Consider the following 115,343-nt stretch of genomic DNA (forward strand, 5'->3'; position numbering starts at 1 on the left):
GTTTTCTATGCTAAACTCTGCTCTTAAAGAAAGCAAGGTTGTTAAACTTCCTGGACCAGCAATTAACGGAAAAGCTAATGGAAAAACAGATGCTGTAATTGGTGATGCGTCTCCATCGTCTTTGTATAAGGTAATTCCTAAAATCATTTCTAAAGCGATAAAAAATAAGATAAATGCACCTGCAACGGCAAAAGAATTTACATCAATTCCAATTAAACTTAATAAACTTTTACCAAGAAACAGAAAAAGAATCATTAAAATACCTGCAATAATAGATGCTTTTTCTGATTGAATATGACCTACTTTTTTCCGTAAATCAATAATAATTGGAATGTTACCAACAATATCAATTACAGCAAACAAAACCATAAAGGCTGTGAAAATTTCTTTAAAATCTAAATTCATTTTGGTTGATTTTATAATTGGCAAAATTAGGTAAGTTAGATTGATTTAAAGTGAATAATTGTAAAATAAATGTATTTTTGCGATATGTTTCAACTAGGAAAAACAATCGTTTCTGAAGACGTTATTCAAAAAGATTTTGTCTGTAATTTATCTGCATGCAAAGGTGCATGTTGCATTGATGGTGATGCTGGCGCACCATTAGAAAAAGAAGAAACCAAGATTTTAGAAGAAATTTATCCGAAGGTAAAACCTTTTTTACGCCAAGAAGGAATTGACGTTATTGAAAAAGAAGGAACTTGGGTTACAAGTGATTTTGGAGAATTAGAAACACCATTAATTAACAATGCAGATTGTGCGTATGTAATTTTTGATGAAAATAAAACAGCATTATGTGCAATAGAAGAAGCATATAACCAAGGAATTATAGATTGGAAAAAACCTGTTTCTTGTCATTTATATCCTATTAGAGTTAGAGATTATGCTGAGTTTTCTGCTGTAAATTATCATAAATGGGAAATTTGTGATGACGCTTGTTCTTTAGGAAAAGAATTACAAGTGCCAGTATATAAGTTTGTAAAGCAAGCTTTGGTTAGAAAATTTGGAGAAGATTGGTATGCTGAATTAGAAAAAGTAGCAGAAAAGCAATTCAAATAACTTACTTTAAATTTTCTCTTTTCCAATACCAAATTATAGTAGCAATAAAAACTATTACAATAATTATATAGAGTATTGTAGAAGTATTACTGCTCTTTATTATAGGTGTATTATTACCATAAACAACAAATCCAGACCAGAAAAACGGTTCAGATAGTTTGTTGTTAATATTTTTATTTCTGAAATTTAATTTTGCGTTTTTTAGTGCTTCAGATTTTGTTTGTCCTGCTTTTAAATTTTTGTAAAAAAGCACCATAATTTGCTCTGTTGCCAAATCTGGAACTTCCCATAAACTTGCAACTGTTGCTGGTACACCTGCAAATGTAAATGCTCTTTGAAAAGATTCTAATGTTCCATTTTTTTCTAAACCAATACCAGTATTACAAGCACTTAGTATAGCTAAATCTGCACGTAAACTTAAACCATATAATTCTTCTAAATACAAATGCTCAGTTTCATTTTTATTATTGTTACTAAATAGTAAACGGCTTAATTGGGGATAATTATAATTGACATCTGCATGCATTGCTAAATGCAAAATCTTGGCTTTATTTGCAGTTTTAATAAACTCTGATTTTGTTAAACTTTCATCATTAAAAAGTTTTGAAGGAAACAGTTTGCTGATACTTTCTGCTTCTTTATTTGCTCCTTTTAAAAATGAAACTTTGTTTCTTACATCAGAATTAGAATTTGCTTTTGTATAAAGTGGCGCATAAATATGTGTATTTTTTAAAGGAGATAATTTTTCGGTTTTATAGTTGATAAAACCTAAATTAGAAGTGTAACTAATGTTATAAATTTCAGTTGCAAATTTATTTTTAGTTTTTAAAATTTCAAAAGGAAGATTAAATAATATTCCATCTGGATTGATAATTATATTCGTTGTTTTATCATCTAATTTAGGAAGTAAAATTTTGCCTAACCGATTTGCTAAAGCCAGATCATAATTTCTATTTCGTGTTTTTTTGATGAATTCTTTTAGACTATTTTCCTCTTTCTTTGTCCAAGATAATAGATTAACTTTAAAATCGGCTTTAGAAATTTGATACATTGCAATTTCATTTTCTAGCAAAATATATTTTAAAATAACATCATTTGGTTTTAAATCTTCTTGAAGTTTTTCAATAGAAAAGTCAACATTAGTCAATAATTTTAACTGTGGAAATTGCTTATTCTTATAGTTTTCGTGCTTATTTATTAATTGTTGTATAGAATCTTCTTGTACAAAATTATCAGCAATTTTTGCTTTATTTAGTAAAGAAGCTAATGCTTGTTTTCTTTGTTTTACAGCATCTAATTCTGGTAAAATATTGGTATATCTACTTTCGTAAAATTTTTTCCAATTCAATTGATTTTTAAAAATTTCAAACTTGTTTAAAATAGTTTTTTCCTGTAAATTTTGGTGGCCTGTTTTTTTACCTTTTAATATTCCCTGAATAATTTTACGCAGTTGTTTATTTTGTTTATCGTTAAAATTTATATCTAAATAACTATTTTCAAATTGTTGTAAAGCAATCGTATAAATCTGGTAAACTTTTTTATTTATAAGAGTATCTTTTGGGTAATAATAGTTAAGTTCTTCAGATATTCTAATTAATAAGTTTGTCTCGTTATAATTCTTACTTGGTATAAAATTACTGTAATCAGCTTTTAAAGAATCTTTACCTTGATGTATCTTATTGACTATTTTAGAAAAATAAAACAACGCACTATCTTTTTCATTTTTCTTTGCTTTTATCAATCCTTTTTGTGCAAGAAAAAAAGGAATTCTCCCATCATTTTTCGAAATACCATTAAATAAAACAGCCATTGTACTATCTGCTTTTTTTAGTTGATTTCTTCTTGTAAAACCTTTTGCAATGTTATATTTTATTGCCCAAGAAGTTCCTGGATACCCTTTTTTATCTACTAAATAATGTGTTTTTAATAAATACTTTAAACCTGTTTTTACAGCTTTTTGTGTAGTTAAAGAATCGTGTTTATTAGAAATATACCAATCTCCAACGTGGTTTAATGCTGTGCTATAATAAATTCTTTCTTCTTTATGAAAATCAGGTTTTGAGTGTATTTTTTCTAATTCCTTCATAGTGTTTACAAGTTGTAAACTATCCGCAGAAGTTTTAGATAATTTCCAAAACATATATATTTTTCTATACTTTGCTATTACAATTAATCTATGATTATTGCCATTTAATTCCCACGTGTTTTTATCAATAAACTTTTTGTTTTTTGCGTAAATTCCTTCAGCTAAACGCATATAATGTTTGGCTTGCTCAAAATTCCCATAATATGCGTTTATATTAGATAACAAAAGGTAAGCACCCATAATATAACCAGCGTTTGGATTTTGAATTTCTTCTAGTAAGTTCAATGATTTATTGATGCTTTTATAACTGTTCATCGTTTTTCCTAAATTGTATTCTAAATAAGCTTTACTATTGTATAGAACTGCTTTTAGACTATCACCAGGAGTTGATTTCGGACAATAAGAAATACTTTTTAATAGAAATTCTTTATTTTTTATACTTCCACTTGCATAATTACGCCCTAAATAATTATAGAAATATAAATTTGCGAAGAACAAACTGTCTTTAGAGTTTTTAGGGTTTAATTCATCTAAAAATGTTTTTGATAAAGTAACAACACTGTCTAATTTGTTTAAGCGCAATAAGTTATCTAATTGTTTGATAATTTTTTTTGAAGAACTTTGTTGCGCAATTAAAATGTGAGAATTAAAAGCTAAAATAACCAAAAAGAAAGGTAAAATTATTTTTGATTTGATGGTCATTTTTAGTTTTTTTTAATATAAAGATTATTTAAGTTTATCTAGCAAATCTTTAAGTTCTTTATTTTTAAATGTTTGTTTTTGTAAATTTTGTAAGTATTCTTTTGCAGAATTTTTATCCTTTAATTTTAAAGCTATTAATGCCAAATACCAATTACTTTCTTGTTTCCATTCTTTAGTATCGGTTTCAATAATTTGATTGAAAAGAGTTTGAGCTTTTTGATATTCTTTTAATTGTAAATAGGCGTTTGCTTTGAAAAAATTGATGGTATTTATAGCAACAGAATCTTGTTTTTTTAATTGATTAAAACCAACTATTGCATTTTGATAATTACCTAATTCATAATCAGCAAAAACCTGTGCTTTTTTAGAAAGTTCTGTTTGATTTCTTACAATTGGCTCAACAACGTTTTTATAAGGTGTATAATAGTTATTGTATAATTCATCTGAAGATAAGGACGTATTAAATAGTGTAAAATAACTACTTAAACCAATCAAAACAACAATTGCTGCAGCAACCAACCAACTTACTTTTTTTGGCTTTACATCTACATCATTTAAAGATGCTTCCACAGATTTTAAAAACCTTTTCTGCTTCTTTCTTTCTGATGCTGTTATTGCTTTCTGCAAATTTTTATCAAACTCTTTATCTTTCATCAGGCTATAAATTGATGTTTTCTTTTAGTTGTTTTATACATCTCGATTTTTGACTTTTTACTACATTTTTGTTGTTATAATTTAATTTTTTTGCAATTTCATCAATCGTAAAACCTCTGTAATAAAAAAGGGTTAATACTTCTTTGCATTTTTTACCTAACGTTTCAAAACCTTTTTCTAAAGAAATTTGTAGTTCAGTTTTTTCATCATCTTTAATAAATACATCACTAATTGCTTTAAAATTGTAACCTTCTTTTTCTATAGGAAAATCTACAACCTTTTTATTGTTTTTTCTTGCTTTTTCATACAGCATATATTTTCCAATCCCAAATAAATAGGTTTTTACAGAACAGGTTAAACTATCCATTTTGCCTTGTATCGCTTTTTCTTGTATCGCAATAATTGCATCTTGATACACATCTAAAATATCATCATCAGAAATGTGAAACTTTTTAGCAAAATTGATAAAAGCAGCTCTGTTATCTATATAAAAGCTAGACAACGTCTTTTTATCAGCGTTTTTTAAAAGAGCTACAAGTTGATGTTTGTTCATTAATGATTCTAAAATTGAAAAGTAAACAGAAATTTAAAAATAAATAAAAAATGTTAACCTTTCTCTATTAAAGTCATTAAAAGGAAAAACACTTTAAAGATGATGCTAAAAACGAACATAAAAATCCTAACTGCTTTTTTTATTTTATCGATATGTTTTGTAACACCAACAAGTGCACAATTTTGGAAAAAAATAAAAAATAAAGTTAAAAATAAAGTAGAATCAAAAATTGATAAAAAGATAGATGAAGCTTTAGATGGCAAAAAAAAAGAATCCTTAAATGATAAAAAAGACTTTAAATCATATGGTTCTGCATCAATAAATCATTCTAATTTATACGGTGTATTTAGTGTCAATGATTTAACCAAAACTAAAGTTAATAAAACAGGTCAGAAAGTGAAAATTATTGGTTATTGGAGAACTTCTGACGCAGATGTTTTTGATGGTTATAACTTAACTTTAAACGCAGTTACTAATATTGAAAACCTTCAAAAAAAAACATTTCAAATTCCAGAAGAAGCTACTTTAAGTCTGGCTTATAATGCTTTAGTTAAAGGAAAGTATGAGTATAAAAAAGGTGAAAAACGCGCTCCACAAATTTTGGAAGTAAAAAGAGGAACAGTAACAGTTACTTTTAATAAAGATAAAAATGTTTCTCTTAATTTTTCTGCTAATGTAAATTTAAGAGATCATAATGTAGAAAAAGAAATGTTGCATAGAACACCCTCTACAGTTAATGGTACGATTAACACCACTTCTCCAGAATATCAAATAAGCAAAATCTTTAAAAAGCAAGGGAAGAAACAAAATAATACAGAATTAACAGCAGAAGATAAAAACTACATTAAAGAAAAGTTATCTCCAACAGTAAACATTCCAAGTTCGTTTTCATTTAATAAAAGTATAGAATTAGAATTTACAGATAATAGAGGAGAAAAACAACCAATGGAATTTCTTTTAGGTAATTACCCAGATATATGGGCAATGTCTGTAGCTGCTAAAGAAATGCAAGGTCAAGGAAAAGTTTTAATGGTTATGACACCAAAATCTTCTACTGCTTTTATGGATGTTGCAGGTATGAAAATGAAAAAATCTACATCTTTAGAGCAAATAGGAAGCCAATATAACATGACAGATAATTTACCAGAAGATGGAGATTTTGAGTATAAAAAAACAGGAAAAACAAAAACTATTTTAGGATATACTTGCTACGAATACAGAGTAGATTATAATTACACAAACTCTAAAGGAAGTTCAGTTTTTTGGGTTTCTAAAGACTTTCCAATTCAAAATAAACAACTACCAATGTTAGGGATGAAAATGAACAATCCATATTTTGATGGTTTTGTATTAGAGTTAAACTCAAATCATAATGGAAAAAATTATGTAATAAAAGTAACAAATGTTTCTAATAAAAACATTTCTATTAATACTAACGAATACAGAAAAATGGGATTTTAAATTAAAAGATTATGAAAACAGCTCTACAAACTTTATTTCTAATTTTTCTAACTCAAACGGCCTTTGGACAATTTATTACAACTTGGGAAACTACAACAAATGGACAAAGTATTACAATTCCGATTAATAAAATCCCATACAATACTGCTGGTGATCGGTATGTTTATAATTATACTGTAGATTGGGGAGATGGAAGTACATCTGTGAACCAAACAGATGAAGCAAGCCATGTTTTTGCAACCGCAGGAAAGCAAACAATAACTATTACCGGAACGTTTCCAGCAATATGTTTCAAAAACACTGGAGATAAAAATGTAATAAAGACAATAGAACAATGGGGAAATAATCCTTGGAAAAGTATGGAAAAAGCGTTTGAAGGTTGTGCTAATCTAACAATAAATGCGCAAGACTCTCCAGATTTAAGTAATGTAACAAATATGAGTAGAATGTTTAAAGGAACATATACTTTTAACAATGATATTAGTAACTGGAATGTAAGCAATATTACAAATATGAGTTTTATGTTTCATTCTGCAGAAAAATTTAATCAAGACATTAGTGGTTGGGATGTAAGTAATGTTAAAGATATGGGCGTTATGTTTAGTAGTGCTTTTGCTTTTAATCAAGACATTAGCAGTTGGAATGTAAGTAATGTTACAATTATGAGAAATATGTTTGCTTTCACAAAAAACTTTAATCAAAACATAAATGATTGGGATGTAAGTAACGTAACCAATATGAGCCAAATGTTTAGTAATGCAGAAGCTTTTAATCAAGATATTAGTGGTTGGGATGTAAGTAACGTAACTGATATGAGTTTTATGTTTTTAAACAGAGGTGCTTTTAATCAAGATATAGGAAGTTGGGATGTAGGTAAAGTTACCAATATGAGTTATATGTTTTCTCTAAACCTTGACATGACAGATTTTTTTAACCAAGACATTAGTAGTTGGAACGTGAGCAATGTTACTAATATGAGTAATATGTTTAGAAATTCAGGTGCTTTTAATCAAGATATTAGTAATTGGAATGTAAGCAAAGTTACCAACATGAGCAACATGCTTAACAATTCGGGGTTGTCTAGTAATAATTACGATAAGTTGTTAAAAGGCTGGGCAAAACAAAACCTAAAAACCAATGTTAAATTAGGTGCTGTGGGTCTTAATTATTGTTCTGCTGAAGTAGCAAGAAATACTTTAATTTCTTCCCCAAATAATTGGATTATTAAAGGAGATAGTAAAAACTGTAATGGTATTACTTTGATTTCCGACGCAAATTTTGAGCAATATTTAATAGGCGCAAATATAGATTCTGATAAAACAATAAATGGTCAGGTTTTGACTTCTGATATAGAAAATGTGACACAGCTTATCATAAAAGATAAAAATATTACTGATTTAACAGGGATTCAAGATTTTAAAAAATTGATAGAGCTTGATGCGACAAACAATCAAATTACTACAATAAATTTAAGTAATAACCTAAAGTTAGAAAAATTGTTTGTTGCTAATAATCAGTTGTCAACAATAGATTTATCAAAAAATACAAACCTTAAAAATTTAGATGTTGGAGAAAATAGTTTAACAGAATTAGATGTCCATTTATTATTAAATTTAGAAACATTTTCTTGTTATAAAAATCAATTATCTACAATTAATTTATTTTCCAATACTAAACTTTTAACATTTATAGCAAATCAAAATCTATTAAAAACAGTTGACATCAGAGAAAATAAGGTACTTTTTTGGATTGATGTTGAAGACAATAAGCTCGAAAACTTAACAGTTAAAAACGGAAACAATTCAAAACTTACAACTTTTAAGGTTACAAATAACCCTAACTTAACTTGTATAGAAGTTGATGATGTTTCTTTTAGCAATACAAATTGGACAGACAAAGACGCTACTGCAAATTATTCAACAGATTGTGCACCAGCTAATGATGATTGTGATAATGCAATTCCGTTAACTTTTGATCAAGAAACTCCAGGAGATGTGAATAGTGGAAACATAAATAATAATCCTAGTTGCGCAACTGGTAATGTAATTGCAGATGTTTGGTTTTCTGTGATTGTTCCAGATTCTGGTAAGTTTAGCATACAAGGAAGTGGTTTTGGAGGTCAATTAAAATTTGCTGTTTACTCTACCTGTCAAAGTAATGTTCCAATTGCTTGCGGCACAAGTATTTCTTTAAAAGACTTAACAGTTGGTGCAAAATTTTATCTAAAAGTTTGGTTAGAAAGTGCTTCTAAAAGTTCAAAAAATCAGGCAGATATTGGCTCATTTACAATTACAGCTAGTGAAACGAGTGTGTTATCTGTAGAAGATTTTAATAAAGAAAATGAAAATTTAGAAGTATATCCAAATCCTGCAACTTCAAATATTATAATTGCTATGTCTAATAATACAACAATTAAAAACATAGAGATTTATAATATATTAGGTAAGAAAGTTATAACTCAAAAAAGTAACAGTAACTCAAAAATTAATGTTAATGTTGCTGATTTAGCATCAGGAGTTTATTTTATTAGAGCAAACACCAATAAAAAAACATTGATAAAGAAAATAATTATTAAGTAAGAAAATAGAATTATAAACAATAAAGTAATTGCTAGCTCAAAGGTATTTTTAAAACTACATTAGTGCCAATTGCTTTATTGTTTTGTACTAAATCTTCATAAATTATTGAGTATTTGTGTTTTAAATTTTTCACAAAATTAGACAACCTATCTTCTGTTAATTGAATTCCGATAGATTTTCTATTAATAGATTTGTCGGACTTTATTTTTGCAGATGCAGTTCTGCCAATTCCATTATCTTTTATTGTTATTTGTATATGTCCAACATCTATTTTATGAATAGAAAGCATAATTTTTTTATCATCTTTTTTTGATGATAATCCATGCCAAATTGCATTTTCTAAAAAAGGTTGTAAAATTAACGGAGGAACTTTAATATTTTTTAAGTTGATGTTTTCATTAATAGATATTTGAAAATCTATTTCATTAGAAAATCGAATATTTTCTATGGTCATATACAAATCCATAGTCTCTAGTTCTTCTTGTAAAGTAACTTCTTTAGCTGTTGATGCTTCTAAAATTTTTCTAATTAATTTTGAAAATTTATTTAAATAATGTGCGGCATTTTTAGATTCATTATTTATAATATAAAGCTTAATAGAGTTAAGTGCATTAAATATAAAATGAGGATTCATCTGGCTTAATAAACTAGTTAATTTTAGTTCATTAATTTGTTTTTCATACAATGCTTCCATTTCAGAAAGTTTATGTGTTTCTATCTTTTTTGCTAACTTTTCATTTAATTGATCTTTAAGTGTTTCATTTTTTTTAAATTCTGAAATTAATAGCGTGTTGTAACTATCTCTTTCTTGTCTATAAATATGATATTTATAGCCTAAACCTATAGATAAAATTATTGCTTCTAGAAACACACCAATCATAAAAAAATCTATAGGTCTAATATACGATGAAGTGTATGAATCCATAGTAATTGAAAGGTACAGAGCCACTACCGAAAAACCTAAAAAAGAGGTTAACCCAAAAGCAAAAAAGGCATTCAATTTACTTTCAGAACTATAAATTGCTTTTATAATAAGCCAAACAATTACTAATGAAATAGGTGTATAAACAAAAGTAAAAAACAGATTCATATACTTCATGTCTAAAAGGAAAAGATCTATGATAAAGAAAGTTGTAGAAAGAATAGTAGTAACTACTATAAACATACCCATGTTTTTTGCCAATCGGATGTTTTTTTCTTTTAGATCTAAAAAATAAATTGTAAACCAAGCATATAACATCCAAAACCAAATTTGAATGATCCAATTAAAAGCATTAAAAAAACCTTCAAAATTATCTAATAAATAATTAGAAACTTTATTACCTGTTTTCGGAATTAAATACACTAAAACCAAAAATAAATAGCATGCATAAATTGCAAAACTTTTATCTTTTGTAAAAAAGTACGAAATAGCATGATATGCAATTAAGATGAAAAGCATTCCTTGTAACCAACTAGAAAAATCGAAAAAAAGTAATTCCATATAATTAAGTTATAGGTATTTTTAGAGTAACTTTTGTTCCTAAAGAGTTTTTATTTTTGTCAATTAAATCATTAAAAATTAAACTAAAAGGGAATTTAAAATCTTTTATAAAATTATTGAGACGTTCTTTTGTTAATTCAATTCCTATTGATTTTCTATTAATAACTTTATTAGATTTTATTTTAGCAGAAGCTATTCTACCAATTCCGTTGTCTTCAATAATTATTTTTACGTAGTTTTTAGATGTTTTTAATACAGATAAAGTTATTCTTTTTTCTCCTTTTTTTGAAGATAATCCGTGCCATAAAGCATTTTCTAAAAAGGGCTGTAAAACTAATGGAGGAACTTTAATTAGAGATAAATCTATTGTTTTATCAAGGTTCGTTTTATATGAAATTTCATTTGAAAAGCGAATGTTTTCAATATTCATATATAACTCCATTGTTGCTAATTCTTCTTTAAGAGAAACTTCTTTTACGGAAGAAGCTTCTAAAATTTTTCTTACAAGTTTAGAAAACTTATTTAGGTAATGAACTGCATTTTTTTGTTCGTTATTTATAATGTAATGTTTAATTGAGTTTAAAGCATTAAATATAAAATGAGGATTCATTTGGCTTCTTAAAACATCTTGTTCTAGAGTTAAAATTCTTTTCTCTTTTGTTAGTAATCGTTGTCTATAAGAAAAATATAAAATAACAAGTAACAGCGTTAATGATACAAAAATTATAACCCATATATTACGGTTTTTAATTAGCTGTAACTTTGTAATTTCATTTTGCTTTGCTAAACTTTTTATTTCATTGTTTTTACGTTCACTATCATATTTTATTATTAAATCATTTACATATTGTATGTTTCTTTCATTCGATATTTTACGATCAAATTCTTCTGAAATTTTAATATATTTTAGAGCAGTTTTATAATTGCCTTTACTTTCATTTAATTCCGATAAATGACTGTAAGCGCTAGATAAAGCTGGTGCAATATTATATTTTTTAGCAATTTCTAAGCCATGTATTAAATTATTTTCTGCTACAGAAAACAATTTAAGTTTTAATTGCGCCCAACCTAAATTTAGGTATTCATAAGCTAGATATTCTTGGTTTCCAATTTTCTCTGCAGTAATTAAATTTCCTTTAATTAACGATAAAGCTTTATTAGGTTTGCCTTGTTTTATATAAATATTTGCAATACTACTTTTGCATATTATTTGTCCAAACTCATTATTAATTTTAGTATTAATTACTAGTGATTTTTCAAAAAATTCTAATGCTTCATCTGTTTTACCTTGAGCTTCTTTTGCATAGCCAATGTTTTGATAATTTATAGCCAGCCCTAATTGATTATTTATGCTACTTTCTATTTTTTGCGATTTTTTAAATCGTTCAATAGCTAAATCATATTGCTTTAAAAGTAAATAGATATTACCCATACTATTTAAAGAAACAGCAATACTTCTTCGCAAACCCAAACTTGGATTTTCTACAGTTTCAGCTAATTGCAAAGCTTCATAATTATAATCTAATGCAGTTCGATTAGCATCCATTTTTCTGTAATCTACACCTAACATATTTAAACTAAAAACCCTAAACTCAATGCTTTTTGCTTTTGTTGCTGTTGCTAATGCTTGTTTATGTATTTCTATTGCTTTATTATGTAAAGTGAAATTTCGATACTGAATACCTAAAAGATTTTCTGCATAAGTTTGTCCATCTAAATAGTTGTTTTTTTTAAAAAGATGAATAAGTTTTTTTAACTTAATAGTATCTCTTCTAAAAGCTCTTAAAAAAGAGTTTATCTCTTTATAAGTTTTAGGTTTTACTATAAGAATACTATCCGTTTGGGTGTTAAAATTATGTTGTGAATTCTGAGTAATAGCTGGAGATATTGCTGAAAAATAAAATAAAAAAACTAAAAAAAATTTCATAATATATCTAAGTAAGTTGATTTATAGCTTTTCTAAAAATTTAGATTTTCGTTGTCTAGAAACCGGAATTTTAGCATTGTTTTCTAACACAACATATCCATCTACTTTTAAAAATTCTTTAATTTTATGTAAATTAATAATGTATGAATTATGGATTCTAAAAAAGTGGTCTGAAGGTAATAGTTCATCAATTTCTTTAAGTTTTTTTGTAACTACAATTTTCTTTTTATTTGATAAGTATAAAGTAGAATAATTACCGTCAGACTCAACATAAAAAATATCTTTAGGTTCTAAAAAAACAAGTTTACCGTCTGTGTTTATAGTTATTTTTTTATGATTTAATTTATTATTAAACTTTAATAGAATATCTTCAAATTTATCAGCACTAAAACCTTTGCTTATATGCTTTTTTATTTTGCTAATTGTTTCGGTTAAATCATCTGTATCTATTGGTTTTAATAAGTAATCTATTGCTTCATTTTTAAGTGCTGTAATTGCGTATTCATTATATGCCGTTGTAATTACGATAGCAAAATCTTTTTTATTTAACTTTTTAAGAAACTGAAAACCATCCATAGTTGGCATTTCAATATCTAAAAAAAGACAATCTATTTGAGTTTCTTTTAGGTAAAGTAAAGCTTTTTCTGGCTCAGTAAATGTGGCTATTATCTCTAATTCTTTTTTAAAATTTAGTAATTCCCAACTCAACCCTTGAATGGCTTTGGGTTCATCATCTATAATTACTGCTCTTATCATCTTTTTAGCGTTTGTTTCAAAATTAAAACTTTCTTTCAAAAAACACATAGCTGCTTGTATGTTTAGTATTATATCGTGTGTACTTGGTTCATAACTTTATAAAAAAGCATTTTTACAATACCAATTACACAATTTTTACAACCATTTATACAAAACATACTTTTTTAACCTCTTTAAAACAGCAACTTTGAATTTACAATATAAAATAATTTAACTATGAAAAAAACTACCTTTTTACTATTATTTCTTTTAACAACAATTAACTCATTTTCTCAGATTACGTTAGTAAAAGACATTGTAACTTCAGATGGAGATGCTTGGGTTAATAGCTTTATTGAAGGAAATGGGTTTGTACTTTTTGCTTATCAAGGAGTTAATGGATCACAAGTTTGGTCTACTGACGGAACCTCAGCGGGAACTATTAATATTGGTGAAAACATCGTAGATGCTTTTAACTTACAACAAAATTCTATAATTTTTAATAACGAGTTATATTTTGTAGTTGACAATGGCTCTGTCGGTGCTGAAGTTTTTAAAACTGATGGAACTCTTGCAGGTACAAAACTATTAAAAGACATTAATCCAAATTTTGGTTCTAATCCAGAAAGTTTTACAATTTTTGGAGGAGAACTTTATTTTGTTGCAGATGACGGTGTCAATGGTAGTCAGTTATGGAAAACCAATGGAACAGAAGCAGGGACAAGCGTGGTAAGCATCTCTGCTAAGTTCCCAAGATATTTAACAGTTTTTAATGATGCTTTATATTTTCAAGCAGAAGACAATGTAAATGGAGTAGAACTTTGGAAGTCTGATGGGACTAACGTAGGAACTTCTATATTAAAAGACATTAATGCTAGTTCAGGAAGTTTTCCTAATAGTTTTAAAGAGTTTAATGGCTTGCTTTATTTTATTGCAAATAACGGAGATAGTGGGAATGAGTTATGGAAAACAGATGGTACACTTGCAGGAACAACAATGTTAAAAGACATTGCTGCAGGAGTTAACAGTAGTAGTATTAATAACCTTACAGTTAATGGTAATTATTTTATTTTTACCGCAAACGATGGTGTAAACGGAAATGAATTATGGAAAACAGACGGCACATTAGCAGGAACATCTATGTTAAAAGACATAACCCCTGGTGCTAACTCTACCAATTTTTCTGGAAGTTTAATTTTTAATGCTACTACTACCTTCATTATTGCAGAAACTACAACCTCTGGTAGAGAAATATGGAAGACAGACGGAACAACTGCCGGAACAGTACTTTTAAAAGATATCAATCCAGGAGTAGATTCAGGAATAACACAATTTTCTAACATTAAGCCATTACTACATAATGGAAATGTATATTTTGATGCAAATGATGGCGTAAATGGAAATGAATTATGGACAACAGACGGTACTACAGTTGGAACAAAAATGGTAAAAAATATAAATACAAATAACTCTGTAGAAAATGGTAATGGAATTTTTGGAGGAATATATTTAGTCAATAACAAAGTTGTTTTTGAAGCTTTTGACACCTCAAAAAACAAAGAATTATGGGTTACAGATGGTACAGAAGCAGGTACAGTTATATTAAAAGATATTAATCCAGGTAAAGGTTGGGGAGCGTCTTTAGGTGATGCAGCTGCAATTAATAATCATTTACTTTTTAATGGAAGTAATGGTAATAATGGTTTTGAATTATGGACTACAGATGGTACAGAAATGGGTACGGTTATGTTAAAAAACCTAAATGATGCTCCTGAAGGAAGTAACCCACAAAACCTTACAGTTGCTCTAAATAAATTATACATAAAAGCAGATAGTACTAACTTTGCTAATTCTAGATTGTTAACAACAGACGGCACATTAGCAGGAACAAATTGGGTTGTAGATAATACAAAAGGAACAGTTAATAACCCAACAGCTATTGTAGAATTTAAAGATAAAGTCTTTTTGTCTTCATCAGATTTTAGTAATGATTATGGTATTTTTTATACAGATTCACAAAATAAAAAAACATTTGTTAAAAAAATTAACCCAACAGGTTATTCGGGGATTAATCAATTTTATCACTTTAAAGCAACAAACGAGTTAATATTTTCAGCTGATGATGGAGTTAACGGAAAAGAATTATGGAAGACAGATGGCACCGAAGCAGGAACTGTTTTGGTGAAAGACATTATTGCTGGGGCCGACGGAAGTAATCCGTATAACTTTTTTGAGTTTAATAATGAGATTTACTTTACAACTGTTTTAACGCAAGGTTTTGTAAATAGAACGTATAAATCAACACTTTGGAAAACAGATGGAACAACAGCAGGCACAATAAAATTAAAAGAGTTTGATTTTATAAATTATTCATTTACACCAAACTTTACTGAATATAAAAACAAAGTATTCTTTACTGCATACGATATGTCTTTAGGAGCCATATATTTATGGGAAACTGATGGAACTGTTGCTGGAACAAAAGCGACTGATATTTCTGCAAGTTCTCCAAGAAACTTAATTGTAATAGGCGATAATCTTTTTTATGCAGGAACAAACTTTGATGAAGGTCAAGAAATGTGGAAGTACGACGGCACAACAGCCAGCTTGTTTAAGTCTTTTGTTTCTGGAGGAAATAGTGGCTATTATCCCTACAGCAATTTTACTTCGCTTGTTAAAGGAAATTATTACTTTTTAGTATCTGACAATGGAGTTAACGCTCTTTGGAAAACAAACGGAACCTTGGCAGGCACATCAAAAGTTATTGAAAACTTTTCTTATATAAAAGAATTCGTTGCCGCCGGAGATATTTTATATTTTGTAATGGACGATAGTGAAAATGGAATAGAATTATGGAAATCTGATGGTACACAGGCAGGTACTTCAATGGTTCAAGATTTATATCCAGGATCAGATAATTTTGGGAATAAGTATAGTAGTAATCCAAGTGAATTAACAATTTTTGGAAACGATTTATACTTTGCAGCAACATCATCTGTTAACGGAAGAGAGTTGTTTAAACTAAATAACGCTGTTTTAGACGTGGAAAACCACTCTTTAGAAGCAGTTAATTTAAAGATTGATTTATACCCAAATCCTGCAACCAATAATATTACAGTTTCTTTAAAAAATAATGTATCTATAGATAGAGTTATTCTTTATAATTTACTAGGCAAGCAAGTTTTTCAGAAAAACAATAATAATACTTCATTAATAAATATAAATATCTCTAACATTTCTAGTGGTATTTATATTGTTAAAGTAATATCGGGTAAAAATACATTTACAAACAAACTTATTATAGAATAATACATTAGGGGGATTTTTTAAAAACTATGTGAGAATTACAATTTTCATGTAGTTTTTTTCTTGTATTTTTACAAAAATTAAAAGTCATGAAAAAAATAATATCATTAGTGTTACTAGCTACATTAACAGTTTCTTGTGGCAGTTTATTTGAGCTTTTAGAGTTAAAAATTGATAATGATTTAACTGAAAGGATAGATGTAAGTATTCCAAAAACAGCAGGAAATACAGGAACATTTAATTTATCAGAAACAATTGATCTAAGGTCAGGTGATTTTGCTGAATATGTAGATAAAATAACTGCAGTAAAAATAAATTCATTTACTTATAAATTTATAGATTTTGTTGGAAACACAGACGGAACAATTCCTTCTGGAACTTTAAAATTTGATTCTACTGAAGTTGGTACTATTAATAATTTAAATGTTTCAAAAGCTGTAAATAAAGAAACAATTTTTACGATTTCTGATGCTACAGTAATAAGTAAATTAGAAAATGCATTTGTAAATAATACCTCAACAGTAATTACCTTATCTGGAAATGCACTTTCTGATGCAGGACCAATGGATTTTAAAGTTGAAGTAAATATTAGCTTAACAGCAACAATAAAAGAATAAAAAACACTTCTTTTTTTATCAAAATGACTCCTATTTTAGGAGTCATTTTTTTTGTAGAAAAATCAAACCCAAAAACTTCAAATAAGAATTGTTAAATTCTAAAACTTCATAAATTAGGATTTTTAAAGAAGTCAATAAAATTAGGGTGTCAAAAAAAATATGAAATATAATTTACTGTTAATCAATACGTTGTGAAATATTTTTTTAAATTAAAAAAGCAATAAATGTAACCGTTTTGTTAAAAACTTCAACTTTTTGTGAATAAGTATAACTTCTTATTTCAGTCAAATTTTCCAATCTTTGTTAACGTCTTTTTCGACAAAAAACCCGATTTTCTAAACAATTAAAACTCTTATACAAGAATGTCTTCTATAGAACCAATTTTGCAACCCAATGACAACAGATTCGTAATTTTTCCAATTCAACATACTGATTTGTGGGATTGGTACAAAAAACAACAAGCGTGTTTTTGGACAGCAGAAGAAATTGATTTACATGCAGATATTGTAGACTGGAACGATAAATTAACAGATGACGAACGCTATTTCATCAAACATATTTTAGCTTTTTTTGCGGCTTCTGATGGCATTGTAAATGAAAACTTAGCAGAAAATTTTGTAAATGAAGTACAATTTTCTGAAGCAAAATTTTTCTATGGTTTTCAAATAATGATGGAAAACATACATTCAGAAACCTATTCTTTATTAATTGATACGTACGTTAAAGACGAAACGGAAAAAGACAAGTTGTTTAATGCAATAGAAAATTTTCCTGCAATTAAAAAGAAAGCAGATTGGGCGTTAAAATGGATAGAATCAGATTCTTTTGCAGAGCGTTTAATAGCTTTCGCAGCAGTTGAAGGAATTTTCTTTTCTGGTGCTTTTTGTTCAATTTTCTGGTTAAAGAAAAGAGGATTACTACCTGGGTTAACATTTTCTAATGAGTTAATTTCTAGAGACGAAGGAATGCATTGCGATTTTGCTGTGCACTTACACAACAATCACATTATAAATAAAGTTCCTAAAAATCGTATTAGAGAAATTATTGTTGATGCGTTAAATATTGAACGAGAGTTTATTACCGAATCTTTACCCGTTAGTTTAATTGGAATGAACGCTAAATTAATGACGCAATATTTAGAGTTTGTTACAGATAGATTGTTGTTAGAATTTGGATGTGATAAAGAGTACGAAGCAACAAATCCGTTTGACTTTATGGAAATGATTTCTTTAGAAGGAAAAACAAATTTCTTTGAAAAAAGAGTATCAGAATATCAAAAGGCAGGAGTAAAATCTGGAGGAACAGGAAGCATTAGTTTCGATTCAGATTTCTAATAATTTACGCATTAAAAAAATATACAATAAAAAATAATTGTCAAAAAGTGGATGTTTTGACAAAACAAACAACCAAAAAAAACCTTAAATAATTATGTTCGTACTAAAAAGAGATGGCAAAAAAGAGCCAGTAATGTTTGATAAAATTACTGCTAGAGTAAAAAAAATGTGCTATGGATTAAACAAAATTGTTGATCCTGTAAAAGTTGCGATGCGTGTTATTGAAGGTTTATACGACGGAGTAACAACTTCTGAGTTAGATAATTTAGCAGCAGAAACAGCTGCAACAATGACAACAGCACATCCAGATTATGCAAAATTAGCAGCAAGAATCGCTGTTTCTAACTTACATAAAAACACCAAAAAATCGTTCTCAGAAACTATGGACGATTTGTATTACTATATAAATCCGCGTACAGGTAAAAAAGCGCCTTTGTTAGCAGATGATGTATATCAAATCATCAAAGACAATTCAGAAAAATTAGATTCTACTATTATTTACAATAGAGATTTTAATTACGATTATTTTGGTTTTAAAACATTAGAGCGTTCGTATTTATTAAAATTAAACGGGCAAATTGCAGAACGTCCACAGCACATGTTAATGCGTGTTTCTATTGGTATTCATAAAAATGATATTGACGAAGCAATTGCTACGTACGAGTTAATGAGTAAAAAATATTTTACACATGCAACACCAACATTATTTAATGCTGGTACACCAAAACCACAAATGTCTTCTTGTTTTTTATTGCAAATGCAAGATGATAGTATTGGCGGAATTTATGACACGTTAAAACAAACAGCAAAAATTTCTCAATCTGCCGGTGGAATTGGTTTATCAATTCATAATGTAAGAGCAACAGGTTCTTATATTAGAGGAACAAATGGTACATCTAACGGAATTGTACCAATGTTAAAAGTATTTAATGATACAGCGCGTTATGTAGATCAAGGTGGCGGAAAACGTAAGGGATCGTTTGCAATGTATTTAGAACCTTGGCATGCAGATATTTTCGACTTTTTAGATTTAAAAAAGAATCACGGAAAAGAAGAAATGCGTGCAAGAGATTTATTTTACGCAATGTGGATTCCAGATTTATTTATGAAACGTGTGCAAGAAGATGGAAACTGGACGTTAATGTGTCCAAACGAATGTCCACATTTATTTGATTCTTATGGCGATGAATTTGAGCGTTTATATGAAGGATACGAAGCTGCAGCAAAAGGAAGAAAAACAATAAAAGCAAGAGAACTTTGGGAGAAAATATTAGAATCTCAAATTGAAACTGGTACGCCTTACATGTTGTATAAAGATGCTGTAAACCGTAAAACAAATCATAAGAATTTAGGAACTATTCGTTCTTCAAACTTATGTACAGAAATTATGGAATACACTGCAAATGATGAAGTTGCTGTTTGTAACTTAGCATCAATTGCATTGCCAATGTTTGTTACAGAAAGAGAAAATGGAGAAAAATTCTTCAATCATAAAAAATTATTTGATGTAACTAAAAAAGTAACTCGTAATTTAGATACGGTTATCGATATGAATTACTATCCAGTGAAAGAGGCAGAAAATTCTAATTTCCGTCACAGACCAGTTGGATTAGGAATTCAAGGTTTAGCAGATACATTTATCAATTTACGTTTGCCTTTTACATCCGAAGAAGCAAAAAAACTGAATCAAGATATTTTTGAAACCATGTATTTTGCAGCGGTAACATCATCAATGGAAATTGCAAAAGCAAAAGAACCATATTCAACGTTTAAAGGTTCGCCAATGTCTGAAGGAGAATTCCAGTTTAACATGTGGGGAATTAAAGATGACGAATTAAGCGGAAACTGGGATTGGGGAAAATTACGTAAGCAAGTAATGAAACACGGAGTTAGAAACTCGTTATTAGTTGCTCCGATGCCAACAGCATCAACTTCTCAAATTTTAGGAAACAACGAAGCGTTTGAGCCATATACTTCTAACATTTACACACGTAGAGTTTTATCGGGCGAATTTATTGTTGTAAACAAACATTTATTAGAAGATTTAGTAGAATTAGGATTGTGGGACAACGATATGAAAGAAGATATTATGCGTGCAAACGGATCTATTCAGCATATCGAAAAAATTCCTGCAGAATTAAGAGAATTGTACAAAACAGTTTGGGAAATGAGTATGAAAGATATTATTGATATGGCGCGCCATAGAGGATATTTTATCGATCAATCGCAATCGTTAAACTTGTTTATGCAAGATCCAGATTTTGGAAAATTAACTTCGATGCATTTCTACGGATGGAAATCTGGATTAAAAACCGGAATGTATTACTTAAGAACAAAATCGGCTGTAAATGCAATTCAGTTTACCTTATCAAAAGAGAAAAAAGAAACGGAGAAACCAATGTCTCCAGAAGAATTTAAAGCAATGGTAGAAGCATCTAAAGATGCCGGACCAGACGATTGCTTAATGTGTGGATCATAATCAAATCCAAAATCTGTGAATTGCTATGAAAATAGTTTTTCATATAAATTAAATTAAAGGGGAAAAAGAGAAGCAGAAATGCTTCTCTTTTTTTGTAAATTCGTTCTTTCTGTCATTCCATGGAAGACAGGAGTCTATTGTTATTTTTAAATCCAACAAAAAATAGAGAATTAGGTTTTATAGACATGATTAAAAATTATTTATTTGCTTTCTTTTTAATAACTCTTGCAGTTGTTTTGTTTTTCAATCCTAATTTTGAAACAATTTTTGCAGGTGTTGCAATTCTTCTTTTTGGGATGATTATGCTCGAAGAAGGTTTTAAAGTTTTTACCAAAGGACCTTTACAAAACTTCCTTAAAAAAGCAACAGATAAACTCTATAAAAGTATAACAGCCGGAGCTTTGGTAACTGCATTTATTCAGTCGAGTTCTTTACTCTCTGTGATTACAATTTCTTTTATAAGCGCTGGTTTAATTAGTTTATCGGGCGGACTTGGATTAATTTTTGGAGCAAATATTGGAAGTACAGCAACAGCTTGGTTAGTTGCTGGTTTTGGGTTAAAAATAAAAATATCTGCTTTGGCAATGCCGATGATTATTTTTGGTCTCATTTTTTCATTTCAAAAAACCAATACCTTAAAAGGGATTGGTAATGTGCTTGCCGGCTTAGGATTTTTCTTTCTAGGTATTTACTTTATGAAAGAAGGATTTGATGTTTTTAGTAAAGACATCGATTTAACAACATACGCTGTTGAAGGATATTTAGGAATTCTAATTTATACTGCAATTGGGGTATTTATAACAATTGTGTTACAATCTAGCACGGCTTCTTTAGTTTTAATAATAACCGCTTTAGCAGCTGGGCAAATTGAATACGAAAACGCATTGGCTTTGGCAATTGGATCTAATGTTGGAACAACAATTACAGCTATTTTAGGTTCGTTAACATCAAATGTTGCAGGTAAAAGATTAGCTGGTGCTCACTTAATATTTAATTTAACTACTGGTTTAGTTGCGTTGCTATTTATACATCCGTTGGCAAACTTTGTAAATTATTTATCTGAATTAGTGAACATTAACTCAACAGACTATGCTTTAAAATTAGCATTATTTCATACAACTTTTAATATAATTGGTGTATTAATAATGATTCCTTTTATTAAAAAACTAGAAGCTTTTTTAATGAAAATATTTAAAGAAAAAACAAATAAAGATATTGATGAACCTAAATACTTAAATGAAGCAATTTTAGAATTTCCAGGCGCTTTAATATCATCTTTATCTAACGAATCTAAATACTTATTTAAAGATTCTATTCTCGAAATTGTTGCTCACGGATTTAGTATTCATAGAAAAGATATTAATTCTGATATTGAAATTAGTGAGGTAATTAAGAAATCGAATGCTGTTATAAAAACAGATATTGATGAATTGTATTATAGTAAAGTAAAAAGTATTTATGGTCAAATTCTTAGTTATATTGCAAAAGGACAAAGTAATTTACAGTTAACAGAACACCAAAACAAACAGTTAACAGATCTTAAATTAGCAAACAGAAAAATGGTTCAGATTATAAGAGAAACCAGAGATTTGTCTAAAAATATTGCTGTTTTTTTAGATTCTGATAATACACATATCAAAAATGAATATAATAATATTAGAGAAGAGGTAGCAAAGGTATTACGAGTTATTTATTTGTTTAAAAAAGATGATACAAAAGAATTGTATTTTAATACATTAAAAAAGTTAAAAGCAGAAGCAAAACAAGCCAAAAAAGCAAGAAATCAATCAATTAATACTTTAATCAGACAAAATTTAATAACCATTAACATGGCGTCTTCTATTGTAAATGATAGCGATACTAATTTAATAAAAAATTTAATTCAGGTTGCAGAATTGTTATATTCAGAAAAAGATGTAATCTTTGAAAATGGTACTAAATAACACAAAAAATTTATGAACTGGGAACAACTCCTTTCACTAAAACGATTTGGCGACACAGAAAAACGCCACAGAGCACAACAAGACGAAACTCGCTTAGGTTTTGATGTAGATTTTGATAGAATTATATTTTCATCAGCGTTTAGAAGTTTACAAGACAAAACACAAGTAATTCCGTTGTCAGAAACCGATTTTGTACATACGCGTTTAACACACAGTTTAGAAGTTTCTGTGGTTGGTAGAAGTATTGGAAGACGCGTTGGAAAAGTGTTGTTAGAACGTCATCCAAACTTAGCAAAATTAGGCTATACTTTTAACGATTTTGGTGCCATCGTAGCAGCTGCTTCTGTTACTCATGATATTGGAAATCCGCCTTTTGGACATTCAGGTGAAAAAGCAATCGGAGAATACTTTAAAACAGGAAACGGCGCAAAATATAAAGCAGAACTTACCGAAAAAGAGTATCAAGATTTAATAGATTTTGAAGGAAATGCAAACGGATTTAAAATATTAACAGAAACAAGAAAAAGCATTTCTGGCGGTTTGCGATTATCGTACGCAACCTTGGGTACATTTTTAAAATATCCAAAAGAATCGTTGCCAAAAAAACCAACAAAACATATTGTAGATAAAAAATACGGGTTTTTTCAATCAGAAAAAGATGCCTTTTTAGATGTAGCAAATGATTTAGGTTTATTGCGTAAATCTACCACAAACGATGTTTCTTTTTACAGACATCCGTTAGCGTATTTAGTAGAAGCAGCTGATGATATTTGTTATACAATTATTGATTTTGAAGATGGAATAAATTTAGGTTTAATCGATGAAGATTTTGCGTTAGAGTTTATGATTAAGTTGGTAAAAGATACCATTGACACGAAGAAATATCATTCTTTACAACATAAAAAAGACAGAGTTAGTTATTTACGCGCATTGGCAATTGGTGTGTTGGTAAATGAAACAGTTGATATCTTTTTAGCAAATGAAGAAGCTATTTTAAAAGGAGAATTTGACAAAGGTTTGTTAGATAGATGTAAGTACGAAGCCCAAATTAATGACATCCTAAAAATAAGTGTAGACAAAATTTATAAGAGTAACGATGTAGTAGAAAAAGAAGTTGCTGGATATAAAATTATTGCCGATGTTTTAGATGTTTTTGTAAATGCGCTAAACAATACGTATTTAGGAACAGCATCTAATTATGATAAACTAGTCTTAAATTTATTACCCAACGAATATAAAAACACAACAGATAACTTATACAACAGAATTATGAAAATTTGTAGTTATGTTTCTAAAATGTCTGATAGTTATGCAATTAGATTACATAAAAAATTAAATGGAAATTTAATATAAAATGATTTCATTAACTTTGAAAACACTAATACTTTTAAAATAAATTAATTATGAAGAAAAAACTACTACTCGCTTTTGCTTTAGTTTTTGGAGCCTATGCAGTATATCTTACCCTAGATAAGGATACGGAAGCAGAAAATGCAAGAGAAAATTACGCAAAATTCTTAAAAAATCACCCATATAATAAAACACTTAAACTAACTAAAAAAGAGAGAAAGGCAAGTGGAATTCCTCCAAATAAATATTTTGAACAAGAATATTTATTGGAGATGAACCCAAACACAGGAAGAACACATCCAGAGAATGTGCTTAGTATACAACAAGAATTAAAAAGACAAAGAAAATTACAAAGAGTTCCAGGTGATGCTGCAGATAATATGTGGGCAGAAAGAGGTCCAAACAATGTTGGTGGTAGAACTAGAGTTGTGATGTTCGATCCAAATGATGCAACACATAAACGTGTTTTTGCTGGTGGAGTTTCTGGAGGTTTATGGGTAAATAATGATATTACGGATGCCAATTCTTCTTGGACACAAGTTGGTATTGATGAAAACTTATCAGTGAGTTGTATGACTGTTGACCCAAATAATTCACAAATTATGTATGTGGGAACTGGTGAAGGACAAGCAAATCCGAGTTCTGCAGGAAATGGAGTTTGGAAATCTATAGATGGAGGAGCTTCTTGGACAAATGTGTATAGTGAAAACACAAATCCGGATTATAGAAAAAGACTATTTTTTATTAATGATGTTATTGCTTGGAACAATCCAAACACTAATAAAACTGAAGTTTTTATTGGTGTTGCTGGGGCTTATGTTGGGTCTTATTCAGGAACTAATCAGTTTGCAGGATTAGATAAAACAGGGTTGTATAAAAGTGTAGACGATGGATCAACTTGGAACATAGTATCATTACCTACAATTCCTGGACAATCTCAAGGAGCTGTACATTCTTTTTATGAACCAAACGATTTTGAAATTGGAATAGACAATACACTTTGGATAGGTTCAGATAGTAATACCTGGGGTCTTGGTGGTGGTACTATTTTAAAATCTATTGACGGAACTTCATTTTCTGTTACACATTCAGTCGCTAATGGTAAAAGAACAGAAATTGCAGTTTCTAAAACAAATAAAGATAAAATTTATGCTTTATACCACATTAGTGGTGCTCCAAAAATAGAAGTAACAACAGATGGTTTTGCTAATACAACAAACATTATAACTCCAGCAGATGCAGATCCAGGAATTCCGAATAATGATTTTACAAGAGGACAAGCTTATTACGATTTGGTAATAGAAGTAGACCCAACAAATGATAATACACTTTACGTTGGGGGTATTGATTTGTTTAGAAGCACAAATTCAGGTGGTTCTTGGAAACAAATTTCTAAGTGGCATAGTGGTTCTTCGTCACAAACTTATTTTTATGACTCAAACTTACCTATACCAACTGTTCATGCAGATCAACATGGTTGGGCATTTCATCCAACAGATGCAAATAAAGCACTTATTGGTAATGATGGTGGTGTTTTTTATGCAACTTCATTGTCGGGTGCAGAAACTACAACTACAGCTATAGAAGCTAGAAACAAAAATTACAATATAACACAGTTCTATCATGGAGAAATAGGTCAAAGTACTAGTAATAGATTATTGTTAGCTGGTGCTCAAGACAATGGAACACAGTTTATTAATGGAGCAAGTGTTGGAATTAATAGCACGGTAAGAATGAGAGGAGGTGATGGCGCGTATTCATTTATTGATAAAGATGGTGCTTATGCCATTGCTTCTTATGTGTATAATAATTACAACAGGTATAACTTACCGTTTAACGGTTCTGGAGTAGTAATTTCTTCTGACAGTAGTCCGTATTCAGGAAATTTTATCAATCCAGCAGACTTAGATGATAATTTAGATATATTATATACAAATTATTCTAAAGGAAGTTCTTATGTGATAGCAAAATTTGCTAATTTATTAGGATCACCAATAAAAACAGAACTTACAAATGCATTATTAACAGGAGAACCAACAGCTTTTAAAGTATCTCCCTTTACTACAAATTCTACAAAACTTTATGTTGGTACAAATAATGGAAAGTTATTAAAAATAGAAAGTGCTAATTCTGCCGGTCCAGCATGGACAAGTATTGGAGACCCTAACTTTATAGGAAGCATTTCTGACATTGCATTTGGAGCATCAGAAAACGAAATCCTAGTTACTTTTCATAATTACGGCATTACAAATATTTGGTATAGCGCAGACGGTGGTGCTAACTGGGAAGAAAAAGAAGGTAATTTTCCAGATATTCCTGTAAAAGCAATAATGATGAATCCTTTAAATAATGATGAAGTTATTATTGGTACTGAATTAGGTGTTTGGAGAACAAGTAATTTTAAAGATGCTTCACCAAGTTGGTTACAATCCTTTAACGGAATGTCTAATGTAAAAGTAACTTCTTTTAGTTTTAGAACTGCAGATAATACGGTTATGGCAACCACTTATGGTAGAGGAATGTTTACTGGACAATTTGCTGCAGGAGTTGTTTCTGTTGATGATGTAATAAAAGAAAACAAAGTTTTTACAATGTATCCTACAGTTTCTAATGGAGATTTTACGATTTTCGCAAAAAACACTTTAGGAAAAGCTAATTTATTGCTATTTGATATCAACGGAAAACAAGTGTTTTCTAAGCAGGTAGATTTTACACAACAAGAAAAACAGCCTGTTTCTGTAAACTTACCTTCTGGTGTGTATGTTGTTAACTTAATAGATGCTAACAATAAAAAAGCAACAGGAAAAGTAATTATCAAGTAAAAAATTCATTTTTTATAAGTTCTCGACTCCGCTCGAACAGACAAAAGCAGCATTATTTTAATGCTGCTTTTTTTATTGCGTTAAAGATAGATTCAGCATCTATTTGTGCAATTCTATGCAGTTCTTCTACAGTTCCTTGATGAATAAATACATCTGGAACTCCAAGTATTTTAATATTATTTTTATAGTTATTTTTGACAGCAAATTCTGCGATAGCAGATCCAAATCCGCTAGAAATTGTTCCGTCTTCAACAGTAATTATTTCTTTAAAAGAATTGAAAATAGTATGTAATAATTTTTCGTCTAATGGTTTTACAAATCGCATATCGTAATGTGCAACAGCAATATCTTTTTTTACTTTTTCAACGGCAAGAGTTACATTTTTTGCAATGCTACCAATCGATAAAACAGCAATATTTTTTCCTTCTTTTACACAAATTCCTGTTCCGATTTTTATTTTTGAAAAAGGTTGTTTCCAATCAATCAAAACACCTTTTCCTCTTGGATATCGAATTGCAATCGGGTTTTCTAAACCTAATTGTGCGGTGTACATGATATTGCGAAGTTCAACTTCGTTTCTTGGCGCAAAGAGAATCAAATTCGGAATTGCACGTAAATACGCCAAATCAAAAACTCCATGATGTGTTGCACCATCTTCGCCCACCAAACCAGCTCTGTCTAAACAGAAAATTACGGGTAAATTTTGCAAGGCAACATCGTGTATAATTTGATCGTAAGCTCGCTGTAAAAAAGTAGAATAAATATTACAAAAAGGTACCATTCCTTGTGTTGCCATTCCTGCTGATAAAGTCACAGCGTGTTGTTCAGCAATCCCAACATCAAACGTTCTTTCAGGATATTTTTCTAATAAAAAAGTTAATGAACTTCCGGTAATCATTGCAGGGGTTATTCCTATAATATTTTTGTTTTTATCGGCTAATTCAACTAGGGTTTTTCCGAATACATCTTGGTATTTTAGAGGTTCTATTTTTTGTTCCTTCGGAATGATTTCTCCAGTAATTTTATCAAATTTTCCTGGCGCATGATATTGCACTTGATTTTCTTCTGCTTGTTGTAATCCTTTCCCTTTTGTCGTTATTATATGTAAAAATTTTGGGCCTTTTACTTTTTTTAATCGAGTTAATTCAGCTAATAATTCGTCTAAGTTATGACCGTCAATTGGACCAGAATAATTAAAATTCAACGCTTTAATAATATTGTTTTGAGCCGCAAGTCTTTTATCGGTTTTTACTTTGGTTAAATATTCTTTTAATGCGCCAACTGAAGGATCAATTCCAATAGCATTGTCATTTAAAATCACCAACACATTAGCATCTGTAACTCCAGCGTGATTCAACGCTTCAAAAGCCATACCGCTTGCAATAGAAGCATCTCCAATAACCGCAATATGTTGTTTCTCGGTTTCCCTTTTTAATTTTGATGCGATTGCCATTCCTAAAATTGCAGAAATAGAAGTTGAAGAATGCCCAACGCCAAAAGCATCATACACACTTTCGCTTCTTTTCGGAAAACCCGAAATTCCGTTTAATCTTCTATTCGTATCAAAAACATCTTTTCGTTCGGTCAATATTTTATGCCCATACGCTTGATGTCCAACATCCCAAACCAACAAATCATTTGGCGTGTCAAATAAATAATGCAAAGCGATTGTCAATTCAACCACACCCAAACTTGCGCCTAAATGTCCTTCTTTAGTGGCAACAATATCAATAATATAGTCACGCAATTCTTTTGCTAAAACTGGTAATTGTTCCGGTTTTAGTTTTCGTACATCTTTAGGATTGTAAATTGTATCTAAAAGTTTTGTTGACATAGAACAAAAGTACGAGTTTTACATCTGATTTGCTTTTTGTATTATTGAAAAAATATTTTTTAAATGATAAATCCTTTTGATGACGTTTATTTTATGAAAAAAGCTTTAGATGAAGCAGCTATTGCTTTTGATAAAGGTGAAGTTCCTGTTGGAGCAATCATTGTTTTTAAGAAACAAATTATTGCTAGAGCACACAACTTAACAGAAACTTTAAATGATGTAACTGCACACGCAGAAATGCAAGCATTTACTGCAGCAGCAGATTATTTAGGAGGAAAATATTTAAAAGATTGTACGTTATATGTTACATTAGAACCTTGCCAAATGTGTGCTGGCGCAAGTTATTGGACACAACTAGGCAAAATCGTTTACGGAGCTTCTGAATTAGAACGCGGATTTTTAAAATTAAAAACCACCATTCATCCAAAAACAAAAGTTGTTGGTGGAATTTTAGAAAACGAATGTTCGCAAATATTAAAACGCTTTTTTATTGAAAAACGGAATTTAAACTAATAAAAAAGATACCTACAAGGTCTTTTTTTTTGACCTTGTAGGATAAAATGAAATGCTATTAGTTTCCAGTAATTTTTACATTATCTACTTGTACCGTTGTAGAAACTGCACCATCGCCACCAAAATATTGAAAAGCAATATGTACATTTCCTGACAAACAAGACAAACTAATATCGCCAGATTTGGTAAAGAAATTTGAGTAATCACTGCTTGGGCCTTCAGATAAATCAGCATTAATTTGAGTCCAAGTTGCTGTTTTTACATCTCCAGAAAAATCAGAGGAAACAAAAACTTTTAAGGCTCTACCATTGTCATAACCATTATTAGTTTCAAAAGTTAAGGTTTCGTTTGTGGTTGCATCTAAATTAATTGTTGGAGAAATCAACCAGATTTCTAACGGATTTTCTGCGGTGTTGTAAGCAGACATTTCCATTACTCTATTTCCATTTTTTGTTTTAGATTTAAAAACATTTTTACCACCATTTGCATTGATGTTTGACCAACCTGCATTGAGTAAATGCGAATTTGTTTTAATGTTTTCAAAGTCTTCAATAATTAAAATAATAGTTCCGGCACTTGTGTTTGCGTCACAATTTAAAAAATCAGGATCGCACCTTGTAGCATTTGTAAAATCAATTGTTGAAGGAGAATTTACAATGGCAACTACAAATTCTGATTTAAAATCTTTGGATAAGATGAAATCAATTTTTCCTTGCCCTTCAGGAATTAAAGTCGATTTAAAACTAGAAAAAGTACTGGTTTGCAATCTTAATTCGTGCTCTGATCCGCATTCAAATAAGTATCTAAACCCATCGTATTCATCATATTTTTCTCCAGCAAAAGTTTTTCCATTTTCAGAAATATCAAACTGCGCATTTTCTAACTGAACAAAGGTATTTATGGTTGCATCTGTTATTGTTTCTATCGTAATTTTTTGAGGAACAATTGTAGCAATTGTAGAGGTTCTAAAAAGATGATTCTTAATTGCCGTTGCAGGAATTTTACCAGCTCTATCGCCTTCTAAAAAACCTAACGAATATTTTCCGGGCGCTAAATTAATTGGGTTTACTTCGCTTTGTCCGTCATCATACGAAACCGATAAACCATCTAATTTGATATAAATTTTTTGCCCGATGGTAAACAAATCACTCAATGCAGATTTGTTGATTAAAATTTCAATTCCTGCAGTTGGATTTTCAGGTTTGTCTTGCACAATGAGTTTGTTGTAAAAATTACCAGTTGCATCTGATGAAATTACGTAACCTTCAATATACGTTGGGCTCTTTTCATTTATTGGAAATGTAAATACCAATTTTTCGTTAGAAAAAAACTCTTGTTGCAAAGCCGTTTTTACTTTTCCTAAATCTGAGTTTGCAGTAATAGTTGGATCAGTGATGGTAATATCTGGCACTTCAAAATCGTTATCTTGCAAGCAAGAAATACTAATAAAAAGTAACAGAAATAAGGTTTTTGGATATAATTTATATGTTTTCATAATCAATGTTTTTTAAGTTTTTAAAATCTAAAGTTGACATTCAAAAAGTAAGTTGCTCCTCTTCCAAACCAATATTTTGGGCCAAAAATTGGTTTTTCTAAGGCTTTGTCATCTCGTAATTCTCTGTAGTTTGCATTTCTACCTTGTTCAAATCCGCCGGTTTTATATTTGGTGTTTTGTAAGTTGCTAATACTTGCAAAAATGCTCACATAATAATCGTTAATTTTCCAAGATTTTCCTCCAACTAAGTTGATGACATTATAATTGTCAAATTTTTCTTGTTGCAATAATTGTTTTGCCAAATATTCATCGAAATCGTTAAAAGGAATTCCGCCATTATCCGTAAAATTGCTGGTTCTAGTTAACGGAGCAACATCAACATAAGCGTTTGAAAAGAAGTTCATTGTTGCTCCAATCCACCAATAATCTGGATCTCTATATTCAAACCCAACCGAATAAGCGTGTTGAGGTCCAGCAGCTAATTTGTAGTTTTTTAAGTTGGATGCTCTTGATGCAAATTGAAATCCATCAATTTCAGATTTTAAGGTTAAAGTTGGATTGTTATCATAGGTATATTGACCAATATTTGCAGCTCCTTTTAATTTGATTGATGCTGTAACTTGCGCTTCAAAACCTACTTCTACACCAATATGTTTTTTATCGATTTCGGTTAAAATTTCTTGCACAAAAGCGGTATAATCAGAACCGCTTCCTCCAACTCCGTCTGCATAATAAAAGGAAACTTCTGTTGCGCCTTTAATTTTTGCGTAATAACCTGTTGCTTTTGCTTGTAAATTTGGACTTCTAAAAATGTAACTAGCATCGGCAGAAAAGATTTTTTCGCTAGTTAAATTTTTAACGACATCATTATTTATTCTTGCGTTTGAAAAGGCGTTTCGTAATGTTGGTGCTTTTGTCAAATAACCAGCATTTGCGTCTACTAAATGACGACCAGTAAATTTATAGGTTGCTCCACTTTTAAATCCATAATTTGTAAAAATTGCTGCTTTAGATTTTCCTAAAGAAGCATTGTTTGTTGCGAATTTTCCGTTTTGATACAAGCCTTCTCTTTGATGAACTGTATTTGAAATACTTGCCGATGTATAAAAATCAATTTTATTGTATTTAAACTGCGCTTGTGCAAATCCGTTTAAAATATTTGAGGTTAAATTATAGTTGTATTTAAACTTGTCACCAACTGTAACTTCTCGGTTAGGATTTTGTAAATCGTTTTGTTTTAAAGTGTTTGTATTTGCAAAAGAATCTACATCTAAAAATTTTGTTCCTCCAAATAAATCGGTTACTTGTGCAAAATTATCTGATCTAAGTTTTCTGTATTGAACAGAAGCATTTAAAGTGATGTTTTCATTTATTTCTGTTTCAAAAATTGAATTTATAGAAAACTGTTTGTCGTTATTTCTGTCATCATATAAAACATAGGCAGCATATCCATTGTTTATCGGGTTTGAATTTTTTTGATAGAAATTTGTCCAATCTAATTGACCATTTTTGATGAACGTTTTTTCCATTTCATACACATTGTTATAGCCTTTTTTTAAACCATAACTTGGTAGTTTTTGATAATACGTTGGATCTGGATTTGCACCACCCAAACTTACAATTGTTGGAATGCCATTTATGGTTCCATCAATTTTACTTCCGTTATAATCTATTCTACTATTTGCAACTTCTCCAAATTGATACGCAACATTTGTGTTTAACGTTGTAGATTGATTTATCGTCCAATAATGATTCAACATTACAATGGGTTCTACAATTCTTTTTTGACGAGCATTTCGCATTCGTCCGTTTTGCATTCCCCAATACGAATTGTATTGAATGCCTTTTAAATCGTAAACTTCTTGTGTATTTGCAGACGATTTTCCTCTTTTATTTGGTGTATAAATAGCAGTAAAATTGACACTATGAGAAGAGTTAATCTTTTTCTCAACTGAAGCAAAAAAGGAATTTGCATCATAAAAAGTGCCTTCGTTAAAACCTTCTGTACCTGCTCTTCTACTTGCAGAAATTGTATATGCCCAATTATTTTTCGTTAAACCAGAAGAATATGTTGCCATAATTCTGTGCTCGTAACTTCTGTTTGCAGATGCATATGAAACTCTTCCTCCAGGTTTTGCTTCAGAAGCTCTAACATTGATGTTTGTAGCTCCTAAAACACCTCCAAAAGTATAGTTAGACGGAGCTAAACCTGAACTAAATTCTTGATTCCGAGTTACATCATTCAATCCGCCCCAATTACTCCATTGTGGTCTTCCAGAATATATTTTATTCATTTCAATTCCGTTTATCAACAACAAAGCATTGTCAGAATCCAACCCTTTAATTCTAAAAAAAGAAGCACTAAATTCAAATGCAGCAGATCTTAAATAAATATCTTTTGAAGATTGTAATAAACCAGAAATATTATCGGCAGTACTATTATCATCATTCAATTCATCATCTGTAATGGTAATTGTACTTAAATCTTCATTTACAGAAATGTCTTCATAAAAGAAAATAGTTCCTAAATCGATTGGCTTTCCTTCTAATTGAATTGGAAAATTTTGGGTTTCATAACCTTTAAATTTTAGCGTTACAATAAATTTCCCGTTGGTGAGATTTTCTAAAATAAAGGTTCCGTTTGTTTTTGTTTTTACTGTGGATGATTGTAAGATAATAGAAACGCCCTCGATGGGTTTTTCAGAATTGCTATCAACCACAGTTCCTTTTACAACGTTCTGAGCAGCAATTTTCGGGTAGAAAATAACCGTCAAGAACATCGTTAAGATGAACTTTTTCATAGCTTTCAATTTTTACCTAAAGATATAAAAATAATTAACAACTGTCAAATCAGGCTTTTAGAGAGCTTTTGAAATTGTTTATATTTGTAATAAAAACTTGCAAAATGAAAAAACTACTTCTCTTGGGAAGCTTTTTGTGTATTTCTGCACTCATAAAAGCGCAATCCAAAACAAATCAATACTCCATTAGAACGATTGCTTTTTATAATGTCGAAAATTTATTTGATACAATTAACAATCCAACAAAAAACGATGAGGCAAGTCCGATGATGGAATTAAAAGTCAATAAATCCACCGTATATTGGGATAAAATAGAAAAAATTGGAAGTGTAATTTCTCAGATTGGATTTGAGAAAACCAAAACAGGTCCGGCGATAATTGGAATTTCAGAAGTTGAAAACCGAGCGGTTTTAGAAGATTTGGTAAAATCAAAGTCTCTAAAAAAAATGAATTATGACATTATTCATTACGAATCGCCAGACAAAAGAGGAATTGACGTAGCATTATTGTATCAAAAAAGATATTTTAAACCAATTCATCACGAATCTTTTACTCCAACTATTTTTAGAGATAACTTTAAGGTGTATACAAGAGATCAATTATTGGTTTCTGGTTATTTAGATGATGAATTGATTCATATACTTGTAAATCACTGGCCATCTAGAAGTGGTGGCGAAGCTGCAACGAGAATGTTACGAGAAAAAGCGGCATATCAAAATGTAAAAATCATTGAAAAAATTAGAGAAACAGAACCCAACGCTAAAATTTTTAGTATTGGAGATTTTAATGATAACCCAACGAATTCTAGTTTTAAGAAGGTGTTAAAAACAAAAGGTAAAAAGGAAAATGTAAACGCTGGCGATTTATACAATCCGTTTGAAGAAATGCATAAACGCGGTTTTAACACGGTTGGTTATCGAGATAATATTAGTTTGTTTGATCAGATATATTTTACTTCATCAGTTCTAGACAAAGGCGAAAAAGATTTTTCATCATATAAAATGTATAAAGCCATGATTTTTAATAAACGTTTTTTAACCACTAAAAAAGGACGTTATAAAGGATATCCGTTTAGAAGTTTTTCTGATGGCGGTTATACTGGCGGATATAGTGATCATTATCCGGTGTATATTTATTTGATTAAAGAGAAGAATTGATGAAGGTATTTTACAATTTTTTTATAACGCTGGTAACAATTCCCCAAATAATAAAATCATTTTCTTCTGTAATTTTAATAACTGGATAATCAGGATTTTCTGGTTGCAACCAAACCTCATCATTTTTTACTCGTAATCGTTTTACGGTAAATTCACCATCTAAAAAACAAACCGCAATTTTATTATTGGCAGGTTCTATACTTCTGTCAATTACCAACAAATCATTATCGTTTAAACCAGCACCAATCATAGATTGTCCTTTAACTTTAGCAAAAAAAGTAGCTTCTTTATTGGCAATTAATTCTTCGTCTAAAGAAATACGCGTTTCTCTAAAATCATCCGCAGGCGAAGGAAAACCAGCAGAAATTCCTGTATCAATAAAAATTGCTCCTTTGCTATCGGAAATTTTAGGAGTAAAAAAAGTTAGGTTTTTTGATTTTTTTGCGCTCATGTTTTTATGTAACAATTAATATGTCGTTAATATTTGTGGTGTATTTTGGTGATAATCGTTCTTGACGCATTTTCCAAGTGCGTTTTAAATCTTGGTTTCCTAATTTAATTTTATCAGCTTTAAACTTAGTGTTTATAAAATCAATAGCAGACATTAAATGTTTGTGTTTTGGATTTTCGTGTACAAATAAGTTCAATTGATGATTGTCTGTTGGCACTAAACCAGTAACAATTACGCCAGCTCGTTTGTATTTAATTCCTTTTTTGAACATCGCTTTTGCTGCATTTACTGCGGCGTTACTAATAACTAGAGTAGAATCTGTAGGATACGGAAAAACAACAGTTCTGCTTGTTCTGTGTTGTTCACTATCTTTTTTATGACGATCGCTACTTAGTAATACAATAATCATGTGGCAACTAGATTTTTGTTTGCGTAGTTTTTCTGCACAACTTACAGCAAAAGTTGATACACGTTCTTTAATGTTATCAATGTCAGAAAAAGTGTATTCAAAACTTCTTGTGGTTGCTATCATTTTTTTTGATGAAACTTCTTCTAAAGGAATTTTAGAAATTCCTTGTAATTCTTTTAGCAATCGCCATTCAACAATAGAAAAGTTTTTCAACACCCAGTCTTCAGAAAGTTGCGTAAAATCAAACGCATTTTTACATCCTTTTTCGGCTAAACGTTTGTGTAAACGCCTTCCGATTCCCCAAACGTCTTTAAGCGGAATCCATTTTAACGCTTTGATGCGTTTTTCATCAGAATCAATTACATAAGTTCCGCCAGTTTCTTTTGGAAATTTACGTGCTATTTTATTGGCAACTTTGCTCAACGCTTTTGTAGGAGCAATACCAACAGAAGTCGGAATTCCTGTCCATTTTAAAATCCGATTTCTAATTTGCGTTCCGTAATCGGTAAAATTGTAATTTTCAAAACCTTTAAATTGTAAAAAAGCTTCATCAATAGAATAAACTTCTATATCTGGCGAAAACTGAGAAAGAATGTTCATTACTCTTGCGCTCATATCTCCATACAATGGATAATTTGACGACAAAACAGTAATGTTATTTGCTTTACAAAAATGTTCCCACTTAAAAATTGGCGCGCCAAATGGCAATTGTAATTTTTTAGCTTCATCGCTCATAGAAATTACGCAACCATCGTTATTGCTTAAAATAGCAACAGGTTGTTTTTGTAAACCAGGATTAAAAACCCGTTCGCAAGAAGCATAAAAATTATTACAATCTACTAAAGCATACATAAAGTAAAGGTATAAATTTTGCTTGCATTTTATTGATGAAGTTTTAAGAAACCTTCAACTATTTTTGATATAATAGCAATGCGCTCAAGTGGCACAATAATTAAAGGTAATTTTTAAAAATTTATGATTCCGCAAAAAATATTTTGTAACAAAACTCTTTTTTCAACTACTTATAAATGTAACTGAATTTATATTGCTTTTTAGGGTTTTTAAAGTTAGAATTTATAAGCACTATTTATATTGTGTACTTCAAAACAGAATCAACCAAAAATAAATTCGTATTGATACTGTTGCTTTTTGCAGTAATATACTTTCTTATTATTGTTAAAAAAAATTGTCAATTTCAACCAAAAAGCATATTTTTAATAACTAATTTAAATTAATTGCTTTATGTCAGAATGGTTTTCAGAATTAACTTCTTTACAACAACTTTATTGGGGAGTTACATTAATATCAACTGTGTTTTTTATTTTTGTTTTAATTACAGCTTTTATTGGAGGTGATACTGATGATATAGGCGATGTAGACGCAGAAATTGATGCAGATACTGGAGCTGGTTTTCAGTTTTTTACATTAAAAAATTTAGTAGCTTTTTTTACTATTTTTGGTTGGAGCGGAATTGCAAGTATTAATGCAGGAAACAGTAAAACATTAACAATTTTAATTTCTTTAGGGTGCGGCTTAGTGATGATGGTAATAATGGCTGCTCTTTTTTATTACATCAGCAAATTGGTTTCTAGCGGAACTTTAAAAATGGAGAACGCATTGCATGCTATAGGAGAAGTATATTTAACAGTTGGCGCAAAAAGATCATCTATAGGAAAAGTGCAGATTAAAGTACAAGGAGCATTAAGAGAATTAGACGCTTTAACAGATAATGAGAAAGACTTAACCCAAGGAAATGTAATAAAAGTAGTAGAAGTAACTAAGAACGGAATATTAATTATTGAACCTCAAAAATAATGATAGCTATGATAAAAATGATGATAATACAACAATTAGAATCCTCTGCAGGAGTAATCGGAATTGGAATTGCAATTCTATTTATATTTATACTAATTATTACTTTAATAAAGAGATATAAAAGATGTCCGTCTGATAGAATTCTTGTTGTTTATGGAAAAGTTAGTGGAGGGCAATCTGCAAAATGTATTCATGGAGGAGCCGCTTTTATTTTCCCTGTAATTCAAGATTATCAATTTTTAGATTTAACACCAATATCTATTGAGGTAAATCTAGTAAACGCACTTTCTAAACAAAATATTCGTGTAAATGTACCTTCTAGGTTTACAATTGGTATTTCTACAGAACCAGGCATTATGCAAAATGCTGCAGAACGTTTGTTAGGTTTAGGGCAAAATGAAATTCAAGATTTAGCACAAGAAATTATTTTTGGGCAATTACGTTTAGTAGTTGCATCGATGGATATTGAAGAAATTAATTCTGACAGAGATAAGTTTTTAACAAACATTTCTCAAAGTGTAGAATCAGAATTAAAGAAAGTTGGTTTAAAATTAATCAACGTAAATATTACAGATATTGTTGATGAATCTGGATATATTGAAGCATTAGGAAAGGAAGCAGCAGCACACGCAATTAACGCAGCAAGAAAATCGGTTGCAGAAAAAACTAGAGATGGTTCTATTGGTGAAGCAAATGCAGTACAAGATGAAAGAACGCAGGTTGCAGAACTTTATGCTAAGGCAAAAATTGGTGAAGCAAACGCAAATCAAAAAGAAAGGACTCAGGTTGCAGCAGCAAATGCACAAGCTAAAATTGGCGAAGCAAATGCAAATCAAAATGAACGCGTACAAACAGCAAGTGCAATTGCCTTAGCTAAAATTGGTGAAGCTGAAGCATTAAAGGAAGAAAGAATTAAAACATCCGAAGCAAATGCACGTGCTATTGATGGGGAAAATATTGCTAAAATATCTATAGCAGAATCTGATGCTTTAAGAAGAGAAAAAGAAGCCGAAGCAGAAAAAAGAGCAATTGCATCTGAAAAAGTACAAGCAGCAAAAGCTTTAGAAGAATCTTATGCAGCAGAACAAAGAGCTGAATCTGCAAGGGCAGAACGTGAGCGATCTTCTCAAATGGCAGATGTTATTGTTCCTGCAGAAATTGATAAGCGTAAAGTAGAAATTGATGCAGAAGCAGAAGCAGAAAATATTAGAAGAATAGCAAAAGGAGAAGCTGATGCAATTTTCTTAAAAGCAGAAGCAGAAGCAAATGGTTTGTTTGAGGTTTTAACAAAACAAGCAGCTGGTTTTGATCAAATTGTAAAAGCAGCAGGAAACAATTCTCAAAACGCAGCTCTTTTATTAATTGCTGATAAGTTGCCAGAATTGGTAAAACTACAAGCAGAAGCGATTAAAAATATTAAAATTGATAAAGTTACTGTTTGGGAAAATGGCGGAGGAAAAGATGGAAAATCATCTACGTCTAACTTTATTTCTGGAATGTATAAATCGGTTCCACCATTACAAGAAATGTTTAATATGGCAGGAATGCAATTGCCAGATTATTTAAAAGGAAAAGAAATAACTGAAGTAGATACAGAAAATCCATCTAATAAAACTGATGAGACTACTTCTGAAGACCCAAAATAAGGATTAATTAAATTCCGCTTTTATAGCGGAATTTTTTTTGAAAATAATTTAAAAGAAATCAATGCGAGAAGATTACATCATTTTAGCCGTTTTCGAGTATTCTACAGAAGCACAACTATTAAAATCTAAATTAGATTCTGAAGGTATTAGAACAATGTTGATGGATGAAAAAACAATTGACTCAGATCCTTTGTTAAGTCAGGCAATTGGAGGTGTAAAATTGTTGATTCACAAAACTAATTTGCAATGATTGTGAAACTGTTTTTAATGCAAATTCAGATTAAAATCTTGATTATTAGAAAATAAAATTAAGATAATCAACAAAAACAGAAAAGTGTGTTTTTTAGAGTATACTCTCAGCTATTTTTTTACTTTTGCCGATGAAAAATCATAGGCATGAACATTAAAAAACACATTATAGTAGCAGTAGTTTTGTTGTTAACAAGTTATACATTTGCTCAAGAAAAAACAGTTCAATTAGATACGGTAGTAATTTCTTCTAGCAGAATAGATCTACCTTTTAAACAAAACTCTAGAACAATTTTAGTAATTACCGCAAAACAAATAAAGGAAAGCGCTGTTACAAATATTGCAGACTTATTGCAACAAGTTGCAGGTGTTGATGTAAGAAGAAGAGGTGTAAGCGGAATGCAATCTGACTTGTATATTCGTGGCGGTAGTTTTGATCAAACATTGTTATTAATTGACGGAATTAAAGTTGAAGACCCACAAACAGGACATCATACAATGAACATGGCATTGCCACTTGATGTGATTGAGCGAGTAGAAATTATTAAAGGAGCAGCTGCTCGTATTTTTGGTCAAAATGCATTTACTGGAGCTATTAATATTGTTACCAAAAAAGACGCAAGCAATGTAAATTCAGTTGGAGTTCAAGCAGGTTCTTTTGGTCAGAAAAATGCAGCAATTACCGTTGGTAAAAACCTTGATAATAGTTCGATTATTGTTCACGCATCTTTAAATTCTTCTGATGGTTATCGACATAATACAGATTTTAAAAATCAGAATTATTTTATAAAAAACACATTCAATAAAAACAATACACCAATTGATTTTATTGGATATTTTACCGAAAGAAATTTTGGTGCAAACGGATTTTACGCTTCGCCATCAGCAATTAATCAATACGAAGAAACACAATCTAGTTTGGTAGGTTTATCAACAACAATTAAAAACAATAAACTTACTTTAAAACCACGTTTTTATTGGAAACGGAATCAAGATATGTATTTGTATACTCGAAGCAATCCGGCAGGATATAGAAACTTACATATTTCTAATAAAATTGGCGCTGAGTTAAACGCATCGTACAATTCTTCAGCTGGTATTACAGGTTTTGGAATCGATGTTGCAAAAGTGTTTTTAACAAGTAATAATTTAGGTTCTAGAGATCGATTTATGGCAAATTTATTTTTAGAACATCGCTTTAAATTATTTAATGATAAAATGGATATTACGCCAGGCGTTGCCATTAATTATTTTTCAGATTTTAAGTTTCATGCTTTTCCAGGAGTTGATGTTGGTTATACTATTAGCGATAATTTTAAAGTGTATGCAAATGCTGGTTATACATACAGAATTCCGACGTACACAGATTTATTTTATAGCGATCCAACCACTTTAGGAAACGCGAATTTAAATCCAGAAGAAGCAATTTCTGAAGAATTAGGAATTAAATATACATCGTCAAAATTTGATTTTTCTACAGCCGTTTTTAACAGAGATTCTAATAATTTAATAGATTATGTAAAGGCAAATGCAAACGATAAATGGCAAGCAACAAACATTCAAGATTTAAACTCATTTGGAGTTGAATTTAACGGATCGTTTCGTTACAAAGTGAAAGATTTTACTCAAAACCTTTCTTTTGGTTATACGTATTTAGATGAAAACTTAGAAGCTGTAAGTGCAGCTTTTTCTAGATATTCTATCAACTCTTTAAAACATCATTTTACAACCACATTTAGATCTCAATTCTTTAAAAATGTAAGTCAAAGTGTTGTTTATAAATTCTCTGAGAGATCTACCGGAGAAAGTTATGGAATTGTAGATCTTATGCTTACTTTAAACCTAAATCGTTTTGATGTATCGCTTATTGGAAACAATATTTTTGATACTGTTTACACCGAAACTAATTTAGTGCCAATGCCAAAAGCAAACTTTTTAATTGATATAAATTATAAGTTTTAATAATCATTATTAGATAGATAATTTTTCTATTTTCAGAAATCAATATACGTATTACTACTTATTTTTAACAGTGTAATTAGTTATACCTTTACGCCAAATATTTGTTCCCCGATTATGAAATATTGTCCTAGCTGTAAATCACATTCTAGACATAGAATTCCGCGTTATAGTATATATAAGTATGTGCCTAATACAAAGAGTTATGAGTGTGCTAAATGTGGGCAGTATTATATATGGCTTTCATTTTTTAATATACCTTTAAAAATAAAAGCAAAAAAAAACTCTTGAGAAATCAAGAGTTTTTTTAATTTATATAAAAAGGTTTTATTTAAAAAGCCATCTATATACATCGTTTCCGTTTGCAAATAATAGCAACATTATTAATAATATAAATCCTACAATTTGTGCATATTCTAAAAATTTATCTCCAGGTTTTTTACCAGTTATCATTTCCCAAAGTGTAAACACAACGTGGCCACCATCTAAAGCCGGAATTGGTAATAAATTCATAAAACCTAACATAATTGATAAGAATGCTGTAATGTTCCAAAATGTTTGCCAGCTAAATTCTGACGGGAAAATACTTCCAATAGAAATAAATCCACCTAAACCTTTATAAGCTCCGGTATTTGGATTAAATATTTTCTTTAATTGTTTAACATAACCTGTTAATGTACTCCAAGACTTATTTAATCCGGCAGGAATTGCTTCTGCAAAAGTATATTGAATATTTTCTAAATCGTAATATCCTAATTTAGAAATATCTGAAACAGATAAATTTGCAAGTTGTACACCTAGAGCTCCTTCTGTAGTTGTTTTTACAGAAATATCTTTTGTTTCGTTTCCTCTTTTTACGGATATCGTAATTTCTTGATTTTTATAATTTTTAAGGATAGCTTCAGCTTCATCAAAATATGTAATTGGTGTACCGTTTATACCAACAACAATATCTTTTACTTTTAATTCTCCGTTTATATTTGGCGATTCTGCAGAAACTTTTCCAATCATAAAAGGATACCTTGGTAATAAAAAAGAACCTTCGTTTTTGCCTCTTTCTATTAATTTAGAAATAAAATCAATTGGAATTTCTTTTTCTAAAATATCACCATTTCTTTCGATAGTATAATTATTTCCGTTGATAAATTCTATTGGTAAATTGGCAAATTTTCTAATTTCATTTCCGTCAATAGTCAACACTTTATCACCAGTTTTTAAACCCAAAGAAGTTGCTAAAGAATCTTGTACCCAAACGCCTCCTTTTACATTTTTATTTGGTAAATAGTTTTCACCATAAGAGTACATTAACATAATGTAAATAAAAATACCAAGTACAAAATTTACGATTACTCCACCCAACATAATTATTAAACGTTGCCAAGCTGGTTTAGACCTAAATTCCCACGGTTGAGGCGGTAAAGCCATTTGTTCGGTGTCCATACTTTCATCAATCATTCCAGATATTTTTACATATCCACCAAGCGGAATCCAACCAATTCCGTAAACAGTATCGCCAACTTTCTTTTTAAGAATCGAAAATTTATAATCAAAAAACAAGTAGAATTTTTCTACTCTGGTTTTAAATAATTTTGCTGGTATAAAGTGCCCTAATTCATGTAAAACAATCAACAATGATAAACTTAATATGAATTGAGATGCTTTAATTAATATTTCCATGTAGTATTTTTTCTTTTTTTAATCGGACAAATGTACGTTTTTAATAAGAGTTGTAAAATAGCAAAAGAGTTCAATTGTTCTTTTTTAACAAAGATTTATTTCAAATTCTTATGTTTTACTTTATTTTAATAGGAATAAGGCGTAATTTTGTTACTTCAAAACAAGTCTAAAATGAGTTTTTTTTCAGTTAAAAAATCGCTTTCATTTCTAATTATTTTTGGAGTTTTCTCTTTAATTGCATTAACGGTTTTTTACAATTTATTAACTGTAGATAAAAGATTACCAGTTTATAGTCCTTCGGATGTAAATCCAAAATTGGTAGATGCTTCTGTAAAACACATTCAAAATAATCATACAATTTCAGATTTTAGCTTGACAAATCAAAACGGAGAAACCATTACCAACGCTACGTATAAAGACAAAATTTATATTGCCGATTTCTTTTTTACACGTTGCCAAACAATCTGTATTGCAATGGCGTATAATATGAGCGAATTACAAGAATATTATAAAAATGATGCCGATATTATGTTCTTGTCTCATTCTGTAACTCCGGTAATAGATAGCGTTTCTGTTTTAAAAGCTTATGCAATAAACAAAGGTGTTATTGATGGAAAATGGAATGTAACAACAGGTGCTAAAAAACACATTTACGAATTGGCAAGAAAAAGTTATTTTGCTGTGTTGGATGAAGGAAATGGAGATGAAAATGATTTTATACACACAGAACAGTTTGTTTTGGTTGATAAAGAAAGAAGAATCCGTGGATATTATGACGGAACAGAGAAAGAAGACATGCAAAAAATTATAGAAGATATTGCTTTATTAAAAGAAGAGTATAAACGTAAATAATAACTATTTTTTCTTCTTTAGAATCATTCTAAATTCCTATCTTTGTGGTCTTAAAACAAGGATTCTTGAACACAATAGCAACTTTAGTTAAAGGAGAAATCGGAATTATTTCTGAGGAATCGTTAGATGTTATTCCGCTTAAATTATTGGAAATGGGATGTTTACCTGGAGTTGAGGTAGAGTTATTACAAGTTGCTCCATTAAAAGATCCATTATATATCTGTGTAAACGGAAGTCATTTAGCAATCAGAAAAGAAATGGCTGCACAGATAAAAATCATTAAAAGCTAAATTATGGAGAACATTAAACCCATAAAAGTAGCTTTAATTGGTAATCCTAATACAGGAAAAACTTCCTTATTCAATCAACTTACTGGTTTAACACAAAAAGTTGGAAATTATCCTGGAGTAACAGTAGATAAAAAACTAGGAACGTGTAAATTATCTAACAATAGAACTGCAATAATTACAGATTTACCAGGAACGTATAGCATAAATCCAACGTCTGTAGACGAAAGTATTGTACTTACATCATTATTAAACACAACAGATAAAGATTTTCCAGATATTATTGTTGTGGTTGCAGATATCGAAAATTTAAAAAGAAATCTCTTTTTATTCTCTCAAGTAAAAGACTTAGAAATTCCAATTATTTTGGCAATTAACATGTCAGATCAAATGGATAGAAAAGGAATTTCATTGGATGTTGAAACCTTGCAAAAAGAGCTTCAAACAGAAGTTGTTTTAATTAGCGCAAGAAAAAATATTGGAATAGATAAAGTAAAAAAAGCCATAGAAAATTGCGCAGAAGTTTCTACAACGCATCCTTTATGTTCAATAAATCATAAAATTGATGGAGATTATTTTAAACAATTAAAAGCAGTAAGTCCAAACCACACTTTGTACGAATTATGGTTAATGATTACTCAAAATAATTTTCCAGATTCTATTACAGAAGAAGAAAAAACAAAGCTTTTAGAGTTTACACAAGATATTTCTAGAGTAAAAAGATATCAGCATAAAGAAACCATTCATCGATATAAACAAATCAATGAAATTTTAAAAAGAACGTACCTATTAGATCGTACAAAAGCCAAAGATTTAAGAGGAAGATTAGACAAAGTTTTTACGCATAAAATATTTGGTTATGTAATTTTCTTCGGAATTTTACTCTTGATTTTTCAATCAATTTTTGATTGGTCTACCGTTCCAATGGATTTTATTGACGCTCAGTTTGCAAATTTAAGTGAGTTTGTTACCAAGCAGATGAGTGCCGGAGTTTTAAGAGATTTAATTACAGACGGAATTATTCCTGGAATTGGCGGAGTCGTAATTTTTATTCCACAAATTGCTATTTTATTTTTATTTGTTGCCATTTTAGAAGAAACCGGTTATATGAGTCGTGTTGTTTTTTTGATGGATAAAATTATGCGTCGTTACGGAATGAGTGGTAAAAGTGTAATTCCGTTAATCTCTGGAACAGCATGTGCAATTCCGGCAGTTATGGCAACAAGAACAATTTCTGGATGGAAAGAGCGCTTAATTACAATTTTAGTAACTCCATTTACAACCTGTTCTGCAAGATTACCAGTGTATGCAATATTAATTTCGTTGGTAATTCCAGATAAGAAACTCTTTGGTTACTTTAGCTTACAAGGTTTTACTTTATTGAGTTTGTATATTTTAGGATTTGCAATTGCAATTATTTCAGCTTTTATGTTGCATAAAGTATTAAAAGTAAAAAGCACCTCTTTTTTTGTTGCAGAAATGCCAAATTATAAATTACCATCCATAAAAAATGTAGTTTTTGATGTAATCGAAAAAACAAAAGCATTTGTTTTTGGAGCAGGAAAAATAATTTTAGCAATTTCTATTGTGTTATGGTTTTTAGCATCAAACGGTCCAGATTCTTTTAACAACGTAGAGGAAAATATTACCAATAACATTGAGAATAGTAATTTATCGCCAGCAGAAATTCAGCATAAAATTTCTTCAGAGAAATTGAAAAATTCTTATATAGGAATTATGGGTAAAGCCATAGAACCTGCAATTAAACCACTTGGTTACGATTGGAAAATAGGAATTGCATTGATAAGTTCTTTTGCTGCAAGAGAAGTTTTTGTTGGAACTTTAGCAACCATTTATAGTGTTGAAAGCGACGACGAAAATAATAGTACAATAAAACAACGAATGCGAGCTGAGATAAATCCAGAAACTGGAGAAAAAAGATTCAATCTTGCAGTTGGTATGTCGTTATTAATTTTCTATGCATTTGCCATGCAATGTATGGGAACTTTGGCTGTTGTAAAAAGAGAAACAAAATCTTGGAAATGGCCAATGGCACAATTAATTGGTATGGGAATTTTAGCTTATGTAGCATCATTTATAACATTTACAATTTTTAGTTAATGCAACAAATCATCGTATATATAATTCTTGCCGCAGCCATTTATTTTTTAGCAAAAAAATTTATTTTTAAGTCTAAAAAAGAAGATGCTTCTTGTGGTTCTGGTTGCGGAAAATGCTAATAGCCAATTCATAAATTTTACGCTTAACAAAAAAGTAATTGATTGTTAATGTAAGAAAATGTATTTTTGGAGACATAGATACAAACTAATCAAAATATAATATCATGAAAAAAAATGTTTTAGTAATTGCATTATTTGCAATAGCAGTATTATTCTCAAACGAAACAACTGCGCAAAAATTTGATCCTTTAGATAAGAGTCCTATGGATGCAGCTGCATTTCCATCAGACTATAAAAACTCAAATAAAATAGTAAAAGTTGTATATAGCCGACCTCAATTAAATGGTAGAAATATCACAAAACTAGTTCCAGAAGGAAAAATGTGGAGAACAGGAGCAAATCAAGCAACTGAAATTACTTTTTATAAAGATGTAAAATTTGGAGGAAAATCTGTGAGTGCAGGTACATATTCTTTATTTACAATTCCTGGAGAAAAAGAATGGACCATTGTTTTAAGTTCAGCCAAAAATGTTTGGGGTGCTTATTTTTATAAAGAAACTGAAGATGTTGTTAGGGTTAAAGGAAAAGTAATGTCTAGTATGGCGCCTATAGAAGCTTTTTCTATGACATTTGATGATGACATGAATTTATACATGGGTTGGGGATATACCGTTGTTAAAGTAACTATTAAATAATATAAAGATGAAAAAAAATATTTTAGTAATTGCATTATTTACAATAGCAGTATTGTTTTCAAATGAAACTACAGCTCAGAAATTTCCTGGATTAGATAAAAGTCCAGCAGATATTGCAATTAAAAGAGAAAGTCGTAATGCTCCACCTACAGTGAAAGTAATATACAGTAGACCACAATTAAAGGGAAGAAGTCTTTCAAAATTAGCTCCGCAAGGAAAAGTTTGGAGACTAGGTGCTAACGAAGCAACAGAAATTATTTTTTATAAAGATGTAACTTTTGGAGGTAAATCAGTGAAAGCAGGAACATATTCAATGTTTGCTATTCCTGGAGAAACAGAGTGGACAATTATCATAAACAAAGATGTTAATGTTTGGGGTCATTTTTCTTATAAGGAAAGTCAAGATGTTGTGAGAGTAACAGGAAAAGTAACAAAGGGTTCTAAAACTGTAGAAGCATTAGCAATTACTTTTTCAAAAGGAGATATGCATATAGGATGGGGAAATACAGTAGTAACTGTTCCAGTAAAATAAGTAATTATCAAATAAATTTATAAAATCCGAAACATCGTTTTCGGATTTTTTTTATGCTTTTAATTTACATACTCTCAAGAAGTTAGTTTTTTTATTAAAAATAGTTCATTTTAAGAGTAACAAATTGGCATAACAATTGTCTTATGGGTAACAAATAAAAAATAAATTAAAATGATTAAAAAAGTATGGATTGCAATTTTCGCAGTCGGATTTGCAGCAACAATTAATGCGCAAGAAGGTTACATTAGGCACAAAAATTGGAATGAATGTTTCTTCTGTAAATGGCAATCAAGACAACCTTGATTCTAAAACAGGATTTGTTTTAGGTGTAACCGCAGAAATTCTTTTAACAGAAAAATTCTCTTTACAACCAGAACTGTTATATTCTCAACAAGGAGCAAAGTCGAGAGGAAATTTTATTTATGATTTAAATTACATCACTTTGCCCTTTATGGCCAAATATTATATCGCTGAAGGATTTTCTTTAGAAGCGGGCCCTCAATTTTCTTTTTTAGTAAAGGATGAATTAATTTCTGATAATAATAATGCAGCTACAGCAAATACAAACGCAGAAAACTTTGATTTAAATATTAATTTTGGTTTAGGATATAAATTAGAAAATGGTATTTTCTTTCAAACAAGATATAATTTAGGATTAATTGCAATTACCGAAACTCCAGATGTTAAAAATGGAGTTTTCCAAATGTCATTAGGGTATCAATTTTAAGATTATAAAAAAGAAACATTTTAAAGCCTTTTAATTTTTAATTAAGAGGCTTTTTGGTTTTTTTACTTATCAAATACACACCAAAAATCACTAAAAAACAACTTATAATTTTTATTGGATTTATATCTTGTGCATATTCAGTTTTACCAAAAGCATAGGCATACACACTTACCATTATAAAACTAATTGCAGGTTGTAAATACACATAACTTCCGTTTACAGAAGGCGACACATAATTTAATGCGTAAATATTAAAAAGATAGGCTAAAAATGTTGTTCCGATTACCACAAATGCAATTGTTGCATAGGTTTCTGCTGTAAATGCCGTAAAGTCTGTTTGTAAAATATCTGGCATTCCGAATGGCAACATAAATAAGAATCCAAATAAAAAGACCCAGCTAATAACGGTTAACGAATTGTATCTTTTCATTAAAGGTTTTACCAAAACCAAATACAAACCATAAGAACAGGCATTTAAAAAAATCAATAGATTTCCTATAAATGAACTGGTTCCTTCGGCTTTGTTTCCATACCAAACTAATAAAACAGCGCCAACTCCACCAATTGTAATTCCGATAATTTTATTGGGTGTGATTTTTTCTTTTAACAGAATTGCACTAAAAACCAATACAACAATCGGAATTGCGGTAATAATAATAGAAGCATCAATGGGTGATGTTAAATTTAATCCATGAAAAAACAATAATTGATTGGTAGCAACACCTAACAATCCACATAAAATTAAAAGTGGAAAATCTTTCTTATTTATTTTCTCTTTGATAAAAGATTTGATAACCCAAAATAAAATTCCGGCACCAACAATTCGTAAAAAAATAAAAGCAGATGGACCAATTTTATTGGGCATAATGCCTTTTGCAATAATATAATTTGCACCGTAAATAAGATTAGCACCTAATAAAGCCAGATGGGCTTTTGCAATATTGTTTTTCAAAATGGTAAAAATTTGCATTACAAATAACGAACATTTTTACCGATTTTATTTCACAAGTATTTTACTTTAATCTTTTAGTAATAAACTGTAACTTTGGCGCTTCTAAAAAGCAGAAAATCACATGCAATACAATCATATTGAGATAGAAAAGAAATGGCAAGAGTTTTGGGATAAAAACCAAACTTTTAAAGCCAGTAATGAATCAGAAAAACCTAAATATTATGTGTTAGATATGTTTCCGTATCCGTCTGGAGCGGGTTTGCATGTTGGGCATCCGTTAGGATATATTGCTAGTGATATTTATGCGCGTTACAAACGTCATAAAGGTTTTAATGTGTTGCATCCGCAAGGATATGATTCTTTTGGCTTGCCAGCAGAACAATATGCAATTCAAACTGGGCAACACCCAGCTAAAACTACAGAAGAAAACATAAAAACATACAGAAGACAATTAGATAGAATCGGTTTTTCGTTTGATTGGTCTCGTGAAGTGAGAACTTCAGATCCTGCATATTACAAATGGACTCAGTGGATTTTTATCCAATTGTTCAATTCTTGGTACAACAAAGATACCGACAAAGCAGAAGATGTTTCTACGTTGATTAAAATCTTTAAAAAAGACGGAAACGCAACAGTAAACGCAGTTTGTGATGAAGACATAAAACCATTTACTGCGGATGAATGGAAAGCTTTTACAAAAGCCGAACAAGAAGCAGTTTTATTACAATATCGATTGACATTTTTGTCGGATACAGAAGTAAACTGGTGTCCGGCTTTAGGAACAGTTTTAGCAAATGACGAAATTGTAAACGGAGTTTCAGAACGTGGAGGTCATCCTGTTGTCAGAAAAAAAATGACACAATGGTCGATGCGAATTTCTGCATACGCACAACGTTTATTAGACGGATTAGAAACTATAGATTGGCCACAACCCTTAAAAGATTCTCAAACTAATTGGATTGGAAAATCAGTTGGAGCATTAGTAAACTTTGAAATCCTATCCCCAGCCCTTTCCGAAGGAAAGGGAGCGCATGCTGACTCTAAAAAAACACCAGGTTATATGACTGGCGGAAATAACTCTTACTTATTGCTTGAAAAAGCGAAAGAAATGAGGGCAAATCCAACTCCTGCAGAAGCTATTTTGTGGAAATCTTTAAAAGGAAAAAAATTAAAAACTAAATTTAGACAGCAACATTTAATTAATGATTTTATTGTTGATTTTGTGTGTCTGTCAAAGAAGTTAATTATTGAAGTTGATGGAAAAATACATGACTATCAATTAGAAAAAGATGAAGCTAGAACTTTAGAATTAGAACAAAAATCTGGTTTTAAAGTGATCAGATTTAAAAATGAAGAAGTAATTGGTAATATTGATGCTGTTTTATCTAAAATAGATTCAGAATTAAGTAATCAAGCATTTCTACTTTCAAAACTTGAACAAAATAGTTCAAAAGAAACGGAATCAACCTCTCTTTCCTCTGGAAAGGGACAGAGGGATAGGATTAGCGTTTTCACAACACGTCCAGATACAATTTTCGGAGTAAGTTTTATGACATTAGCTCCAGAACACGAATTGGTTTCTAAAATTACAACGGATGCTCAAAAAGCAGAAGTTGAAGCCTATGTTAAAGCAACTGCAAAACGTTCTGAACGCGATAGAATGGCAGATGTAAAAACCATTTCTGGTGCTTTTACTGGCGCATATGCAATTCATCCGTTTACGGGAAAACAAATTCCGATTTGGATTGGAGATTACGTCTTAGCAAACTACGGAACAGGAGCAGTTATGGCAGTTCCTTGTGGAGATCAACGTGATTATGATTTTGCAAAACATTTTGAAGCAGAAGGCTTAACTATTCCGAATATTTTTGAAAACGTAGACATTTCTGAAGCTGCGCATGTAGATAAAGAGGGAACTGTAATTGCAAATTCTGATTTCTTAAATGGCTTATCGTACAAAAAAGCGATGAAATTAGCCATTTACGAACTAGAAAAACGTGGATTTGGCGAAGGAAAAATAAACTACCGTTTGCGTGATGCTGTGTTTAGCAGACAACGGTATTGGGGAGAACCTTTTCCAGTATATTATAAAGACGGAATGCCGCAAATGATTGACGAGAAATACTTGCCAATTGTATTGCCAGAAGTAGAAAAGTATTTGCCAACTGAAGACGGAAAACCGCCTTTAGGAAACGCAACAGAATGGGCTTGGGATTCTCGTGCTAAGAAAGTTGTAAGCAACGAAAAGTTGAAAAACAAAACAGTATATCCTTTAGAATTAAACACCATGCCAGGTTGGGCAGGAAGTTCTTGGTATTTTAACCGTTATATGGATTCGCAAAATTCTGAGGAATTTGCAAGCAAAGAATCGTTGGAGTATTGGAAAGAAGTTGATTTATATATTGGCGGTTCTGAACATGCAACCGGACATTTATTGTACGCGCGTTTTTGGCAAAAATTCTTGTTTGATAAAGGCATTGTTCCGGTAGATGAGTTTGCAAAAAAACTAATCAACCAAGGAATGATTTTGGGGACGAGTGCTTTTGTAAGAAAAATGGAGATAATGTATCAAAACTTAAATAAAGAATTAGATCATGAAATAATTTCTAAATATATTTCTAAGTACCCAATATTTATTTCTAATGGATTATGGGAAGGTTTTAAATTTTCAAATAAATTCTCAGATGAAATATTGGAAATAATTAAAGAGAAAGAAAAATCGTATAGTGAAAAGCTGAATAAAGATTTAGGAGTTAAAGGAATTAGTGTTAAAATTTCATATCCAGAAATAAGTTTACATGCTGACGTTTCTTTAGTGAACGCTTCAGATGAATTAGATGTTGAAGGGTTTAAAAATCATCCTTTAAATGCAGATTATAAAGATGCAGAATTCATTTTAGAAGATGGGGTTTATAAAGTTGGCCGCGAAATCGAAAAAATGTCAAAATCGAAATACAATGTTGTAAATCCAGATGCTATTTGTGAAGAATATGGCGCAGATAGTTTGCGTTTGTTCGAAATGTTTTTAGGTCCGTTAGAACAAGCAAAACCTTGGAAAACTTCTGGTATTTCTGGAGTTTCATCGTTCTTAAAAAAATTATGGAAACTGTATTTTAACGGAGAAACCTTTGAGGTTTCTGACGCAGCACCAACACCAGAGGAATTAAAAGTATTGCATAAAACCATTAAAAAAGTAGAAGAAGATATTGAGAATTTTTCTTTCAATACGTCGGTTTCTACCTTTATGATTGCAGTAAACGAGTTAACAGCGTTAAAATGTAACAAGCGTGCCATTTTAGAACCCTTGGCAATTTTAGTATCTCCTTATGCACCGCATATTGCAGAAGAAATATGGAGTTTGTTAGGAAATAAAGAATCTATTGCAATGGCCAATTTTCCTGTTTTTGATGCAAAATATTTGGTAGAAAGTGTGAAGAATTATCCGGTTTCGTTTAACGGAAAAATGCGTTTTACACTAGAACTTCCTTTAGATTTATCAAAAGAAGAAATTGAAAAAATAGTAATGGCACACGAAAAAACAATCGCGCAACTCGCAGGGCGAGAGCCAAAAAAGGTGATTATTGTTCCGGGTAAAATCATAAACATCGTCGGCTAGCACACGTAGTTTGCTTTTGGCATTTAGTTTGTTTGTGGAGAAAAAAAATGAAAGTCATTACGCTATTTGTAATGGCTTTTTTATTTTGAGTATCTTGTACACTTAAAAAATATCTAAAATGAAAATGAAATTGCTTTTATTTATTGGCGTTTTCGGAATGCTTTTTGTAAGTTGTTCTCAAGAAAAATCAATCAAAGAATATATGGTAGATTCTTGGGAAACATCTTATTTAAAAATTGAGATGAGTACATTTCAGAAATCAGATTCTACATTTGTTTTCGAAGATGATTTTAAAAATAATCCACCGAGAAGAGCACAATCTAAATATAATAAAGATGGTACTTTTTCTGCTTGGTATATCAACCCAGAAGGAGAAAAAAAAGAAGAATCAACGGGAAAATGGAAAGTAAAAAAAGATTCTTTATATATTGAGTATTTTTATGGCGGTAGAGACGTAAAGGTTTCTTATCACATTAAAAAAACAGCAGAAGGATTTATAGGAAAAAGTAAATTTGATTGGGATAACGATGGTTCTTTTGATGATTTTTTAACAATGAAAACTAAACGTATTCAAGCTCTAAAATAGTGTCTATTTTTAAAAACATATCCTTACGAATTCGTATTTTCTTAGCGATGATTTTATTGGTGTTATTGGCATCAATTTTAATTGCTGGGGTTACTATTTATCAATACAACGAACAAACCATAGATTATAATATTTCTCGTTTTGGTAGAAAAGAACAGTCTGTTTTATCGAGCATAGATTTTGAACTTAAAAGAGAAACAAGAGAACCGCTTACTACAGAAAATTTAACTAAAATTTTTCAACATAGAATTTACGAAATTTCAACAACGCACAAATTAAACATTTCTATTTTTGATTTAGAAGGAAACTTACTTATTACATCAAATACTATAAATTCTTTCGACACAACAAAGGAAGAACAAGCATTATCTGGGCAGATTTTAGAAGATTTAGAAACACTTCCGTCGCACAGAGTTTTTAGTAATGTGGTTGTTAATAGTATTAGCAACGAAACTTCTTATACTTACATCACCGATTTAAAATTTAAGAGGATTGGCGTTCTAGAATTAAAGTTTTCTCAAGATAATTATGAAGAAGAAAAGGAGTTGAGAGAGTTTATGATGCGATTGGCATACGTATATTTATTTATGTTTGTAATAGCCATTGCATTGGCTTATTTCTTATCGAGTTATATTACAAGGTCTATCAAAACAATTTCTGACAAGATTCATAAAACCAAATTAAATAAACGAAACGAAAAGATAGAATTTAGTTCTGGAGGATCAGAAATTAGCACGTTGGTTAATGCGTACAATAGAATGATTGACGAGCTGCAAGAAAGTGCATCAAAATTAGCACAAAGTGAACGAGAACAAGCTTGGCGAGAAATGGCAAAACAAGTTGCTCACGAAATTAAAAATCCGTTAACTCCAATGCGATTATCGGTACAAAGTTTTGAACGAAAATTTGATCCAGCAGATCCAAATATCAAAGAAAAATTAACTGAATTTAGTCAAACTTTAATTCAGCAAATAGATGTAATGAGCTCAATTGCATCAGCATTTTCTGATTTTGCTAAAATGCCAATACAAAATAAAGAAGAAATTAATGTAATTGAAGTTGTAAAACATGCATTAGACATTTTTAATGAAGACTATATTTCATACTCTTTTACAGATGATTCTTTGATTGCAAATCTTGATAAATCACAATTAATTAGAGTGGTTACCAACCTAATTACAAACGCAAGTCAAGCAGTAGAGCAAACAGAAAATCCAAAAATTGAGGTTCATGTTTCATCAGAAAATAATACCATAAAAATTGCTGTGACGGATAATGGAAAAGGAATTGATGATGCAGTAAAAGAACTCATATTTGAACCAAAATTTACAACTAAATCTAGCGGAATGGGATTAGGTTTAGCAATTATAAAAAAGATTATTGAAGCCAATAACGGAACCATAAATTTTGTTTCTACAAAAGAAAAAGGAACAACATTTACCGTAACGCTTCCAAAAAATTAAAAATATGCAGTACAAAAACTTACTAATTACTATTGAAAATGGTTGTGCAATTATTACGATTAATCGACCAAAAAAATTAAACGCATTAAACATAGAAACCATAGAAGAATTACATGAAGCTTTTAACGAGTTGGATGTAAACAATGCTGTAAAAACAATTGTTGTTACCGGAAGTGGAGAAAAAGCTTTTGTGGCTGGAGCAGATATTTCTGAGTTTGCTCATTTTTCTGTTGAAGAAGGCGAAGATTTAGCTAGAAACGGACAAGAAATTTTGTTTGATTTTGTTGAGAATTTATCAACCCCAGTTATTGCAGCGGTAAACGGTTTTGCTCTTGGTGGCGGATTAGAATTAGCAATGGCAAGTCATTTTAGAATTGCTTCAGACAACGCAAAAATGGGATTACCAGAAGTTTCTTTGGGCGTAATTCCTGGTTATGGAGGCACACAACGTTTGGCGCAATTAGTTGGTAAAGGAAGAGCCATGGAAATGGTAATGACTGCCGGAATGATTTCTGCTGAAGAAGCAAATAACTTCGGATTGGTAAACCATGTTACAACACAAGAAGAATTGTTGCCTTTAGCAATGAAGTTAGCTAATAAAATATCAAGAAATTCTACTGTTGCCATTAGCTCAGCAATCAAAGCAATAAATGATAATTATAAAGATGGTGTAAACGGATTTGAAACAGAAATTACTGAATTCGGAAATTGTTTTGGAACCGAAGATTTTAAAGAAGGAACAACGGCGTTTTTAGAAAAAAGAAGAGCAGATTTTCCAGGAAAATAAAAAAATGTTGTCATTGCGAGGAAGAATGACGAAGCAATCTTTTTATAATGATGAGATTGCTTCGAGCCTAGCAATAACAAAGCAATCTTGAATCTTGAATCTTATTTTAGACCATTCCATTCTGCATAAAATTGCTCTAAAAACTGCTCCATATATAAATGCCTATCAGCAGCGATTCGTCGTCCTGTAGAAGTATTCATTTTATCTTTTAATAGCAACAATTTTTCATAAAAATGATTGATTGTTGGCGCATCCGATTTTTTATATTCTTCTTTAGACATTTCTAAATTCGGAGCAATTGCTGGATTGTATAATGCTCTATTTTTAAATCCGCCATAATTAAAACAACGTGCAATTCCGATAGCGCCAATGGCGTCTAATCTGTCTGCATCTTGAATTACATCTAATTCTGGCGAGGTAAACTTTTCTCCTTTTTCTAAACTAGATTTAAAAGAAATAAAATTGATAATATTTTCGATGTGTAAAATTACAGCTTCATCAACTTGTTGATTTTCTAAAAACTCTCTTGCTATTTTTGGACCAATAGCTTCATCGCCATCGTAAAATTTTGCATCGGCAATATCGTGTAACAAAGCACCAAGAGCAACTATAAATTCATCAACATTTTCATCTTTAGCAATCAACAAAACATTTTTATAAACACGTTCTATATGAAACCAATCGTGTCCACCTTCAGCGCCTTTCAATGTTTCTTTTACAAAAGCAATGGTGTTTTTTATAATTTGTGGTTTGTTCATCGGATAAAAATAAAAAAAAACCACGTTAATCAACGTGGTTTTTATCTAATAATCTTTTTATCAAAAAGTCTATCAATCTAAATTAGATTAACAAAACTCGTCGTAAGCTTGTGCTAAATTTTGTGCAATTGCTTGAGCAGATCTTCCTTCAATATGATGACGCTCTAACATGTGCACTAAATTACCATCTTTAAACAATGCAATTGCTGGTGAAGATGGAGGAAAAGGAATCATATATTCTCTTGCTTTTTGCGTAGATTCTTTTTCTACACCTGCAAAAACAGTAGTTAAGTTTGTTGGCTTTTTATCTGCTCCTAAAGAAGCAATTGCTCCAGGTCTTGCTGTTCCGGCAGCACAACCACAAACTGAGTTTACCATTACTAAAGTGGTTCCTTCTTTTGCTAAAGCAGTATCAACATCTTCGGCAGTATATAAAGCTTCAAAACCAGCGTTTACTAATTCGTCGCGCATTGGTTTTACTAATTCTTCTGGGTACATAATCTATAAATTTTAAGGTACAAAGATACAGATAAAAATCAGGAAACAAAACAAACAGAAACTAACAAATTGTTAACTTTTATAGAAAGCAATTATATGTATCTTTGAAGCTTTTTAAAACGATAATTGAATGGGGAATTTTACCAAATGGTTAGGAGCAGGATTAGGATTTACGTTGGGCGGACCGATTGGAAGTATTATTGGGTTTGCAGTTGGAAGCTTTGTTGATGGATTTTCTAAAGATGATATTTTAAAAGAATTTCAAGAAAGTAATTCTGGAAGAACTTCTGGAAATACACAATCTGGAGATTTTGAAATTAGTTTACTAATTTTAGCTTCTGTTGTTATAAAAGCAGATAAGAAAGTAGATCAACGCGAGTTAGATTTTGTAAGAACTCAGTTTGTAGGAATGTACGGAAAAGAACGCGCAAACCGTGCATTTAAATTATTTAAAGGAATTATTAAGAAAGATGTTTCTGCACATCAAGTTTGTGTACAAATACGTCAGAATATGCCGCATGCTTCAAGATTGCAATTGATTCATTTTTTATTCGGAATTGCAAAAGCAGATCAATTTGTAACAGGTTCTGAAGTAGAGGAAATCAAAAAAATTGCTGGGTATTTAAACATCAATCAGTACGATTATGAATCTATCAAAGCAATGTTTTATGATGAATCTGATAGCGCATATAAAATATTAGAAATCACAAAAGAATCTTCGGATGATGAGCTTAAAAAAGCCTATCGAAAAATGGCAAAAAAATATCATCCAGATAAATTGCAAGATTTAGGACTAGAACATATCAAAGGCGCAGAAGAAAAGTTTTTACAGATACAGAATGCCTATGAGAAGATTAAAAAAGAACGCGGAATTATTTAATCCATGTGCTTTCATATATATAAAAAAATATACAACTCTTCTACACTTTACAAGTGTAAATACTAGAACTTTACAAATATGAATACTAAAAATGTTTATGATGTTATTGTAATAGGAGGTGGTCCTGCCGGTGGACAAGCTTCTAGAAACCTTGCAAAAAAAGGTCATAATGTTTTGTTAGTTGAACGTAGCCAAGATTTCAGTCAAAATGATTTTTCTAGTGCAGGGATGACTTTCGAGCCTCTTAAAGAATTTGACCTTCCCGACTCTATTATTGGTGCGTATTGGAGTGATATTATTATCCAATGCTCCAAAGAAAAATATCATTGGAAAGGAGAGTCGGCTAAAGGAGTTGTCTTAAGTTTTAAAAAATTACGTCAGTTTTTAGCAGATGATTGTGTTGCTCATGGAGGAACCGTATTGATGGGACATCGCTACCTTAAAAAGGAAGTGATTAAAGATGTTGTTTATGTTGAACTCTTAAATACTGAAACTTCAGAAATTGTGAAAGCAGAAGCGAAGATAGTTGTAGATGCAACTGGGCCTTTAAGAAAAGTTATGTATGATGAGAAAGAAGAACAACCTCAAATGGTTCTTGGTAGCGGAACAGAATACTTAATTGAGGTTGAGCAAGAAGTATATGACGAGTACAAAAACAAGCTTGTTTTCTTTTTAGGGCATAAATGGGCAATCAAAGGATATTCATGGATTTTTCCTATGGAAAATCGGATTCTAAAAGTGGGAGCAGGAAAGACACATATAAAGTCAAAAGATCAAGAAAAAACAAATAAAACCACTAAAAAAATCACAGAAAAAATTATTGCTGAATATATAAAAACTAAGAATTTCAAAATACTTGATAAACATGGCGGAATATTAAGGTATAGTGCTGGATTGAAAGATAAGTTTTATCATAATAAAGTTATTGCAGTCGGAGATTCAGTTTCTGCAATTAATCCTCGAGGAGGTGAAGGAATTAGGTACGCAATGCAAACAGCAGATTTAGCATGTCAATATATTGATGAGTATTTAACAAAAGGAAGTACAGATTTTTCTAAGTATCGTAGAAAATGGAGAAGGAAAAAGCTTTTAAAATGGAGACTTAGTGAATTTTCTGGAAGAAGAATGTATAGCAGGTATACAGATTATCAAATTGAGAATAGGGTTAAATATTTTCATCAAAAGTTTAGTATTAACGATTTGATTCAGAGTTTATTTAATTTCAAATACAACAAGGTTTTTGGTAGAGTATTTCAAATAATCGCCTTAAAGTTTAGCTCTTTTATAAAAGGGGAAAAGTTTTAGCTTTCATTTTTTACAAACATAAACACTAAACATCTTCTAAAAGATGTTTTTTTATACAATAGACTCTCAAAATCCAAGAAAATCCTTAATTTCGCACTTCCAATAAAGAGCACAAAATAATGAGCGCAAAATTTGCTGAATATAAAGGACTTGACTTACCAAAAGTTGCAGACGAAATCTTACAATCTTGGGAAGAAAATAACATTTTCGAAAAGAGTATCACTTCACGTGAAGGAAACGAACCATTTGTGTTTTTTGAAGGGCCACCTTCGGCAAACGGTTTGCCAGGAGTTCATCATGTTTTAGCGCGTGCTATAAAAGATATTTTTCCGCGCTATAAAACCATGAAAGGTTTTCAAGTTAAGCGTAAAGCTGGTTGGGATACGCATGGTTTACCGGTAGAATTAGGCGTAGAAAAAGAATTGGGAATTACCAAAGAAGATATTGGAACCAAAATTACTGTTGAAGAATACAACGAATCGTGTAAAAAAGCAGTAATGCGTTATACGGATATTTGGAATGACATGACCAAAAAGGTTGGTTATTGGGTAGATATGGAAGATCCATATATAACCTATAAATCAAAATACATGGAATCTGTTTGGTGGTTGTTAAAGCAAATTTACAGCAAAAAATTGATGTACAAAGGCTATACAATTCAGCCGTATTCTCCAAAAGCAGGAACAGGATTAAGTTCTCACGAATTAAATCAACCCGGAACCTATCAAGATGTTACAGATACAACAGTTGTAGCGCAATTTAAAACGATAAAAAACACATTGCCAGGATTTTTACAAGTGGATGGCGATGTACACTTTTTAGCTTGGACAACAACTCCTTGGACCTTGCCGAGTAATACAGCTTTAACAGTTGGATCAAAGATTGATTATGTGTTAGTTGATACTTTTAATCAATATACATTTGAGCCAACAAAAGTTGTGTTGGCAAAAAATTTAGTAGGAAAACAATTTAGCGGAAAATTTAAAGCTGCTGAAAGTGTTGAAGAGTTAAACAATTATAAAGAAGGTGATAAGAAAATTCCATATTTAGTTTTAAACGAATTCAAAGGAAAAGATTTAGTCGGAATTAAATACGAGCAACTATTAAAATATGCGTTGCCATACGAAAATCCAGAAAACGCTTTTAGAGTAATTTCAGGAGATTTTGTGACTACAGAAGACGGAACAGGAATTGTACATACAGCACCAACTTTTGGAGCAGATGATGCATTGGTTGCAAAACAAGCAACTCCAGAAATTCCGCCTTTATTAGTTTTAGACGATAACGAGAATCCGGTTCCGTTAGTAGATTTACAAGGAAAATTTAGACCAGAATTGAGTGAGTTTGCTGGTAAATATGTAAAAAACGAATATTACAATGATGGCGAAGCTCCAGAGAAATCTGTTGATGTAGAATTGGCTATCAAATTAAAAACAGAAAACAAAGCCTTTAAGGTTGAAAAATATGTGCACAGTTATCCAAATTGTTGGAGAACAGACAAACCTATTTTATATTATCCGTTAGATTCTTGGTTTATCAAGGTAACAGATGTAAAAGAAAGAATGCACGAATTGAACGAAACAATTAACTGGAAACCAGAAGCAACTGGAACCGGTCGTTTTGGAAATTGGTTAAAAAATGCCAATGATTGGAACTTATCTCGATCTCGTTTTTGGGGAATTCCTTTGCCAATTTGGAGAACAGAAGATGGTAAAGAAGAAATTATTATCGGTTCTGTTGAGGAATTGAAATCAGAAATGAAACGTGCTGTTGATGCAGGTGTGATGTCTGAGGATATTTTTGCCGAGTTTGAAGTTGGAAATATGTCTGAAGAAAATTATGATAAAATCGATTTACATAAAAATGTAGTTGATAAAATCACCTTAGTTTCTACTTCAGGAAAACCAATGAAACGCGAAAGTGATTTAATTGATGTTTGGTTCGATTCAGGTTCTATGCCGTATGCACAATGGCATTATCCGTTTGAAAACAAAGAATTAATAGACAATAAAGAGTTTTATCCAGCAGATTTTATTGCAGAAGGCGTAGATCAAACAAGAGGTTGGTTTTACACATTACATGCAATCGGAACGATGGTTTTTGATTCTGTTGCGTATAAAAATGTAGTTTCTAACGGTTTAGTTTTGGATAAAAACGGACAAAAAATGTCTAAACGTTTAGGAAATGCAACAGATCCTTTTAAAACTTTAGAAACTTACGGAGCAGACGCAACGCGTTGGTATATGATTAGCAATGCAAATCCGTGGGATAATTTAAAATTTGATTTAGAAGGAATTGCAGAGGTGCGTCGTAAGTTCTTCGGAACATTATACAACACGTATTCGTTTTTTACTTTGTATGCAAATATTGATAATTTCACGTATTCAGAAGCAGATGTTCCGTTAAACGAACGACCAGAAATAGATCGTTGGATATTATCAGAATTACATTCACTTACAAAAAGAGTAGATGTATTTTATGCAGAGTACGAACCAACAAAAGCAACCAGAGCAATTTCTGATTTTGTGCAAGAATACCTAAGTAATTGGTATGTAAGATTGTGTAGAAGACGTTTTTGGAAAGGCGAATACGAACAAGATAAAATTTCTGCATATCAAACTTTGTACACGTGTATGTTAACTGTCGCAAAATTAAGTGCGCCAGTTGCTCCATTTTTTATGGACAGATTGTACACAGATTTAATATATACAACCAAAAAAGAGAATTTTGAATCGGTACATTTAGCAGAATTTCCAACTTTTGATGCATCATTTATTGACGCTTCTTTAGAACGAAAAATGGAAAATGCACAAACCATTTCATCTTTAGTGTTGTCATTAAGAGCAAAAGAAAAGATTAAAGTGCGTCAGCCATTGCAAAAAATTATGATTCCGGTGTTAGATGCACAACAAAAGAAGGAGATTTTAGCAGTTTCTGATTTGATAAAACACGAAGTAAACGTAAAGGAAATAGAGTTGTTAGATGATGCTTCAGGTATTTTGGTGAAGCAAATTAAACCAAATTTTAAAACATTGGGGCCAAAGTTTGGACGCGATATGAAATTGATTTCTAATGCAATTCAAAACTTTAGTCAAGAAGATATTATCAACATCGAAAAAGATGGAGAACTTTCTATAAAAATTGACGAAAAATTGATACATTTGGAAATCTCAGATGTAGAAATTTCATCTAAAGATATAGAAGGTTGGTTAGTTGCAAATGCACACGGATTAACTGTTGCTTTAGACGTTACAATTTCTGAGGATTTACGCAAAGAAGGAATTGCCAGAGAATTGGTAAATAGAATTCAGAATTTACGTAAAGATTCTGGTTTTGAAGTTACAGATAAGATACAACTTACAGTATTGAATTATCAAAATTTACAAGAATCGGTATTAGAAAATAAAGCGTATATTATGAGTGAAACATTAACTCAAGAAATGGTTTTTGTGGATTCATTAAACGATGGTATAGAAATTGAATTCGACAACATCAAAAGTAGAATATTAATTAATAAAATGTAAGAGTTATGTCAGACAAGATCGTTAGATATTCGGATGAAGACTTACAAGAGTTTAAACAAATTATTAACAAGAAGATTGCTAGAGCTAAAGAAGATTTAGCTTTGTTAGAAAGTTCATATAAAAATAATGCAGATAACGGAACAGATGATACTTCTCCGTCGTTTAAATCTTTTGATGAAGGCTCAGACACTATGTCTAAAGAAGCAAATGTACAGTTAGCAATTCGACAAGAAAAATTTATTAGAGACTTAAGTAATGCGTTACAACGTATAGAAAATAAAACATACGGAGTTTGTAGAGTAACTGGTAAATTAATTCAGAAAGAACGCTTAAAGTTGGTTCCGCATGCTACACTTAGCATAGAAGCTAAAAGAAAACAATAACAAAAAAAGCTTCCAATTTTGGAAGCTTTTTTTAAGTATAATTTTTTATCCATGTCCAAAAAGAACATTGCAATTATTACTGTTTTTGTAGCATTACTTATAGATCAAGTAAGTAAAATTTATATAAAAACAAATTTCGAAATTCAAGAAAGTGTTCGTGTTTTCGATTGGTTTAGAATTCATTTCACCGAAAATAATGGTATGGCTTGGGGTTTTGAATTTGGAGGAAAAGCTGGTAAATTATTCTTAACATTATTTAGAGTAGTAGCTGTAATCGGAATTATTTATTGGTTAAGAAATACCATTAAAAGAAATGCCCCAACTGTAGTTGTTTTAGCAATTGCTTTAGTGCTTTCGGGTGCATTTGGTAATATTATAGATTCTGTTTTTTATGGAGTAATATTTGATGCTCCGGCACATGGTGTTGCAACTCTTTTTGCAGAAAACCCATACGGAGAATTATTCCACGGAAGAGTAGTTGATATGTTATATTTTCCTATTTACGTTGGTGAAAATTTCACATTTTTTAATGCAATTTTTAACGGTGCAGATTCTTTTATTACAATTGGTGTAATCTTATTATTTATTTTTAACAAGCAAGCTTTTCCACCAGAAAAAGAGAAAGAAGAAAAAACTAAACCAGCTACTAAATAATAGAATCATCTTTTTATTTTCATAAAACGAACTGCTTTTATACGCTATAAAAAACGTATTTTCGTAGTATGTCTAATGCTTTAGAAATTCAAATAAAATCGTTGCCAAACTCTCCTGGTGTGTATCAATATTTTGATATAAATGATGTTATTATTTATGTTGGTAAAGCAAAAAATCTAAAAAAAAGAGTAGCTTCTTATTTTACTAAAAATCACGAAAATGGTAAAACCAGAGTTTTAGTAAAGAAAATTGTAAGCATAAAACACATTGTTGTAGATACAGAAACAGATGCGTTGTTATTAGAAAACAACCTGATAAAAAAGTATCAACCAAAATACAATGTGATGCTAAAAGATGATAAAACTTATCCCTGGATTTGCATTAAAAAAGAACGTTTTCCAAGAATTTTTTTAACTCGAAATGTTGTTAAAGATGGTTCAGAATATTTTGGTCCATATACATCTGTTAGAACAGCAAAAGCACTATTAGATTTAATAAAAGAGCTCTATACTTTAAGAACTTGCAAGTACGATTTAAGTAAAGAAAAAGTTGCAGCAAAAAAATATAAAGTTTGTTTAGAATATCATTTAGGAAACTGTAAAGCGCCTTGTGAAAACTTACAAACAGAAGAAAATTATCAATTAGATATTTCTGCAATTAGAAATATAATCAAAGGAAATTTTAAAGAATCTTTAGAAAAATTTTCTGAATTGATGCAAGATTTTGCCGCTAAAATGGAGTTTGAAGAAGCGCAAAAAATAAAAGTAAAACTAGAGCAATTATCTAATTATCAAGCAAAATCTACTGTTGTAAATCCGTCTATTAATAATGTAGATGTGTTTTCTGTTATTTCTGATGAAAGCTTTGGATATGTTAACTTTTTTAAAATTGCAAACGGCTCAATTATTCAATCTCATACATCAGAAATCAAGAAAAAATTAGACGAAACAGACAAAACATTATTAGAATTATCAATCGTAGAAATTCGTCAACGATTTAATTCGCAATCCAAAGAAATTTACGTTCCGTTTGCTGTTGATGTTGGTGATGATATAAAAGTAACGATTCCGAAAACTGGTGATAAAAAACGTATTGTAGAATTATCAATTAGAAATGCACGCTATTTTAGACAAGACAGATTTAAGCAATTAAAAATTGTTGATCCAGACAGACATGCAAATAGAATTATGTCTCAAATGAAAACAGATTTACGCTTAAAAGAAGAGCCAAGACATATTGAATGTTTCGATAATTCTAATATACAAGGAACGCATCCAGTTGCTGCTTGTGTTGTTTTTAGAAATGGAAAACCAAGTAAAAAAGAATATAGACATTACAATATAAAAACCGTTGTTGGACCAGATGATTTTGCGTCGATGGAAGAAGTGGTTTTTAGACGCTATAAAAGATTGTTAGCAGAGAACGAATCGTTACCTCAGCTGATAATTATTGACGGAGGAAAAGGGCAATTGTCATCAGCTTTAAAAAGTTTAGATATTTTAGGATTAAGAGGTAAAATTGCCATAATTGGTATTGCAAAAAGATTAGAAGAAATTTATTATCCAGGAGATGCTGTACCGTTGTATTTAGATAAAAAATCGGAGAGTTTAAAAATAATTCAGTTCTTAAGAAACGAAGCACATCGATTTGGAATTACGCTTCACAGAAATAAAAGAAGTAAAAGTGCAATTCAATCAGAATTAGAACAAATTCCAAGTGTCGGAAAGCAAACAATTACAACTTTATTGCGTAAATTTAAATCGGCAAAAAGAGTAAAAAGTGCAACTTTAGATGAGTTAGAATTAGAAGTTGGGCGCTCAAGAGCAAAAATTGTATTCGAATACTTTAATAATAAATCAGAATGAAAAAGTTGTTTTTTATATTTTTAATGACATCTATGGTTGTTTTTTCGCAAAAAAAGCAACCAAAAATAGGTTTGGTTTTAAGTGGTGGTGGCGCTAAAGGGTTTGCACATGTTGGTGTTTTAAAAGAGATAGAAAAAGCTGGAATTCAAATAGATTATATTGGCGGAACAAGTATGGGCGCAATTGTTGGTGGCTTGTACGCTGCGGGTTACAGCGCAAGTCAAATTGAAAAAATTGTAATTGACACCAACTTTTATAGTTTAATTAGAGACCGAAATACAAGATATGCAACACCTTTTTTTGAAAAAGAACACGGAGAAAAATATTCGCTTGTTTTACCAATAAATAAAGGCAGAATTGGATTGCCTCAAGGAGTTTCTAAAGGTCAAAATATATTAAGTTTTTTAACACAGTTATTATCTCCAGTAGATTCTATTTCAGATTTTTCTAAATTACCAATTCCGTTTTTTTGTATTGCTACAGATGTTGAAACCGGAAACCAAGTAAAAATAACAAGTGGTTCTTTGCCTTTGGCATTAAGAGCAAGTGGCTCGTTTCCTACATTATTAGACCCGATAGAAATTGATAATAAATTATTAATTGATGGTGGTGTTGCAAACAATTTTCCGATTGATGAAATGAGAAAAACAGGTGTCGATATTATTATTGGTGTTGATGTACAATCTAAATTATTTAACAAAGAAAATATTAAATCTGCATTAGATGTTTTAAATCAGATTTCTAGTTATCAGATGTATAAAAGAAATCCTGCTCAGATTGCTAATACAGATGTATATATTCATCCAGATATTTTTGAATATAGCGTTGTTTCTTTTGATAAATCAAAGGAAATTTTAGCAAAAGGAACTAAAATTGCCAAAGAATTTACAAAAACGTTTGATAGCATTGCAAAGCTTCAAACAAATAAAAGAAAACCAATTGATTTAGTTAATACAGACTCTAAATTTATTGTTTCAAAAATAGAAATAAACGGGAATAAAAACCACACTAGAGCTTATGTTTTAGGAAAATTAAAACTCCAAGACGGTGATGAAATTAACTATAAAGATTTAGCAACTAAGGTTAGTTATTTGTCTGCAACCAATAATTTTAAGATGATTGATTTTAACGTTAAAAATAGTTCTGACGGTAAAATTGTCCAAATAAATATTAAAGAAAATAAACTAAATGCTAATTTAAGGTTGGGTGTGCATTACGATTTTGTGTATAAATCTGGCGTTTTAATCAACTTAAATAAAAAGAATATTTTATCTAAAAACGACGCCATTTCTTTAGATTTAGTTATTGGAGATAAACCAAGATTTGATTTGCAATATTTTGTAGACAACGGGTTTTATTATAGTTACGGATTTAGCTCTAGGTATAACAGTTTTCAAACCAATGTTAAAGCGAATGTTTCGGGAATTAATTTAATGAATTTACAATATAGAGATTTTACAAATAGAGCTTATATTCAAACAACTTTTGATAGAAAGTTTGCAATAGCTTTAGGTTTAGAACATCAAAAATTGTTATCACAAACAGAAACAATTTCAACAACAACAAATGTTCCTTTTGTTTTTGATGACAGCGATTATTTAAACCTTTATTCATATTTAAAATTAGACACCTATGACGATGAAAATTATCCAAAAAAAGGAGTTTTTTTAGACGCTAGATTTAAGTGGTATATGACTTCTTCTGATTACAATAAAGATTTTATACAGTTTTCTCAAGTAAGAGGAAAAATAGGTTTTGCAAAAACGTTTAAAAACAATCTTATATTCTTATTTGAATCTGAAGCAGGGTTTACACTTGGAAAAGTAAACTCAAAAACATTCGATTTTTTATTAGGTGGCTATAATCAAAACTTTATCAATAATTTTATTCCTTTTTATGGATATGATATCAACGCATTATCAGAACAATCGTTTTTAAAATCTACATTTAACTTAAGATATGGCGTTACAGAAAAGCAATTTATTCATTTTTTAGCAAACTATGCCAGAGTTGAAAGTAGTGTTTTAAATAACGGAAACTTATTTAATGACACAAAATCTGGTTACGCTTTAGGATATAGTATTAATTCAATTATTGGTCCAATCGACTTAAAATATTCTTGGTCTCCAGATACAAAAAAATATTACTGGTATTTTAATTTAGGCTTTTGGTTCTAGAAAATTAGAACTAAAAAAAACCGCATCGTTTTATAACGATGCGGTTTTTTATTTTGATAAAAGTAATGCCTTACTTGCTTTTTTTATAAAATTTATATTGCAAGTATTGGTAAGCATCTCTAGGTAATATATCAATCCACTTTTTGTATTTAATAAACCATTTAAATCGGATAGAAGAAACACCTTGTGTAAGGTACGCGGCTACAAACGGATGCGCATTAAGCGTAATCTTTTTGTAGTTTTTTCCGCTAGATATAATTCTTTCTAACTCAATTTCAATTTTATCAATTAAAACAATTGGAGCTTCCACTTCTCCGTTTGTATTCGGGTTTGGTTCTCTTGTTTTAATCTCTAATTCTGGTCTTACTCTTTGACGAGTTATTTGCACTAAACCAAATTTACTTGGTGGTAAAATTTTATGTTTTGTTCTATCATAAGACATTTCATCTTTCATATATTGATAGAGTTTTTGTCTATTTTCTGCACTTTGCATATCAATAAAATCAACCACAATAATTCCACCCATATCACGTAACTGTAATTGTCTTGCAATTTCTTTTGCAGCAATCATGTTTACTTCTAAAGCAGTATCTTCTTGAGAATTTGCTTTATTAGATCTGTTTCCGCTATTTACATCTATAACGTGCAATGCTTCGGTATGTTCAATTACCAAATATGCACCTTTACTCATAGATACTGTTTTACCAAAAGAAGTTTTTATTTGACGTTCTATGCCATACTTCTCAAATATTGGAGTTTTTGATTTGTGTAGGTTTACAATGTTTACCTTTTCAGGATAAATTTCTTGTAAATAATCTTTAATTTCTACAACTAAAGTCTCGTCATTTGTAACAATGTTTGTAAAAGAATCATTCATTACATCTCTTAATATAGAAGATGCTCTGTTTAACTCGCTCAATATTTTTGTTGGTGTGTTTGTGTTAGCAATGCTTTTACACATTCCTTTCCAACGGTCTAAAGAGTTTTGTAAATCCCTGTCTAATTCTGCTACTTTTTTATCTTGTGCAACAGTTCTTAGAATTACACCAAAACCTTTTGGTTTTATGCTTTGGGCTAATCTTTTTAAACGTTCTTTTTCTTTTGGATCTGCAATTTTTTGCGATACAGAAACTCTATTAGAAAAAGGAACTAAAACTAAAAATCTACCAGCTATAGAAAGCTCAGAACTAATTCGTGGTCCTTTGGTAGAAATTGGTTCTTTTACAATTTGTACTAATGTGTTTTGTCCTGTTTTAAGGACGTCGTTAATGCTTCCGTCTTTGTGTATATCTTTCTCAAAGCCGAAATTTTTTAAAGTGTATTCTTTATAATTACCTGTGCTTACTTTCTTAAGGAATTTTGATAAAGAGTTAACTTGTGCACCTAAATCATGATAATGTAAAAAGCCATCTTTTGGATAACCAACATTTACAAAAGCAGCATTTAAGCCCGATAAAACTTTTCCTATTTTGGCAATAAAAATATCGCCTACAGAAAACTTGTTATCGTTTGTCTCTTTATTTAATTCTATAAGTTTACCATCTCTTAGTAAGGCAAAATCAATATCAGATGAACTTGAACGAATAATTAATTCTGTTTTCATTCTGAATTTGGTTTTATACTACACTTAATTGTGTAGATGGATTAAAATAATGTTACAGGGTTTTGCCTGTATGAAGTGTTTAAACTTCTTGTCAATGAACGTTATTAAGCTTTTAAAGCAAATAAAGAAAAAGTAAGCGATGCTTACTTTTTCTTATGTCTGTTTGCTCTTGCTCTTTTCTTACGTTTGTGTGTAGAGATTTTTGCTCTCTTTCTTTTTTTACCACTTGGCATAATTAGATTGTTTTTTATAAACCTAATAAAAGGTTTAGATTAATATTTTTATTATTTTACTAATACATTCTTTTTTACTCCTTCAGTAAATGTTTTTGCTGGCTTAAAAGCCGGAATGTTGTGTGCAGGAATTTTAATAGTTGTGTTTTTAGAAATATTTCTTCCTGTTTTTTCAGCTCTAGTTTTAACTATAAAACTTCCAAAACCTCTTAAATATACATTATCTCCTTGCTCTAATGCGCCTTTAACCTCTGTCATAAATGCTTCAACTGTTGCTAAAACATCTGCCTTTTCAATTCCAGATTTATCCGAAATTTTTGATACGATATCTGCTTTCGTCATGTTAATATATTTGTATGTTTGTTTTTAATTTTAAGCCTGCAAATATATGATAATTAATCTATTCCAAAAACTTAATCTATTAAAAATATATGTGTAATAACATTTTTTATTCTGTTTTAAATAGATTTATTTTTTAGTTTGATGTTATTGTAATTTTTAAAAAATAAAAGCCTTGTTTAAAACAAGGCTAATTTCAATAAAAATATTAAGATTTAATTATTCAATTTTTTCATATTTATAATCACATCCTTCAGAACAACGAATGTGTTGAGGAGTTAAAATAATACTATTTTCTTCCTTTTTGACTTTGAAAATTTGACTTTCCATTTTATTATTACAAAAATAATTTAGAGTCAGTAAATCATTAACAAACGTATATGAATTTTCTTTGCAGTTAGTTTGGGATGATACTATTTTAGTGTCTGTAAAGGTTTCATTTTCTAAAAACTCATATGCTTTTCCATCACTGACTTTTGTCCAGGATGGTGTGGATACGCCATCTCCAACTAATGTTTCAGTAAGCTTCCATTTGCCAAGAAAATCATTGTTAAAATTATCTTCACTTTTTGCGCAACTAAATGCAACAATAACAAACAATACAATTGATAATTTTTTCATAATTTTTATTTTCCATATTTATGAAATAATAGCACTAATAAAGATAATTAATTTTTTTAATAATAGTAAAATTTATATCCATTAAATTTATGTGAATATTATGATGTAATTTTGCCGCAGCAATTAATAAAATGAAGTTTTCTAACCAATTAATTTACTGGTATTTACAAAATGATAGAGATTTGCCTTGGCGAAAAATCAAAAATCCATATTTTATTTGGCTATCAGAAATAATGCTACAACAAACCCGAGTTAACCAAGGTTTGTCTTATTATAATACTTTTACAAGAGAGTTTCCTACGGTTTTTGATTTGGCAAATGCAAGCGAATCTAAAGTTTTAAAGCTTTGGCAAGGTTTAGGATATTATTCTAGAGCTAGAAACTTACATTATTCAGCAAAATATATTGCGAACGAATTAAATGGCGAATTTCCATCAACCTACGAAGAAATAAAAAAACTAAAAGGTGTTGGAGATTATACAGCTTCTGCAATTTCGTCCATTTGTTTTGATGAGCCACAAGCTGTTGTAGATGGAAATGTATACAGAGTTTTGGCTCGATATTTTGGTATTAAAACACCAATTAATTCATCCGCAGGAATTAAAGAATTTAAAGAATTAGCACAAACATTAATCGATTCAAAACAACCAGGAACGCACAACCAAGCAATTATGGATTTTGGCGCGTTGCATTGTAAACCTCAAAATCCGCTCTGCGAAACGTGTCCGTTAAATGATAGTTGTGTTGCTTTAGAAACCAAAACAATTAAAGAATTGCCGCTTAAGGAGAAGAAAATAAAAGTCAGAAAAAGATATTTTAATTATTTGGTTTTTATTTCGGATAATCATAAAACTATGTTATCAGAAAGAAAAGGAAAAGGAATTTGGCAAGGCTTGTATCAGTTTCCTTTAATTGAATCAGAAAAAAGCATTTTAAAAGAAGAATTGAGTTTAAAACTTAAAACAAAAGAAGCGTCTATAGAAGATATTGTTTTGTTTAATGAAAAAGAAATAGTTCACAAACTTTCGCATCAACATTTATACACTAAGTTTTGGATTGTTAAGAAAGATAAACTACATGATAATCAGGTAGATTGGAAAACAATAGAAAAATATCCTGTACCAATTTTAATTGCTAATTTTTTAGAAAACTTCAATCCTTCAAACGGATATTTTTAGTACATTTGACTATAAATTAGTTTGTTAGTTCGCGTAATTTTTTGAATTGACAAAAGAAGAAAAAACAGTAAAGAAATGGCAGGAACATTAAATAAAGTAATGCTTATTGGGTATTTAGGTGACGAAGTTAAAATGCATTATTTTGAAGGCGGAAACTCTATTGGACGTTTTCCTGTTGCAACAAACGAAACTTATACAAATAAGCAAACTGGCGAAAAAGTGACCAATACAGATTGGCATAATATTGTTGTTAGAAATAAATTGGCAGAAATTTGCGAAAAATATTTATCTAAAGGAGATAAAATTTATTGCGAAGGAAGACTTAAAAACCGTCAATGGGAACAAGATGGTCAAAAAAGATACTCAACAGAAGTTCATGTTACAGAGATGACCTTTTTAACCACCAAAAAAGAAACGGTAAAGCAAGAAGCTCCAGCAGAGAAAAAGCCAGAAGCAAATACTCAAATTGAAGAAAACGACGATTTACCATTTTAAAAAACTAAACCTTTAAAACTTGGATCCAGAACCCGCAAGTATATTTTTATTTTTAGCATTAAAACTCGATTTTATCATCGCAATTAATAGTGTTGTGCTACTCTTTTTACTGCTTTGTTCTGCATTAATTTCTGGATCAGAAATTGCATTTTTTTCACTTTCACAAACACAATTAGACGATCAAACAGAAAAAACGAAAGGAAATAGTTTGGTTGTAAAATTGCTAGAACGACCAAAAAAATTACTCGCAACAATTTTAATTACCAATAACTTTATTAATATTCTTATTGTATTATTATTTGCTGGTTTAAGCGAAATAATTTTAGGAGATAAAAATTTTTCTGTCAATTGGGGAATTATTTCTATTTCTAGTTACATTGTAAAATTTACCATAGAAGTAGTCTTAGTTACTTTCTTAATCTTATTATTTGGCGAAGTGTTGCCAAAAGTGTACGCCTCTAGAAACTCATTAAAGTTTTCTAATATTATGGCAAAACCAGTACATGTTTTAAGCACAATATTATCTATTTTTAGTTTGCCATTAATTCGATTAACTGGCATTGTAGAAAAGCGTTTAGGCGGTAAAAACTCTGACTTTTCTGTAGAAAAATTATCACAGGCATTAGAGCTTACATCAGACGAAACAACTACAAAAGAAGAAAAGAAAATTTTACAAGGAATTGTAACTTTTGGTAATACAGAAACGGTTCAAATAATGAAACCTAGAATAGATATTTTTGCTATTTCTGATGAAGAAGAATATAGTGATATTTTAGATAAAATAGTAAAAAGAGGGTATTCTAGAAATCCTGTTTATCATGAATCCATAGACAATATTATTGGTGTTTTATATGCCAAAGATTTATTAGCGCATTTAAACAAAACTAATTTTAAATGGCAAGATTTAATACGTGTTCCTTTTTTTGTTCCAGAAAATAAAAAGTTGGATGATTTATTAAGTGAGTTTCAGGATAAAAAAAATCATTTAGCAATTGTTGTAGATGAATATGGTGGAACAAGCGGAATTGTAACCTTAGAAGATGTTATTGAAGAAATAGTTGGAGACATAAATGATGAATTTGACGACGAAGATTTAGCATATTCTAAATTAGACGCTAACAATTATGTGTTTGATGGAAAAACAACTATTAAAGATTTTTGTAAAGTAGTTGATATTGATGATGAATCTATTTTTGAAGAAGAAAAAGGCGAATCTGAAACCTTAGCAGGATTTATTTTAGAAATCTCAGGTAAATTTCCAAGAAAAGGTGAGAAAATAAACTTCCATAATTTTTCGTTTACTGTTGAAGCGCTTGATAAAAGACGAATTAAACAAATTAAAGTAACCAGATTACATGCGTAATTTTTATATCCTTTTTTTAATAGTAGTTTTTTTTTCTTCTTGTAAAGAAGATGTTTTACCAAAACCAAAAGCTTATTTAAGTTTACAATATCCAACAGCAACATATAAAAAAGTTGTGGTTGCAAAACCATATAGTTTTGAGGTTTCTTCTAGTGCAGAAATACTTGAACAACCAAATTTTTGGCGAAAAATAAAGTATCCGAAGTTAAAAGCAACTATAAATATTACGTACAGGCCAATTAAAAATAACTTAAGAGAGTTGTTAACAGAAGCAGAGAAATTGGTATATGAACATGCAGTAAAAGCAGAAGAAATTATTACAAAGAATTTTGAAAATTTTGACACAAGAGTTTTTGGAAGTATGCAAGAAATTTCTGGAAATGCAGCTTCTCAAATTCAATTTCATGTAACAGATAGTACAGATAATTTTATAAAAGGCACATTGTATTTTTACACAAAACCAAATTACGATTCTATTTTACCTGCTGTAAATTATATTAAAAATGACATTATGCATATAATAGAAACGTTAGAGTGGGAGAAGTAAATGAAAGTTTTATGAAAAAAATTATAGTAATTATTTCTGTTTTTTTATGCTTTTCTGTAGTTGCCCAAAAAGACAAAAGATTTAAACCCGGAGTAGAAATTATTCAGGTTGAAAAGAAATCAAATTACCAAGTTCCAAAATCTATATTGATAGAATTTACTGGACATACACATTCAATTACTTATTATAAGGATTTAGCTAAAAAGTTGCAAAAAAGATTTAAAAGGAAGTCAATAAAAGTTGATTTCAATTATAGTTTAAGTGCAGAAAATCCGTTTGAATCTGATTTGAAAAAAATTCCTAAAAGAAAGCTTAAAAAAGAAGGCTTTGAATCTACTTTGCAAATTACTATTTTACCTTCAAAAACGCCAAAAGATTGGTTGAATTATAAAGATATAAATTATCGTAAAACTCAATATATTCTTGTAGTTAAGTTAGATGATAAATTAACAAAAGAGATTATAAAAATAACTTTAAATACTCATGCTTATTATACAATACTTACTCAAAATAAAAAAGTAAGTAATACAATTGTAAAAATACTAACAGAAAAGAATTAAGCTTTACTTACTTTTCTACTTCATCAAAATTTTTAACTTGTTTAGAGCTTTTTACTGAGTATAAATCTCCGCCTGCAATTCCGCTTATAAAAGCATTAATATCTTTTTCAGAAATTGTATTAGCATCGTATTCTACCAAACCTAAGCTGTCTTTAAAAATTACTTTTGCAGAAGTTATTCCTGCTTTTTTAGACAATTTAGATTGTATAATTTTTGCGCAACCAATTTCGCAAGTCATACCAGAAATATCAATTGCTACTTTTTGTAATTTTGGAGTTTTTGCAATGGTAACTTCAGGTGTTTTTTTTGTTTCTGTTTTACAAGCAGAAAGTGTAAAAACGACAATCAATACTGCGAAAATAATTCGTTGAAATTTCATAATAAATATAGGTTATCTAATAATATTACAAATTTATCAATTAATTGTTTCATATCACTAGAATTAAACGATTTTTGTGAAACATAAAAGGTTGATACATGGATTCTAAGAATCAAAAATGGATTTATTTAAGTATTCTGGCATTAGTTTGGGGAAGTTCTTTTATACTAATGAAAAAGGCTTTAATTGGATTAACGCCAATTCAATTAGGTGCATTAAGAATTTTAATTGCAGGTGTTTTTTTATTGTTGATAGGTTTTAAAAGCCTCAAAGAAATCCAAAGAAAACATTGGAAATATATTGTTTTTACCGCCATTTTAGGAACCTTTATTCCTGTATTTTTATTTGCGTATGCGGTTAGCGGATTAGACAGTTCTATTGCTTCTATTTTAAATTCTTTAACGCCTTTTAATACACTTATTTTTGGTGCTTTTGCTTTTGGGTTTACCTTTAAAAAACAACAATTAATCGGAATTTTTATCGGTTTGATTGGAACTGTAATCCTTATTTTAAAAGGCGCAGATTTAAATCCAAATCAAAATTATTGGTTTTCTATTTTAATAATAATTGCTTCAATTGGTTATGCGTTTAACGTAAATATTGTAAAAAAATATTTGCATGATATTAGTGCATTAAGTATTGTTTCAGGTAATTTTTTACTATTGATTATTCCGTCGTTTTTGGTTTTATTAACAACTGATTTCTTTGCTACTTTTGAAATGAATGAAACTAACATTAGCTCTTTAGGATACACCACTGTTTTGGCCATTGTTGGAACTGGATTAGCAAAGGTTTTATATAATAAAATGGTGCACTTAGCAACACCAATTTTTGCATCTTCGGTAACTTATTTAATTCCGATTGTTGCCGTTTTTTGGGGAATTTTAGATGGAGAAAAATTAAGTTTCATCCAATTACTTGCAGCTTCGGTTATTTTATTTGGCGTGTATTTGGTAAATAAGAAGAAATAAAAAAATCCATAGCCGAAACTATGGATTCTTAAAATGACATTTTTTAATTTTTATTTAAAATCAGCATCAGTAATTCCTTCATTGATTTTAATTTCAACAACTACAAAATCTAATTTCATAGGTCCCATAGACATAGAGGTTTTATGCGGAAATTTAATTCCGTTTACTTCTTTGTAATCAGAAAATAATGTTGGTGTTTTTGTCTCTTTTCCGTTTACTTCATTGGTAACAACTTCTTTAAGTTTTAAACCTGTTTCAACATCATAAAACACTTCTGTTTTGCCAGAAATAATTACATATGCGTTTACTCCGTCTAGATTTGCAATTCTATCTAGTTTTCCGTTTTTATAAGCTTCATCTTTAAAAAGAGTGTTTGTTTTTGCTTCAGCAATTTGCTCAGCATTTAACTCTATTCTTCTTCCTTGTTGTTCTGCGTATCCTTTTTCTCCATCAAAAACTTGTTTAGAAAATGTCTGACCCATTCCAGAAACAATTGCAGAAACTTTATTTGGCGCTGCCATTTTTGTGGTTAAATTAATTGCCATTCCTTGCACAGTTGCATTAGAACTTGTTAGAATTGTTTTTACTGTTTTTGTTCTATCAAAACCACCGATAGCTGTAAAATATTTATCAACTACGTTTGCTGCAGTCATTCCTACAGGAATTGGCATATCCATTTTTGGTTTTGTAGTTGGGTTGGCATTTTTATCAAAATAATTAATTTGATAATTTAACTTTTCTAAGTTTTTTAAAACATCAACACCTTTACCCGTTACAACAATTCTTGCTTTATTTCCTTTAAAATATTTATAAGCTGCATTTTGCACATCTTCTACGGTTACAGCATTTAAGTTTTTTAAATAATTTGTATAAAAATCTTTGTTTAAACCTAAACGTTCAATGTTTAATGCATAGCCAGCAATTGTAAAAGGACTTTCTAGTGCTCTAACAAAACTACCCGTATAACTAGCTTTTGCAGTTTCTAATTCTTCTTCGGTTACGGGTTGAAATCTAATGGTATTTATTTCTCTCATCATTTCTACAACTGTACTATCTGTAACCATATTTCTTACAGAAGCAGAAGTTCTAAATCTTGAAACATATTTGCTTGTACCAATTGCAGAACCTGCACCATACGTATAGCCTTTATCTTCTCTAATGTTATTGTTTAAACGAGAACTAGCACCACCACCAATTATATAATTTGCTAATAACGCACTAAAATAATCTTTGTCTTTTAATGTTAGTTTTATGGTGTTTATTACTGATACTTCTGATTGAACAGCGTTAGGCATATCAATAAAATTGATTTGAGAATACTCTAAGTTTTTAACCTCTGGAAGAGTAGTTACAGGGATTTCTCCTTTTTGCCAAACACTAAATAATTTTGTTACTTCTTTTTTTATTGATTTAAAATCTACATCACCAATAATAACTAAATATGCATTATTTGGTTTGTAATAAGTAGCGTATAAATCTTTTACATCTTGTAGTGTAATGTTGTTTAAAGTTTCTTCTGTTGTAAATTCTCCAAAAGGATGATCTTTACCATAACTTAAAGCAGTTTGAACTCTTCTTGCGACTCCTGCTACATTTTTTTCAGAATTTTTAATTCCAGTTAAATTTTGCTTTACTAATTTGTCAAATTCTTCTTGTGAAAACACTGGATTAAAAGCAGCATCAGTCATTAATTCTAAAACTCTTGGAAAATATTTAGTTAAAGAACTTGCGCTACCACCCTCACTATTAAATGAAATATTTGCCCCTAAATAATCTACTTCTTTGTCAAATTCACTTTTTTTAATTGTAGTGCTTCCAGTTCCTAAAAGTCCGCCCATTAAACCATCAACTCCTTTTTTATTTCCAAATAATTTTGGAGGATTGTCAATTAATAATGTTGCAGATACTCTAGGCAATTTATGGTTTTCTACAACCATAACTTTTAACCCGTTATCAAGTATAAACGTACTTGGGGTTCCTAGATTAATTGTTGGTGCTGGTCCTGGTTTTGGTTGTTTTGTTCTGTCTATTTGGGCTGTTGCTGTATGTGATAATAAGAAAACAGCTAGTAAAGAAAATATATATTTTTTCATGATAAGTTTTTTTCTGAGTTAGTTTTTCTTTTGAGATTCTGGTAAATATTCTATAACAACTCGCTTGTTTTTATCTAAGTATTTTTTAGCAACTCTTCTAACATCTTCTTTAGTAATTGAGTTAATAATACCTAATTCTTTATTGATGTAATTTGTGTCGCCAACTAACATATAATTTCTAGCTAGTGTGCTTGCAATTCCTTCAATGCTCGAATTTGCATTTACAAAACTATTTTCGAAAATATTTCTTACTTTTTGTAGATCTTCATCAGAAATTAACTCGGTTTGTAGTTTTAAAATTTCTTCGTCCATACTTTTTTGAAGTGTATTTAAAGAAGTTTTACCAACAGGAATAGCAAGAATGCTATAAACACTATAATCTTCTAAAGGTCTTGCAAATGAGGCTACCTGCAGCGCTTCTTTATTAGTGTCAACCATTTTTTTATACAATCTTGAACTTTTTCCACCACTAAGAATTGTAGAAATTACGTCCAATACTTTTGCGTCTCTTTCGCTCATAGACGGAGTTTTATGAGCAAGAATTAAAGCAGGTAATTGAATGTTAGAATCGTATTCCTTAACTCGTTTTTCAGTTGTTCTTTCTTCTTCAACAATCTTTTCTCTAACGGGTTTTGTTCTCTTAGGAATTGGTTCAAAATATGCTTTAATTAATTCTTTTGTTTCTGATGTTTTAAAATCACCAGCAACAACTAAAACAGCATTATTTGGCATGTACCATTTTTTGTAAAAATCTTTAAAATCTTCTAGTTTGGCAGCATCTAAATCTTTTATGTAGCCAATCATTGGTCTACCATAGTTGTGTTTATCAAAAATATGATTGTAAATATCTCCATAAATAAATTTTCCATACGGAGCATTATCCATTCTTGTTCTTTTTTCTTCTTTTATAACTTCGTTTTGAGTATCAACGCCTTTTTGATCAATTACTGGGTGTAATAATCTTTCAGATTCTAACCATAAACCAAGTTTTAAATTGTTTGAAGGAAAGGTTTCAAAATAGTAGGTTCTATCCCAATCTGTATTTGCATTGTTTATTCCACCATTTGCAGCAACAATTTTAAAAAACTCACCTTTTCCAATATTTTTTGTTCCTTCAAATAGTAAATGTTCAAAGAAATGAGCCATTCCTGTTTTTCCGTTTTCTTCATCTTTTGCTCCAACATGATACATTACTCCAATTGTTACAACAGGCGCTGTATTATCTTGATGTAAAATTACATGCATACCATTTTTTAAGGTATACTCTTCAAATTCAACTTTTTGAGCTTTAATTGTTGTCAAGGTAAACAAGAACAAAGCTAAAGTTAAGATACTTTTTTTCATTGAGTTATTTTTAATAGATTAATATGTTATTGATATTTGACGCAGAAAAGCTAGCTGTGTTACACTATAAGCAATTTTATTTTATGCGTTGTAAAGATCAAAAATAAGCATAAAAATCTATGTGTACACGTCTTGTGATATTATAAATAAAAATGTATATTTGCACCCGCATTTTCACTAAGAAGATGTTTAATTTAAGTATAAATACGCAAAACTAATAGTATGTACGCAATCGTAGAGATAGCAGGGCAGCAATTTAAAGTAGCAAAAGACCAAAAAGTTTACGTTCATCGTTTACAAGGAGAAGAAGGATCAAAAGTTTCTTTTGATAATGTTCTTTTAGTAGAAGATAAAGGAAATGTAACTATTGGCGCCCCAGCTATAGAAGGAGCCACAGTAACGGCAAAAATCTTAGGTCACCTAAAAGGTGATAAAGTAATCGTTTTCAAAAAGAAAAGAAGAAAAGGTTACAAAAAGAAAAATGGACACCGTCAGTATTTAAGCGAGATTCAAATTGAATCTATCGCTGCATCTGGTGCTAAAAAAACAGCTAAAAAAGAAGCTGCTCCTAAAAAGGAAGCTGCTCCTAAAAAAGCTGAGGTAAAAGAATCAGCAGCAACTGTTGATTATAGTTCAATGACAGTAGCAGAATTAAAAGCAGCAGCTAAAGAGGCAGGAATTAAAGGATATACTTCTTTAAAGAAAGCTGAATTAATTGAAGCTTTAACTAAATAAATAACCAATTTTAAAACCATACAATCATGGCACATAAAAAAGGAGTAGGTAGTTCGAAGAATGGTAGAGAATCAGAATCGAAACGTTTAGGAGTTAAAATTTTTGGAGGACAGGCTGCAATTGCAGGAAACATTATTGTTCGTCAAAGAGGAACAACACACAACCCAGGAGAAAATGTATATATGGGAAAAGACCATACATTACATGCTAGAGTTGATGGAGTTGTACAATTCCAAAAGAAAAGAGACAATAAATCTTATGTTTCTGTAGAGCCTTTTGAGGTTTAATAACATCAAGATATAGATATAAACTCCCAAACATTTGTTTGGGAGTTTTTTTTGGGCTTAAAATCTCTATATTTGGTATGAGTTAAAGAAAACCCCTATGAAATATATAAAACCGCTATTCTTTTTACTAATTTTAGTAAGCACATATTCTTTTGCGCAAACACAAAGCAGTCAACTAAATGATGTTTTTAAAGCAGAAGATTTAATTTTAGCTAAACAACTAGATTCTGCATTAATTTTGTTAAAAGATTTAGAGCCTACAAATAGAGTTATAAGATTAAAAAACATAGCTACAAAGGAAACTATATCTTATGCAGATTACCTTACTTTTACTGCTCAAACAGGTAATAAGCAGAAAAATGATTATGCGTTGGTTTCTAATTTTATAAATGAAAATATTTCAGAGCCTTCAAGTAAAAAAATCAATTTTGATTACGTAAAAATTAAATGGATTCAAACAACAAAACTAAGAGAGGAAAAAACTATTGCAGAAGCAAATATAGAAAATGATAAGCTTCAAAAATATATAGAAAAATTCGATCCAAAAGATAAAGATGTTAGAAGAGCAATAGTATATTTAAACATCCATAGAATTGTTCTTTACACAATTGAAAGAGATCTATCCAACGGAAAAAAATTAGCTTTAGAGAATTTAAAAAATTCAAGAGAATTACAAGACACAGAATTAATAATTGCATCGTTATATCACCTGAATGATTTTGTTATAATAGAAGGTAAGCTACAAGAATATATTGATATTTGTGAAGAAGGCTTAGAGTTAGAAAAGACTTTACCAAACACAAGTAATTATTATTATGGCACAGTAGCTCATGCCTTAGATGCGTATATTTATAAAGGAGGACATGAAAAAAGAGTTGAAGAATTGTTGAATATTCTTTACAGCGAAAACAACGCTAGACATTTGAGCTATTCTCTATATTCAAAATATCTTGGTACTATTGATTTAAAATCACCTTTTGCAAAAAACATATTCAAAAAATTTAATGCTTCAAATTTGGTTGATTATTGCCAGAAAATAACTTTAGAAGGCGAAAAAGTATTAAATCAAAATGACTTCTTTCATTTAGTAAATGAGAATTCTAGAACCTTAGAAAGACATAATTTTTTAAAAGAAGCAATTTTATATAATAAAAAATCGGTTGAATTGATTCAGAAAATTTACTCCAACGATTTAGCAAACTCTTTATCAGACGCAAAATCTAAATACGCCATTCAAGAAAAAGAATTGGAAGTTAACTTAGAAAAAGAACGCTCTAAATTATATAGCATCATAGCTTCATTGACAGGTTTCTTTTTGGTGATTTCTATTTTTATTATCATCCGTATTATAAAACAGCGAAAAGAATTAACACGCAGAAATAATAAAATTAAAAAACAAAGAGACGATTTAGATAAAGCATATAAAGAGAAAGAATTGTTAGTTAGAGAAGTGCATCATCGCGTAAAAAATAATTTTCAAATTGTATCGAGTTTATTAGAATTGCAGAGCAAAGGAATTGAAGATGAAAAAGCACTTGAATTAGCCAATGAAGGTAAAAACAGAGTAAAATCGATGGCATTAATTCATCAAAAATTATATCAAAATAAAAGCGGCTTGGTAGATTTTGATGAATACATAAGATTATTAGTTAAAGAATTAGCTTCTTTAAATACTTCTGGAGAAAAAGTAACAACAAAAATAGCATCAGAAAACATGTTTTTTGATGTAGATACCGCAATTCCGTTAGGCTTAATCATCAATGAAATTATTACAAACGCATACAAATATGCTTTTTCTAATGATAAAAAACACGAATTACAAATCTCTATTAGTAAAGAAAAAAACGAAGAATATAAATTGATTGTAAAAGATAATGGTCCAGGTTTAGCTGCTTCTTACGACATTAAAAAAGCAAAAAGTTTAGGCTTGCGATTGGTAACAAGATTGGTAAAACAATTACAAGGAACTTTAGTGCAAACCAATGAAAACGGAGCAAAATTCGAAATTCATTTTAAAGATATTCACGCAAGACTTTTAACAGATTAAGTTTTTAAAAGGCTAAAAAAGACATGAATAAAGTAAAAATTTTAGTAGTAGAAGATGAAATAATTATTGCAGATCATATTTGTGATTCTCTTGATGAATTAGGATATGAACCTTTAGAGCCTGCAATAAATTATACTGAAGCCATTGAAACTATTGAAGCAGAAAAACCAGATATTGCTATTTTAGATGTTCAATTAGCAGGAAAAAAAACAGGAATTGATTTAGCTAAAACCATTAAAGATAAATACGATTTTCCTTTTATTTTTTTAACATCAAATGCAGATGCCGCAACCGTTAATCTGGCAAAAGAAGTAATGCCACCTGCATATTTAATAAAACCTTTTACAAAAGAAGATCTCTTTTCATCCATCGAAATTGCGTTGCATAATTTTTCTAAAAAAACTGGAGAAGCTGCTGATAATAACTTATTTTTTAAAGATTCACTTTTTATCAAAGAAAAAGGCTTTTATACAAAAGTGCTTTTTGATGATATTTTATATATAGAAAGCTCTCATGTTTATGTTGAAATTTTCCTTAAAAACCAGCAAAAATTATTAGTAAGAAGTAGTTTAACTGAAATATTAAGTGATTTAAGCTCTAGTTTTATCCGAGTTCACAGAGGTTTTATTGTAAACATAAAACATTTAATTCAACTAAATAATAATGTTGTTGTTATTGGCGAAAAAAGTATTCCCATTGGCAAAAAATACCGAGAAGATATCTTAAAAGTCATTAATTCAATCTAAAGTTAACGTTAAGAACAATTTTTAATTACTTCAGAACATTTTATAAGCACCCAACTGCTTTATGATGTACTTTTAATTAGAATTTAACAATTTAAGAAGAATCGGGGGAATCTATTTTAAATTTGTTTAGATAATTTTAATGAAAAAGCTACTTATTTTTAGGTAGCTTTTTTTATTTCGGTCAATTACTATTATTTCTAATCCTTTCTATTTTGTACATTTACCAGTATGAAATTTATCTATAATTTTATCGTAGAATTTTCTTCATTTTTGCTGATAATTTTTGCTGCATTTAATAACAAATTAGCACTTTTTGTTACTGGTAGAAAAGAAACGTTTAGCAAGTTATCTATTTTAAATAATAGCGAAAATGTAATTTGGATTCATGCTGCTTCTTTGGGCGAGTTTGAACAAGGAAGACCCATTATAGAAAAACTAAAAGAACAATATCCATCGTATACAATTGTATTAACTTTTTTTTCTCCTTCGGGATATGAAATTCGTAAAGATTATGAACATGCCGATGTTGTTTGTTATTTGCCAATGGATTCTAAAAGTAATGTTCGTAAATTCTTAAATATTGTAAATCCGACACTGGCTATTTTTATAAAATATGAATTTTGGCCAAATTACTTATTCGAGTTACAAGAAAGAAATATTCCAACGATTTTAATCTCTGGAATCTTTAGAAAAAATCAAATTTTCTTTAAGCCTTTTGGGAGCTTTATGAGAAAATCGTTAAAAGCATTCAACCACTTTTTTGTTCAAGACCAAACTTCTAAAGATTTACTAAAAAGCATCAATATAGAAAATGTGACTATTAGTGGCGACACGCGTTTTGATAGAGTCAATGAAATTTTACAACAAGACAATGTTTTAGATTTTATTACCGAGTTTAAAAATAATCAATATACAGTTGTAGCAGGAAGTACCTGGAAAGAAGATGAAGAAATCTTGGTGAATTATATCAATCAATCAACAGACGAAAAATTTATTATTGCTCCGCATAATATTAACGCAAAAGACATTGAAATCTTAAAAAATTTAATCAATAAGAAAGTTGTTTTATATTCAGAAAAAGAAGGAAAAAATATATCAGAATTTGATGTTTTTATTGTGGATACCATCGGAATTTTAACCAAAATATACGCATTTGCAGATGCAGCTTATGTTGGTGGCGGATTGACAAAAAACGGTGTTCATAATGTGTTAGAACCAGCAACTTTTGGTGTGCCAATTGTAATTGGACCAGAGTATAAAAAATATAAAGAAGTTGTAGATTTGGTTGCTTTAAAAGGGTGTAAAGTAATTGCAAATCAAAACGAATTTTCAACTATTTTTACAGAATTAAAGTCAGGCAAAGACTACAGAGAGCAATTAGGGAAAATTAATCAGAATTTCATAAAAAGTAATATTGGAGCAACTGATTTAATCCTAAAATATATCAACCAAAAAATAACTAATTAATGGAATTTATCTCACAACCTTGGGCTTGGTACGTTGCTGGCCCTATGATAGCAATTATTTTGTTGCTGATGAATTACTTCGGACGAGGTTTTGGAGTATCAACAAATTTAGAAACATTTTGTACCATTGGCGGAGCAGGAAAAAGATCTGATTATTTTAAAAAAGACTGGAAAGAACAAAGTTGGAGTCTAGTTTTTGTATTGGGAATTATTATAGGCGGATATCTTTCTTCGCAGTATTTAATGCCTACAGAAAACATTGCAATCAACCCAGAAACAGTTTCAGAATTGGCAGAATTAGGATTTGCAAATGCAGGTCAGTCTTATGTTCCAGCAGAAATTTTTAGCACAGAAAATATCTTTTCTTTAAAAGGATTTTCCATTTTAATTGGCGCCGGATTTATGATTGGTTTCGGAGCGCGTTATGCTGGCGGATGCACTTCTGGCCACGCAATTACAGGATTAAGTAGTTTGCAATTGCCATCGTTATTGGCAGTAATTGGCTTTTTTATTGGCGGTTTAGTAATGACTTGGCTTTTAATTCCTTTAATTTTTTAGCTAGTACAAATGTCAGGTCGAGCGGAGTCGAGACCTAATTGAAAAAATAAATACAATGAAAAACATCAAATTTTTAGTAATAGGAACACTTTTCGGAATTATATTAAGCAAATCAGAAGTGGTTTCTTGGTACAGAATTTACGAAATGTTTAAGTTTCAATCGTTTCATATGTTCGGAATTATTGGAAGTGCAGTTATTATATCCATGGCTTTAATGCAATTGTTTAAAAACGGAAAAATAAAAAACTTTAAAGGTGAAAACATCATTACAAAAGAAAAGAAAAAAGGATTGATAAGAACCATAGTTGGTGGTACAATTTTTGGATTAGGTTGGGCATTAGCTGGTGCTTGTCCTGGACCAATGTTTGTGTTAATTGGACATGGAATTACAAGTATTTTTATTGTAATTTTAGGAGCGACAATTGGTGCTTTTGTATATGGAATATTAAGTGAAAAATTACCTAATTAATTGAAGAAATGAGCAAATTAATAGACAGTTTTGGACGACAAATAAATTACGTTCGGTTGGCCGTAACCGATCGATGTAACTTGCGTTGCCAATATTGTATGCCAGCTCACGGAATCGAAATTGTGCCAAGAAAAGAATTATTAACCTACAAAGAAATGTATCGTGTAATTCGTGTTTTGACAGAATTATGCGTTAATAAAATTCGATTAACTGGAGGAGAACCTTTTGTGCGAAAAGATTTTGTAGGGTTTTTAGAAATGCTGTCTTTTAATGATTTGTTAGACGATATCAATATTACTACCAACGGTGCTTTGATTTACAAGCATATTGAAACGCTGGAAAAACTGAAAAAGGTAAAAAACATCAACCTAAGTATTGATAGTTTACAAGCTGATAAATTCAACGAAATTACTCGCAGAAATGTGTTTGATGAAGTGTATAAAACGATGGAAGCGTTAGAAAAAAGCAGCATGAATTTAAAATTAAATGTTGTTGTACAATCTGGGATGAACACGAATGAGATTACTGATTTTGTTCGGTTGACAAAAGACAAAGACATTGCTGTCAGATTTATAGAAGAAATGCCTTTTAACGGAAAAGGACAGCGCGAAATGAAAGAAGCGTGGAATTATAACAAGATTTTAAACGAGATAAAATCGGAGTTTGATGTTACCGAAATTCAATCAGAGAAATCATCAACTTCTCGAAATTTTTCAATAGAAAATCACAAAGGTTCTGTCGGAATTATTCCCGCTTTTACAAGAACTATTTGTGGCGATTGCAATCGAATTAGAATTACATCCACCGGAACATTTAAAAACTGTTTGTTTGATGATGGCGTTTTTAATTTAAGAGATTTTATTAGAAACGGAGCGAGTAACGAAGATTTAAAAGAACTTTTTTTATCGTTGGTAAAAGAGAAACCAGAAAATGGTTTTATAGCAGAAGCAAACCGAACCAAAGGGAATGTTTCTGAAAGTATGAGTACCATTGGAGGATAGTTCAATGTAAAAATGAATTAATTGAATAATGTAACAATGTCACCTCGAGCAGAGTTGAGAGGTCTTAATTATAATGATTTCAGTAGAACAAGCTTTACAAACCGTTTTAAATTCAGCCCAAGACTTTGGCGTTGAAGAAATTCCGTTTATCAAATCTGTTGGTAGAATTCTAAAAGAAGATATAAAAGCTGATAGAGATTTTCCACCATTCAACAGAGTTTCTATGGATGGAATTGCCATTGATTTTAAAGAATTTAGTTCTCGACTCCGCTCGAACAGACATTTGCAGTTTACAATTGAAGGAATTCAAGCTGCTGGAAGCGAACAAATCACATTACAAAACACAGAAAATTGTATTGAAGTTATGACTGGCGCAGTATTGCCAAAAAATTGCGATACGGTTATTCGATATGAAGATGTTGTTATAAAAAATGGTATTGCAATAATTAATATAAAAGGCATTAATCACGCTCAGAATGTTCATGAGAAAGGAAAAGACGGAAAAGCAGGAGATGTATTAATCAAACAAAACACCATCATTTCTGCCGCAGAAATAGGCGTTTTAGCTACGGTCGGAAAATCAATTGTAAAAGTTGCAAAGCAACCAAAAGTGATGATCGTTTCAACTGGAGATGAATTGGTTGATGTTGACGAAATTCCGTTAGCACATCAAATTAGAAGGAGTAATGTTTTTACGTTGGTTTCTATGTTAGAAAAAATGCATATTCCTTCAGTAACGGCGCATCTTACAGATGATAAACCAATTTTAAAGGAGAAAATAAAAGCCTTTTTAGAAGAATATGATGTGTTACTTTTTAGCGGAGCGGTTAGTAAAGGAAAATTCGATTTTTTACCAGAAGTTTTTGAAGAATTGGGCGTTGAAAAATTATTTCACAAAGTAGCTCAAAGGCCTGGGAAACCATTTTGGTTCGGTCGCGCAACAACTTTAAATACGAATAATTTACATACAGAAAAACAGACTGAGAATAAATACCAGAAAAAGACAATTGTCTTTGGTTTCCCAGGAAATCCGATTTCAACATTTGTCAATTGTTTGGCGTATTTTTATCCTTGGTATTATACCTCTGTTGGAGTAGAGCAGCAAGAAGAGAATGCAATTTTATCTGAAGATGTTTTTTTTAAACCAAATCTTGCATACTTTTTACAAGTAAAGTTGAGTTATAGATTTGGGCATTTAATTGCATTGCCAATTACTGGAAACGGTTCTGGAGATTTGGCAAGTTTGGTAAATGCAGATGCATTTATTCAGTTGCCAGCAAATCAAACTGATTTTAAAAAAGGAGAAGTTTTTCCAATAATAAGATATAGATAATGAGTGAATTCAGTCATTTAAACACCAAAAATAATCCTAAAATGGTAAACGTTTCTGATAAGAAAATTACCAAAAGAACTGCCATTGCAAAAGCAACCATGTTTTTAGGAGAAGCAGTGATTTCTCATTTTACAAATGATGAGTTAATTACCAAAAAAGGACCAGTTTTTCAAACGGCAATAATAGCCGGAATTCAGGCTGTAAAAAAGACTTCAGAATTAATTCCGATGTGTCATCCATTATTAATTAACGGAGTCGATATTGATATTGAAATTGTGGATGATGAAAATATTGAAATCTTTTGTAAAGTGACTATTGAAGGTAAAACCGGAGTTGAAATGGAAGCCTTAACTGGCGCAAATATTGCTTGTTTAACGATTTATGATATGTGTAAAAGCATTTCACAAAAAATGGTGATTAAAGAAGTAAAACTACTAGAAAAAACAGGCGGAAAATCTGATATTAAAAATGATTAAACACACAAAACATACAAATTTAACACGAAGAGAAAACGGAAATTTTGCACCGAATGAAATTGCTGTTTTAGGAACAACATGTGGAATAATTGCAGATTTGGTGAATCAAGTTTCTAAGGAATTGTCAAATTATAAATTAGCATATTTTGACGCTTCGCATGCAAATGACGTTGAAAAGAATCAGCTTTCAGAATTTGTTTTTCATCATGAAGGAAACTTGCAAATTACTACTTCTGGCAACATCAATAAATTTGAGCAACGATTGCAGTTTGCACAATTTGACTATGTATTTATCAACGGAAATCATTATGCGGGTTCAAAACAAATTGTCTTTTTAGACCCAGCAAAAGAAGCATCAATTTACAAAAGAATTGAGCAAATTTCTGAGGTAGTATTTTTTATAAAATTAACTAAAGAAGTTGAAGTTTTTAACTCAATAAAAGATAAATTCCCAAATTGGAAAGAGATTCCACAATACGAAATTTCTGAAACAGAAAAAATCACAAATCATATTGCAAATATTGTTCAAGAAACAATTCCGATTATAAAAGGTTTGGTGTTGGTTGGCGGAAAAAGTACCAGAATGGGAAAAGACAAATCTCAATTGAATTATTTTGGAAAACCACAAAAAGAACACGTAAAAACATTGCTAGAAAACCACAAATTAGAAACGTTTTTTTCTGTGCAAAATTCATCAAGAAATAAAGAAGAAATTCATGATACATTTTTAAATTTAGGTCCATTTGGCGGAATTTGTTCCGCATTTCAAAAAGACCCAAATTCGGCTTGGTTGGTGTTGGCAACCGACGTTCCGTTTGTAAATAACAAGTTGATAAAATTATTATTAGAAAAACGAAATTCGAGTAAAGTTGCCACAACAATTAAAGGAAAAGGAAAGGAATTTGTTGAGCCTTTAATTACCATTTATGAACCAAAAGCGTATCCGATTTTATTGCAATATTTAGCACAAGGATATTCGTGTCCACGTAAAATGTTAATCAATTCTGATGTAGAAATTGTAGAAGTTAATGATGATTTTATTAGAAATGTAAATACACCAGAAGAGTTTGATTTGGCCAAAAAAGAGATTTCTGTTATGTCATTACGAGGAAGAATGACGAAGTAATCTGTTAATTAAAATAGTGAATGTTGAATGAAGAGATTGCTTCGTTCCTCGCAATGACAAATAAAATGAAACCAACAAAGAATCAACTTTTTAAACGTCAAACTACACTATCAGAAATTGGTGAAATTGGGCAACAAAAACTACAAAATGCAAGTGTTTTGGTAGTTGGTTGTGGCGGCTTGGGAAGTCCGATTGCTGTACATTTAGCAACAAGCGGAATTGGAAAACTCCATTTGGTAGATTTTGACACGATTGATGTTTCCAATTTACACAGACAAGTGTATTTTTCTTTGGATGATGTTGGGAAATCAAAAGCAGAAATAGCAGCAAATTTCATTGAAAAAAGAGCACCTTTTACAAACGTGAGTTTTTCAACAGAACCAATCACAAAACAGAATGTTTTTGAGTTGATTGAAAATGTTGATATTGTTGTTGACGGAACCGATTCATTACCAACAAAATATTTGCTAAACGATGCTTGTGTCATCAAAAATAAACCATTGGTTTATGGTTCTTTGTATAAGTTTGACGGTTATGTTTCGAGTTTTAATGTAAAACAAGAAGATGGAAAATATTCTGCGAATTTGAGAGATGCTTTTCCGAAAATGGCAATTGATATTCCGAATTGTGAAGAAGCAGGAACCTTAAATTCTATTGTTAGTTTAATCGCGGCACAACAAGTAAACGAGGTTTTAAAATTGGTTACTGGAATTGGAAAACCATTAACAGATGAGTTGTTGATTTATAATTCTCTTCAGAATTCTCAAATAAAAATGAAGTTGCAAAACATCGTTTCAAAATCAGATATTGAAACTATTTTTAAAAATGAAACGTATTTTGATGCCAGTTGCGAAATTCAAAATCCAAATTGGTTGATTTCTGCTCAAGATTTAAAAGAAATTATTTTGGATACTGAGCGTAGTCGAAGTGTAGAAATTATTTCTGTTTTAGAAAACCTACAAACACCATTTAAAGTTGATAAAACACTTCCAATATCCAATTTTAATGTTGAAGAATTTCAAATAGATGTATCAAAAAAATATGTTTTGATTTGTCAAAAAGGAATAACAAGTTATCATACAACAAAATTATTAAAAGATAGATTTCCAACAACAACAATTCTTAGTTTAGTTGGCGGAATAAATGATTATTAAATGACAAATCCAATTCAATTTTACACCCAAGAAAAGTCAAAACTTGAGGGTGAATTAATAAGCTTAAAAAAGCAATTATTTAATATCAGCGCTTTTCGGTTTGTTGTTTTTTTCACAACCAGTTTTGGTGTTTATTTCTTTTTTGGAAAAGGTTTAATCGTTTCTATAGTTGCAATTGTAGGTTCTATAATTTTTGCTTTTTTACTAGTTAAAAATGCAAAACTACAAACAGAAAAAGAAATTTTAATCTCTAAAATAAAAATTAATAGTACAGAAATTGCAGTTTTAAACGGAGATTATAAAGATTTAAAACCAGGAAATGAATTTGTAGATCCTCATCATTTTTACAGCAACGATATTGACTTGTTTGGCAAAGGTTCATTTTTTCAATATTCTAACAGAACCGCAACAGAAGAAGGGGAACAAGCGTATGCAAACCTTTTAACAGAAAACAACATTGATCAAATTAAAGAGAAACAAAAAGCAGTTATAGAACTTGCTGAAAAAGTAAAATGGAGACAACATTTTTCTGCAATTGCTGGTTTGGTTAAAGTGCAGTTTAGCTCTAAATCAATTTTGAATTATATAAAAAAATACGAATCGGTTTTGCCACACTATTTTAAGAATTCGGTAAAAGTATTTTCATCGATTTCGATTGTATTAATTTTATTAGTTAGCCTAAGCGTAGTTCCGTTTACAATTTTAGTTTTTTGGTTCTTTTTTGGATTGTTTATTTCTGCTTCACAGATTAAAAAAACAAATCATATTTACAATCAATCAAGTAAAGCAAAAGAAACATTTAAGCAATATTATCAATTATTATCAGAGATAGAATTGCAATCTTTTTCTTCAAAAGTATTAATAGAAAATCAACAAAAATTACAATCAGAAAAAGAAAAAGCTTCTGTTATTTTTCAAAAGTTTTCTAGAATTTTAGATTCATTTGATCAACGAAATAACATCTTGATTGGAATAGTAGGAAACGCTTTATTTCTTTGGGATATTCAGAATGCAATTAAGGTAGAAAAATGGATTTCAAACTATAAACATACAGCAGAAAGTTGGTTTAAAGTGATTGCTTTTTTTGATGTTCAAAACACATTGGCAAATTTTTCTTACAATCATCCAACCTTTGTAATGCCTATAATAAATAAAAATAGTGCTGTTATAAAAGCAGTACAACTTGGGCATCCTTTATTGAATTCAGAAAAAAGAATAGACAATGATTTTGTGATTGATAAAGAGCAATTTTTTATTGTAACTGGAGCAAATATGGCAGGAAAAAGCACATTCTTAAGAACAGTTTCTTTAACGGTTGTAATGTCAAATGTTGGCTTGCCAGTTTGCGCAAAAAGAATAGAATACAATCCGATAAAATTAATTACAAGCATGAGAACTTCGGATTCTTTAGCAGATGATGAATCGTATTTTTATTCAGAATTAAAACGATTAAAATTTATTGTTGACACGATTGAAACTGAAGATTATTTTATCATTTTAGATGAAATTTTAAAAGGAACCAATAGTAAAGACAAAGCCATTGGTTCTAAAAAGTTTGTTGAGAAGTTAAGTAATTCTAAATCTACTGGAATTATAGCAACGCACGATGTTAGCTTATGCGAATTGGAAGATGAATTTAAAAATGTTGAAAATTATTTTTTCGATGCTCAAATACACAAAGATGAATTACATTTTGATTACAAACTAAATAAAGGAGTTTGTAAAAATATGAATGCATCTTTTCTGTTGAAAAAAATGGAAATTATTTAAAAGAAAGTTACAAAGTTGAAAAAGCGACAAGTTGCAAAGTAAAAAAACTGATTACTGCAACCGCTAACTGTATACTGAAAATTACGGATGCGCATTTACCCAAACTTCTCCGTCAGAAAAATGTTCTTTTTTCCAAATAGGAACAGTTTCTTTTAAGGTATCAATTGCAAACTGACAAGCATCAAAAGCAGCATTTCTGTGTTTAGCAGAAGCAGTAATAATAACTGGAACTTCACCAATTTGCAACATGCCTTCTGCATGATGAATGGCAATTTTTACAATTGGAAATTTATCTAAAGCCAAATCTGCAATTTTTTGCATTTCTTTAATCGCCATTGGTTTGTAGGTAGAGAAATCTAACTGTTTTACTTCTTTTCCTTTTGTGTCGTTTCTTACGGTTCCAACAAAAGCAGAAATTCCGCCACAGGAAGCATCCGTTACAAAATCGTAGCATTCTTGTAAGTCTAATGTATCAGAAGTAATTTTTATAGATGTTTTGCTCATATCTGTTACAAAAATAGGAAATCAAAACGTATCTTTGCGTTGCTAATTTTAGAAGTTTAAAAAATGAAAAAAATATTTAGAATTGTTAGTTTTTTAGAAGGTGTTTCTTACTTATTGTTGCTTTTTATTGCAACTCCAATAAAATATTTTGGAGACGATGAAAGCTACGTAAAAATGCTTGGAATGCCACACGGAATTCTATTTATGGTATATGTTGTTTTGGCATTTATGCTAAAACCAGAAGAAAAATGGAACGGAAAAACTTTTGGAATTGTATTGGTCGCTTCTATTTTACCTTTCGGAACTTTTTATGTTGATAGAAAATATCTTCAGTAAAACATGTCATTTAGAAATGAATTTTTTACAATTGAGAAATCTGTCAATTTTTAGATGTAATTATTAGTTCTCCTTCCCTTTGGGAAGGTTAGAATGGGTTTTTAACCTCCACTTACTGGCGGAATAATTGCTACAACATCATTTTGATTTAACAGAGTTTCGTTAGAAGCATAAGCTTCATTTACGGCAATTGCATACGAATTGATGTTTTTTAACTGCGGATATTTAGTTTTTATTTCTGTTTTAAAATCAGCAATTGTACAATTATCTGAGACCTCTAATTCTACCGAAGAAGTTTGGAGTAAATCTGTTGCAATTCCGAAAAGTAAGAGTTGTATTTTCATTATGAACAAATATAAAAAAATAAGATTAACCTGTAACTTTTCTCATTATCCATTCTAGCGGGCCGCTTTTTTTATATTTCATCCAAATGAGTGCAAAAACTATACAACCTAAACTAAATACAAGTCCGTAAACAACGGAAAAATTTAAAGAATGTTCACCTAATTTTGTGTCAGAAATAACCTCTATCAATCCCATTCCTATAATTACGTGAGCCACATAAAAAGTTAATGCCAATTGACCAGTTTTTGTGAGTGCTTTTATAATAAAAGAATTTTCAAACTTCTGAGAAATTAAAATACAAATTGAAATAATACAAACAGAAATACTACTACCAGAAATCATATAAATTGGTAATGGAGGCATTGGGTTTGTTCCTAGTATTGATTGTAATTCTTCTGTTGCTGTTATGCTTCCGTCAGATAACACAGTAATTGCAAGCATAGATATTAGTTGCATTACAATAAAAATAAACAAACTAAACAAAGCCGCTTTTTTCACAAAACGATTGTTTGTTAAATCTTGTTTCCCAAACCATAAACCAATCAACATAAAAGCAGCCCAAGGAATTACAGGATGAAAACCGTTTAAGAATAAGTTTCTTAGGAAACCGTTTAAAGTCCAAAAATCTGTGTAATCAAGAGTTGTAAAATTCCAGCCTGTTTCATAGTTGAAAAATAGTAGAATTATTGGATATAAAAAGATAATTGCTAAAGTAGAATAGAAAATTTTTTTAGAACTGCTCTGAATCAATACTAAAGCAATAAGCATGTAGATTCCGTAAAAATGCAAAATGTCTGCAGGCCAAATTAATATATAAGATAATCCAACAACAAAAAGAAAAAACGCTCGTTTTAAGATTCTTTTTTTTACATTTTTAATTTTCTCTAGATCGTTTTGGTGTATTGCAGAATTTGTCATAAAAGCGATTCCAATTCCTGCTAAAACAACAAATGTAGCAGCTGCTTTCCCTTCTAATAAAGAGGTGAAATTTCTCACCCAAGTTTCACCTTGTTGACCTAAAACCATTTTAAAATTAACTAAAATCATTCCAATCACAGCAAAAGCTCTAGCAACATCAATACCAATAATTCTTTTGTTCATTTTACGAATTTAAAATATACTAATACTAAAAACAAAACCCTTTTGTTTTTGATTGATGCCACCTTTTGAGATTACATAATCAACTCGTAAAAAACGCCATTTTCCGAAACCAATATTATCCAATCCAATAGATGCTTCTGTGTACGGTTTTCTATCGCCAGTAAATAATCCCTTTGTGCCAGCAACAACATGAAAATTTAAAGCATTTATCAGAGGAATTTTCCCTAATAAAAATCCTTTAAAATTATGTTCACCATGAAATTCGGCAAATTTATCATTTGTGCTATACGCATAATAATCAAGTAGATTAAAATGATTTGTTGTTCCGCCACTTGGAGAAATTGCTAATTTATTTCCGTTAAAATGTGCGTAATCTATAAACGAAATGTTTTTTTGTTCTAGAAACAAACCACCTTTTATACGATATTTTGTGTTCCCTAAATTTCCTAAAGAAAAATTTTGACGAAGTTGCGTAAAGACATAATCAGAATTATGTTGATTATTATCAGCACCAAAAGTTTTTCTATAACCAACATAAATTGACGGATAACTATTATTGTAAACCGTAAATTTTCTATCTGGATACGATAAATATTTTGTTCCAAAATTGATGGTTGTTCCAAGATTTAATGTCCAAATTTTATGTGGAGTAAAAGACGGAGAAAAATTAGCAGTATTTTGCGGATCATTTGATGCATATTCTCTATTTGCAATATTTTTAGCACTATAATTGGTGGTGTTTACCAACGCTTTTCTATCAGCAAATTCAAGAGATCCGTTAAATCGAAATCCATTTGTGATTTCTCTAGAAAAAGAAACATTCGCAAATGTTTTTTCATAAATTTTCATGTAATTTCTTTCAAAATAAATTGAATTTATGGTGTTCCAAAAAGGTGAAATAGGATTTGCTCCATTAAATTGTCTTGTTGTAATTCCTCCAGAAAAACGTAAAATCGGTCTACTAATATTGTTCCATTTATAGCCAAAAAATACTGTTGGTCTTACCTTTTTATCAGAAAAGCCATAATTAAAATTTGTTCCAACATTTACCCATTTTCCGGTTTCGTTTAAGGTTTTAAAATAACTCATTCTAATTGTAGAATTCCAGCCTTGAACTGTATTAAAGTTAAGATCGGTAATCGGAGAACCAATGTTAAAATCCCATTTTTTGTAGCTGTTACTGTAAGAATAACCAGACAAAGGAAGCGACCAAGAAAGTTTGTTGTTTTTTGTATCAACAGAATCTAAATATTTTTTTGATCTTCTAATTGTTTTTATACTGTCTTTAACCACATAATCGGTTACTTCTTCTTTGGTTAGTGGAACTGGTCTTAAAGATTTCCAATACACAGAATCTTTTTTGGTAGCTTCTTTTTCAAAGGATAAAATTTCTTTTCCGAAGGTATTTTCATCAAAATTTGGATTGAAATTATAGTTGCTGTACGCAGAAGAAAATCGTCCATTTATGTTAATTCCGAACAAACCAATTTTAAAATCAATAGTTTGAGAAATAACAACCCAAGCATTATTTTTTGCTGATTTATTAAAAGTTTGTTTTAAGCGCAACACATCTACCATTGGTAAATTTACTTGTACTCCAGTTACAGAAATTTCTGTTCCGTATAATGCCCAATCACCTTCTACAATGTATAAAAAACCATTAAAAACCCGATCGTTTTTACGTTTTGGTAAAATGGCGATTTTGCTAATTAACTGTCCATTTTTATCGTAAAATGTTCCAACTAATTTGTAATCGTAATAACCAAAAGCATAATTAGAAATTGGGGAAATAATTTCGTTACCTAATTCAACAGTATTTTTATACAAGTTAAAATTTACATCTTCGGCTCTGTTAAAACTTACGCCATTATCTCTTCCACTAACTTTAGACGCAACAATATGTTCTTTAAAACTATTCGGTTTTTGATGCGAAATTTTAGAAACAGTTTCTGATAAATAAATAATTCCGCTTCTTGTAGAATCTAATCCGCCACCTAAATCGCCTAATTCTTGCCCTAAAATTTTCTTTGGAGCATTTTTAATTTTGTATAAACCTCTTGAATAAAAATCGGCAGTAAATTTTTGAATTCTACTTTCATTTTCCTTCTTATTTGCAATTACATTTCTAATAATTTTATTGGCTGGATTTTCATTGCTATTAATCTCAACTTCGTTTAATGTTATTTGTTCTTCAATCAATTTTGCGTTTAATTGAAAAGGAAAAGAAGTAATTTTAACAGCTTTTTTTACTGTCTTAAAACCTAAAAACTGAAATACAACCGTATGGTTTCCTGTTTTTTTAAGAGGCAATTCATATTCACCATCATTATTAGAAGTTGTTCCAGTAATTGTTCCTTCTAAATAAATACTTACAAAAGATAACGGAGAATTATTGTTGTCAACAATTTTTCCTTTTATTTGAGAAAAAGCTGAAAATGAGATAAATAAGACAAGTAATGTGAAAGTTTTTTTCATAGTTTTTTAAAGTTGATCTGTGCAAACTTATCAGTTGTAAAATTAAATTGCTCTTTTTATTTTGTTAAAGTAGATACAATTTTTTCTTAAAAATAAGTTTTCTTTTTTAATAGACGCTTTGAGTTCCTTTTTTGTTACCATACCAAGCTCTTTTTTAATTAAAACACGTTTAAAAAAGAGTATATTTGTTGGTTCATAGAAACAACAAAATCATGAGTGAATCTAGGAAAAGGCATGAAGCTTTATTATATCACGCAAAACCAAAACCAGGAAAAATTGAGGTAATTCCTACAAAAAAATATGCTTCTCAACACGATTTATCGTTGGCATATTCTCCAGGAGTTGCAGAACCGTGTTTAGAAATAGAAAAAGATCCGAATAACGTATATAAATATACAGCAAAAGGAAATCTAGTTGCAGTAATTACTAACGGAACCGCAGTTTTAGGACTTGGTGATATTGGCGCATTAGCATCAAAACCAGTAATGGAAGGAAAAGCATTATTATTTAAAATATTTGCTGATATTGATGTTTTTGATATTGAAGTTGATGCAACAGATGTTGATAAATTTGTAGAAACCGTTAAAGCAATTGCTCCGACTTTTGGAGGAATTAACCTTGAAGATATTAAAGCTCCAGAAGCTTTTGAAATAGAAAGAAGATTAAAAGAAGAGTTGGATATTCCTGTAATGCACGATGACCAACACGGAACCGCAATTATTTCTGCAGCAGCGTTAAAAAACGCTATTGAAATCACTGAAAAAAACATTGAAGAAGTTCAAATTGTTGTAAACGGAGCAGGAGCTGCGGCAATTTCTTGTACAAGATTGTATTTAGCATTAGGTGCTAAAAGAGAACACATTGTAATGTGCGATAGTAAAGGTGTTATCAGAAAAGATAGAACTAATTTAACGTCGCAAAAAGCCGAGTTTGCTACTGATAAAAAAGACGTTTTTACTTTAGAAGAAGCAATGCACAATGCAGATGTTTTTATTGGATTGTCTAAAGGAAATGTAGTTTCTCCAGAGATGTTATTATCGATGGCAAAAAATCCAATTGTATTTGCAATGGCAAATCCAGTTCCAGAAATAGAATACGATTTAGCAATTAGAACTAGAGAAGATATTATCATGGCAACAGGAAGATCTGATCATCCTAATCAAGTAAATAATGTACTTGGGTTTCCATTTATTTTTAGAGGAGCTTTAGATGTTAGAGCAACAAAAATTAACGAAGAAATGAAAATGGCAGCCGTTCATGCCTTGGCAGATTTAGCCAAAAAAACGGTACCAGAACAAGTAAATATTGTGTACGATGAAATTAGCCTGTCTTTTGGTAAAGAATATATTATTCCAAAACCTTTTGATCCACGTTTAATTTATGAAATTCCACCTGCAATTGCAAAAGCTGCAATAGATTCTGGAGTGGCATTAGAGCCAATTACAGATTGGGAAAAATACCAAGGAGAATTAATGGAGCGTTCAGGAACAGGAAGTAAAGAAATTAGATTGTTACACAACAGAGCCAAAAGTGACCCAAAGAGTATTGTTTTTGCAGAAGCAGATCATTTAGATGTTTTAAAAGCTGCACAAAGAGTTTATGATGAAAAAATTGGAAAGCCTATTTTATTAGGAAAAAAAGAAGTAATCTTAGAATTAAAAGAAGAGATAGGTTTTAACGCTGATGTACCAATTATAGACCCAAAAACAGATGAAGAAAGCGAACGCAGAAATCGTTTTGGAGAAATTTATTGGAAAACACGTCAACGAAAAGGAATAACACTATCTCAAGCTCAAAAAATTATGCGAGAGCGTAATTATTTTGCAGCAATGATGGTAAATGCAGGCGAAGCAGATTCGTTAATTACTGGATATTCTAGATCATATCCATCGGTTGTAAAACCAATGTTAGAATTGATAGAAAAAGATACTGGAGTTACAAGAGTTGCAGCAGCAAATTTAATGTTGACCAAACAAGGACCAATGTTTTTAGCGGATACAACTATTAACATCAATCCAAATGCAAAAGATTTGGCAAAAATATCGCAATTAACATATTCTTTAGCTAGAATGTTTGGAGTAAAACCAAATATTGCAATGTTGTCATTTTCTAACTTTGGATCATCAGAATCTGAAAGTGCACTAAAAATTAGAGAAGCAGTTTCGTATATTCATAGACATTTTCCGCAAGTTGTAATTGACGGAGAATTACAAGCAGATTTTGCATTAAACAGAACAATGTTAGCAAAAGAATTTCCGTTCTCTAAATTAAATGGGAAAAAGGTAAATGTGCTTATTTTTCCTAATTTAGACGCAGCAAACATCACTTATAAATTAATGAAACAAGTTGATGAAGTTGAATCTATTGGTCCAATTATGATGGGATTAAAAAAACCTGTTCATATTTTACAATTAGGATCAAGTGTAGACGAAATGGTTAATATGGCAGCAGTTGCTGTTGTTGATGCGCAACAGAAAGCAAAAAGAAATTCTTAAAAACACTAAATGATTACACAAATAAAAGGAAGATTAGTAGAGAAAAATCCAACTTATGTTGTGGTAGATTGTGCTGGAGTTGGCTATTTATTGCACATTTCTTTAAATACATTTTCTACTTTACCAGATAGCGAAGCAATTACATTATTTACGCATCTATCAGTTAAAGAAGATTCTCATACGTTGTTTGGTTTTATTGATAAAACTGAAAGAGAAATTTTTAGATTGTTAATCTCTGTTTCTGGAGTAGGACCAAGCATTGCAAGAACCATGTTGTCTTCAATGTCATCCGAAGAAATACAACAAGCAATTGCATCAGAAAATATCGCCCTAATTCAGTCTGTAAAAGGTATTGGAGCAAAAACAGCACAACGTGTAATTATAGATTTAAAAGATAAAATTTTAAAAACGTTTGATTTAGACACAATTTCTGTTATTAAAAACAATACGAATAAAGATGAAGCGTTATCTGCATTAGAAGTATTAGGTTTTAATAGAAAGCAATCAGATAAAGTATTAAATACAATTTTAAAAGAGCAACCAGAAGCTACAGTAGAATTGTTGATTAAAAGTGCATTAAAAAGTTTATAATTAAATTGAGGAAGACGTGTTTTCATAGATTATTAATATGTGTAGTTGCTATATTAGCAACTACAACTGTTTTTTCTCAAACCGTAAAAACTAAGAACGATTCTATTAAAAAAGATTCTGTTCCTGTGCTTAAATATAAATTTAAACAAAACCAGAAAGGAAGCATTTTTTTGAATGCGCCAACTACGTATTCTGTTGTTTTTGACAAGAAATTAAATAAATACATTGTTGTAGAACAATTGGGTGATTTTAAAGTAGGAAACCCAATTTTTATGTCGCCAGAAGAGTATCAAAAATATCGCTTAAAAAAAGATATTAAAGATTATTTTAAAGAAAAGAACGATGCCTTAAGTAAAAAGAAAGGAAACAAAGCTGCACAAAAAAATTTACTACCAACATATTATGTAAATTCTAAGTTTTTTGAATCTATTTTTGGCGGAAATACCGTTGAGGTAATTCCGAGCGGAAACTTAAACATTAAGTTAGGTGGAATTTACCAAAATGTTGATAATCCACAATTATCAGAAAATAATAGAAGTAGTTTTACATTTGATTTTGATCAGCAAATAACAGCAAGCATTGTTGCAAATGTTGGAAAAAGATTAAAAGTTACAGCAGATTATGATACACAATCTACATTCGATTTTCAGAATTTAATTAAATTAGAATACACGCCTACGGAAGACGATATTATCAGAAAAATTGAAGCTGGTAATGTTTCGATGCCGATAAAAAACTCGTTGATAAACGGAGCTCAGAGTTTGTTTGGTTTAAAAACCGAATTGCAATTTGGTAAAACGACAGTAACCGCAGTGTTTTCTCAACAAAACTCTGAAAGTAAAACTGTAACTGCAGAAGCAGGAGCATCCATCAATCCTTTTGAAATAAGGGCTACAGATTACGATGATAACAGACACTTTTTTTTAGCACAATATTTTAGAGAAAATTATAAAAAATCACTTCAAAACTACCCATTAATTAGTAGTCCAATAAATATTACAAGGATTGAAGTTTGGATCACCAATAGAAATTCAAACACAGAAAACTTTAGAAGTATTGTTGCGCTAGCAGATATTGGAGAACCCAACAAACCAGATTATGTTGGTTCTGGTGTAAACCCAACTTCGCCATCGCAAGTCCAAGGTAAAAACATTCCATCAAATAAAGCAAATAATTTATCCAATTTATTAACTGAAACTAGTGGAATTAGAGATATAACTACGGTTGAAAATACACTTTTAAATTATGGTTTAAATCAAGGAACTGGATATTCTACTTTGCAAAATGCTAGAAAATTAGAAGAGAATGAATATACGTTGAATCCGCAATTAGGATTTATTTCGTTGAATAGAAAACTCTCTGACGGTGAAGTTTTAGCGGTTGCTTATGAATATACAGTTGTTGGTAGTTCAGAAACTTCTTTTAAAGTTGGAGAATTATCTAATGACGGAATTGTAGCGCCAAGTAATTTAGCAGTAAAATTATTACGAAGCGAAATTATTACTACAAAAAGAACTGTTGCAGGGAACGAAGAACAATTTCCAACTTGGAAATTAATGATGAAAAATGTGTATCCTTTGGGTGTTTTTCCTTTAACGCAAGATGGTTTTAGATTAGAAATTTTATATAGAGATGATAAAACAGGAATTCCGTCTAACACCTTACAAAATGCTTCAACTCCAGGAATTTCGAATAAAACATTGTTAAATGTTTTAAATTTAGACAAGTTAGATCAAAGTTCTTATGCAGTGCCTAATGGAGATGGTTTTTTTGATTATGTAGAAAATGTTACAGTAAATTCTAACAGAGGATTTATTATTTTTCCAGAAACAGAACCTTTTGGTTCTGACTTATCAAGTTCGTTAACAACACCATCAGATAAAAATGATTATGTGTTTAATGAATTGTATATCAACACAAAATCACAAGCAAAAAATAACCATCAGAATAAAGATAAATTTATTTTAAAAGGGTATGCAAAAACAGAAAATAGTAACGGAATCCCGTTAAACGCATTTAACGTTCCAAAAGGTTCTGTAAAAGTTACAGCTGGTGGAAGACAATTGGTAGAAGGTGTAGATTTTGTTGTAGATTATAACTTTGGTAGAGTTCAAATTATTGATCCAGGATTGCAATCCTCTGGTGTTCCAATAAGCGTTTCTACAGAAAATAATTCGGTTTTTAATCAACAGAGAAAAACCTTTATGGGATTAGATGTCGAACATCGCTTTTCTGATGATTTTATTTTAGGAGGAACACTTTTAAACGTTACTGAAAAACCTATTACTCAAAAAGTAAATTTTGGTAGCGACCCAATAAACAACACCATGTTTGGTTTAAATGTAGAATATACTACAGAAATGCCAATTTTTACAAAATGGGTAAATAAAATTCCGTTTGTAGATACAGATGTTCCTTCAAATGTGTCTGTTAGAGCAGATTTAGCATATTTACTTCCTGGAACTCCAAGTGGCGTTGATGTTAACGGAGCAGCAACAACTTATATAGATGATTTTGAAGCATCACAAATTCCGATAGATTTATTATCGCCGTTAAATTGGTTTACAGCAAGTACGCCACAAACTCAAAATTTAAACGGTGCTGCAAACGACTTAAGTTATAATGATAAAAGAGCAAAATTAGCGTGGTATTCTATTGATCAATTGTTTTACGGAAACGGCGCAAAACCAGCAAATATTGACAACATAGAATTGTCTAGAACAGAAGTTCGTCAAATTGGTTATTCAGAATTATTTCCGAACACAGAATTAGATTTAACGCAAAACATTTTAGTAAGAACTTTAGATTTGGCGTATTTTCCTTCAGAAAGAGGAACCTATAATTTTGATACTGGAGCAACTGTTAAAGCTGATGGAACTTTTTCGAATCCGCAAGATCGTTGGGGTGGAATTATGCGACCATTAACTACCAACAATTTTGATCAAGCAAATGTAGAATACATTCAGTTTTGGATTAAAGATCCGTATCAAGATTATTCGATTACAAATGCTGAAGGTTTACCAACAGGAATTGATCCAAAGAATCCTGTAAATCAAGTTGGAGAATTGTATTTTAACTTAGGAAACATTTCTGAAGACATCTTAAAAGATAATAGAAAGATGTACGAAAACGGAATGCCAGCTGATGGAACGAATACAAATATTACTGCATCGACTTGGGGAAATGTGCCAACAAATCAATCTATTTTATACGCTTTTGATGTTGATGATACCTCTAGGAAAAATCAAGATATTGGTTTAGATGGATTGAAAAACGAAGATGAATTTAGTTTTTATCAACCAAAAGTTTTTGATATTAGTAAGTTAAATCAGAATGATATTTCATCAGATAATTTTCAATATTTTAGAAGTACCAATTTTGATAATACAAATGCATCAGTAATTACCAGGTATAAAAACTTTAATAATACAGAAGGAAATTCGCCAACGGCAAATCAATCTACAGAATCCTATCCAACTTCGTCTTCTTCTTATCCAGATGTAGAAGATATTAATAAAGATCAAACCATGAATACGGTAGAAAGTTACTTTGAATACAAGGTCTCTTTAAACAAAAATGATTTGGTAAAAGGAAGTAATAATATTGTTGATGAAAAAGAAACGTCGGTTACGTTGGCAGACGGAACTTCTAGAAAAACAAAATGGTATCAATTTAGAATTCCTGTTAGAAGCGGAACGGCAGTAAACGGAATTACAGATTTTAATAGTATTCGATTTATTAGAATGTTTATGACCAAATTTAAAATGCCGGTTGTGTTGCGTTTTGGGCAGTTAGAATTGGTAAGAGGAGATTATAGGCGTTATACAAAAACATTAAATCCTGCTATAAAACCGCCACAAGATTTAACAAATCAAGATTTAAATAATTTTGAAGTTGGTGTTGTTAGTATAGAACAAAATGAAGGAAGATATGTATTGCCCCCAGGAATTATTAGAGAGCAACTACAAGGAAGTTCTACCATACAACAACAAAACGAGCAATCGGTTTCTTTAAAAGTAAAAGATTTAATGCAAAATGAAACCAGAGCAATTTATAAAAACCTTAGTGTAGATTTAAGAATGTATAAAAACTTAAAAATGTTTATACATGCAGAGCCTATTGTTACTGGAAGTGTTGCTGATAATGATTTAGTTGCTATTATTAGATTAGGTACAGATTTAGATGATAACTTTTATCAAATAGAAGTGCCGTTAAAAGTTTCTGCAAGCGGAAGCTTAGAACCAACAAATGTTTGGCCCGAAGCAAATAATTTAGATGTTATTTTAGAAGAATTAGGCAGAATAAAATTAAAAAGAGATGGAGAAATTCCGAATTCTGGCGGAACATTATCCATCAATAAAATATACCCATTTCCAACAAATTCGCCTGTGCATTCTGTGGTGTTAAGAGTAAAAGGAAATCCGACTTTAGGCGCTATTAGAACCTTAATGTTAGGAGTAAAAAATACAAGACCTACACAAAAAAGTGCAGAAATTTGGTTTAATGAATTGCGATCTTCTGGATTTGATAATAAAGGCGGTTGGGCTGCAGTTGTAAATGCAGATGCAAATTTTGCTGACTTAGCAGATGTTTCTGTAACTGGAAGAATGCAAACTATTGGTTTTGGAAATGTAGAAGATAGAGTTAATCAAAGAAGTATAGAAGAAACAAAACAATACGATATTTCTACAAACATTAATTTAGGGAAAATGATGCCTAAAAACTGGGGCGTTCAATTACCGATGAGTTATAGTATTGGTGAAGAATTTAGAGATCCAAAGTACGATCCACAATATCAAGATGTAAAATTTGCTGAAGCAAAAGAAGTAAATCCAAATAGTGCAAATTCTCAAGATTATACGTTACGAAAGAGTATCAGTTTTAATAATGTAAAGAAAAATAGAAATCCAGAATCTACAAAAAAACCAAAACCTTATGATGTAGAAAACTTTTCTGTTACCTATGCTTTCTCAGAAGAATATCATAAAGATTATAATATAGAAAAGTATTTAAATCAGAATTTAAGAGCAGGCGCGAGTTATAATTTTACGTTTCAACCAAAATTTATTGAGCCATTTAAAAAGTCAGAATTTTTTGGAAAAAGTAAACATTGGCAAATTATTAGAGATATAAATATTAATTTATTACCAAAATCTATTGGATTAAATTCTAGAATTACTAGAAATTATGTTGAGCAAAAATCTAGAAATTTAATTGAAGGATTGAGTCCGCAACCAACATTAACGCAACGTAGATTTATGTTTGATTGGGATTATACAATTGGATTTGATTTGACAAAATCGTTGAGTTTAAACTTTAATGCAAACAATAGTTATTTGTATGATAACTTTGGGAACGGAGAAGAACTAGAAATTTTTGATCAGTTTTTTAGTATGGGAAGACCAGATCATTACAATCAAAAGTTGACAGCCAATTATAAATTGCCAATTGATAAACTTCCCTATTTAGGTTTTGTAACTGCAGATTACAGTTATACAGCAAATTTTGATTGGAAAGCTGCATCAAAAAGTTATGTAGATAAAATTGGTAATTTATTACAAAACTCTAACACCCATAATTTTAATACAGCTTTCAGTTTTTCTAAATTATATCAAGATACAGGATTTAAAAAATTGTTTATTAAAGATGGAAATGCTGCAACTAACAAAAGTTCAAATCCATTTCAAGCGCCACAATTACCAAATGCAAATCAGGTAAAAACAAAAAAAGCAACACTAAAAGATAAAATTTTATTAGGTGTTTATGATTTTGTTACAGCGGTTAAAACAGTTAAAATTAGTAATGCATCCAACAATGGAACATTATTGCCTGGTTATACTGGTAGTTCTGGATTCCTTGGAAGAGATCAAGTAAACGGAGGTTTTGCACCAACCTTAGGTTTTGTTTTTGGTAGTCAGATTGATATCAGAAATAAAGCATTTGAAAAAGGTTGGTTGGTAGATAGAGCAGTCGGTTCTGAATATTACAACAAAACATATAGCAGAACACATTATAATAAATTAGATTATACAATTTCTTTAAAACCTTTTAATGATTTAAATATAGAATTGACGGGAAATAAAATTGAAACAAACAATATTTCGCAACAATTAGATGTAGAAGGTGGCGTTTTAAATACATCAACACCAATTACAGAAACCGGGAACTTTAGCACAAGTTTTTCTATGTTATCTACAGTGTTTACAGATTCAGATGAGTTGTTTAATTCTTTTTTAGCAAACAGAACAGTGCTTTCGCAAAGATTATCTTCAGAAAGTGGATTGCCAAATACAGCAAATGCAGCATTTAAAGAAGCAGGGCAACAAGTTTTATTACCAGCTTTTATTGCAGCTTATTCAGGAGATAATGCAAGTTCAGTTGGATTAGGATTGTTTAAAAATATTCCAATTCCGAATTGGACTTTACGTTATAATGGATTAATGAAAATAGGTTGGTTTAAAGAAAATTTTACTAGCTTTACAATAACAAACGGATATAAATCTTCATATACAATTTCTAATTACACAAATAACTTGCAATACGATCAATCAGATTTAACAAAAGTAAACGCAACAGGAAACTATCAACCAAAACTATTAATAGCAGCAGCAAGTTTAATTGATGAGTTTTCTCCGTTGATTAAAATTGATATGAAAATGAAAAACTCATTTTCTTTTAAAGGAGAAATTAGAAAAGACAGAACACTTACTTTAAATTTTGATAATAGTACATTAACAGATATTAAAGGAACAGAATATATTTTTGGTGTTGGTTATAGATTAAAAAACGTTGCATTTAATACTCGTTTTGCAGGTAAAAAACAAAATATGAAAGGAGATATTAATATGAGAGCAGATATTTCTTTAAGAGATAATTTAACAATGATTAGATCTGTGGACATAGAAAATAATCAAATAAGTGGTGGTCAAAAACTTTTATCTATTAAATTTGCAGCAGACTATAAATTAAATAGAAATTTAACAACATCATTTTATTACAATCATACAATGTCTAAATATGCAATTTCAACCACATTTCCTAGACAATCTATTAATGCTGGTTTCAATTTAATTTATAACTTAGGCAATTAAAATTAATCAACAATAAAAAACAATTATAATGAACATTCCATCAGAATTAAAGTACACAAAAGACCACGAATGGATTAAGGTAGAAGGCGACACAGTTACAATTGGTATTACAGATTTTGCACAAGGAGAACTTGGTGATATCGTATACGTAGATGTAGATACTGTTGATGATACAGTAGAAAGAGATGAAGTTTTTGGATCTGTAGAAGCTGTAAAAACAGTTTCAGATTTATTTATGCCGTTAACCGGAGAAGTTATCGAATTTAATGAAGGTTTAGAAGACGAACCAGAATTAGTAAACAAAGATCCTTACGGTAAAGGCTGGATGATTAAAGTAACAATAGCAGATGCTTCTCAATTAGATGATTTACTAGATGCGCAAGCTTATCAAGATCTTATTAAAGGATAAAATTATTTTTATTGCAATTTTTATTGCATTAGTTATTGGGTTTTTAAGCTTGATAAAAAGTACTGGTCCAACAATTAATTTATCTAATGTAGATAAGATTTATCACACAATTGCATATTTTATATTATCATTAACTTGGTTGCTTAGTTTTCCTATTTCTAGGAAAAATAACACTACAAAATATGCAATTGCTTTAGGTTGTGTTTTTTATGGCATAATTATTGAAGTTTTACAAACAACTCTTACAACTTATAGAACAGCAAGTTTACTTGATGTTGTTGCAAATAGCGTTGGAGTTTTTATAGCATTGTTAATTTTTAACTCAATTTATAAAAAAATTGATGCTATTTAACTTTAATACTTGCATAAGTCATAAGAATTTAATTAAATTAGCGAACTATTAAAAAAACATTAGGATGGAAATTAAGAAAAATCCAAAATCAAATTTAGAGAATTACTCGAAGCTGTTTATTCAACTAGGTTTGGTTTTAGCACTTTTTGTTACTTATGTAGCAATGGAAAACAAAACCTATGATAGAGTAATTGATTCATTTGGTGATGCAAACATGCAAGATTTATTGGAAGAAGACATTCCAATTACAGAGCGTATTGAAGAGGTTAAGCCAAAAGCTCCACCACCACCAGCACCAGAAAAAATAGAAATTGTAGAGGACGAGAAAGAAGTTGAAGAAACTGTAATTGAAACTACAGAAACAGATGAAACTGAAGCTGTTGAAGTAGAAGAAATCGTTGAAGTAGAAGAGGTTGAAACAATTGTAGAAGATGTTCCTTTTGCTGTTATTGAAGAAGTACCTGTTTTTCCAGGATGTACTGGAACAAGAAAACAAAAAGGTGATTGTTTAAATGAAAAAATAAGACAGCACGTAGGTAGAAAGTTTAATGGCGATTTAGCAGGTGAACTAGGTTTATCTCCAGGAAAAAAGAAAATTTGGGTTGGATTTAGAATAGATAAAACAGGTGCAATTACTGATGTTCAGGTAATTAGAACACCACATCCAAGATTAGGACAAGAAGCGGTAAGAGTTACAAAAACGTTACCTAAAATGATTCCTGGTAGACAAAGAGGAATTGCAGTAGGGATGAAGTATACATTGCCAATTTCATTTAATGTTGAATAACATCTTAATAAAAATAAAGTAAAAAAGGGCTACCATTTTGGTAGCTCTTTTTTATTGGCATCTTTTTTGAATTCATCATTATAACTTAAAACTATATAATTATGAAAAATGAAAAAAAGCATCCAAAAAAACAATTAGAAAAGTACACAAACATTTTTATGCAATTATCACTTGTGTTGGTGTTGTTTGTTGTTTATCAGCTTATAGAATTTGAAACAGTAGAAAAAAAGTTTAGTATTATAGTTCCAGATTCAAGTTTTAATTATGAACTCTTAACTGAAGATAATCCATCTAATTTTATTAAAGAACAAAAAAAGAATTTAAAAAAAGCACCACCAAAAGTTTTAATTCTTGACGAATTAGATCCTAAAAAAGAGGATGAAGTTTTAATAGAAGATTTATTGCCAGATTTAGAGCCGTTAGATAAAATTGAATCAAATATAAATATTGCACTAAATAATTATGTTCCAGAAGACCCAAAGATAATTGAAGAAGTAGCATTTATAATTATTGAAGATGCACCGGTTTTTAAAGGATGTGAAGGGTTATCACAAGAGGAAAACAAAATATGCTTTATTTCGTCTATTCAAAAATTTGTTATTCAAAGATTTGATGTTGATTTAGCTCAAGAGCTAAATTTAAGATCAGGAAAATATAAAATATTTGCACAATTTGTAATTTCTAAAACAGGAAATATAAATGAGATTAAAATTAAAGCTCCACATCCAAAACTAGAAAAAGAAGCAAAAAATATTATTAAAAAATTACCACAATTTACACCAGGAATGCAACGCAAAGTTCCGGTAAATGTTAAATTTGCATTGCCAATAACGTTTAGTGTTCATTAGAATTTAATTATATAAAAATAAAAAGAGCAATCAATTAGATTGCTCTTTTTTAATGCGCTTAATATTTACTATTTTTGTTTAGATAAATCAACGATAAATGAAGCTAGTACAATATTTAGATTCTACTTATTTAAAAACTCCAACTCAGGCTAATATTTCTGAAAAAGAAACACAAGCAAAAATTATTAAGCTAGTTAATGAAGCTATTACTTTCAATTTTAAATTGGTAATGATAAGGGCTAATTATATTGCTTTAGCAAAAGAGTTGATTAGTAAATCGGATTCAAATGTTTTGGTTGGTACGGTAATTGGTTTTCATGAAGGCACATATTCTATTGAAGAAAAATTAGCTGAAGCACAAAATGCCATTAATTTAGGAGTAGATGATTTAGATTTTGTTGTAAATTATGAAGCCTTTAAGAAAGGAGAAATACCATTAATTAAAGAAGAAATATTAACAGGTACAACTTTAGGGTTAAAAAACAACAAAGTTGTAAAATGGATTATTGAAGTAGCAGCATTAAGTAATGATGAAATTGCAGCTATTTCAATGCTGATAAAAAATGTTGTTATTGATAATTTTGGTGAAAAGAATGCAAGAAATGTTTTTGTAAAATCATCAACAGGATTTTATAAAACAGAAAACAATAAGCCAAACGGAGCCACATTTGAGACTATAAAAATAATGTCAGAGAATGCAAAGCCTTTAAAAATAAAAGCGGCAGGCGGTGTAAAAACAAAAAGCGATGCTTTAAAAATGATTACTTTAGGAGTTGAAAGAATTGGAACTTCTTCAGCAAAAGAAATAATCGAAGAAACCAGAATTAATTCAACATATTGAAATGAGTAACTATAAAGCGCACGAAACAGCTGTTATTGATGACGGTTGTGAAATTGGAGAAGGAACAAGTATTTGGCACTTTAGTCATATAATGCCAAATTGTAAAATTGGCAAAAATTGCAATATTGGTCAAAATGTTGTGATTTCGCCAGAAGTAGTTTTAGGAAACAATGTTAAAGTACAAAATAACGTTTCAATTTATACAGGAGTTATTTGCGAGGATGATGTTTTTTTAGGGCCATCGATGGTTTTTACAAATGTTATCAACCCTAGAAGTGCCGTAAACAGAAAAAATCAATACTTAAAAACCGTTGTTAGAAAAGGAGCAAGTATTGGTGCAAATGCAACCATAGTTTGTGGTAATGATATTGGTGAGTTTTCTTTTATTGGTGCCGGAGCAGTTGTTGTCAAAGAAATTTTACCGTACGCTTTGGTTGTTGGTAATCCTTCAAAACAAATTGGTTGGATTAGCGAATTTGGACATCGATTAATTTTTAATGAAGAAGGAATTGCAGAGTGTTCAGAAAGTAAAGAAAAATATCAATTAAAAAACAACAGAGTTACTAAACTGTAAAAAACAATAATGAAAAAACATCTTCTTTTATATTTTTTTTTAATTCCGCTTTTTTTATCTGCTCAAGCAGAAAGACATCCAGTATTTAAAAGCTGTGAAAATGAAAATATTGATAAAATAGAACCGTGCTTTTACAAAACAACAAAAGAACTGTTTTTTAAAGAGTTTAATTCGCCAGTTATTTTAGAAAGAGAGAAATTTAAAGGAACTGTAAGTGCTGTTTTTGTAGTTACAAACACAGGTAATTTTAAATTGATTTACATTAATTCTCCGTATACAGAATTAGAAGCAGAAGTAAAAAGAGTTTTTAGTACTTTACCAGTAATATCACCAGCAAAATACAACAACAATAATGTAGAAATGCGTTTTGCGTTGCCATTAAACTTTCCGTTACAAATTGGAAATGAAGTTACAGAAGAAATAGTTGAGGTAAAACCAAAAGAGATAAAACCAATTGCTATTAAAGACAACCTTAAAAAGACATTGTTTATAGAACATAAAAGTCAATTGAATATTCCATTCACACATCAACGATATATTAATTACGATTATGCTTTAAATAAAAATAATAGCGCTCACACAGCTGTAAAACCTTATGTTTATAATAATATGAATGCTGTTTTTGATTTAGATGCAGAAAAAAGTCAGTTTTTAAAACCAGAAGAAACAACTTGGTTAAAAAGAAAACTTTGGAACGAACATTTATTAGAAGTAAGAGGAGATGGATATTGGTTTAATTTAGATTTTTTGTTAGATGTACAATTTGGTAAAGACAACTCTGATGTTACTTATACATTTAATAACTCTAGAAATTTAACCGTAAACGGAGGATTAGGAAACGATTTTTCTTTTTCAGCAACAATTTATGAAAGTCAGGGAAGATTTGCAGGTTATATAAACGATTTTATTTCAAACCCATCAAACACTTTTAAACCAGCATTTTCTGAAGGATTAGTTCCAGGAAGAGGAAAAGCAAAAGGGTTTAAAGCAGATGCTTTTGATTATCCTGTTGCAGAAGGTTATTTGGCATACACACCAAATAAGTTTTTACAATTTCAATTTGGTAATGGAAAGAATTTTATTGGAGACGGATATAGATCTCTTTTACTTTCTGACGTTTCTTCACCTATGCCTTATTTAAAAATGAGTGTAAATTTCTGGAAATTAAATTACACAAACATTTGGCTTTGGGGCACAGATGTTAGACAGCCAGTAGTTGTAAACAACGAACACCCAAGAAAATATATAGCCATACATTATTTAAGTCTTAATATTACAGATAAATTAAATATTGGTTTTTTTGAATCAGCAATTTCTAAAGGAGACCAAGGGTTTGATATTGGGTTTATGAATCCATTAATGTTTTATAGAGCTGTTGAGTTTAGTAGAGGAGAAGATGCAGGAAACGCAATGTTAGGATTAACAGCAAAATACAAGCTAAAAGAAAACCTTGTTTTATATTCGCAATTAGTTATTGATGAATTTTCATTCGGAAAAATTGGTGATTTAGGATATTGGGGAAACAAGTTTGGGTTTCAATTAGGAGCAAAATATTTTGATGCGTTTGACATTAAAGACTTGTATGTACAAGCAGAATTAAACACTGTAAGGCCTTATACGTTTGCACATAAAGACCCAATCTTAAATTACGGAAATTACAGTCAACCATTAAGTCATGCTTGGGGAGCCAATTTTTGGGAAGCAATTGTTATCGCAAATTATAAATTTGATCGATGGACAACAAGCGCAAAAGTGGTTATGGGTCAGAAAGGATTTGATGACTTTGCTTCTGTTAGTAATGGTGGTGATATTTATAAATCATATAATATTAGAAAAGGAGACTATGACAATGAAGTTGGTCAAGGAAACAAAGCAGTAATATTTATAGCAGATTTTCAAGGAAGATATTTGTTAAACACATCAAATAACTTAAGTTTATTTGGTGGATTTACATTTAGAAACTTCTCTTTAGAAAGAGATCCTACTAATTCTAAAAACGTTGCACTGTGGTTTTCAGTAGGAATAAAAGCAGATTTATTTAATTGGTATTTTGATTTTTAAAAAACTTTTATTTTTTTAAAAAAAACTATTAGAGTTTGTCAAAAACTTGTATATTTGTTTAGTGGTGTAAAAACCACTTTCTTTTTCATAGCAATTTTCCCACTCTAATTTAGAGTGGGTTTTTTTTATTTCTAATATTTTTTCAACAGTTTTATCCATAAAAAAAGCCTTAACAAATTAATGTTAAGACTTTCTTGTACTCAAGATGGGACTTGAACCCATACGGGCATTACTGCCCACTGGATTTTAAGTCCAGCGTGTCTACCAATTCCACCACTTGAGCATTGGTATTATATTAAAGAATAGAGCGAAAGACGGGATTTGAACCCGCGACCCTCACCTTGGCAAGGTGATGCTCTACCCCTGAGCTACTTTCGCGCAGTATATTTTATAAGAACTTAGCATATATCTCAATGCGGGTGCAAAGTTAAAACAAAAAAGGAAATAGCAAAGTTTTTTTTAAGATATTTTAAATAGAAATCTAATTCGTTTTTTATAGCCTAAAAAGCAAGAAATTAGCACAGAATAAAATATCTTTGCAAAAGGTTTGAAAATATTTAAATGAGCTCAGTTTCTAGCATAGAAAATAAATCAACAATTAAAAACTTTATAACAGATTTTAAACAACTTACAAAAGTTGGTTTATCTCTAAGTGTAGTTTTTTCGTCAATAGCAGGTTATTTATTAGCAGCAGAAATTGTTGATGCATTTATAATTGTTCAATTGGCAATTGGTGGTTACTTAATGGTTGGTGCTTCAAATGCATTTAATCAAGTAATAGAAAGAGATACTGATTCTTTAATGAAAAGAACAATGAACAGACCTTTGCCAGCTGGCAGAATGACTGTTTCTAATGCCTTAATAATTGCATTTTCATTTACAATTTTAGGAATTGCAATTCTATATAACATCAACGCAAAATCTGCGTTATTTGGAGCGATATCAATTTTTTTATACACAAGTATTTACACTCCGTTAAAATCTGTAACTCCATTAGCTGTTTTTGTAGGAGCAATTCCAGGAGCAATTCCATTTATGTTAGGTTGGGTTGCGGCAACTAATCAATTTGGTATTGAAGCCGGGTTTTTATTTTTAATTCAGTTTTTTTGGCAATTTCCACACTTTTGGGCAATTGGTTGGTTACAATTTGAAGAATATCAGAAAGCAGGATTTAATATGTTGCCGATGAATAAAAAAGATAAAGGTGCAATAAAGCAAATTATCTTTTATACTTTTATAATGATCTTAGTTTCTATAGCACCAGTATTAAAAGTTACAGGAGCATTTTATATTTATCCTGCAACAGCAGTAATTATAGCTTTGGCTGGTTGTTCTATGTTGTATTACGGCATACAATTACACAAAACAGAATCTAATATTGAAGCAAGAAAATTAATGTTATCAAGTGTAATTTATATAACATTAGTTCAAATAATATACGTAATAGATAAATTTTTACATTAAATAAAATGAGTCAAGAAAGTTTAAAAACGGAATTAAATGTAGCAAAGAAGAGTTCAGCGAAACCAATGCTATGGATTTCTATGATTAGCATGACGATGTTTTTTGCAGGATTAACAAGTGCTTATGTGGTAAGTAGAAAAAGAGAAGATTGGGTTACGTTTGATTTACCAATGTCTTTTTATTTAAGTACAGCACTAATAATTTTTAGTAGTATAACATTTATTTTAGCACAAAGATTGCTTAAAAAAAACAATACAAAAGGAAGTTTTTTATTACTCCTTATTACTTTAGCTTTAGGAATTGGGTTTATTTATTATCAATATGAAGGGTTTATTCAATTAAGAAATGTTGGATTATT

Annotated in this window: 92 protein-coding genes and 2 tRNA genes (2 of these 94 cut by a window edge); 66 read left to right on the top strand and 28 right to left on the bottom strand. The window is 30.2% G+C overall.

Annotation, left to right across the window (positions count from 1 at the left end; genetic code table 11):
* Positions 1–405, bottom strand: the 5' portion of a protein-coding gene (locus ABDX67_RS02175) for a MarC family protein (RefSeq protein ID WP_347173211.1). It extends 180 nt beyond the left edge of the window; 405 of the gene's 585 nt are visible here — the first part of the coding sequence; it begins with the start codon at positions 403–405; the stop codon falls past the left edge of the window.
* Between the two features lie 84 nt (positions 406–489).
* On the opposite strand from ABDX67_RS02175, the gene ABDX67_RS02180 reads away from it, so the two are divergent.
* Complete coding sequence (locus ABDX67_RS02180; RefSeq protein ID WP_347173213.1) at positions 490–1,059, top strand: DUF3109 family protein; 570 nt, start codon at positions 490–492, stop codon at positions 1,057–1,059.
* A 1-nt stretch (position 1,060) separates the two neighbouring features.
* On the opposite strand, the gene ABDX67_RS02185 is transcribed toward ABDX67_RS02180, so the two are convergent.
* From ABDX67_RS02185 to ABDX67_RS02195, 3 genes are read right to left on the bottom strand one after another with little or no spacing between them, the layout of a single operon-like run.
* Positions 1,061–3,847: a CHAT domain-containing protein gene (locus tag ABDX67_RS02185; RefSeq protein ID WP_347173214.1), complete on the bottom strand. Its 2,787-nt coding sequence runs from the start codon at positions 3,845–3,847 to the stop codon at positions 1,061–1,063.
* 24 nt (positions 3,848–3,871) lie between these two features.
* The gene (locus tag ABDX67_RS02190) at positions 3,872–4,501 is read right to left on the bottom strand and encodes a tetratricopeptide repeat protein (RefSeq protein WP_347173216.1); all 630 of its coding nucleotides are present in this window, start codon (positions 4,499–4,501) and stop codon (positions 3,872–3,874) included.
* A gap of 4 nt (positions 4,502–4,505) precedes the next feature.
* A complete protein-coding gene (locus ABDX67_RS02195; RefSeq protein WP_347173218.1) occupies positions 4,506–5,054 on the bottom strand; it encodes an RNA polymerase sigma factor in 549 nt (182 codons plus the stop codon).
* A 99-nt stretch (positions 5,055–5,153) separates the two neighbouring features.
* Here ABDX67_RS02195 and ABDX67_RS02200 point away from each other — a divergent pair, with 99 nt between their 5' ends.
* Complete coding sequence (locus ABDX67_RS02200; RefSeq protein ID WP_347173220.1) at positions 5,154–6,515, top strand: hypothetical protein; 1,362 nt, start codon at positions 5,154–5,156, stop codon at positions 6,513–6,515.
* Positions 6,516–6,526: 11 nt separating this feature from the next.
* On the top strand, positions 6,527–9,094 hold the full coding sequence (locus tag ABDX67_RS02205; protein WP_347173221.1) for a BspA family leucine-rich repeat surface protein: 2,568 nt from the start codon (positions 6,527–6,529) through the stop codon (positions 9,092–9,094).
* Between the two features lie 31 nt (positions 9,095–9,125).
* Here ABDX67_RS02205 and ABDX67_RS02210 read toward each other — a convergent pair whose 3' ends face one another.
* Genes ABDX67_RS02210 through ABDX67_RS02220 form a run of 3 tightly spaced genes read right to left on the bottom strand, consistent with a single transcriptional unit; the run spans position 9,126 to position 13,260 of the window.
* Positions 9,126–10,577 (bottom strand): sensor histidine kinase, encoded by a 1,452-nt coding sequence (locus tag ABDX67_RS02210; protein ID WP_347173223.1) that lies wholly within the window; start codon positions 10,575–10,577, stop codon positions 9,126–9,128.
* 4 nt (positions 10,578–10,581) lie between these two features.
* Complete coding sequence (locus ABDX67_RS02215; protein ID WP_347173225.1) at positions 10,582–12,504, bottom strand: tetratricopeptide repeat protein; 1,923 nt, start codon at positions 12,502–12,504, stop codon at positions 10,582–10,584.
* Positions 12,505–12,525: 21 nt separating this feature from the next.
* Positions 12,526–13,260 (bottom strand): LytR/AlgR family response regulator transcription factor, encoded by a 735-nt coding sequence (locus tag ABDX67_RS02220; RefSeq protein ID WP_347173227.1) that lies wholly within the window; start codon positions 13,258–13,260, stop codon positions 12,526–12,528.
* Between the two features lie 216 nt (positions 13,261–13,476).
* Between ABDX67_RS02220 and ABDX67_RS02225 the strand changes: the two genes are divergently transcribed.
* The 7 genes from ABDX67_RS02225 to ABDX67_RS02255 all read left to right on the top strand — a co-directional run bounded on the left by ABDX67_RS02225 (position 13,477) and on the right by ABDX67_RS02255 (position 27,090).
* Entirely contained in the window at positions 13,477–16,548 is a 3,072-nt protein-coding gene (locus ABDX67_RS02225) for an ELWxxDGT repeat protein (protein ID WP_347173229.1), read from the top strand.
* 86 nt (positions 16,549–16,634) lie between these two features.
* On the top strand, positions 16,635–17,162 hold the full coding sequence (locus ABDX67_RS02230) for a hypothetical protein (protein WP_347173231.1): 528 nt from the start codon (positions 16,635–16,637) through the stop codon (positions 17,160–17,162).
* Positions 17,163–17,524: 362 nt separating this feature from the next.
* The gene (locus tag ABDX67_RS02235; protein ID WP_347173233.1) at positions 17,525–18,496 is read left to right on the top strand and encodes a ribonucleotide-diphosphate reductase subunit beta; all 972 of its coding nucleotides are present in this window, start codon (positions 17,525–17,527) and stop codon (positions 18,494–18,496) included.
* Between the two features lie 94 nt (positions 18,497–18,590).
* A complete protein-coding gene (locus ABDX67_RS02240; RefSeq protein WP_347173235.1) occupies positions 18,591–20,975 on the top strand; it encodes a ribonucleoside-diphosphate reductase subunit alpha in 2,385 nt (794 codons plus the stop codon).
* A 137-nt stretch (positions 20,976–21,112) separates the two neighbouring features.
* On the top strand, positions 21,113–22,918 hold the full coding sequence (locus ABDX67_RS02245) for a Na/Pi cotransporter family protein (RefSeq protein WP_347173237.1): 1,806 nt from the start codon (positions 21,113–21,115) through the stop codon (positions 22,916–22,918).
* A 12-nt stretch (positions 22,919–22,930) separates the two neighbouring features.
* Complete coding sequence (locus ABDX67_RS02250) at positions 22,931–24,271, top strand: deoxyguanosinetriphosphate triphosphohydrolase (RefSeq protein ID WP_347173238.1); 1,341 nt, start codon at positions 22,931–22,933, stop codon at positions 24,269–24,271.
* Positions 24,272–24,321: 50 nt separating this feature from the next.
* A complete protein-coding gene (locus tag ABDX67_RS02255; RefSeq protein WP_347173239.1) occupies positions 24,322–27,090 on the top strand; it encodes a WD40/YVTN/BNR-like repeat-containing protein in 2,769 nt (922 codons plus the stop codon).
* Positions 27,091–27,142: 52 nt separating this feature from the next.
* Here the strand turns inward: ABDX67_RS02255 and dxs are convergent, their stop codons facing one another.
* Complete coding sequence (gene dxs, locus ABDX67_RS02260; RefSeq protein WP_347173241.1) at positions 27,143–28,924, bottom strand: 1-deoxy-D-xylulose-5-phosphate synthase; 1,782 nt, start codon at positions 28,922–28,924, stop codon at positions 27,143–27,145.
* A 63-nt stretch (positions 28,925–28,987) separates the two neighbouring features.
* Between dxs and ABDX67_RS02265 the strand changes: the two genes are divergently transcribed.
* Complete coding sequence (locus ABDX67_RS02265) at positions 28,988–29,437, top strand: nucleoside deaminase (protein ID WP_347173243.1); 450 nt, start codon at positions 28,988–28,990, stop codon at positions 29,435–29,437.
* A gap of 58 nt (positions 29,438–29,495) precedes the next feature.
* Here ABDX67_RS02265 and ABDX67_RS02270 read toward each other — a convergent pair whose 3' ends face one another.
* Both ABDX67_RS02270 and ABDX67_RS02275 read right to left on the bottom strand, forming a co-directional pair.
* The gene (locus ABDX67_RS02270) at positions 29,496–30,932 is read right to left on the bottom strand and encodes a DUF5689 domain-containing protein (RefSeq protein WP_347173245.1); all 1,437 of its coding nucleotides are present in this window, start codon (positions 30,930–30,932) and stop codon (positions 29,496–29,498) included.
* 20 nt (positions 30,933–30,952) lie between these two features.
* Positions 30,953–33,733, bottom strand: coding sequence for a carboxypeptidase-like regulatory domain-containing protein (locus tag ABDX67_RS02275; protein WP_347173246.1), 2,781 nt, complete (start codon positions 33,731–33,733; stop codon positions 30,953–30,955).
* 104 nt (positions 33,734–33,837) lie between these two features.
* On the opposite strand from ABDX67_RS02275, the gene ABDX67_RS02280 reads away from it, so the two are divergent.
* Positions 33,838–34,890, top strand: a complete 1,053-nt coding sequence (locus ABDX67_RS02280) for an endonuclease/exonuclease/phosphatase family protein (protein WP_347173247.1) — start codon at positions 33,838–33,840, stop codon at positions 34,888–34,890.
* Between the two features lie 10 nt (positions 34,891–34,900).
* Here ABDX67_RS02280 and ABDX67_RS02285 read toward each other — a convergent pair whose 3' ends face one another.
* Positions 34,901–35,341, bottom strand: a complete 441-nt coding sequence (locus ABDX67_RS02285) for a LexA family protein (protein ID WP_347173249.1) — start codon at positions 35,339–35,341, stop codon at positions 34,901–34,903.
* 4 nt (positions 35,342–35,345) lie between these two features.
* Complete coding sequence (locus tag ABDX67_RS02290; RefSeq protein ID WP_347173250.1) at positions 35,346–36,602, bottom strand: Y-family DNA polymerase; 1,257 nt, start codon at positions 36,600–36,602, stop codon at positions 35,346–35,348.
* Between the two features lie 390 nt (positions 36,603–36,992).
* Here ABDX67_RS02290 and ABDX67_RS02295 point away from each other — a divergent pair, with 390 nt between their 5' ends.
* The 4 genes from ABDX67_RS02295 (at position 36,993) to ABDX67_RS02310 (ending at position 41,422) form a co-directional block, all read left to right on the top strand.
* Positions 36,993–37,565: a hypothetical protein gene (locus tag ABDX67_RS02295; RefSeq protein WP_347173252.1), complete on the top strand. Its 573-nt coding sequence runs from the start codon at positions 36,993–36,995 to the stop codon at positions 37,563–37,565.
* Between the two features lie 17 nt (positions 37,566–37,582).
* Complete coding sequence (locus ABDX67_RS02300) at positions 37,583–39,211, top strand: flotillin family protein (RefSeq protein WP_347173253.1); 1,629 nt, start codon at positions 37,583–37,585, stop codon at positions 39,209–39,211.
* Positions 39,212–39,272: 61 nt separating this feature from the next.
* The gene (locus ABDX67_RS02305; RefSeq protein WP_347173255.1) at positions 39,273–39,461 is read left to right on the top strand and encodes a hypothetical protein; all 189 of its coding nucleotides are present in this window, start codon (positions 39,273–39,275) and stop codon (positions 39,459–39,461) included.
* A gap of 146 nt (positions 39,462–39,607) precedes the next feature.
* Complete coding sequence (locus ABDX67_RS02310) at positions 39,608–41,422, top strand: TonB-dependent receptor plug domain-containing protein (protein WP_347173256.1); 1,815 nt, start codon at positions 39,608–39,610, stop codon at positions 41,420–41,422.
* Positions 41,423–41,746: 324 nt separating this feature from the next.
* Here the strand turns inward: ABDX67_RS02310 and rseP are convergent, their stop codons facing one another.
* A complete protein-coding gene (gene rseP, locus ABDX67_RS02315) occupies positions 41,747–43,096 on the bottom strand; it encodes an RIP metalloprotease RseP (RefSeq protein WP_347173258.1) in 1,350 nt (449 codons plus the stop codon).
* A 171-nt stretch (positions 43,097–43,267) separates the two neighbouring features.
* Between rseP and ABDX67_RS02320 the strand changes: the two genes are divergently transcribed.
* The 7 genes from ABDX67_RS02320 (at position 43,268) to ABDX67_RS02350 (ending at position 48,369) form a co-directional block, all read left to right on the top strand.
* On the top strand, positions 43,268–43,948 hold the full coding sequence (locus ABDX67_RS02320; protein ID WP_347173259.1) for an SCO family protein: 681 nt from the start codon (positions 43,268–43,270) through the stop codon (positions 43,946–43,948).
* A gap of 65 nt (positions 43,949–44,013) precedes the next feature.
* Positions 44,014–44,238: a FeoA family protein gene (locus tag ABDX67_RS02325; protein WP_347173261.1), complete on the top strand. Its 225-nt coding sequence runs from the start codon at positions 44,014–44,016 to the stop codon at positions 44,236–44,238.
* 3 nt (positions 44,239–44,241) lie between these two features.
* Positions 44,242–46,356, top strand: a complete 2,115-nt coding sequence (gene feoB / locus ABDX67_RS02330; protein ID WP_347173263.1) for a ferrous iron transport protein B — start codon at positions 44,242–44,244, stop codon at positions 46,354–46,356.
* Entirely contained in the window at positions 46,356–46,475 is a 120-nt protein-coding gene (locus ABDX67_RS02335) for a FeoB-associated Cys-rich membrane protein (RefSeq protein WP_347173265.1), read from the top strand. The genes feoB and ABDX67_RS02335 overlap by 1 nt, the downstream gene beginning before the upstream one ends.
* 104 nt (positions 46,476–46,579) lie before the next feature.
* The gene (locus tag ABDX67_RS02340; protein WP_347173266.1) at positions 46,580–47,110 is read left to right on the top strand and encodes a DUF2911 domain-containing protein; all 531 of its coding nucleotides are present in this window, start codon (positions 46,580–46,582) and stop codon (positions 47,108–47,110) included.
* Positions 47,111–47,117: 7 nt separating this feature from the next.
* Positions 47,118–47,642 (top strand): DUF2911 domain-containing protein, encoded by a 525-nt coding sequence (locus tag ABDX67_RS02345; RefSeq protein ID WP_347173268.1) that lies wholly within the window; start codon positions 47,118–47,120, stop codon positions 47,640–47,642.
* Between the two features lie 226 nt (positions 47,643–47,868).
* Positions 47,869–48,369, top strand: coding sequence for a porin family protein (locus tag ABDX67_RS02350; protein WP_347173270.1), 501 nt, complete (start codon positions 47,869–47,871; stop codon positions 48,367–48,369).
* Positions 48,370–48,406: 37 nt separating this feature from the next.
* On the opposite strand, the gene ABDX67_RS02355 is transcribed toward ABDX67_RS02350, so the two are convergent.
* Positions 48,407–49,321: a DMT family transporter gene (locus ABDX67_RS02355; protein WP_347173272.1), complete on the bottom strand. Its 915-nt coding sequence runs from the start codon at positions 49,319–49,321 to the stop codon at positions 48,407–48,409.
* Positions 49,322–49,442: 121 nt separating this feature from the next.
* On the opposite strand from ABDX67_RS02355, the gene ABDX67_RS02360 reads away from it, so the two are divergent.
* The 4 genes from ABDX67_RS02360 to ABDX67_RS02375 all read left to right on the top strand — a co-directional run bounded on the left by ABDX67_RS02360 (position 49,443) and on the right by ABDX67_RS02375 (position 55,773).
* The gene (locus tag ABDX67_RS02360) at positions 49,443–52,937 is read left to right on the top strand and encodes a leucine--tRNA ligase (RefSeq protein WP_347173273.1); all 3,495 of its coding nucleotides are present in this window, start codon (positions 49,443–49,445) and stop codon (positions 52,935–52,937) included.
* 118 nt (positions 52,938–53,055) lie between these two features.
* Positions 53,056–53,523, top strand: a complete 468-nt coding sequence (locus tag ABDX67_RS02365) for a hypothetical protein (RefSeq protein WP_347173274.1) — start codon at positions 53,056–53,058, stop codon at positions 53,521–53,523.
* Between the two features lie 47 nt (positions 53,524–53,570).
* A complete protein-coding gene (locus tag ABDX67_RS02370) occupies positions 53,571–54,986 on the top strand; it encodes a sensor histidine kinase (RefSeq protein WP_347173718.1) in 1,416 nt (471 codons plus the stop codon).
* A gap of 4 nt (positions 54,987–54,990) precedes the next feature.
* Positions 54,991–55,773: an enoyl-CoA hydratase/isomerase family protein gene (locus tag ABDX67_RS02375; protein WP_347173275.1), complete on the top strand. Its 783-nt coding sequence runs from the start codon at positions 54,991–54,993 to the stop codon at positions 55,771–55,773.
* Positions 55,774–55,874: 101 nt separating this feature from the next.
* On the opposite strand, the gene ABDX67_RS02380 is transcribed toward ABDX67_RS02375, so the two are convergent.
* Both ABDX67_RS02380 and ABDX67_RS02385 read right to left on the bottom strand, forming a co-directional pair.
* A complete protein-coding gene (locus ABDX67_RS02380; protein WP_347173276.1) occupies positions 55,875–56,531 on the bottom strand; it encodes an HD domain-containing protein in 657 nt (218 codons plus the stop codon).
* 87 nt (positions 56,532–56,618) lie between these two features.
* On the bottom strand, positions 56,619–57,029 hold the full coding sequence (locus ABDX67_RS02385) for a BrxA/BrxB family bacilliredoxin (RefSeq protein WP_347173278.1): 411 nt from the start codon (positions 57,027–57,029) through the stop codon (positions 56,619–56,621).
* A 130-nt stretch (positions 57,030–57,159) separates the two neighbouring features.
* Between ABDX67_RS02385 and ABDX67_RS02390 the strand changes: the two genes are divergently transcribed.
* The 7 genes from ABDX67_RS02390 (at position 57,160) to ABDX67_RS02420 (ending at position 67,817) form a co-directional block, all read left to right on the top strand.
* The gene (locus ABDX67_RS02390) at positions 57,160–57,909 is read left to right on the top strand and encodes a TerB family tellurite resistance protein (RefSeq protein WP_347173280.1); all 750 of its coding nucleotides are present in this window, start codon (positions 57,160–57,162) and stop codon (positions 57,907–57,909) included.
* Between the two features lie 78 nt (positions 57,910–57,987).
* Positions 57,988–59,214, top strand: coding sequence for an NAD(P)/FAD-dependent oxidoreductase (locus ABDX67_RS02395; protein ID WP_347173281.1), 1,227 nt, complete (start codon positions 57,988–57,990; stop codon positions 59,212–59,214).
* Positions 59,215–59,333: 119 nt separating this feature from the next.
* Positions 59,334–62,738, top strand: coding sequence for an isoleucine--tRNA ligase (ileS, locus tag ABDX67_RS02400; protein WP_347173283.1), 3,405 nt, complete (start codon positions 59,334–59,336; stop codon positions 62,736–62,738).
* A gap of 5 nt (positions 62,739–62,743) precedes the next feature.
* The gene (locus ABDX67_RS02405) at positions 62,744–63,121 is read left to right on the top strand and encodes a TraR/DksA family transcriptional regulator (RefSeq protein WP_347173285.1); all 378 of its coding nucleotides are present in this window, start codon (positions 62,744–62,746) and stop codon (positions 63,119–63,121) included.
* 51 nt (positions 63,122–63,172) lie between these two features.
* Positions 63,173–63,775, top strand: a complete 603-nt coding sequence (locus ABDX67_RS02410; protein ID WP_347173286.1) for a lipoprotein signal peptidase — start codon at positions 63,173–63,175, stop codon at positions 63,773–63,775.
* A 68-nt stretch (positions 63,776–63,843) separates the two neighbouring features.
* Positions 63,844–65,640: an excinuclease ABC subunit UvrC gene (uvrC, locus tag ABDX67_RS02415; protein WP_347173287.1), complete on the top strand. Its 1,797-nt coding sequence runs from the start codon at positions 63,844–63,846 to the stop codon at positions 65,638–65,640.
* Complete coding sequence (locus tag ABDX67_RS02420; protein ID WP_347173288.1) at positions 65,637–67,817, top strand: patatin-like phospholipase family protein; 2,181 nt, start codon at positions 65,637–65,639, stop codon at positions 67,815–67,817. Before uvrC ends, ABDX67_RS02420 begins: the two co-directional genes overlap by 4 nt.
* 70 nt (positions 67,818–67,887) lie before the next feature.
* Here ABDX67_RS02420 and ABDX67_RS02425 read toward each other — a convergent pair whose 3' ends face one another.
* The 3 genes from ABDX67_RS02425 to ABDX67_RS02435 form a co-directional block, all read right to left on the bottom strand.
* Positions 67,888–69,420: an Rne/Rng family ribonuclease gene (locus ABDX67_RS02425; RefSeq protein WP_347173289.1), complete on the bottom strand. Its 1,533-nt coding sequence runs from the start codon at positions 69,418–69,420 to the stop codon at positions 67,888–67,890.
* A gap of 284 nt (positions 69,421–69,704) precedes the next feature.
* Positions 69,705–69,995, bottom strand: a complete 291-nt coding sequence (locus ABDX67_RS02430) for an HU family DNA-binding protein (RefSeq protein WP_347173290.1) — start codon at positions 69,993–69,995, stop codon at positions 69,705–69,707.
* Between the two features lie 216 nt (positions 69,996–70,211).
* Entirely contained in the window at positions 70,212–70,613 is a 402-nt protein-coding gene (locus ABDX67_RS02435; protein WP_347173292.1) for a hypothetical protein, read from the bottom strand.
* A 131-nt stretch (positions 70,614–70,744) separates the two neighbouring features.
* On the opposite strand from ABDX67_RS02435, the gene mutY reads away from it, so the two are divergent.
* From mutY to ABDX67_RS02460, 5 genes are all read left to right on the top strand, one after another.
* Positions 70,745–71,791: an A/G-specific adenine glycosylase gene (gene mutY / locus ABDX67_RS02440; protein ID WP_347173294.1), complete on the top strand. Its 1,047-nt coding sequence runs from the start codon at positions 70,745–70,747 to the stop codon at positions 71,789–71,791.
* Between the two features lie 75 nt (positions 71,792–71,866).
* Positions 71,867–72,286: a single-stranded DNA-binding protein gene (locus ABDX67_RS02445; RefSeq protein ID WP_347173296.1), complete on the top strand. Its 420-nt coding sequence runs from the start codon at positions 71,867–71,869 to the stop codon at positions 72,284–72,286.
* Between the two features lie 19 nt (positions 72,287–72,305).
* The gene (locus ABDX67_RS02450; protein ID WP_347173297.1) at positions 72,306–73,649 is read left to right on the top strand and encodes a gliding motility-associated protein GldE; all 1,344 of its coding nucleotides are present in this window, start codon (positions 72,306–72,308) and stop codon (positions 73,647–73,649) included.
* Positions 73,642–74,196, top strand: a complete 555-nt coding sequence (gene gldD, locus ABDX67_RS02455; RefSeq protein ID WP_347173299.1) for a gliding motility lipoprotein GldD — start codon at positions 73,642–73,644, stop codon at positions 74,194–74,196. The genes ABDX67_RS02450 and gldD overlap by 8 nt, the downstream gene beginning before the upstream one ends.
* A gap of 11 nt (positions 74,197–74,207) precedes the next feature.
* Positions 74,208–74,756, top strand: a complete 549-nt coding sequence (locus tag ABDX67_RS02460) for a hypothetical protein (protein ID WP_347173301.1) — start codon at positions 74,208–74,210, stop codon at positions 74,754–74,756.
* A 7-nt stretch (positions 74,757–74,763) separates the two neighbouring features.
* Here the strand turns inward: ABDX67_RS02460 and ABDX67_RS02465 are convergent, their stop codons facing one another.
* Entirely contained in the window at positions 74,764–75,135 is a 372-nt protein-coding gene (locus tag ABDX67_RS02465) for a heavy-metal-associated domain-containing protein (RefSeq protein ID WP_347173303.1), read from the bottom strand.
* Positions 75,136–75,233: 98 nt separating this feature from the next.
* Here ABDX67_RS02465 and ABDX67_RS02470 point away from each other — a divergent pair, with 98 nt between their 5' ends.
* Positions 75,234–76,106 (top strand): DMT family transporter, encoded by an 873-nt coding sequence (locus ABDX67_RS02470; RefSeq protein ID WP_347173305.1) that lies wholly within the window; start codon positions 75,234–75,236, stop codon positions 76,104–76,106.
* Positions 76,107–76,156: 50 nt separating this feature from the next.
* On the opposite strand, the gene ABDX67_RS02475 is transcribed toward ABDX67_RS02470, so the two are convergent.
* Both ABDX67_RS02475 and ABDX67_RS02480 read right to left on the bottom strand, forming a co-directional pair.
* Positions 76,157–78,199, bottom strand: a complete 2,043-nt coding sequence (locus ABDX67_RS02475) for an insulinase family protein (RefSeq protein ID WP_347173307.1) — start codon at positions 78,197–78,199, stop codon at positions 76,157–76,159.
* Positions 78,200–78,217: 18 nt separating this feature from the next.
* Complete coding sequence (locus ABDX67_RS02480) at positions 78,218–79,543, bottom strand: M16 family metallopeptidase (RefSeq protein ID WP_347173309.1); 1,326 nt, start codon at positions 79,541–79,543, stop codon at positions 78,218–78,220.
* A 222-nt stretch (positions 79,544–79,765) separates the two neighbouring features.
* On the opposite strand from ABDX67_RS02480, the gene rplU reads away from it, so the two are divergent.
* The 13 genes from rplU (at position 79,766) to ABDX67_RS02545 (ending at position 92,711) form a co-directional block, all read left to right on the top strand.
* Entirely contained in the window at positions 79,766–80,278 is a 513-nt protein-coding gene (gene rplU / locus ABDX67_RS02485; RefSeq protein ID WP_347173311.1) for a 50S ribosomal protein L21, read from the top strand.
* A gap of 26 nt (positions 80,279–80,304) precedes the next feature.
* Positions 80,305–80,565 (top strand): 50S ribosomal protein L27, encoded by a 261-nt coding sequence (rpmA, locus tag ABDX67_RS02490; protein WP_301402375.1) that lies wholly within the window; start codon positions 80,305–80,307, stop codon positions 80,563–80,565.
* 97 nt (positions 80,566–80,662) lie between these two features.
* Complete coding sequence (locus ABDX67_RS02495) at positions 80,663–82,612, top strand: sensor histidine kinase (protein WP_347173313.1); 1,950 nt, start codon at positions 80,663–80,665, stop codon at positions 82,610–82,612.
* Positions 82,613–82,635: 23 nt separating this feature from the next.
* Positions 82,636–83,358 (top strand): LytR/AlgR family response regulator transcription factor, encoded by a 723-nt coding sequence (locus ABDX67_RS02500; RefSeq protein WP_347173314.1) that lies wholly within the window; start codon positions 82,636–82,638, stop codon positions 83,356–83,358.
* A gap of 228 nt (positions 83,359–83,586) precedes the next feature.
* Entirely contained in the window at positions 83,587–84,825 is a 1,239-nt protein-coding gene (locus tag ABDX67_RS02505) for a 3-deoxy-D-manno-octulosonic acid transferase (protein ID WP_347173316.1), read from the top strand.
* Complete coding sequence (locus tag ABDX67_RS02510; RefSeq protein WP_347173318.1) at positions 84,825–85,382, top strand: YeeE/YedE family protein; 558 nt, start codon at positions 84,825–84,827, stop codon at positions 85,380–85,382. The genes ABDX67_RS02505 and ABDX67_RS02510 overlap by 1 nt, the downstream gene beginning before the upstream one ends.
* A gap of 55 nt (positions 85,383–85,437) precedes the next feature.
* Positions 85,438–85,851, top strand: coding sequence for a DUF6691 family protein (locus tag ABDX67_RS02515; protein ID WP_347173320.1), 414 nt, complete (start codon positions 85,438–85,440; stop codon positions 85,849–85,851).
* 8 nt (positions 85,852–85,859) lie between these two features.
* Positions 85,860–86,852 (top strand): GTP 3',8-cyclase MoaA, encoded by a 993-nt coding sequence (gene moaA, locus ABDX67_RS02520; RefSeq protein WP_347173321.1) that lies wholly within the window; start codon positions 85,860–85,862, stop codon positions 86,850–86,852.
* A gap of 73 nt (positions 86,853–86,925) precedes the next feature.
* Entirely contained in the window at positions 86,926–88,185 is a 1,260-nt protein-coding gene (locus ABDX67_RS02525) for a molybdopterin molybdotransferase MoeA (RefSeq protein WP_347173322.1), read from the top strand.
* Positions 88,185–88,661, top strand: coding sequence for a cyclic pyranopterin monophosphate synthase MoaC (moaC, locus tag ABDX67_RS02530; RefSeq protein WP_347173324.1), 477 nt, complete (start codon positions 88,185–88,187; stop codon positions 88,659–88,661). The genes ABDX67_RS02525 and moaC overlap by 1 nt, the downstream gene beginning before the upstream one ends.
* Entirely contained in the window at positions 88,654–89,787 is a 1,134-nt protein-coding gene (locus tag ABDX67_RS02535; RefSeq protein WP_347173325.1) for an NTP transferase domain-containing protein, read from the top strand. Before moaC ends, ABDX67_RS02535 begins: the two co-directional genes overlap by 8 nt.
* A gap of 65 nt (positions 89,788–89,852) precedes the next feature.
* Positions 89,853–90,941, top strand: a complete 1,089-nt coding sequence (locus ABDX67_RS02540) for a HesA/MoeB/ThiF family protein (RefSeq protein WP_347173327.1) — start codon at positions 89,853–89,855, stop codon at positions 90,939–90,941.
* Positions 90,942–92,711, top strand: coding sequence for a MutS-related protein (locus ABDX67_RS02545; protein WP_347173328.1), 1,770 nt, complete (start codon positions 90,942–90,944; stop codon positions 92,709–92,711).
* Positions 92,712–92,792: 81 nt separating this feature from the next.
* On the opposite strand, the gene ABDX67_RS02550 is transcribed toward ABDX67_RS02545, so the two are convergent.
* A complete protein-coding gene (locus ABDX67_RS02550) occupies positions 92,793–93,215 on the bottom strand; it encodes a molybdenum cofactor biosynthesis protein MoaE (RefSeq protein ID WP_347173329.1) in 423 nt (140 codons plus the stop codon).
* A gap of 63 nt (positions 93,216–93,278) precedes the next feature.
* Between ABDX67_RS02550 and ABDX67_RS02555 the strand changes: the two genes are divergently transcribed.
* Positions 93,279–93,551, top strand: coding sequence for a DUF3817 domain-containing protein (locus ABDX67_RS02555; RefSeq protein ID WP_347173330.1), 273 nt, complete (start codon positions 93,279–93,281; stop codon positions 93,549–93,551).
* 101 nt (positions 93,552–93,652) lie between these two features.
* Here ABDX67_RS02555 and ABDX67_RS02560 read toward each other — a convergent pair whose 3' ends face one another.
* Genes ABDX67_RS02560 through ABDX67_RS02570 form a run of 3 tightly spaced genes read right to left on the bottom strand, consistent with a single transcriptional unit; the run spans position 93,653 to position 97,472 of the window.
* A complete protein-coding gene (locus tag ABDX67_RS02560) occupies positions 93,653–93,895 on the bottom strand; it encodes a MoaD/ThiS family protein (protein ID WP_347173331.1) in 243 nt (80 codons plus the stop codon).
* A gap of 25 nt (positions 93,896–93,920) precedes the next feature.
* Entirely contained in the window at positions 93,921–94,997 is a 1,077-nt protein-coding gene (locus tag ABDX67_RS02565) for a DUF418 domain-containing protein (RefSeq protein WP_347173332.1), read from the bottom strand.
* Between the two features lie 9 nt (positions 94,998–95,006).
* Positions 95,007–97,472: a DUF5686 and carboxypeptidase regulatory-like domain-containing protein gene (locus tag ABDX67_RS02570; protein WP_347173333.1), complete on the bottom strand. Its 2,466-nt coding sequence runs from the start codon at positions 97,470–97,472 to the stop codon at positions 95,007–95,009.
* A gap of 212 nt (positions 97,473–97,684) precedes the next feature.
* Between ABDX67_RS02570 and ABDX67_RS02575 the strand changes: the two genes are divergently transcribed.
* From ABDX67_RS02575 to ABDX67_RS02620, 10 genes are all read left to right on the top strand, one after another.
* Positions 97,685–99,967 (top strand): NADP-dependent malic enzyme, encoded by a 2,283-nt coding sequence (locus ABDX67_RS02575; protein ID WP_347173335.1) that lies wholly within the window; start codon positions 97,685–97,687, stop codon positions 99,965–99,967.
* A gap of 9 nt (positions 99,968–99,976) precedes the next feature.
* Positions 99,977–100,558: a Holliday junction branch migration protein RuvA gene (ruvA, locus tag ABDX67_RS02580; RefSeq protein WP_347173336.1), complete on the top strand. Its 582-nt coding sequence runs from the start codon at positions 99,977–99,979 to the stop codon at positions 100,556–100,558.
* Between the two features lie 5 nt (positions 100,559–100,563).
* Positions 100,564–107,649, top strand: a complete 7,086-nt coding sequence (sov, locus tag ABDX67_RS02585) for a T9SS outer membrane translocon Sov/SprA (protein WP_347173337.1) — start codon at positions 100,564–100,566, stop codon at positions 107,647–107,649.
* Positions 107,650–107,677: 28 nt separating this feature from the next.
* The gene (gene gcvH, locus ABDX67_RS02590; RefSeq protein WP_347173338.1) at positions 107,678–108,058 is read left to right on the top strand and encodes a glycine cleavage system protein GcvH; all 381 of its coding nucleotides are present in this window, start codon (positions 107,678–107,680) and stop codon (positions 108,056–108,058) included.
* On the top strand, positions 108,024–108,410 hold the full coding sequence (locus tag ABDX67_RS02595; protein WP_347173340.1) for a VanZ family protein: 387 nt from the start codon (positions 108,024–108,026) through the stop codon (positions 108,408–108,410). Before gcvH ends, ABDX67_RS02595 begins: the two co-directional genes overlap by 35 nt.
* Before the next feature lie 64 nt (positions 108,411–108,474).
* Positions 108,475–109,197 carry an energy transducer TonB family protein gene (locus tag ABDX67_RS02600; protein WP_347173342.1) on the top strand — a complete coding sequence of 241 codons (723 nt, stop codon included), beginning with the start codon at positions 108,475–108,477 and terminating at the stop codon, positions 109,195–109,197.
* Positions 109,198–109,298: 101 nt separating this feature from the next.
* On the top strand, positions 109,299–110,045 hold the full coding sequence (locus tag ABDX67_RS02605; RefSeq protein ID WP_347173344.1) for an energy transducer TonB: 747 nt from the start codon (positions 109,299–109,301) through the stop codon (positions 110,043–110,045).
* A gap of 97 nt (positions 110,046–110,142) precedes the next feature.
* A complete protein-coding gene (deoC, locus tag ABDX67_RS02610) occupies positions 110,143–110,886 on the top strand; it encodes a deoxyribose-phosphate aldolase (RefSeq protein ID WP_347173345.1) in 744 nt (247 codons plus the stop codon).
* Position 110,887: 1 nt separating this feature from the next.
* Positions 110,888–111,460 (top strand): acyltransferase, encoded by a 573-nt coding sequence (locus ABDX67_RS02615; protein ID WP_347173346.1) that lies wholly within the window; start codon positions 110,888–110,890, stop codon positions 111,458–111,460.
* Positions 111,461–111,469: 9 nt separating this feature from the next.
* Positions 111,470–113,521 (top strand): gliding motility protein RemB, encoded by a 2,052-nt coding sequence (locus ABDX67_RS02620; RefSeq protein WP_347173348.1) that lies wholly within the window; start codon positions 111,470–111,472, stop codon positions 113,519–113,521.
* Between the two features lie 197 nt (positions 113,522–113,718).
* On the opposite strand, the gene ABDX67_RS02625 is transcribed toward ABDX67_RS02620, so the two are convergent.
* Together ABDX67_RS02625 and ABDX67_RS02630 are read right to left on the bottom strand one after the other, a co-directional pair.
* Positions 113,719–113,804, bottom strand: a tRNA-Leu gene (locus ABDX67_RS02625).
* 23 nt (positions 113,805–113,827) lie between these two features.
* A tRNA-Gly gene (locus tag ABDX67_RS02630) sits at positions 113,828–113,899 on the bottom strand.
* A gap of 183 nt (positions 113,900–114,082) precedes the next feature.
* On the opposite strand from ABDX67_RS02630, the gene cyoE reads away from it, so the two are divergent.
* The gene (gene cyoE / locus ABDX67_RS02635; protein WP_347173349.1) at positions 114,083–114,985 is read left to right on the top strand and encodes a heme o synthase; all 903 of its coding nucleotides are present in this window, start codon (positions 114,083–114,085) and stop codon (positions 114,983–114,985) included.
* A gap of 5 nt (positions 114,986–114,990) precedes the next feature.
* A protein-coding gene (locus ABDX67_RS02640) for a cytochrome c oxidase subunit 3 (RefSeq protein ID WP_347173350.1) crosses the window boundary here: on the top strand, positions 114,991–115,343 show its 5' portion. 232 nt of this gene lie beyond the right edge of the window; the window shows 353 of its 585 coding nt (coding positions 1–353); the start codon lies at positions 114,991–114,993; its stop codon lies beyond the right edge, outside the window.

This window comes from Polaribacter uvawellassae (assembly GCF_039748955.1).
GTDB classification, from domain to species: Bacteria; Bacteroidota; Bacteroidia; order Flavobacteriales; family Flavobacteriaceae; genus Polaribacter; species Polaribacter uvawellassae.

Coding starts and splice junctions, on each gene's coding strand:
- ABDX67_RS02505 (WP_347173316.1), top strand. CDS start 83,587: ATGAAATTTATCTATAATTTTATCGTAGAATTTTCTTCATTTTTGCTG.
- ABDX67_RS02215 (WP_347173225.1), bottom strand. CDS start 12,504: ATGAAATTTTTTTTAGTTTTTTTATTTTATTTTTCAGCAATATCTCCA.
- moaC (WP_347173324.1), top strand. CDS start 88,185: ATGAGTGAATTCAGTCATTTAAACACCAAAAATAATCCTAAAATGGTA.
- ABDX67_RS02425 (WP_347173289.1), bottom strand. CDS start 69,420: ATGAAAACAGAATTAATTATTCGTTCAAGTTCATCTGATATTGATTTT.
- ABDX67_RS02565 (WP_347173332.1), bottom strand. CDS start 94,997: ATGAACAAAAGAATTATTGGTATTGATGTTGCTAGAGCTTTTGCTGTG.
- ABDX67_RS02420 (WP_347173288.1), top strand. CDS start 65,637: ATGAAAAAGTTGTTTTTTATATTTTTAATGACATCTATGGTTGTTTTT.
- ABDX67_RS02430 (WP_347173290.1), bottom strand. CDS start 69,995: ATGACGAAAGCAGATATCGTATCAAAAATTTCGGATAAATCTGGAATT.
- dxs (WP_347173241.1), bottom strand. CDS start 28,924: ATGTCAACAAAACTTTTAGATACAATTTACAATCCTAAAGATGTACGA.
- ABDX67_RS02560 (WP_347173331.1), bottom strand. CDS start 93,895: ATGAAAATACAACTCTTACTTTTCGGAATTGCAACAGATTTACTCCAA.
- ABDX67_RS02615 (WP_347173346.1), top strand. CDS start 110,888: ATGAGTAACTATAAAGCGCACGAAACAGCTGTTATTGATGACGGTTGT.
- ABDX67_RS02435 (WP_347173292.1), bottom strand. CDS start 70,613: ATGAAAAAATTATCAATTGTATTGTTTGTTATTGTTGCATTTAGTTGC.
- ABDX67_RS02595 (WP_347173340.1), top strand. CDS start 108,024: ATGCGCAAGCTTATCAAGATCTTATTAAAGGATAAAATTATTTTTATT.
- ABDX67_RS02395 (WP_347173281.1), top strand. CDS start 57,988: ATGAATACTAAAAATGTTTATGATGTTATTGTAATAGGAGGTGGTCCT.
- rpmA (WP_301402375.1), top strand. CDS start 80,305: ATGGCACATAAAAAAGGAGTAGGTAGTTCGAAGAATGGTAGAGAATCA.
- feoB (WP_347173263.1), top strand. CDS start 44,242: ATGGAGAACATTAAACCCATAAAAGTAGCTTTAATTGGTAATCCTAAT.
- ABDX67_RS02285 (WP_347173249.1), bottom strand. CDS start 35,341: ATGAGCGCAAAAAAATCAAAAAACCTAACTTTTTTTACTCCTAAAATT.
- ABDX67_RS02465 (WP_347173303.1), bottom strand. CDS start 75,135: ATGAAATTTCAACGAATTATTTTCGCAGTATTGATTGTCGTTTTTACA.
- ABDX67_RS02265 (WP_347173243.1), top strand. CDS start 28,988: ATGATAAATCCTTTTGATGACGTTTATTTTATGAAAAAAGCTTTAGAT.
- ABDX67_RS02525 (WP_347173322.1), top strand. CDS start 86,926: ATGATTTCAGTAGAACAAGCTTTACAAACCGTTTTAAATTCAGCCCAA.
- ABDX67_RS02295 (WP_347173252.1), top strand. CDS start 36,993: ATGTCAGAATGGTTTTCAGAATTAACTTCTTTACAACAACTTTATTGG.
- ABDX67_RS02600 (WP_347173342.1), top strand. CDS start 108,475: ATGGAAATTAAGAAAAATCCAAAATCAAATTTAGAGAATTACTCGAAG.
- ABDX67_RS02500 (WP_347173314.1), top strand. CDS start 82,636: ATGAATAAAGTAAAAATTTTAGTAGTAGAAGATGAAATAATTATTGCA.
- ABDX67_RS02545 (WP_347173328.1), top strand. CDS start 90,942: ATGACAAATCCAATTCAATTTTACACCCAAGAAAAGTCAAAACTTGAG.
- moaA (WP_347173321.1), top strand. CDS start 85,860: ATGAGCAAATTAATAGACAGTTTTGGACGACAAATAAATTACGTTCGG.
- ABDX67_RS02550 (WP_347173329.1), bottom strand. CDS start 93,215: ATGAGCAAAACATCTATAAAAATTACTTCTGATACATTAGACTTACAA.
- ruvA (WP_347173336.1), top strand. CDS start 99,977: ATGATTACACAAATAAAAGGAAGATTAGTAGAGAAAAATCCAACTTAT.
- ABDX67_RS02535 (WP_347173325.1), top strand. CDS start 88,654: ATGATTAAACACACAAAACATACAAATTTAACACGAAGAGAAAACGGA.
- ABDX67_RS02350 (WP_347173270.1), top strand. CDS start 47,869: ATGCGCAAGAAGGTTACATTAGGCACAAAAATTGGAATGAATGTTTCT.
- ABDX67_RS02410 (WP_347173286.1), top strand. CDS start 63,173: ATGTCCAAAAAGAACATTGCAATTATTACTGTTTTTGTAGCATTACTT.
- ABDX67_RS02380 (WP_347173276.1), bottom strand. CDS start 56,531: ATGAACAAACCACAAATTATAAAAAACACCATTGCTTTTGTAAAAGAA.
- ABDX67_RS02375 (WP_347173275.1), top strand. CDS start 54,991: ATGCAGTACAAAAACTTACTAATTACTATTGAAAATGGTTGTGCAATT.
- ABDX67_RS02555 (WP_347173330.1), top strand. CDS start 93,279: ATGAAAAAAATATTTAGAATTGTTAGTTTTTTAGAAGGTGTTTCTTAC.
- ABDX67_RS02225 (WP_347173229.1), top strand. CDS start 13,477: ATGAAAAAAACTACCTTTTTACTATTATTTCTTTTAACAACAATTAAC.
- ABDX67_RS02220 (WP_347173227.1), bottom strand. CDS start 13,260: ATGATAAGAGCAGTAATTATAGATGATGAACCCAAAGCCATTCAAGGG.
- ABDX67_RS02305 (WP_347173255.1), top strand. CDS start 39,273: ATGCGAGAAGATTACATCATTTTAGCCGTTTTCGAGTATTCTACAGAA.
- ABDX67_RS02300 (WP_347173253.1), top strand. CDS start 37,583: ATGATGATAATACAACAATTAGAATCCTCTGCAGGAGTAATCGGAATT.
- ABDX67_RS02195 (WP_347173218.1), bottom strand. CDS start 5,054: ATGAACAAACATCAACTTGTAGCTCTTTTAAAAAACGCTGATAAAAAG.
- ABDX67_RS02275 (WP_347173246.1), bottom strand. CDS start 33,733: ATGAAAAAGTTCATCTTAACGATGTTCTTGACGGTTATTTTCTACCCG.
- ileS (WP_347173283.1), top strand. CDS start 59,334: ATGAGCGCAAAATTTGCTGAATATAAAGGACTTGACTTACCAAAAGTT.
- ABDX67_RS02365 (WP_347173274.1), top strand. CDS start 53,056: ATGAAAATGAAATTGCTTTTATTTATTGGCGTTTTCGGAATGCTTTTT.
- ABDX67_RS02240 (WP_347173235.1), top strand. CDS start 18,591: ATGTTCGTACTAAAAAGAGATGGCAAAAAAGAGCCAGTAATGTTTGAT.
- rseP (WP_347173258.1), bottom strand. CDS start 43,096: ATGGAAATATTAATTAAAGCATCTCAATTCATATTAAGTTTATCATTG.
- ABDX67_RS02230 (WP_347173231.1), top strand. CDS start 16,635: ATGAAAAAAATAATATCATTAGTGTTACTAGCTACATTAACAGTTTCT.
- ABDX67_RS02185 (WP_347173214.1), bottom strand. CDS start 3,847: ATGACCATCAAATCAAAAATAATTTTACCTTTCTTTTTGGTTATTTTA.
- ABDX67_RS02250 (WP_347173238.1), top strand. CDS start 22,931: ATGAACTGGGAACAACTCCTTTCACTAAAACGATTTGGCGACACAGAA.
- ABDX67_RS02210 (WP_347173223.1), bottom strand. CDS start 10,577: ATGGAATTACTTTTTTTCGATTTTTCTAGTTGGTTACAAGGAATGCTT.
- ABDX67_RS02345 (WP_347173268.1), top strand. CDS start 47,118: ATGAAAAAAAATATTTTAGTAATTGCATTATTTACAATAGCAGTATTG.
- uvrC (WP_347173287.1), top strand. CDS start 63,844: ATGTCTAATGCTTTAGAAATTCAAATAAAATCGTTGCCAAACTCTCCT.
- ABDX67_RS02385 (WP_347173278.1), bottom strand. CDS start 57,029: ATGTACCCAGAAGAATTAGTAAAACCAATGCGCGACGAATTAGTAAAC.
- rplU (WP_347173311.1), top strand. CDS start 79,766: ATGTACGCAATCGTAGAGATAGCAGGGCAGCAATTTAAAGTAGCAAAA.
- ABDX67_RS02255 (WP_347173239.1), top strand. CDS start 24,322: ATGAAGAAAAAACTACTACTCGCTTTTGCTTTAGTTTTTGGAGCCTAT.
- ABDX67_RS02235 (WP_347173233.1), top strand. CDS start 17,525: ATGTCTTCTATAGAACCAATTTTGCAACCCAATGACAACAGATTCGTA.
- ABDX67_RS02540 (WP_347173327.1), top strand. CDS start 89,853: ATGAAACCAACAAAGAATCAACTTTTTAAACGTCAAACTACACTATCA.
- ABDX67_RS02190 (WP_347173216.1), bottom strand. CDS start 4,501: ATGAAAGATAAAGAGTTTGATAAAAATTTGCAGAAAGCAATAACAGCA.
- ABDX67_RS02340 (WP_347173266.1), top strand. CDS start 46,580: ATGAAAAAAAATGTTTTAGTAATTGCATTATTTGCAATAGCAGTATTA.
- gldD (WP_347173299.1), top strand. CDS start 73,642: ATGCGTAATTTTTATATCCTTTTTTTAATAGTAGTTTTTTTTTCTTCT.
- ABDX67_RS02360 (WP_347173273.1), top strand. CDS start 49,443: ATGCAATACAATCATATTGAGATAGAAAAGAAATGGCAAGAGTTTTGG.
- ABDX67_RS02335 (WP_347173265.1), top strand. CDS start 46,356: ATGCAACAAATCATCGTATATATAATTCTTGCCGCAGCCATTTATTTT.
- ABDX67_RS02180 (WP_347173213.1), top strand. CDS start 490: ATGTTTCAACTAGGAAAAACAATCGTTTCTGAAGACGTTATTCAAAAA.
- ABDX67_RS02280 (WP_347173247.1), top strand. CDS start 33,838: ATGAAAAAACTACTTCTCTTGGGAAGCTTTTTGTGTATTTCTGCACTC.
- ABDX67_RS02370 (WP_347173718.1), top strand. CDS start 53,571: ATGATTTTATTGGTGTTATTGGCATCAATTTTAATTGCTGGGGTTACT.
- ABDX67_RS02620 (WP_347173348.1), top strand. CDS start 111,470: ATGAAAAAACATCTTCTTTTATATTTTTTTTTAATTCCGCTTTTTTTA.
- ABDX67_RS02495 (WP_347173313.1), top strand. CDS start 80,663: ATGAAATATATAAAACCGCTATTCTTTTTACTAATTTTAGTAAGCACA.
- ABDX67_RS02320 (WP_347173259.1), top strand. CDS start 43,268: ATGAGTTTTTTTTCAGTTAAAAAATCGCTTTCATTTCTAATTATTTTT.
- ABDX67_RS02460 (WP_347173301.1), top strand. CDS start 74,208: ATGAAAAAAATTATAGTAATTATTTCTGTTTTTTTATGCTTTTCTGTA.
- cyoE (WP_347173349.1), top strand. CDS start 114,083: ATGAGCTCAGTTTCTAGCATAGAAAATAAATCAACAATTAAAAACTTT.
- gcvH (WP_347173338.1), top strand. CDS start 107,678: ATGAACATTCCATCAGAATTAAAGTACACAAAAGACCACGAATGGATT.
- ABDX67_RS02310 (WP_347173256.1), top strand. CDS start 39,608: ATGAACATTAAAAAACACATTATAGTAGCAGTAGTTTTGTTGTTAACA.
- deoC (WP_347173345.1), top strand. CDS start 110,143: ATGAAGCTAGTACAATATTTAGATTCTACTTATTTAAAAACTCCAACT.
- ABDX67_RS02510 (WP_347173318.1), top strand. CDS start 84,825: ATGGAATTTATCTCACAACCTTGGGCTTGGTACGTTGCTGGCCCTATG.
- mutY (WP_347173294.1), top strand. CDS start 70,745: ATGAAGTTTTCTAACCAATTAATTTACTGGTATTTACAAAATGATAGA.
- ABDX67_RS02290 (WP_347173250.1), bottom strand. CDS start 36,602: ATGTATGCTTTAGTAGATTGTAATAATTTTTATGCTTCTTGCGAACGG.
- ABDX67_RS02205 (WP_347173221.1), top strand. CDS start 6,527: ATGAAAACAGCTCTACAAACTTTATTTCTAATTTTTCTAACTCAAACG.
- ABDX67_RS02570 (WP_347173333.1), bottom strand. CDS start 97,472: ATGAAAAAAACTTTCACATTACTTGTCTTATTTATCTCATTTTCAGCT.
- ABDX67_RS02390 (WP_347173280.1), top strand. CDS start 57,160: ATGGGGAATTTTACCAAATGGTTAGGAGCAGGATTAGGATTTACGTTG.
- ABDX67_RS02475 (WP_347173307.1), bottom strand. CDS start 78,199: ATGAAAAAATATATATTTTCTTTACTAGCTGTTTTCTTATTATCACAT.
- ABDX67_RS02405 (WP_347173285.1), top strand. CDS start 62,744: ATGTCAGACAAGATCGTTAGATATTCGGATGAAGACTTACAAGAGTTT.
- ABDX67_RS02445 (WP_347173296.1), top strand. CDS start 71,867: ATGGCAGGAACATTAAATAAAGTAATGCTTATTGGGTATTTAGGTGAC.
- ABDX67_RS02480 (WP_347173309.1), bottom strand. CDS start 79,543: ATGAAAAAAAGTATCTTAACTTTAGCTTTGTTCTTGTTTACCTTGACA.
- ABDX67_RS02200 (WP_347173220.1), top strand. CDS start 5,154: ATGATGCTAAAAACGAACATAAAAATCCTAACTGCTTTTTTTATTTTA.
- ABDX67_RS02270 (WP_347173245.1), bottom strand. CDS start 30,932: ATGAAAACATATAAATTATATCCAAAAACCTTATTTCTGTTACTTTTT.
- ABDX67_RS02470 (WP_347173305.1), top strand. CDS start 75,234: ATGGATTCTAAGAATCAAAAATGGATTTATTTAAGTATTCTGGCATTA.
- ABDX67_RS02575 (WP_347173335.1), top strand. CDS start 97,685: ATGAGTGAATCTAGGAAAAGGCATGAAGCTTTATTATATCACGCAAAA.
- ABDX67_RS02605 (WP_347173344.1), top strand. CDS start 109,299: ATGAAAAATGAAAAAAAGCATCCAAAAAAACAATTAGAAAAGTACACA.
- ABDX67_RS02515 (WP_347173320.1), top strand. CDS start 85,438: ATGAAAAACATCAAATTTTTAGTAATAGGAACACTTTTCGGAATTATA.